Origin of the sequence: Pseudomonas sp. GLN_2, assembly GCF_043106005.1 — a bacterium.
Classification (GTDB): domain Bacteria; phylum Pseudomonadota; class Gammaproteobacteria; order Pseudomonadales; family Pseudomonadaceae; genus Aquipseudomonas; species Aquipseudomonas alloputida.
Window position 1 is genome coordinate 1 of record NZ_JBICMC010000016.1, and the last position, 99068, is coordinate 99068.

Consider the following 99068-nt stretch of genomic DNA (forward strand, 5'->3'; position numbering starts at 1 on the left):
AGCGGCCCCCGACAATCTGCGCATCAAAGCCGAAATCCCGGGGCCGCTTTGCGGCCCAATCGCGACACAAGGCCGCTCCCCCAGGGCGCGTGTAGCCCGCTGAAGGTCAGTGGCGCTGGTAATCAAGGCGCCGCCGATCCTTTGTGGGCATGCCCGCGAAGGAAGAAACGCGGTGGATGGCACCGGCGCTGCCGGTGTTCGCGGGTAAACCCGCTCCTACAACCGGGTATCCCACCGCTGCGCCCTACACCTTCACCGGCCGACCCGCTACAATCTCGCCCCTTCCCCGTAGCCTCCAAGGATCGCCGATGTCCGGCCTTGAACTCATTGCCGCCCTCCTCGGCGTAACCGCTGTCTGGCTCACGGTCAAGCAGAACGCCTGGTGCTGGCCAATCGGCCTGGTCATGGTGCTGATTTATGGCTGGCTGTTCTACGAGGTAAAGCTGTACTCGGGCATGTTGCTGCAAGTGGCCTACGCCATCCTGCAACTGTACGGCTGGTGGCAATGGAAGCGCCCCGGCCACGCTGAAGACGCCCGTCAGGTCTCCCGCCTGCAACGCCCGGCACTGTTCACCGGCCTGGCCACCGGGGTGCTGCTGAGCGTCGCCCTGGGCGCGGCCATGGCCAACTGGACCGATGCCGCCCTGCCCTGGCTGGATGCCACCCTGACCGGATTCAGCCTGGTGGCGCAACTGTGGATGGCGCAGAAACGCCTGCAGTGCTGGCCCCTGTGGGTCGTGGTCGACATCATCTATGTGGGCCAATACCTGCATCAGCAGTTGTATTTCACCGCCGCCTTCTTCGCCGTGCTCACCCTGATTGCTGTACGCGGCTGGCTGGAATGGCGCCGCGACCCGGCGTTGGTACAGCCATGAGTGCGCCACAAGCAATGAAAGTGCTGGTACTGTGCGGCCCAGAATCCAGTGGCAAAAGCTGGCTTAGCGGGGTGATCCAGGCACATTTTGGTGGCGTGGTGGTGGGCGAGTACGTGCGCCATTTCATCGACCAGCAATGCCGTGACACCTGCTACGCCGATATTCCCGCCATCGCCCGCGGGCAACTGGCATGGGAGGACCGTGCGCGCGAGCTGGCGCCCCCACTGCTAATTCTGGACACCCACCTGCTGAGCAACATGCTCTGGAGCCAGGCACTGTTCGACGACTGCCCAACCTGGCTGGAAGAGGCACTGCTGGCACGGCGTTACGACCTGCACCTGTTGCTCAGCCCGCAAGGGGTGGACTGGATTGCCGATGGTCAGCGTTGCCAACCCGATCTCAGCGATCGTCAGCGCTTTTTCGACGACAGCCAGGCGTGGCTGAGGCGGCACAACCAGCCGCACCAAATACTTGATGGCAATTGGCCGCAACGCCAATTGCTGGCCTTGCAATCGGTTGCTATGCTGCTTGGTAGCGATGCGCCATCATGCCCAACCGAGTGTTAAACCACTGACACACTCCGGTGGGGCAAAGCCCCCGAAATTGCGGGGCTTCCCCCTGTCCTGGGGGCAGTGTCAAGCCCGTGAAACACACTTGCAAAAACCCTTCCAATCAAGGCCACAGCTGACTTTGCCGGCAACGCGCAGGGCAAGCTGTTTCAAGCCTGAGACAACATGCGCCGCATTTTGTCAGCCTCTTGCCCTAACTATCTGATCTGAAACGCATTCTAAAAAGCGGCACACCTTCTGCTCTGTCGTTCGCATCGCTGAACAGGGCCAGCGCTCAAAGAAGGAGTTGCCGTCGTGAGGAAACGTGACAAACGCCTCTATCACCTATTACTGGTGGGTTGTGTACTGGGGTCACTCAGCCTGACGGCTCAGGCGGACAAAGGGATCATCATCATCAAGCGCGATGTGCAGGTGCGCAACGCGACCATCCCCCCTCTGATCCCAGACCCGAGCCCTACCACCGTCAATGCCAGCCCTTCTGCCCACGTGCTCAAGCAAACCAACGAGCTGAGCGATGGCGACTTCGCCGGCATCAGCAGCGGTGCAGGCATCAGCAACCTGGTCACCCAGCAGACCAATAACCTGGGTGGCAACCTCGGCAACCAGAACCAGCTTCCCAACTTGGCGGGAGGACGCGGCACGGGGTCGGGTAACGGTATCTCGAACATGGTCAACTCAAGCGTGCAGCGTGGCCTCGCGCCGCTGCAGATTCTGACCGGCGGGGGCAAGTGAGATGAAGCGCACACTGCTGATGCTGGCCGCCCTTTGCACTGCGCCGGCCTTTGCGCAATCCCTGGTTCCCGTCATCAACAACGCCGATATCGACAGTTCAGGCAGCCGCTATCAGGGCAACCTCTCTGTCAACCAGGCCGCTGGCGACAAACAGCAGCAAGTCAATGCGCGTGCCATCGCCGTCGGCCCCGAAGCCAATGCAAGCACCCAGATCCGGCAACGGCTCAACACGCCCGCCGACCCCGCGATGGACGCCCGCTCAACCATCCAGGGCAACGCTTTCAGCAACGGCAGCGGCGCCTTGGGGGTCAACCAGAGCGCAGGTGCCAACACCCAGCAAGCCAACGCACTGAACATCAGCATTGGCGCACAACCGCAAAGCATCGACGACAGCGTCCTCATGCAGCAGAACGTGGCGCTGATCAACAACTCAGGAGCAACTGACATTCCAGCAGGCTATCGCCAGGTCACCACCAGTGACCAGGCCTTCACCGGTAGCCGAGGGGTGATCCAGTTGAACCAGAGTGCCGGGGTGGGAAACCGAATGGCCAACACCTTGAGCATCCGGGTCGCGGATTGACCCTGCAGTTAAGAACGACACTTAACCTAATAGCGTACGGAGAATCACCATGAAACCCTCGATGGCAATCAAGCCTCTGGTTTTCGCAATTGCTGCGGTCATGGCTGTTGCTGTACAAGCTGGGCAAAATGATCGGCGTAATGACCACCATAACGGCCACCACAACAATGGTCATCACACGCCTCCACCCACCAAGATCCCTGTGTATGCAACGGCCAATGCCTGGGACACCCAAACCAGCACTCGCAACCGCATCTCCAATGAAGGCACCATCAACGAAGCCGAGATGAGTGACTCTGGCACCGGCTCCAGCGGCAACGTTGGCATAAACGTGGCGGCCGGTAACGGCAACCAGCAAGACAACGCCGCTGCCATTGCCAACGCAGGCTCCGACTCGAGCCTGGACAACAGCTTCGTGTTCGGCATGGCCAGTGCCACAGCTGACGTTGTGCAAACCAGCAGAAACAACCGGGTCGACAACTATTCGACCCAGTCTTCGGCTGTGATGAGCGGCTCGGCCAGCGGGGCTGAGGGCAACATTGGCATCAACGTTGCCGGTGGCGACCTCAACCAGCAGAAAAACACCATGGCCATCGCCAACACCGGTGCCCCGCTGGGTAACGCCACTGCCACGGCTTCGGCCAATCAGGACGGCCCAGGCCTGATTGTAAACAACAGCGCCGACCGCACCTATCGGGTGGATACGATTACCATCACCAAATCGGCCAGCGGTTCAAGCTCGAAGGAAGGCAGCTTCAACTCGACCGACGACCGCAGCTCGTCTTCGAGCTTCAGCGTCGCCGGTGCGCAAAGCGCCAGTTCCAGCGGCTCCAGTGGCTGGAACGCCAGCGGCTCGCAATCCAGCAATGCCAGCGGCTCCCACAACTCGAGCGCAAGTGGCTCGTTCGGCTGGGATGCCAGTGGCTCTGCCAGCGGCAGCCACAGCGCGTCGAGCAGCGCCAGCCTGGCAGCTTCGCTGGACGCTGACGTTAGCGCCTCGCGTACCCGTACCACCGACTTTGGTCGTTTCGAGCGTACCGATTCCAGCTCCTTCGATGGCTCGCTGAATGCGTCGCTGGATGTGTCGGTCGACAAGTCGCGCGAAAGTGCATACGACTCGTCGTTCGAGAAAGCATTCGACTCCAACTACGACAAGGCGCATCAGTCGTCGTACGACAAGTCCAAAGAGTCTTCGTACACCAAGTCTCACGACTCTTCGTACGAGAATGCTTCGGCGTCTGAGTTCTCGAAGTCTGGCGAGCAATCAAAACAATCCTCGAACGACGTTTCGAAGAGCTACAGCGAAAGCAGCGCCTACGACTTGAGCAATACTGTGTCCTTCCAAGTGCTGACCCCGACCGGCTGGGCCAACCCAGTTACCAATACTGCAACCCTTAGCGGTTCGGTGAACGGTGGCAGCGGTAACCTGGGCGTGAACGTAGCAGCCGGTGTGGGCAACCAGCAAAGCAACTCGCTGGCCATCTCCAACACTTCGTTCTGACCGCTGTGCTTGAGGCCCCCTTCGGGGGGCCTTTCTTCAACACACCGTAAGGCACCCGATCATGCGTATTTTCGCCTTGGCGTTTTTGCTGTGCCTGGCCAGCGTGAGCGAAGCTGCACAAATGCCGCTGTCCGTCCTGCCGGGCGGCGCTGTGGTGTTCAAACCGATCCAGAGCTTGCGTGAACGCAAGTTCGCCGACCTGGTGCAACAAAAGACCGACTTCAGCTGCGGCGCCGCCGCGCTGGCGACCATCCTGCGCCAGGCGTACTGGCTGGATGTGGACGAACATCAGATCATCGAAGGCATGCTGGCCCACGCCGACCAGGACCTTGTGCGTACGCAAGGCTTCTCGATGCTCGACATGAAGCGCTACGTCGAAAGCCTCGGGATGCGTGCCCGCGGTTACCGGGTGGCGCCTGAAACCCTGCACAGCGTACGCATTCCTGTCGTGGTGCTGATGGATGTGCGCGGCTACAAGCACTTCGTGGTCATGCAGAAAGTCGACAAAGGTTGGGTGTACATCGGTGATCCGGTGCTGGGCCACAGGCGATACAAGGTCGACGATTTCCTCAAGGGCTGGAACGGCATCATCTTCGCGGTGATCGGCCAGGGTTACGACAAGAACAACATCCTGCTCGACCCGCCCCTGCCACTGACCGCCAAGGGCCGGGTGAACAACTTCACCCCCGTGCAGGACGCAGAGCTGCTGGACTTCGGCTTCATCAGAAGCGACTTCTTCTAACGACTGTTCTAATGACAAGGAGCATGAAGCTCCAGGGAGCATTTCATGAAGACTTCATTGTGGTTGGCCATCGCCTGCCTGGCAGCCAGCTTGCCCAGTCACGCAGAGGCGTTGAAACCCATCGAACTGAAGGACCAGGAGCTGGCCAACCTCCGGGGCCGCTATGTGATGCCCGGACGAATCGTGAGCTTCGGCATTGTCATGTCCAGTACCTGGCAAAATACAAAAGGGGATGTGATCGGGGCAACGTCCACGCTGCAGGTTCAGCAATCGACCATCAAACCCCAGTTCTATGTCTCGATGATCGATAGAAAAGGCGCAGGTACGGCGCCGAGCAGCGCGTCTGCTGCCGGGACTGGCGTGGTAACGGGCGGCAACGGCCTGACCACCACCGAAGGTGTGACCCAGGTGGTCCGTGCAGCCGGTGACAACAACGCCGCTTACAACAACGTCGATATCAATGTGACCAAAGCCAACCAGGCCCCCGCCGTACAACAGCAAGGCCAGGTACTGGCCGCCGGCCAGACCCTGGTCGGGGAAAATGGCGCCGGCGCGCTCAGTGTGTCCTCAAGCGGTGTGGGCGTGCAGCTCAACATCAATGCCAGCAACAACCAAGGCAGCAGCGTGCAACGCCTGGCCCAAGGTGGCCTGCTGCAGAACTCGACGCTGCTTGGCAACGGCAACCTGGTCAACAACGTCACCACCCTGAACGTTGTCATGCGCGAGAGCGTGCCGACAGCGGCTTCCCTCAACGGTAGCCTCGACCAGCTCAAAGGTCTTCGCACCTTCGGATACTGATCTACGCTCAGTCTCATCAAAAGTAGTTGGAAGGGACGGCAACTCCATGTACCGATCTTTTACGCTCAGAGCTTTTGTGTGCTTGACTACCTTGGCCCCCGCCACCGCACTTTACGCAGCCGCCGACCCACAAGTCGAAGCGCTGAAACAGGAACTGATTGAACTCAAACGCCGCTATGAGGCACAGCAACAGGCGCTGATGGTGCTGGAGCAACGTGTGCGCCAGGTCGAGGAGGCCCCTGCTGCCGCGCAACCCAAACGCTTGGTCAAGTCTCCGGCCGAAGGGGTGAAAGGTGCGCAGACCGTCGCCTCTGGCGCACCGGGCACTACAGGAAGCTCCTACGGCCAGGCGCTGACAGCCGATTCCGAGCCGGCGCAAAGCGTTTCCAACCTGTATGACGAAGCCAGCGGATTCTTCGGCGGGGGCAAGTTCAGCTTCGAAACCGGCGTCACCTATACCCATTACGATACCCGTGCGCTGACCCTCAATGGCTTTCTGGCACTGGACTCGATCTTCCTCGGCAGCATCAACCTTGACCGGATCAAGGCTGACAACTGGACCCTGGACATGACCGCGCGCTACAACCTGGCGCAGCGCTGGCAGTTCGATATCAACGTCCCCGTGGTTTACCGCGAGTCCACCTACTCGTCTGGCGGTGCGGGGGGAGCCGGGGCAACCACTTCCGATGCCAGCGTGACCCGCGACCCGGAAATCGGCGATATCAACGTCGGGGTGGCCTACAAGTTCCTCGACGAGGACGAAACCTGGCCTGACGCAGTGGCCACCCTGCGGATCAAGGCACCAACCGGCAAAGACCCCTATGGCATCAAACTGCGCGAGGTGGACGGCAACAACAACCTGGCGGTACCGGAAAGCCTGCCGACCGGCAACGGTGTATGGTCGATCACACCGGGCATCTCGCTGGTCAAGACCTTCGACCCGGCCGTGCTGTTCGGCAGCCTGTCCTACACCTACAACATGCAAGACTCGTTCAGCGACATCAGTCCGCAGGTGAACAGCAAGGTGCCGGGTGACGTCAAGCTTGGCGACTCGTGGCAGATCGGCGGTGGCATCGCCTTTGCCCTTAACGAAAAGATGAGTATGTCGTTCTCGGTATCCGACCAGTTCGCCCGCAAGAGCAAGATCAAACCTGATGGCGGCGACTGGCAATCGATCTCCAACAGTGACTACAACGCCGCCAACTTCAATATTGGCCTGACCTTCGCCGCCACCGACAACCTGACCATCGTGCCCAACCTGTCCATTGGTCTGACCGATGACGCACCTGACTTTTCTTTCAGCCTGAAATTCCCTTATTACTTCTGATAGTTGCCATCGGCCGGGCCCGTGCGAACGGGCCCGGCTTTGGTTACAAGCCTTGTAACCGGCCGCCTTCCCTGCCCTGGCCTGATATCATCAATCACAGATGCATGACGATTTAATGGCAAAAGGGAAGTTTTTGTGAAGAACCTGTCCGACCACCCAAGCACCCGGCTTGCCGCTTTGGCGGCCCTGGTGCTGGTGATCCCACTGGGTACGCGCGCCATGCTGGGTTGGTCCAACCCGTTCGGTTACCTGTCCGATCTCGCCCTCGGCAGCCTGTTGATAGTGCTGCTACACCGCAGGCCGTGGTGGCTGGCGCTGCCCGTGCTGCTGGCCTGGGCGGCGCTGTGGGTGGCCTCGGCTGAACTGGTAAGCGCAGTGGGCCGACTGCCCACCAGCGCCGACCTTAACTACCTGACCGACCCGCAATTCATGGAGAATTCGACCGGTGGCGGCCTGGCCCATGCCTGGCTGCCCTGGGCCCTGGGTGGCGGCCTGCTGGCCTGGCTGGCCTGTGCGTGGCGCAGCCGTGCACGGCGTAGCCAGCCACTGCCGCGCAAAGCCTGGGCCATACCCGTACTGCTGTTCGGCGCGCATTGGAGCAGCCAGCAGCTGGTACCTTCCGATGCCGACCAGTGGCGGCAATACAACCTCCCCCACCAGTTGATGTCTGCCGGCATCGGTAATCTGCAACGCCAGGTCGAAGGCTGGATGGGCCGCACGCAAACCTTCACCCCGCTGGCCAGCAGCGGCCTGACTCAATCCGACCTGCATGGGCAAAGGCTGCTTGCCGGCCCTGGAAGCGCCCGCAACTTGCTGGTGATTACCCTGGAAGGCATCCCGGGCGCCTACCTGCAGCCTAACCGCCAGGCGCTGAACAGCCGTTTCAACGACGACTTGATGCCCAAGCTCAGCAAGTGGGCCGAGCGCGGCATGAACACCCCAGACTACGTGCTGCACACTCACCAGACCATCCGTGGCCTGTATGCGATGCTGTGCGGCGATTACGACAAGCTGGCCAACGGCACGCCCAAGGGCGTAGAACTGCTGACCCAGAACCAACGCAACCAGGCCTGCCTGCCGGCGCAATTGCGCCAGGCCGGCTTCACCACCCACTATCTGCAAGGCGCGGGCCTGCGCTTCATGGCCAAGGACCGCATCATGCCGCACATCGGTTTCGATTCGGTGCATGGCCAGGAGTGGTTCGCCAACAAGAACTACCTGGATTTCCCGTGGGGCAAGGATGACCGCGCCTTCTTCGAAGGTGCCCTGGGCTATGTGGGCCAGCTGCAGAAGCAGGACAAGCCATGGATGCTGACGCTGCTCACCGTGGGCACCCACCAGCCCTATTCGGCGCCGGCCGAGTACCTCGAGCGCTTCGACACACCGAAACAGGCAGCCGTCGCCTACCTGGATGACGCAGTCGGGGCATTTCTTGACAATCTTGAGCGCCAGGGCGTCCTCAAGGACACACTGGTGGTGGTGACTTCCGACGAGTCTCACGGCATCGATGGCGTGCGCCTGGCCTCGTCCTGGGGCTTCAACCTTACATTGGCGCCGGAGCAGGCCCAACTGCCAACCATCAAGCGCGGCACTTACGGCCATATCGACCTGGCCACCTCGCTGCTCGACTACTTCGCACTGCCCATTCCTGTAGCGCTTGGCGGTCGCTCGTTGTACCGCGACTACGACAGCGGCCGCGAAATGATCTCCTACACCAACGGCATGCTGCGCTACCACAACGGCCAGGGCCTGTTCACCGAATGTGACTTCCAGCAGCGCTGCCGGCGTTATGCCAGTGAAGGCTTCATCGCCGACCAGGCCCGCTACCTCGGTCCGGCCGACAGCCTGCTGGGCCAACAGATCGGCGCCTTGGCCGTGGTGCTCGATCAATCCTTGCTGCAAACCCCGCTCAACCTGCGCTACCAGTTCGGCGGCCCTTCGCCGATCAAGTTGCGCAAGCGCATTGACGATGACTGGGCCGACAACCTCATTGGCGCCCAGTATCTGGAAATGCCCGGAGGCTCGCATACCCGCGTGCGGGTCAAGGTCCGCTCACTGGACCCCAAACGTGCGGCCTACATCCGGCTCAAGGCCAAGCAGTTGGAACAGGACGTGCCGCTGGGCCTGCCAGAAGAGGTAAAGGTCACCACCGACGCGCCACTGGAGATGGAGTTCAGCTTCGACAACCCGACCGAGCGCAAGGCGTTTTCCTTCCACTTGCTGGGCTATGGCGGCGGCAAGGTAGAAGTCAGCGACTTCAGCGTGATCACCGCCCTGCCTGGCGAGGATGACGGCGCCGATGAACGGGCCGAGGGGCATATCGCTCATTCGGGCTAAGCAGGTACCGCTCATCGCCCGGTCACCGGTGCTTGTCGAATCGACCTGGTCGTACTCGACCAAGGTGTGAATCCCCCAGCGAGGAGACAGCACCATGAGCACCAGCGAAAGCAGGCACCCGGTGGTTTCCCGCAGCCAGTGGCTGGCAGCTCGCCAGCAACTGTGGCTGCACGAAAAGGCGTTTACCCACCACCGCGACGCGCTAGCCGCAGCCCGTCGCGCCCTGCCTTGGGTAAAGGTCGAGCAGGATTACCGCTTCTTCGGCCCGAACGGCGCGTTGAGCCTGGCCGACCTGTTCGCAGGCCGCAGCCAGTTGCTGCTTTACCACTTCATGTTCGCCGAAGGCTGGAGCGAGGGCTGCCCAGGCTGCTCTTTTCTGGCTGACCACTTTGACGGCGCCAACCTGCACCTGGCCCACCACGATGTGTCGCTGGTGGCGGTGTCACGGGCCCCGTATGCCGAATTTCAGGCATTTCGCCAGCGCATGGGCTGGCAGTTCCCGTGGTATTCGTCGCATGGCAGCCCCTTCAACGAGGACTTTGGCGTCAGTGTCGGCAGTGAAGGCCAGCGGCAGTACAACTATGAGCCGTATGTGGGCAATGAAAGCGAGCTGCCCGGCTTGAGTGCGTTTTTCCGCGAAGGCAACGGCAGCGTGTACCACACCTACTCAACCTACGCCCGCGGGCTGGACATTCTGGTCAACACCTACAACTTCCTCGACATTGCGCCACTGGGGCGCAACGAAGGTGGGACCATGGACTGGGTGCGGCACCATGACCGCTATGAAGGGCACCCGGACAAGCCTCACTGTTGTCACAAATGATGCAGGCAACACACACCTGTGGGGCAACTGTCTTGATCAACATTCGAAGGCCTGCGCGGTCGCCCCGTAGGAGCGGGTTCACCCGCGAAAGGGGCGGCCCTGCTGGCCAATCTCGACCTGCCGTTCACTGTTGCAGCCGCTACCGTATTCGCGGGTAAACCCGCTCCTACACACAGATCGGTGGTGGACACACATCGGATGTTGGACACAGCCTCTCGTAGGAGCGGGTTTACCCGCGAAGAGGCCGGCCCTGCTGGCCAATCTCGACCCTCCGTTCACCGTTGCCGCCGCTACCGTATTCGCGGGTAAACCCGCCCCTACACACAGATCGGTGGTGGACACACAACGGTGGTTTGACACAGCCCGCTGTAGGAGCGGGTTCACCCGCGAACACCGGCAGAGCCGGTGCCATCCACCGCGTTGGTTTCTTCGCGGGCATGCCCGCACAGAGACCTCGATCTATCAGGCTCGCACACCCAGCATCCCGCGCTCGACGATAAAGTCGATCACGGCCTGCAACCCCTCGCCCTTCTTCAGGTTGCTGAAGGTCCAGGGCCGCTGCGGCCGCATGCGCTGGGTGTCGCGCTCCATCACTTCCAGTGAAGCCCCTACATAAGGGGCCAGGTCGGTCTTGTTGATCACCAGGAAGTCGGACTTGGTAATGCCTGGGCCGCCCTTGCGCGGGATCTTCTCGCCCTCGGCCACGTCGATCACGTAAATGGTCAAGTCAGCCAGCTCCGGGCTGAACGTGGCGCTGAGGTTGTCACCGCCGCTTTCCACGAAAATGACTTCGAGGTTACCGAACTTGCGCGCCAGCGCTTCGACCGCCGCCAGGTTCATCGAAGCGTCTTCACGAATGGCCGTGTGCGGGCAGCCGCCGGTCTCCACGCCAACGATGCGCTCCGGCTCAAGGGCGCCGGCCTCGGTGAGGATGCGCTGGTCTTCCTTGGTATAGATGTCGTTGGTAACCACGGCAATCTGATAGTGATCGCGCATGGCCTTGCACAGCGCTTCCAGCAGAGCGGTCTTGCCAGAGCCGACCGGGCCGCCGACACCGACGCGCAGGGGTTGTTGATAGCTTTGCATGCAGGCAGTCCTCAGGAACGGAACAAACGGGTGTATTGGGTTTCGTGACGCGATGAAGCGATGGCCAGCAGCGGCAGGCCGCCGCCGAGCTGGTCATCGCCCAGGACCAGCGCCTGGTCCAGTGCAGCGGGCAAGTCGGCGCCAAGGTCGCGCAGCAAGGTCTGGGCAGCCTGTTGGCCGAAGGGCACCAGCTTGACGCCAGCCATGACCGCGCCCTCCAACCAGGCAAAGCCATGGCCCAATGCCAGCTGGCGCAGCGGGATGGCCCAGTGTGCAGCCAGCCAGGCCATACCGCCCAACTGGGTCAGCTCAAGGCTGGCGCGCCAGGCCGGTGCCTGGCCCAGTTGCCAGCCGTCGAGCAACCGCGCCAGCGCTGCGCCGCGCTGCTGTTCTTCCAGGCGCAGCTCGGCGGTTTCGCGGTTGGCCAGCAAGAACCGGCTCCAGTGACCGAACGCTTCGGCGTCCTCAGCCTGGCAGGCGTGGTACAGACGCGCCAGCACCGGCCAGTCGAGGCAGGCCAGGGTGTCGTGAACCTGCTCACGCTGCCAGCCGACAAAACTGTCCACGCCCCGAACCCAGCCGGCCTCGACCGCCCACTCCAGGCCTTGCGAATAGGTAAAACCACCCACCGGCAAGCCGGGGCTGGCCAACTGCAGCAGGCGCAGCAGCGCCAGGTCGCTGTTCATCAACCGGCCAGCACCAGCGCGGCGCCGGCCAACAGGCCACCGCCAAAGGCCTTCTGCAGGCCGCTGTGGCGGCGCAGCAGGCAACCGACTGCAAAGCCCGCCGCCAGCAGCAAGCCGCTGACCACGACAAACCCCGCGCTGAATTGCCAGAACGCGCTCGGCGTGGCTTCTACGCCATGGGCCCAGCCATGGAACAAGGCAAACACCGGCATGGCCATGGCCAGCAGCGACTGGCGGCTCGGCAGCAGCACCGCCCCGGCAGCCACCAGCAGCGACACGGCAATCAGGGTTTCCATGCCCAGCACATCGCCGAACAGGTGACCGCACACGGCACCACCGAACATGGCCGCCAGGGTAGCCAGGGGCAATGTCAGGTTGCGCCGGGTCAACGCGGCGAGCACGCCGGTACCCAGCAGCATCAGCAGGTGATCGAGCCCGGTCAGCGGGTGCAGCAGGCCGTCCTGCAGCGGGTTGCTGTCATGGCCCGGATGGGCGAAGGCTGGCAGTGCCAGCATCAACAGAAACAGGGCGAAAGTCTTTTTCATCGGTTGCTCCAGGGCAGTTCAGGAATGGGCAGGCAGGCGTACGAACGGGTGATCGTGGCCATGGGCATGGCTGTGGCTGTGGCCATGTGGTGCACTTTGGTAAGCGCCCGCTTCAGGCTCGAACGGAGCCTGTTCGGCCTCTACCGTCAGGCCCAGCCCCCGCAGCATGTCGTCCAGCACATGGTCGTGCTGGAAGCGCAACAGCCCGGGTTCGATCTGCAGCGGCACATGGCGGTTACCCAGGTGGTAGGCGGCGCGGGCCAACAGGTGTGGATCGGCACAGCGCACCGTCGACACCGCCTCGGGCGCCGCCAGCACGCGGATCAGCTGGGTGCCCGCGGCATCGGCCAGCAGTTCACCTCCGCGCAGCAGGTGGCCGCGCTCCAGCATCAGCCCGGCTTCGCGGCCATCGTCCAGGGTTACTCGCAGGCGGCTCTTGATACGGCTGTCCACGTCGAGGGTGACAGTGCCACTGACAACCCGCGTGCCGGGTTCGGAGATACGGCGGCTCAAGACAATCATTTGTGCTCCTCAGAACAGGAAATAGCGCTGGGCCAGCGGCAGTTCGCTGGCCGGTTCGCAGACCAGCAGCTCGCCATCGGCACGCACCTGATAGGTCTGCGCATCGACTTCGATCAGCGGCTGCAGGGTGTTGTGGACCATGTCCGGCTTGCGTACCCGCCGGCAACCGTTGACCACGCCAATCAGGCTGCGCAGGTTCAGCGCCTCGGCCAGCCCGCGGTCCATTGCCGCCTGGGGCAGGAATGTCATGCGTGTGGCATGCCGCGCCGCCCCCAGCGCGCCGAACATCGGCCGATAGTGCACAGGCTGGGGGGTGGGTATGGAGCCGTTGATGTCGCCCATGGGCGCGGTGACGATCATCCCGCCCTTGAGCACCAGGGCCGGCTTGACCGCAAAGAACGCTGGCGACCACAGCACCAGGTCGGCCAGCTTGCCGACCTCCACCGAGCCCACTTCGTGACCGATGCCGTGGGTGAGTGCCGGGTTGATGGTGTACTTGGCGATGTAGCGCTTGACCCGGAAGTTGTCGCTGTACGAGGTGTCCGGTGCCAGCGGCCCGCGACGCAGCTTCATCTGATGCGCCACCTGCCAGGTGCGCAGCACCACCTCGCCAACCCGGCCCATGGCCTGGGAGTCGGACGAGGTCATGGCAAAGGCGCCCATGTCGTGCAGGATGTCCTCGGCAGCGATGGTTTCGCGGCGAATGCGCGACTCGGCGAAGGCCACGTCCTCGGCGATGCTCGGGTCCAGGTGGTGGCAGACCATGAGCATGTCCAGGTGCTCGTCCACGGTGTTGATCGTGTACGGCAGAGTCGGGTTGGTCGAGGATGGCAGCACGTTGGCCTGCCCCGCCGCACGGATGATGTCCGGGGCATGGCCGCCACCGGCACCTTCGGTATGGAAGGTGTGGATGGTGCGGTCGCCGATGGCCGCCAACGTGTCTTCGATACAGCCCGACTCGTTGAGGGTGTCGGTGTGAATCGCCACCTGGATATCCATTTCCTCGGCCACGCCCAGGCAACAGTCGATGGCTGCTGGCGTAGAGCCCCAGTCTTCATGCAGTTTGAGCCCGACAGCACCTGCGGCAATCTGCTCGCGCAGCGCGTCCGGCCGCGAGGCATTGCCCTTGCCGAGCAGCCCGATGTTGATCGGCAAGCTGTCGGCGGCCTGCAACATGCGCGCAAGGTACCAGGGGCCGGGCGTGCAGGTGGTGGCATTGGTGCCAGTGGCCGGCCCGGTTCCACCGCCGATGAACGTGGTGACACCGCTGTTCAATGCCTCGTCCACCTGCTGCGGGCAAATGAAGTGGATATGCGAATCGACCCCCCCGGCGGTGACGATCTTGCCCTCGGCCGCGATTACCTCGGTCCCTGGCCCGACCGGCACGCTCACGCCCGGCTGCACATCGGGGTTGCCGGCCTTGCCGATCACCGCAATGCGTCCATGCTTGATGCCGATGTCGGCTTTGACGATGCCCCAGTGGTCGATGATCAGCGCATTGGTCAACACCAGGTCCATGGCCTCGACCGCCAGCATCTGGCCCTGCCCCATGCCATCGCGAATAACCTTGCCGCCGCCGAACTTCACCTCCTCGCCGTAGATCGTGAAGTCTTTCTCGACCTCCACCCACAGCGCAGTGTCGGCCAGGCGCACGCGGTCGCCAACCGTGGGGCCGAACATGTCGGCATAGGCCTGACGGGAAATACGGCTCATGCCCTGCCCTCCAGCGCGCCCATCACCTTGCCCTGAAAACCATAGACCTCACGCTTGCCGGCGTACGCCACCAGTTGCACGGTACGCGCCTGACCCGGCTCGAAGCGCACGGCAGTGCCGGCCGGGATGTCCAGGCGAAAGCCCAGGGTGGGCGCCCGGTCGAACACCAGCGCGTCGTTGACTTCATAGAAGTGGTAGTGCGAGCCGACCTGCACCGGCCGGTCGCCATGGTTGGCCACACTGACGCTGACCGTTTCTCGGCCACTGTTCAACTCGATGTCGCCCGTGGCGACCTGGATTTCACCTGGGATCATGCGACGCTCCTTGGCGGTTTCAGACGATGGGGTCATGCACGGTCACCAACTTGGTGCCATCCGGGAAGGTCGCTTCGACCTGCACGTCGTGAAGCATTTCAGCGATACCGGGCATCACCTGCTCACGGGTCAGCACTTCACGCCCCAGGCTCATCAGCTCGGCGACTGTGCGGCCATCGCGGGCGCCTTCGAGCACCGCGGCACTGATCAGCGCCACGGCCTCCGGGTAGTTGAGCTTCAGGCCACGGGCCAGACGCCGCTCCGCCAGCAGCGCGGCAGTGAACAGCAGCAGTTTGTCTTTCTCTCTCGGGGTAAGCTCCATGGCGCTCTCTCAGGTAGCCCAGATACGCGGCGGGCAGGCTGGCAGGCCGAGGATGGCCGGGCGCAGCACATGCCAAAGGCGTTGCAGGGTGCGTTGCAGGTGTTGGTTGTCATGGTCGAGCACGCGGATCACCAGCAACGACCCGAGCAGGGTCGCACCGGCCGGGTTGCCCAGTTCATCGAGTAGCGGGCAAACCTGCTCCAGCACTGCCTGATCGGCAGGTGCGGCACAAAAGGTGGCGAGTAGCGGATGCCCACCCAGCTTGTCCAGGTGCCCGCCTGCGAGCCGCAGGCGCTCATGCAGGCCAACCTCGTCAGGCAGTTCGATGTGCAAAAGGCTGTCGAGGGCGCCGTGGTCGAAACGCTCGTGCATGACCGGACGGCCCAGGCACAGGGTTTCCCAGGCCAGCAGGCGGGCGCCCGGCTCGAGGGTAAAACGGCTGGCGAGGCTGGCGCGGGCGCCGGAAAAGAAGATGCTGTCCTGCGGCAGCCACTCCAGGGTGCTGCCCGTGGCCATGTGAAAACGTTGGGTCAACCGCGCGGTCGGGCCAATGCTGCGGTAGAACTTGCTGGCGCCGGGCATGGTCAGCAGCGCGTGGCTACCCGGCTCCAGGTGAATGTCCAGTTCCAGGCGGTCGCCGGCGACGATACCGCCCGGCGGGTGCAGGACATAGACATGGCACGGCGCACCTTCAGGATAGAAAGGCCGCTGCACCAAAAGAGGTCCGAAATGCTTCCACGCACCAAGGCGGGTCACGCCGTCACGCTGGACAAAGCGCAACTGCAGGTGAGCACTCCAGCCTGCATCGTCTTGCTGTTGTTCGATCTGCTCCGCGAGCGACATCCTGCGGCCCCTGAAATCCGTGGCCTGCTGGCCGTTTAGAGGGTCCGGCGCGGGCGCCTGCTAGCGCGTACGGCCTGACCACTCGATCAAATTCGCAGGCTGGATATAGCAGGTTGCGGGCCAACTTCGCAGGTGAACGATGATGAAATCTGTGCTGCGCCCGCTCTGGCATCGGGCATGCGGGGGAATGGCGCACAAAGCAGGGGCGTGTGTCGGCCCTGTTTCGGTGCCGGCATACGTGAAAAGGGGGCTGCTTTGAGCCCCACAATTTCAAGCCTCAGTAATCGAAGCGGTCCACGGCACGCCGACGCTCGTTGTCATCACGCCGGTCATAGATGGCCGTGGTCTGGATATTGGCATGGTGCGCCAGCTTCTGCGCAATCGACAGGTCGTGCTCTTCGATCACCCGGGTAATGAATGCCCGGCGAAAATCGTGCGGCATGATCTTCACCCCCACCTGCGCGCCGCGCTGGCGGGCAATGTAGTAGATCGCATGCTTGGTAATGCGCGCCCGGGTAATGTGGTTGCCGCGACGGATGCGGTTGAACAGGAACGGGTCATCTTCCGCCCCGGCAGGCAGGTCCTGGCGGCGCAGTTCAAGCCAGGCCTGCAGCTTCTCGAACGCCCACGGCGGTGCGTACTTGACCAGCTGGTGGTTGCCCTTGCCCACTACCTGCAGGCTGCGCGCCTCGAAGTCGACCTGGTCGAGGTCGATGTCGACCGACTCCGACTTGCGCATGCCGGTGCCGTACAGCAAGGCAATGATCGCCGCATCACGTACCCCCTGTGGCCGCGGGTCGGCGGCGCACACATCCATCAGCTCGCGGATCAGGCTGCGGCGCAGGTTGCGCCCTGGCGGCAGGCGGCTGCCCGTGGCGGGCTTGACCTCGCGAATACGCAACAGCTGCTCGTGGTTGATCAGGCCCTGACGCCAGGCCTCGTTCATCACCCCGCGAATCGCGTTGACGTACAGCGACGAGCTGTTGGGCGCGTAGCCATCGGCACGCAGGGCAGCCACCAGTGCAATCACATGGCCCGGCTCGAGCCGATGCCAAGGCACATCGACAATGTTGCAGTCGACAAAACCTAGCCGGTCGGCGGCGTCCTGAAGAATGTAGCGCATGGTTTGCTGGCTGGATGGGGCCAGACGGGCCATGTACTGCAGCAGCGGATTTTTCGAGAGGTCGGACAAAACGTGAATCCTGTAGCGAAGCGTCAGCCGGCACTGAACCAGGCAAACCCTGAAGCAAGTCAAAACGACATACAAGCCAGTCTGAATGACCGCAGTACGCGCGTGTCATTCGGACCCTGAGAAGTGCCATCACCTTGATATTCAAGGGCTTTGCAAACTGGCACGGATCGTGATCTTACCCCAATTGATGCCTACTGAACGAACCAAGGACTGCCCATGCTCTTGCAACCCACTGCTTCACGCCCACGCCAAGCCGTCTGGAGCCTGGGTTTTCGCCCGTTCTTCCTGGGTGGCAGTTTGTTTGCGCTGATCGCCCTGCTGTTGTGGGCCGGCGTACTGGCTGGGGCACTGGCCCCTGCACCGCCCGGGGGTATGCTCGCTTGGCACCGCCACGAGATGCTTTACGGCTTCGCCGCCGCCATTATCGCGGGTTTTCTGCTGACCGCCGTGCAGAACTGGAGCGGCATCCCAGGCTTGAGCGGGCGGGCGCTGCAGGGTTTGTTCCTGCTTTGGCTGCTGGGGCGGGTAAGCTGGTTTATGCCACTACCGGGTAGCTTGCTGGTACTGGTCGAGGGCAGCTTCCTGCCATTGGTGGCATTGAGCCTGGCACGACCGGTCCTGCAACGGCGCCTGCGCAACAACTACCCGATCGTCGTACTGGTGCTGTTGATTGCCGCCTGCCAGTGGCTGACCTTGGCCGGTTGGTTGCACCAGGACGAACTGTGGCAGCGTCGTGGAATATTTGCCGGGCTGTGGCTGGTGACGGCGATGATGACCGTACTCGGCGGCCGGGTCATACCCTTCTTTACCCGCCGTGGCCTGGGTCACCTTGACGCGGCCCCTGCCCGCCCATGGCTGGACCGAGCCTGCCTGTTGCTCAGCGTCGCAGTACCGCTGGCGTTTGCCACCGGCCTGGCCGATACGCCGCAAGCAAATTTGGCGGTGCTGTTTTTTGCCTTGTTCGCGCTGCACGCGACCCGACTGGTGCTGTGGCATGACCGTGGCCTGTGGCGCGTACCGTTGCTGTGGTCGCTACACCTGGCCTACGCCTGGCTCGCCCTGGCCTGCCTGGGCATGGCGTTGTGGCATAGCGGGGTGGCCCTGAGCCCGAGCCTGGTGACCCACGCGCTGACCGTTGGCGCCATGACCGGGCTGATCCTGGCCATGATGGCGCGGGTCAGCCTGGGCCACACCGGCAGGCCATTGCAGGTGCCAACCAGCATTGCCTGGGCCTTTGCCCTGATGCAACTGGCGACCTTGGCCCGGGTGATTCTGCCGCTGTTCACATCGCTGGGGGTAAGCGTTTCGGCACTGTGCTGGAGCCTGGCGCTGTTGCTGTTCCTGCGCCATTACCTGCCCATCCTGCTCCGGCCCCGGGCAGACGGAATGCCCGGTTGACGTGCTTGGGCCGCCTTGCGGCGGTGTGCCATGAGGGGAACTTGGTGGATGGTTTGATCCCCCCTGATTGCAACTGATCGTCAAAGGCGAAAGACCGCTAGACAATAGCCGCCGCCCACCACCCTGGAAACATCTGCTGCACCCGGGGCTCGGCGAAGCGCTCGTCAATCAGCACCAGTACGCCACGGTCCTGGTCACCCCGAATAACCCGGCCCGCCGCCTGGATCACCTTGCGCACGCCCGGGTAGAGGTACGCGTAATCGAAACCCGCGCCAAATTGCCGCCCCAGGCGCTGTTTGAACTGCTCGTTGACCGGGTTGACCTGAGGCAGCCCCAGGGTAGCGACAAACGCACCAATCAGCCGCGTGCCGGGCAAATCCACCCCTTCGCCGAAAGCGCCGCCCAATACGGCAAAGCCCACACCTCGGCCATCGGCGACAAAGCGATCGAGAAATGCCTGGCGAGCTGCCTCGTCCATGCCCGGCTCCTGTGACCACAGCGGAATCTGCCCATGCTGCTCGGCCAACAGCCCTGCCACCTGTTGCAGGTATTCGAAGCTGCTGAAGAACGCCAGGTAGTTACCCGGCATACGCTCATATTGCCGGGCAATCAGGTCAACGATCGGCGCCAGGGAGGCTTGGCGCTGCTGGTAACGGGTGGACACCTGGCTGGCAATGCGCACCTCCAGCTGTTCGGCACGGAACGGCGCGGCCACGTCCAGCCAGGCGGTATCGGCTGGCATGCCCAGCAGGTCGCTGTAGAAGTGCCGTGGGCTCAACGTGGCGGAAAACAGCGTCACACTGCGCGCCGCCTGCATGCGTGGTGCCAGCAGCCGCGCCGGGGTGACATTGCGCAGGCACAGCGTGGCCAGCCGCCGCTTGCGCGGGCCCTGGCGCTGGCTGATATCGAACAGAAAGTGCTCGTCGAACAGCTCGGCAACCCGACAGAACTGCAAGGCCTGATAGTAGAACTGCAACACCTGGGGGTCCATGTGCGTGGGGGCCTGGTTCATCTGTTCCTGAATCACCCCGACGCACTGCTGCAGGGCGCGCAGCAGGCCTTCGGGCAGCGACTCGCGGGCCTGGTACGGCGCACGCTGCTCTTTATACAGCGCGTTCCACTGCCTGTTCAGGCGGTCCAGCGCACTGACCAGCCCAGGCGGTTTGTTCTGGCGCAACGCCAGCAGCTGGCCCTGGTCAAGGCTGGCGCTGTACATGCCGCGCCCACGCTCGACCAGGTTATGCGCTTCGTCCACCAGTACTGCCACTCGCCACTGGTTGAGCTGGGTCAGGCCGAACAGCAAAGCATGCGCATCGAAGTAGTAGTTGTAGTCGGCGACCAGCACGTCGGCCCAGCGTGCCATCTCCTGGCCCAGGTAGTACGGGCACACCTGGTGCGCCAAGGCCACTTCACGCAGGTTGGCGCGGTCGAGCAACGGCAGTGCTGCCGCAGCCTCGCGCGCAGCCGGCAAACGGTCGTAGAAACCTGCGGCCAATGGGCAGGACTCACCATGACAGGCCTTGTCCGGGTACTCACAGGCTTTGTCGCGGGCGATCAACTCCAATGTGCGCAGGGCAGGTTGCGCCGTGGCATCGGTGATCTGGCGCAGGGCATCCAGGGCGAGTGCCCGCCCTGGTGTCTTGGCGGTGAGAAAAAACAGCTTGTCCAGCTGCTGCGGCACCATGGCCTTGAGCAGCGGGAACAAGGTACCAAGGGTTTTGCCAATGCCGGTGCTGGCCTGGGCCATCAGGCAACGGCCGGTACTCACCGCCTTGTACAAGGTTTCAGCCAACTGCCGCTGGCCCTTTCGGAACTGTGGGTAAGGGAAACTCAGCGCCAGCAGGCCTTGGTCACGTTCGGCCAAGCGTCGTTGCTGCGATCGGGCCCAGCCCAGAAAGCGCTGGCACTGGGTTTCGAAGAAGGCCTGCAACTCGGCAGCCGAACAGTGCTCCGTGAACAGCGTCTGGCCGTCGCTGTCCACGTCGAGGTACACCAGCGCCACCTCGATGGCGGGCAGTTGTCGTGCCTGGCACATCAACCAGCCATAAACCTTGGCCTGTGCCCAGTGCAACTGACGGTGATTGGCCGGTTGACGCGCCAGGTCGCCACGGTGCGTCTTGATCTCTTCCAGACGATTGCTGGCAGGGTCATATCCGTCGGCACGGCCCCGCACCCTGAGGGTTTCGAACTGGCCTTCAAGGGCGATTTCCGACTCGTAGCCAGCAGCCCGCCGCGCCACCACCCGCTGATGCCCTTCGATACCCTCCTGGGCGGTGGGCGATGGCGTGAAGCGCAGGTCCAGGTCACCGACCTTGGCGCTGAACTCACACAAGGCGCGCACCGCTACGCTGTAGCTCAAGGCGTTTCGCTCCAGCGCACGTGGCACACCGCGACCGGCAGGCCGTGCTGCCTGCAGAACTCCAGCCAGCGCAGCTGATTGTCCTGCAGGCGGTCACCGGGCCCCTTGACCTCGACCATGCGATAACGGCCCTGCTCGGGCCAGAACTGAATCAGGTCGGGCATGCCGGTACGGTTGTTGCGAATGTCCTGCAACAGGCGCAGGAAACATTGCTTGAGCGCCGCGGCCGGCAGGCAAGCCAAGGCCTGCTCCAGCAGTTCCTCGCTGAGCATGGACCAGAACACGAACGGCGACTGCAGCCCCTGTTTGGCCACGTAGCAGTCGAGAATCGCCTGGCGATGGCTACCCTCGTCGAGCCTCCCGAGGCAGCGTTCGAACAGTGCACTGCGCCGTTGCTGGAAGTCGCTGTCGTGCAGGTCCTGTGGCGCGGCCTGGAACGGGTTGAAGAATGCGCCGGGCACCGGGGCGAAGATGGCCTCCCAGCACAACAGGCCAAACAGGCTGTTGAACAGCGTGTTTTCCACGTAATGCGCCTGCCCCCCCTCTTGCATCAGGTGCTGACGCACGGCTTCTTCAACGCCCAGTGCAGCGTCCCCGCGGGGCAGTTCGAGCTCGATCAGTTCCAGCGGCGTGCTGCGCTGGCGCCGCTGTGGCGGGCCGCCGAGTTTGCGCGCCAGGCGTGGCAGCATGCGCTGCAGCGCCTGAACCTCCAGCGCGTTGGCAGGTGCCGCAGCCAGTTGCACCGCCAGTGCATGGGCCTGGTGCCACTGTTCGGTGCGCTCCAGCACCCTCACCTGGCGAATGCGCGCCTGGGGATGGTTGCATTGCGCATACACCGTCGTGGCCAGGTCCCATTCACCCAGGCGTTCGCATTGTTGGCCCACGGCGAATTGCAGTCGCGCATGGCGCCGGGCCAGCCAGGGGTTGCTGCTGTGCAGGCCCTGCAGGGTGGCAAGGATCGGCAGCGGGTCGCCGCCCTGCTCCAGGCGCTCGGCGCACTGGTGCAGCGCCATGGCCAGGTCGACATCGTCACGTTGCTGCAAGGCACGCGAATCGGAGCTGAACGGCACCTGCTCGTAACGCAGCAAGCCCAGGTCGGCAAGGACGAAGTCTGACCAGTCCTGGTACAGGTTGCCGAAGAACAGCAGGCGCATGCGGTCGCACAGAGGTTGCAGGCACCACTGGAGGATACGTACCTCGCTGTCAGGGAACCATTCGACCAGTGACCGGGCTGCCAGCGCCAGGGGTTGCAACTGTGCCAACAACTCATGCTTGGCCGCGCGCGGGCGGTTCAGTTGCCGGGCGAAGCAGCGGGCCAGTTCTTCCTTGCGCAGCAACGCGAACAGCTGTTCAAGGTGCAGTTGCTCGGGCTCCCGTACCCAGCCGAGGGCCAGCAACGGCTGCAGCGCCAGCGCAGTGTCGCCGATTTCGGCGTAGTCGAGCCGATCGCTGCGAAACAACTCGCCTTTGCGCATCACCATGCGCACCATCAAGGCCTGGGCTGGCGCTTGCAGTTGACTGAAGGCACGGATGAAGGCCAGTTCCTGGTCATCGAGCAGGTCCTGGTAGCGCTGTTCGACCCACAGCACGACCTGGCGGAAGTTATGCAGGTAGTAGAACGGGTCGTCGACGGAATGGGCGATCACGGGCGGAAGTCAGGTAGCGGCAACAGGCACTGTTTATACATACAGATACCCCTCCATGACAAGCGCCGCGGGTCGCGTCACAATCAACCAAGGGTTCAGGGGCTGCACTGCAGCCCCCGTAGCGTTCACGCCTGTTCAGTTGCGCCAGCCATCCCGCCCGCCTCGACCCTGGCACTGCCAATGGGTGCCTGTAGCAGCAGGAAGTACGCCACCGCCGAGCACAGCGCCACCACCGCGCTGATCATGAACGCTGTGGTGAACGAGCCCGAGTACTGGATGCTGAAGCCCGTCACGATCGGTGCCACCGAGCCTGCGATGTAACCGCCGAAGTTCTGGATCGAGCCAAACGAGGCCACGCGCTGGCTGTCGACAATGGTGTTGACGATCATCCAGGCGGTGGCACTGGCCATATTGATGCTGAACAGCGCCAGGCAAAGCAGCATGATGCACCCCGTCAGGCCGGTGACGAACGACAGTGGCAAGGTGAACAGCGCTGCCAGCACCAGGCCAGTGATGACACTGAACTTGCGGCTGCCCAGCACGCTCATGCCACGCCTTACCAGCCAGTCACAGAAGCGCCCGGCAACGATGGTACCCGCCGCACCGAAGCCATACGCCAGCGACACCACCCAGGCGGTCTTGTACAGGTCCAGGCCATGCTCGCGCTCGAAGTAGCCCGGCAGCCAGGTCAGGTGCAGCCAGAGCATGTAGATCACCCCCATGAAACCCAACACCGCGCCCCAGGTACTGCGGTGCTTGAACAGATCAAGCCAGCCGGCAAAGTACGAAGCCTTCGGCGCGGTTACCGTGGCGGCCGCAGCCTGGCGCTCACTCGGCAGCGGTTTGCCCTCGGCGGCAAGCTCTGCCAGAAAACGGGCCTTGCTCTTGTAGAAGGTCAGCCAGCACAGCGCCAGCACCACGCCGATCACGCCGGTGATGATGAACATGCCGCGCCAGCCAAAGTTGACCATGAACAGCGTCAGCAACGGCGGCGCCAGGCAGGGGCCAAGACAGGTCGACGACCAGACCACACCGGTCGGGGTGCCGCGCTCGTTGGCGTCGAACCACTCCGACAATGCCTTGGCCGCCGATGGGAACATCGGCGCCTCGCCAATCCCCAGCAACACCCGCAGGCCCATGAAACCGGCAAAACTGTTGACCATGCCAAACGCCGCCTGGGCAACCGACCAGCCCAGCAACGAGGCGCCGAGGGCGATCTTGCTGCCCAGGCGGTCGATGATCATGCCCATTGGCAACTGGGCAAAGGCATAGGCAATGGAAAACGCCGACAACAGGATGCCCATCTGCGACGGGCTGATCATCATGTCTTTCTGGATGGAGGTGTTGGCGATCGACAGCGCACTACGGTCCAGGTAGTTGACGATGCCGATCAGCAGCAGGAACACGACGGTAATGCGCTGGTACTTCTTCATTGGGTTCATGTGATGACCTTTATTATTATTGTTGCCGCGCTGTCAGCGCCTTGACGATCCCTCGATGATGCTGCGCCCCTCCCTGACGCAGCGAGCCGTTCAAAGCGGGCGGGCGGTGGCCGCGACCTCCAGCAGGCCACGCCGGCCGAGGTTGTCGATCAACGCGCGCAGGCCGAAGTCCCACTGCGGTGCCAGATCGCTGGTGGTCACGCGGTTGCACAGGGTACCCAGTTGCGGGTTGCTGATGCTCACCACGTCACCCGGTTTGTGGGTAAAGCCGTTACCCGGCTGATCGCGGTCCTGCTTGGGGGCGAACAGGGTACCGAGGAACAGCACCAGGCCGTCAGGGTACTGGTGGTTTTCGTTGAGGGTTTGCTGCACCAGGTCTTGCGGGTCACGGCTGATCTGGCGCATGGAACTGCGCCCGGCGAGGATAAAGCCGTCCTCGCCTTCCACCCGCAGGTCCACCTCGGCAGCACGCACATCGTCCAGGCCGAAGCTTTCGTCAAACAACCGCAGCAGCGGGCCCAGTGCAGTGGAGGCGTTGTTGTCCTTGGCCTTGGACAGCAGCAACGCGCTACGCCCTTCGAAGTCACGCAGGTTGACGTCGTTGCCGAGCATGGCGCCCTTGATGCTGCCATTGCTCGACACGGCCAGCACCACTTCCGGTTCTGGGTTGTTCCAGCTGGACTTGGGGTGGATGCCGATGTCGGCGCCGTGGCCAACCGCGGACAGCGGTTGGGCCTTGGTGAACACTTCGGCATCCGGGCCTATACCCACCTCCAGGTACTGCGACCACAGGCCCTGCTCTACCAGCACCTTGCGCAGCGCTTCGGCCTGAGCCGAGCCGGGCACAATCTGCGACAGGTCGGCGCCAATGCGGCTGGCCAGGGTGTCACGGATGGCGTCGGCCTTGGCCGGGTCGCCCTTGGCTTGTTCTTCTACCACACGCTCCAGCAGGCTGGTGGCGAAGGTCACACCAGCGGCCTTCACCGCTTGCAGGTCGATCGGCGCCAGCAGCCACGGCTGGTGCGGGGTGCGCCGTGTGGGATCGCTGTTGCCCAGCAATGCCGGCAGCGCAATCAAGGGTTCGGCCAGCGGCAAGGCACGCAGGTAGGCCACCGGATCGTCCACTTCCAGCAGCGCCGAGACGGTCGCCACGTGGGTGCTGATGTCGTAGACGGCGCCGGCTTTCACCAGCACCACCGCCGGCCCCTGCTCCGGCAACCAGACGCGCCCTACCCAGCTGCCGCTGTCGAAAACGCTGGCATCATGGTTCAGTGGCAGCGGTTGATTGGCGTTCGTTCGATCAGTCATCTGTGTTCCCTTGCTGTGCATCATTGGAAAAGTCCCGGCAGTTGCAACTGCCCAGCCACGCGCTCAAGGTCGGCTATCAACTGCGGCGAGAGGCTCACGCCCTGCTCCACGGCCTGGCGACGCAGGGCAAGGCCTGCTTGCCCGGGCAGGCGTACCGGGCGTTCGGGGTCGAGCGGGCGGCTTGCCAGAACCAATCCCCCCAGGAAGCTGGTTTCGTCGAGGAACGCCTCCAGGCCGCCGAACATGCGCGGGTCAATCACCAGCGCAGTGGCCGAGGCGCCCCACTGATCCGGTGCATCCTTGCGCCCATGGCCGGCCAGCCCCGAGGTGAGGGCTTCGACCAACAGCGCAAGGGCAAACCCTTTATGGCCAAAGGCCTGGCCGCCGAGCGGCAGGATGCTGCCTTGAGGGCGGGTAAAGAAATCGCCCGGGTCATCGCTGAGCTGCCCGTCATTGCTCACCAGCACCGGGTGCGGCAGACGTCGGCCGGCATCGCGGCATTGGCCAACCAGGCCGAGGGTGACGGTGGACATGCTGACGTCCAGCAGGATCGGCTCACCCTGGGTCGGGATACCGGCAGCAATCGGGTTGGGGGTGTACACCGGGTCGATGCCGCCATGAGCACAGACCAACCCCACCGACGGATCCGACGAGTAGACGATGGCCAGCAACCCTTGGTCGGTGTATGGCTTGAGGTAGGCGGCCAGGCAGCCGATATGGGCAGCGCGGCGTACTACCGCAATACCGATGCCCTGCTTGGTCGCGCCCGCGGCCGCGCAATCCAGTGCCCGGCTGACGCAATAGGGCCCCAACACGTAGTGGCCGTCGAACAGGCCGGAAACACCACTGTCGGCGACCTGCTCCAGCGCCTGCGCGCGGGCCTTGACCTGCCCGCTGAGCACGCCGTCGATGTAGCGGCTGACCAGGTTGAGGCCATGGGTACGGTGGCCGAGCAGTTCGCCTTCGAGCAGCACCCGGGTCACCACCTGGGCGACCTCCACGTCGGCTCCGGCTTTCATGAACAGTTGCTCGACAAACGTGGTAAGCGTTTGCACGTTGTACCGTGTGGTTTGAATCATTGCAGTTGCCTCGCAAATGGGACGGGAGCGGTCGATCAGGTCACGGCGCCGATCTGCCACGGGACGAACTCGTTTTGCCCGTAGCCGTGCTGTTCGCTCTTGCTGCGTTCCCCGGAGGCAATGCGCAGCATTTGCTCGAAGATGAATGCGCCGCGCTCTTCGATGCTGGTGGAGCCATCGGCGATGCCGCCGCAATTGACGTCCATGTCCTCTTGCTGGTGCTCGAACACCCGGTTGTTGGTTGCCAGCTTGATCGATGGCGCCGGGGCACAGCCGTAGGCCGAGCCGCGGCCGGTGGTGAAGGCGATCAGGTTGGCCCCGCCGGCCACCTGACCGGTGGCCGAGACCGGGTCGTAGCCGGGGGTGTCCATGAACACCAGGCCCTGGGCACGCACGGCTTGCGCGTACTGATACACATCGACCAGGTTGCTGGAACCTGCCTTGGCCACTGCGCCCAGGGATTTCTCGAGGATAGTGGTCAGCCCCCCTGCCTTGTTGCCGGCCGAGGGGTTGTTGTTCAATTCGGCGTTCATACGCTGGCAGTAGTCTTCCCACCAGCGAATGCGCGCCACCAGCTTCTCCCCCACCTCACGGCTTACCGCGCGGCGCGTGAGCAAGTGCTCGGCACCATAGATTTCCGGGGTTTCGGAGAGAATGGCGGTACCACCGGCGGCCACCAGGCGGTCAACGGCATTGCCCAGTGCCGGGTTGGCGGTGATCCCCGAATAGCCATCTGAGCCGCCGCACTGCAGGCCAACCACCAGGTGGCGGGCACTGACCGGCTGGCGCCGTACCTGATTGGCCTCGGCCAACAGCGCCTTGACCTGGGCGATACCGGCAGCGATGGTTTTCGAAGTGCCCCCGATCCCTTGGATGGTAAAGGCGCGCAGTTGCGCACTCGCCTGCAGGCCCTGGGTTTCCAGCAGGGTTTCGATCTGGTTGGTTTCGCAGCCCAGGCCGATGATCAGCACGGCAGCGAAGTTGGGGTGGACGGCGTAACCGGCCAGGGTGCGGCGCAGCAGGCCCAGGGCTTCACCGCTCGGGTCAACTGCGCAGCCGGCACCGTGGGTCAGGGCGACCACTCCGTCGACATTCGGGTAGTCGGCCAGCACCTCGGGGTGAATGTCACGGCGGAAATGGTCGGCCACGGCCCGGGCCACGGTTGCCGAACAGTTCACCGAGGTGAGAATGCCGATGTAGTTGCGGGTAGCGACACGACCATCGGCGCGCACGATGCCCTGGAACTGCGCAGCGCTGCCTGGCAGGCTGCGGGTATCGACACCAAACGCGTAGTCGCGGGCAAAATCGCCCATCTGCACGTTGTGCACGTGCACATGGTCGCCAGCGTCGATCGCCTGGGACGCAAACCCGATGATCTGCCCGTAACGGCGCAACGGCTGGCCTTGCGCCACAGGCTCGGTGGCGAGCTTGTGGCCTGAAGGGATGGGCTGGCGCACGGTAATCGCCTCGGCATCCAGGCGCACGCCTGGCAGCAGGGCCTGGCGGGCGATGACGACGTTGTCCATAGGGTTGAGGCGGATGACGGCGGGGTCACCGGATTTGGCAATCAGTTGCATGGGACCTCTCAGGGCGGAGCGGCTGACTTCTTGTTATGGCTGTCGCCACTGTAAGAAGCCTGGTGCCGCATTCCCAATGAGATGATCCGATCGAGCGATAACCTGGAGTTATCGCAAGGGTATTTGGGTACGTGATCTTCAATCGGCTAGGGGTGGAACGCAGCATCTGCCGGAGATTGCCGCCGTCGCTGCGCGCCCTCCAGCAGAATCTCGACAAACGCCCTGGCGGAGGCGCTCAGCGGTTCATCCTTGCGGGTAACCACACCATACTCCAGCGCGGCCACCTGCAAAGGGCTACGCAGCTCCTTGAACTGCCCGCTGGCCAACTGCGCGGCCACCATCGAGCGCGGCAGCATGGCAATCATCGGTGCCGATTGCAGCAACTGCAGGAACATGGGCATGGAGATGGTCTCCACGCAGTCGGCAGGCGTGGCGATTCCGGCCACTCGGAACGCCTGCTCCAGGCGGTTGCGGATCGGCGTACCCACCGGGTACAGCACCCACGGCCAATCGCCTAGCGCCTCAAGCGGCGTGTTATCGAGCTGGTTGAGCGGGTGCTCGCTGTTCACCACCAGGCTGAAGGGTTCGGGCTCCAGCGGCTGGAAGTCGAACAGCTGACCGAAGCGTTCCTCGGTGAAGCGGCCAATCATGATGTCCAGCTTGTTCTGCTCGAGCATGGTCAGCAGGTGATCGCTGGAATGCTCCACCACTTCAATCGACAGTAACGGGCTTCGCGCCTTGATGGCGGCGATGGCCTGCGGCAATACCAACGCGGTCGCGGCAAAGATACCGCCAACGCGGATGAAACCGTGCCCGCCGTTGCGCAGGCGGTTGACCTGGTCGACGAACTGTTGCGACTCGGCCAGGGCGCCCTGGGCGTACCGCACCACGTATTCACCCAGCTCGGTGGGGGGCATGCTGCGAGGCAGGCGCTCGAACAGGGCAAAGCCGAACTGCTCCTCAAGGTCACGCAGCATTTTGCTGAGCGCCGGCTGGCTGAGGTTCATGCGCGTGGCGGTGGCGTGCATGTTGCGCGTGCGCGCCAGGGTGTCGATCAACACCAGGTGCTTGTAGCGGATCCAGTTGCAAAAACTGGAATGGGTCATGTCCGGCGGCATAAACGCTGGGCCTCATGCAGGTGAAAGTTATTGTGCCCGCAGGTAGCGCAGCAAGGTATCAAGGGCAACCGAGTTGGGCCGCGAGCGCAGGGTCAGCACGCCGAGGTTGGCCATCGCCAGTGGCAACTCCACCGGCAGGATGGCGACCATGCCATAGCGGGCATAATGCTGGGCCACGTCATTGGGCACCACCGCAATCATTTCGGACGCTTCGAGCATGGCAGTGGTCGCCAGGATCGAAGCGGTTTCGACGATATCCAGCGACTGCACCATGCCACCGGCCTGCAATGCGCTTTCGACGCGACGGCGCATCGGGCTGCCAATGGGGTGCAAGATCCACGTCAAGCTCACCAGGTCGGCCAGCTGCAGCCCTGTGGCTGTCGCCAAGGAATGACCTGCGCGAGCAATTACGCGCATCTGCTCACCGCCGTCGAACAGCTCGATATTCAGTTCCTGGCTGTCGCTCTGGTCCGGCAGGCGCCCCACCACCATATCGAAATCACCGCGTAGCAAGGCCGGCAGCAAGGTGTCGCTGGTGCCCACTTCCAGCGAGATACGCACCTTGGGCTGGTCACGCTTGTAGGCCAGCACCGCCTTGGTCAGCACGCCCGGTACCGGGCCCATGACGCTGCCCACCCGTACCAGGCCCAACGCCCCGCGCGCCAATTCGGCGATTTGCGCCTGGGCATGATCGAACTCATGCAATGCGTTTTGCGCATAGCGAATCATCACCTCGCCATACAGCGTCGCTTGCATCCCCCGGGGCAGGCGCTCGAACAAACGTACCCCCAGGCGCTCCTCAAGCTGCTGTAGCAACAGGCTGGCGGCCGGTTGCGTGGTGTGCATCGCGGCGGCGGCGCGGCGCAGGTTGCCGAATTCGCCCAGGGCATTGAGCAACGTGATCTGACGGCTGGAAATCTTCAAGGCACCGAGGCTGGCAGGCGCCTGGGCCTTGTCAGGTGGCAAGCGAGACATATCGAATCCGGTATCACTGATTAAGATTTGGCGATTATGCCTGTATCGCTCGACAACCTACAGTCAGCTCTCCCTGTGCCTGAACAGAACAAGAGTCGACCATGAGCATACGCATTACCCACCTGAGCGTTCGCGATATCCGTTTCCCCACTTCGCTGTCGCTGGATGGCTCCGACGCCATGAACAGTGCCCCCGACTATTCGGCGGCCTACGTGGTGCTGCACACCGACGCTGCAGCCCTCGAAGGCCACGGCCTGACCTTCACCATTGGCCGTGGCAACGAGATATGCGCGGCAGCGGTGCAGTCGCTGGCCCCCTTGATCGTCGGCCTTACGCTCGAAGAAATCAGCGCCGACATGGGCGCTTTCTGGCATCGCTTTACCGTCAGCGACAGCCAGTTGCGCTGGCTGGGCCCGGAAAAGGGCGTGATCCACCTGGCCACCGCCGCCATCATCAACGCGGTGTGGGACCTGTGGGCCAAGCACGAGCGCAAGCCCGTGTGGAAACTGCTGGCCGACATGACGCCAGAGCAGCTGGTGCGCTGCCTGGACTTCAGCTACGTCACCGACGTGCTCACCCCCGAAGAGGCCATCGCCCTGCTGCGCCGCCAGGCGCCGGGCAAAGCCCAGCGCGAGGCACACATGCTGCGTGAAGGCTACCCCGGGTACACCACTGCCCCGGGCTGGCTGGGCTACAGCGAAGAGAAAATGCGCAAACTGGCCCGCGAGGCCGTGGCAGACGGCTGGACCCACATCAAACAGAAGATCGGGGCCGACCTGGAAGAAGACATCCGCCGCGCCAGCATCCTGCGCGACGAAATAGGCTGGGAACGCATCCTGATGATGGATGCCAACCAAGTGTGGGGCGTCGAAGAGTCGGTGGCCAACATGCGCCGCCTGGCCGCCTTCGAACCGCTTTGGATCGAAGAACCGACCAGCCCCGATGACATTCTCGGCCACGCCACCATTCGCCAGCGCATTGCGCCAATCGGTGTCGCCACCGGTGAGCACTGCCACAACCGGGTGATGTTCAAGCAGATGTTCCAGGCCGGCGCACTGGACTTCTGCCAGCTGGACGCAGCCCGCCTGGGCGGCCTTAACGAGGTCCTGATCGTGCTGCTGATGGCCGCCAAGTACGACGTGCCGGTCTGCCCGCACGGCGGTGGCGTCGGGCTGTGCGAGTATGTGCAGAACATCGCGCTTTTCGACTACATCGCGGTGTCTGCCTCGCTGCACAACCGGGTGCTGGAGTACGTCGACCACCTGCACGAGCACTTCATCGACCCGGTGGTGATCCATCGCGGGCGCTACATGCCGCCACAACGCCCTGGCTACAGCATCGAGATGCACGCTGAGACCCTGGAACGTTATCAGTACCCCAACGGCGCAGTGTGGCTCGACATCAACCGTTCCTGACCCACAGACCTGAGTGTGCCGCTGCTGCGTGGCACACCACCAGCACTTTTCACGGGGAAAAAAACAATGACAACCCTCACCCGCGCAGCGGCTTGCGCCCCTGCCACCACCCATGAGCAGCGCTTGAACGGCCTGCTGCTACGCAAATTGATGCCACTGCTCATCGTCGTCTACGTGATGAGCTTTCTTGACCGCACCAACATCGCCCTGGCGAAAGCCAGCATGGGCATCGACCTGGGCCTTTCGGCAGCCGCCTATGGCCTGGGCGCGGGCTTGTTCTTCCTCACCTATGCCTTGGCCGAAGTGCCCAGCAACCTGATCATGCACCGGGTGGGCGCGCGCTTCTGGATCACCCGTATCATGATTACCTGGGGTGTGCTCTCGGCAGGCATGGCCTTCGTTCAGGGTGAAACCTCGTTCTACATCATGCGCCTGCTGCTGGGGGTCGCCGAAGCTGGCCTGTTCCCCGGGGTAATGCTGTACCTGACCTACTGGTTCGACCGCGAACAACGCGCCCGTGCCACGGGGTACTTCCTGCTGGGTGTGTGCCTGGCCAACATCCTTAGCGGCCCGCTGGGCGGTGCCCTGCTGGAGCTGGACGGTGTACTGGGCTGGCATGGCTGGCAATGGCTGTTCGTGCTCGAAGGCCTGCCTGCCGTAGCCCTGGCCTATGTGGTGTGGAAGAAGCTGCCGGACGGTCCAGCCTCGGCACCTTGGCTGACGGCTGCCGACGCCCAGGACATCGAGCGCCGCCTGGCCGCAGAGCAGGCGGCCGCACCGCAGCAGAGCAAGCTGGGGCAGATGTTCCGCGACCGGCAGATCTGGCTGGCGATCGTGGTCTACTTCGTGCACCAGATCACCATCTACACGGTGATTTTCTTCCTGCCGGGCATTATCGGCACCTACGCTGCGCTTTCGCCCTTCCAGGTCGGCCTGTTGACAGCGGTGCCGTGGATTGCAGCAGCCATGGGTGCAGCGACCTTCCCACGCCTGGCCACCTCGCCGCGCCGCTGCCGCACCCTGCTGTTCTTTGGCCTGCTGACCATGGCGGCCGGATTGCTGCTGGCATCGCTGGCCAACTCGTTCATCGGCCTGATCGGGTTTTCCCTGACCGCGCTGATGCTGTTCGTGGTGCAGTCGATCATCTTCGTCTTCCCCTCCAGCCGACTGAGCGGCAGCGCGTTGGCGGCGGGCCTGGCCTTCGTCACCACTTGCGGTCTGTTTGGCGGCTTCGTCGGGCCGTCGGTGATGGGCCTGATCGAGCAGACCACCGGCAGCACCCGCAACGGGTTGTGGATCATTGCAGCGTTGCTGGTATGTGCGGCGCTGGTCAGTACCCGTTTGCGTCAAGGGCAAGAGCAACCCTGAGGCGTACTCAATTTACGCCCCCTGCAGGTGGCTTTTGTGCTGCGAGTGAGCCTTGAGATCTTCAGGCCGTCATTTCACTTGTCGGTCCTCTCGCAGCACTTGGCGGCGCCTGCAAGCGTCTTGATTTCAACTTGAGAAGCGGGTGTTTCGCCCGCAGCGCACCTCAAGCGCCTGCGCCAGTCGCCTTACCGCCAGTTGCAGTTCATCCGGGCGCCCCCCCAGCCAGATCAGCGCAAGGTGTTGAGGGTAATGCCCCGGCAGGCCGAACTGCTCGCCCGGTAGTGCGTGCAATGCAGAGCCTGCCAACGCTGCGGCAATACCGTCCCACGCCAGCGGCTGGCAAAAGCTCACCCACAGCATTTGCCCACCTTGCGGCATGTCGAAGACCACCCGTTGACCGAATTGCAACTGCAGTACATGCGCCAGGTATTGCGTACGCCTTTGCAAGTCTGTGCGTTGCTGTACCAGCTGCGTTTCGATTTCCCCCTTGCCGAGCATGTGAGCAAGCGCCTGCAAACGTAGCGGCGCAAGCCGAAACGCCCGTTCAGCGAATGCCTTGGCCAACACGGTGTCACGGCTCAGTAAATAGGCATACGGCGCCTCTGCCCCCACTGCGGCCTCGAACGTGCCCATCACCAGAAGCCAGCGCGGGTCGATCCAGTCACGCAGGCGTGTGCTCGGCGGCCCGTCGTAACAGAGCTCGCTGTCCAGGTCGTTTTCCAGCAGCCATACAGGGTGCTGGCCAAGCAAAAGACCAAGCTGCTGCTGGTAATACGGTGAAACCAGCCGACCTTGTGGCATGCCCAGGCAAGACGGCATGACCAGCAGGCTTACCGGCTCGCTACCCAGCAGCTTGGCCAACGCGTGCAGCTCGGGGTTGCCACGGGCATCCAGTGGTGTTTCCAGCACGCGCATGCCGGCACGCGCCAGGGCGCGCAACACTTGCCAGCAACAAGGCGAATGCACCAATGCGGTACCACCTTGCAGGGCCAGCGCCGCAAGCAGCGTCTCCAGCACCGCCAGCACATCGGGCGCTAGCTGGACATCATCGGCATGCCAGTACTGGTTGGAGCAGCGGGTGTATCGCTCAGCCACAGCATTGCGCAAACGGGCGCTACCCAGCGCTTCCCAGGACGCAACGCTGCGATCACGCTGACGGGCCAAACGCCGTTCGTGACCAAGCAGCATGCGCTCCAACAGTGGCTGCGTCGGCAAGGGAGGCTGCCGGGCCACGGCCACGGCCTGATCTTTGCCACCGCTCTGTACGTAATAGCCCGACCTCGGCAGGCAGTGTACACGGCCCTCCTCTTCCAGCAGGCTGTAGGCACTTTGTACCGTGGCCAACGACACCCGCAGCCGCCGGGACAGCTCACGCAATGATGGCAACCGGCATGTGCCAACGCCTGCAGCTTGTTCGATCAACGCTTCCAGGTAGCGATACACCTTGCGATACGCGAACTCGCCTGGGGCCGCTCGCCCCATCAAGGCAGCCCCGCAACACCACGCCGCCGCCCCAACGCCAGCTGCGGCAGCAGCCTCAGGTGTACATCGCGGCGGGCCAGGTTGTTAAGCAGGCGCCATCCCGCCAGCGGCAACTGCCCATCATAAATTTGCCGCAGTTGCCCCAACGGCAAGCCACTGGTATTCACCAGCCAGGCTTTGACTGCATCGGGGCAGGGTTTGCCTTGCAAGGCCCTGTGCAGGTACGGCAACGCCACCACCATGTCGGCGTGCCGACACTGCAAGAACCGCTCGAGGTTCTTCCCCTGCCTGGCAAACGGGCTGAACAGCAGGCACACCAGTTGGGCCTGATTGATGCCGTAGGCTTTGCCCAATAGCAACGGCGCGGCGTCACGCTGCTTGCTGCCCCCCGCCTGCCCTGTCAGCCTCAGCGCTGGGCGCCCGGCCAGCGGCTCCAGACTGCGGGCGCGCAGTTCATGCAGTTGGGCCGTGGCTAACGAGTCAACGAATTCGGACAGCGGCAAAGCATCCGCAGCCGTCTCGAAGTGACAACCCAGCATCGCGTCAAGCTGCTGCTCTTCAAGCAAGTGCGGCAACAGGTCATCAATAGCAATCAGCCGCACCGGCGCGCGCTCCGGTACGGCGCCTGGAACCGGCTCGTGCTGACCACCCGGTGCGCCCCCAACAGCACCGTGCAATCGGCTCAGCCCTTGGGCCAGCGCCGCCAGGCACTGGTGCACTGCATGCGAGCCACGCACGCCGGCCAGGCGCAGGCTACGCCGGGCCCACGCCAGGTATCGGCGCCGCTGCAGCCCGGGCATGGCGGTGACCAACGCATCGGGAGGCACCGCTGCCTGCAGCGCCTGACCCACGGCCCCGGCCAGCTCCAGGTGCAGGCGGCAGCCCAGCAGGGCTTCAGGCCTGGCATCGATCATGTGGCCGAACATCAACATCGCGTCCCTCGCCAGCAGCCAGCGCTCAGGCATTACCGAGAGCCGACGACTGAACGGCACCACTGCGCGCCCCTCGATCATCTGCAATTGCACCCGCGGGTCATCCTGCATGAACAACGCGCTAAAACTGCGCTCGTGAGCTTCCAGCGTGGCGCTATCGGCAACCGGCAGGCTGACCACCAATACCCGCAGCTGGAAGGTTACCGGCGAACGCAGGGCAATGCTCAGTTGCGCGGCACGCAACATGGCTAGCAGCCGGCTGCTATGGCGGTCGCTCCCTTGCAATACCTGCAAGCTGAAAGTACCGATGTACTCCGGCCCGCCTGCAGCGACCAACAGGCGTTGTATCAGCAACTGCAAGGAAGCGCGCTGGGCCTGGGACATGTGGTTCAACAAGCGCTCGAGTACTTGCTGGTAGATATAATGCATCGCCTGGTCGTGAATAGCAGTCACGCAATCACCTCATCAACTTCATGCAGCCAGCGCATGCGGTACCCAACATTTGAACGTGAACATGCGCCGAACTTACCTAGAAGAAATTTCTTACAACAAAATGAAAGTAATGACGTAACCCTTCACTGTCGCCAAGCCATCGAGAAGAAACCACCCCTGCGATGGCCTGTCGCTGTCACATGCTGCTCTATATCAGGCATAGCCATGCTCATCCCACGTTCCTTGCACAAACTATCATTGGGCCATTATCGAGAGGGAGGCAGCATGAATTGAAGATACAGTTCAGGGTAAAAAAACCATTCAGCATCCGTGTCAGTTCACAGTGACTCGCAAGGCAAAAGCGTTCAAGACTGATTATTTGGCGGGATATTTCTGACAGCCCGAAAGCTACAGACTTATATGTAGTCCATATCTGGGTTTATTGTAGGAACAGTCCTACTTTAAGTGTTGAAACACTTTACCCCGCGCATAAAAAACCCGGGACATTGCCCGGGTTTTCTGCTTGCGTCATCCACCGTCAGTGTTGCGCCATGTCCAGCACGACGCGCCCGCCGCACGGGCATTGGTCCATGTAGCGATGCGCCTCGACCACCTGCTCGAACGGGTACACCTTGATGATCTGCGGAGTCAGCAGCTGATCGGCGGTGAACTGGTTGATATCGCGCAAGGCACGCTGCAGTGCCACCTGGTCCTGGCTGATGCCAAGCTCTGGCTTGCCGGTGAAATTACCGATGCAGTGCACATAGAACTGAATGTTCTTCTGGAATGCCGCGCAGGCCGGGAACGGCGTCTGGTTGCCGCCTTGCAGACCGTACAGCACCAGGCTGCCACGCGGCGCCAGCACATCACCCAACAGCGACATCTGCGGGCCGCCCATGCCGTCGAGCACCATGTCCACACCACGGCCATCGGTGTACTTGCCAATCTGCAGCAGCAGGTCTTGCTCTTCGGTGACGATCACTTTGTCTGCGCCCAAGCCCAGCAGGTAGTCACGCTGCGCCGCGTCCTTGGTGGCGGCGAACACTTTCAGCCCCAGGGCCCTGCCCAGCTGCACGAAGGCAGGCCCGGCGCAATGGCTGGCATCGGTGACCAGTGCTGTCTGCCCGGCCTTGGCCCGTGCCAGGTCGACGTAGGCGAAATAGGCGATCAGCAGCGGGGTGTAGTGCACGCTGGCCTCGATCGGGGTGAGCACATTCGGGTAGCGCGTGATGGCTGTACGGGGCAGTACGATGACATCGCCGTACACCGGGTGGTCGTTGGCACTGGTGGCCGGGAAGCTGGCGACCCGATCACCGACGGCAATGTCATCGACCCCTTCCCCGACCGCAGTCACCACCCCGGCCATTTCGTGACCGATCCCCGCTGGCAGACGCGCCTGGGACGGTGCCAGATTCTGGCGCCAAAGCACGTCATACCAGCTGACGCCAACCGCTTCGACGCGGATCTGCACCTCGTCGGCAGCGGGTGACGGTTCGGCCTGCTCTTCGCAACGGAGCACGTCGGCAGCACCGAACTTGTGGAAACGGATCATGCGGGACATCGCATACCTCGCCTTTGTGAACCTCTAATTACCACTGACTCTATCCGGGCTTTGCCCGTTAGACCATCAGTGGGCATTAATAGTCGACATGCTTGTCATCGATTGGGCACCTGACTTTCCCTGCGATTGGTCCCCCTAAACCCGTGCAGGGTAACAGCCTTTGGCCTTAAGATTCACCTCTGCCCCACATTAGGCGAAGCGCACCGATGAATCGAAACGACCTGCGTCGTGTAGACCTCAACCTGCTGATCGTGTTCGAAACGCTGATGCACGAGCGCAGCGTGACCCGTGCCGCAGAAAAACTGTTTCTCGGCCAACCGGCCATCAGCGCGGCGCTGTCGCGCCTGCGCAACCTGTTCGATGACCCGTTGTTCGTGCGCACAGGGCGCAGCATGGAGCCGTCGGCACGGGCCCACGAGATCTTCGCCCTGCTGTCACCGGCACTGGATTCGATTTCCACGGCAGTCAGCCGCGCCGCCGAATTCGACCCGGCCACCAGCAATGCGGTGTTCCGCATCGGCCTGTCGGACGACGCCGAGTTCGCCTTGCTGCCGCAACTGCTCAAGCGCATTCGCGCCGAGGCGCCCGGTATCGTGCTGGTGGTGCGACGGGTCAACTACTTGCTGATGCCAACCCTGCTGGCCTCGGGCGAGATTTCGGTGGGGGTCAGCTACACCAGCGAACTGCCGGCCAACGCCAAGCGCAAGGTGTTGCGCCGCAGCATGCCGAAACTGCTGCGCGCCGACAGCGTACCCGGCAGCATCACCCTGGATGACTTCTGCGCCCGGCCCCATGCGCTGGTGTCGTTTGCCGGGGACTTGTCCGGGTTCATCGACGAAGCCCTGGAAGAAATCGGCCGCAAGCGCCACGTGGTGCTGGCGGTACCGCAGTTCAACGGGCTGGGGAGCTTGCTGGCAGGCACCGATATCGTGGCGACGGTACCGGACTACACGGCGGATGCACTGACGGCCGCCGGCGGCTTGCGGGCCGAGGATCTGCCGATACCCGTGCGCAGTTTCGAACTGCACATGGCCTGGCGTGGGGCACAGGACAATGACCCGGCGGAGCGGTGGCTGCGGTCGCGGATACAGATGTTCTTTGGGGATCCCGATAGCTTGTGACAGGCTTCCACTGAGATCCAGAAAACCGACCTTGCCAGTTAAAGACTGTTACCTATGTGCGTGAACTGATTTGTAACCTATGTGGGTGAGTCATACCACCGGCCGATTTGGGGGAGTTTTTGCTGCGCCTGGATGAACTTAGCCCGAGCAGTATAAGCATCGCGATGCGCCTGCTGGTGATGCTGCCGGTTCGCCCTGGAGAGTTAGTGAAAATGCGCTGCCACTGGCGGTGGATGCAGTGGCGCCGCGGTCGAGGCGTCCTAGCCGGGCACGGCGGCTAATACCGTGCGCAGCTACCAGAGCGCCCTCGCCTATTGGTCGGCCTGGCTTCAACTGCGCTATCACCGGGCGCTCGGCGACGGTCCCTACCGACCGAGGTCGCAATGCAGTTCATCGTCGCTCACTTGGCCCACAAAGCCGGTAGGTAAAAAGCACGAGCCTCGCCACCCACTGACATCGCGCGCGTCGGCTGTGCTGTGGCAAACTGCCGCTTCTATTGGTTGACCGATGAAACCGCCCCCCTATGCCTGAAGTACACCCCCGCACTGCTCCCAACGCCAAGGCCAAGGCCAATGAAAGCGAATCCGAACCGCTTGCCCGTCGTGGGCGCCCGGTTGGCGATCGCGACGCCAAAAGGTCCGAGTTGCTGGCGGCGGCGATCGCGGTGATCGCGCAAGAAGGCTATGCCGGTGCCACCATGCGCAAGGTGGCGCAGCACGCCGGGTGCACCACAGGCGCGGTGACCTACTACTTCGCCAACAAGGAAGAAATGGTCAGTGCCGTTGCGCAGACCCTGTTCGACAAGGTCGACGCACTGCTGGACATCGACCTCGATCAGGTCGACATCAAGTCGCTCATTGAGCAGTGGCACCAATGGATCAGCCTTGACGAGCCAGGCAACTGGCTTGCATGGCTGCAACTGCTCACCCATGCCCGGCACCAGCCCGCGTTCGCCAGTGTCATCAAGCAGCGCTATACCAACTTCCGCGAGGTGGCCACTTCGGTGCTGGAGGCCGGCCAGCGCCAGGGCCAGATCCGTGAAGATGTGCCGGCCGATGTGTTGGCCGATCACATTGCCGCGTTCAGTGATGGCTGGCTCATGATGCTGCCTTTCGAGTCCGAACCCGTTAGCGCAGAGCGCGGGAAAGCCTTGATTGACGCCTTCATTGTCATGATTTCTCCACCCAAAACCGCCAAGTCCTAAGTCGCCTCCCGGTAGACCCGGCGCCTTCCCTGGAAGGCGTCACCCCCACCAAACCGCTCGTGTCTTCGCCGCCTTCCGTCGTCGCGCAACTGTCGCCCCGCGCCTTGCCGATCCAACCCAAGCACCAGGCCCCGATAGCGCCTGCCCTGCTTTTTGCAGGCTCTGGCGCCATTGCGTCTTGCATGTAAGCAAAACTCCTGTATTTTACAAAACACTTGATATAACAAATAAAACACAACCAAGTGGCAGGAGCGAAAATGGGCTTTAGCGCCAAGACGCTGTCGCGGTCCGAGCAGGCATGCCAGGGCTACCGGATCCTTATTCCACAAAGACGCAGGTTGCCTGAAATTGACGACCTCACCTTCCTCCACCTCTCCAAACCTGGCCTCGGCCTGACCCTCCACGCAATCGGGCGGCCAATTCGCAACGGGGCACGGAGGGGCGCCATGATCACGTAACGCCAACTTACGCTGTCGAAGGACAGCCCTTTGTCCGACGCGTCGCGATAGCACGCCCTGCCAAAAGCGCACCGGCTATTGCGCCCCTGCTTGCCTGCAATTTGCCCTTCGTCCCGACGAGGCCCGCACAGCCCATGTTCAAAAACATTCCGCTCACCTTGAAACTCTTCCTGCCACCTGCCATCGCCCTGTTCGGCATGTTGCTGTTCGTGGGCTACACCGCGGTGCAACTGGACGACAACGACAACCGATTGGTGTCGCTCGAAAAACAGCGCTACCCAACGCTGGAAGCTGCCGACAACGTGATCTTCCAGTTCTCCCGCCTGCCCGGCCTGCTCAACAGCGCCGTGGCAGCGGGCGAGCGGGACACCTTGGATGAAGCGAGCGACGTGCTGGCCGACGTCCATGCACGGCTGCGCGACCTGGAACCGCTGACCGCTGAACGGGCCGACCGACACCGGGAAATTCAAGCCTGGTCGGCGGCGATCAAGCGCTACGCCGATAACGCGTTCGCCTCCTCCGGGCAACTGCTCGATGGGGCGGCGTTCGATGATTTACGCCCCCATTTTGATCGCATGGCCAGCGACCTCAAGAACGCCCAGGCGCTCGGCGAGCAGTTTCGCAGCCACGCCTACGCCGACTTCCAGAGCAGCTTGACCCAAGTCCGCGCCGACAACGCCACCACCACGCGCGTCGGCTACCTGCTCAGTTTTTGCCTGCTGCTGGTGGTCAGCGCCAGCGCGGCCTGGGTGATTCGTCAGGTCATGAGCAATGTCCGCGGCGTCATCGGATCGCTCAAGACCATTGCCAGCGGCGATGGCGACCTGACCCGCCGCGTGCAGGTCGACTCCTCAGACGAAATCGGCGAGATGATCGGCCTGTTCAACGGTTTGCTGGACAGCCTGCAAGGCACCTTGCGCCAGGTCATCGAAACCGCAGCGCCCCTGGAGCAGATGTCCCGCGAACTGCACCGGCTCACCCAGGGCGCGGAGGACAGTGCGCGCTCACAGCAAGAGCGCACCGAGTCCATCAGCCGTGACATAGACACCATGACCAATAGCATTCAAGAAGTGGCGCAGCGCTCCGAGCAGGCCTCCGAGCAAGCCAGCGCCGCGGCGCGTCAAGCGAACGAAGCCAGGCATAACATCGACAGCCTGTCCTTGAGCATAGGCGACCTGGGCAACAGCGTGCTCAGCTCGGTGCAGGCCATGGAACAACTGGAAGCAGAAACCCAGCACGTCGGCTCGGTGCTGACGGTGATCCGCAGCATCGCCGAACAGACCAACCTGCTCGCCCTGAACGCCGCCATCGAAGCGGCACGGGCTGGCGAGCAAGGGCGGGGCTTTGCCGTGGTCGCCGATGAGGTGCGCAACCTGGCCCAGAAAACGACCGCTTCCACCGCGCAGATCCAAGACATCATCCAGCGCCTGCAAAACAGCGCCAGCAGTGTCTTGCACGCGATGAACCTGAACGGCGAAAAGGCCAGGTCAAGCATCCAGCGCTCTGAACATGCCACGCAGACCCTGGAGGCGATTACCGGGGCCGTTCGCCAGATCGATGAGTTGAACGCCGGCATCGCCCGTTTCACCAACGAGCAGATCGGCCTTTCCCGTTCGATCCAGCAAGACACCGAGAGGCTGCAACAGGACACCCAGGCCACCACCCAAGGTGCCGACGCCACCGCACGGCTCGGCGAGCAATTGGTCGGTACAGGCAACCACCTTCGCAGCGCCACCGCTCAGTTTCGCATTTGAACCTTCCCCACCACGAGAGCAGTTGAAGCATGCAAGGCATTAGAGCACTCGGTATCGCAGGCCTTATCGCGACCACCCCAGCAATGGCCCTGGACCAGGGAGACTATCAATTCAACGGCTTCGGCACCGCCGGCCTCACCCACCTGGGGGGCGAGGACAAAGGGCGCAGTTTCGGCATCAGCGGGCAGACAACGGACGCCTGGCGCGGTGACCAGCTCTCCCGACTGGGTGGCCAGCTCCAATATGGGCTCACCGACACGCTGGGGGTGACCGTGCAGGGCACCCTCAAGCCGGAACAGGACACCTGGAAAGGCAACCTGGAGTGGGCTTACCTCTCCTGGAAAGCGACCGAAGGCCTGACGGTGCGCGCAGGGCGGCTGCGCCTGCCGATCTACATGTATTCCGAAACCCTCGACGTCGGTGTCACCCACCCTTGGCTGCGGCTGCCGGATGAGGTCTACAGCCAGGTCCAGCTGAGCAACTACGAAGGTGCCGATGCCCTCTACACCGTGACCACCGGCATCGGCTCCGTGACGTTCCAGGTGGCAGGCGGCCAGGCCGCCAACCGCAACTTGTTCGCCATGGATGACTTGTACGACATCGACTACAAGAAGATCTTCGCGGCGAACGTCAGCCTGGAAACCTATGACTTCGGCACGCTGCGTCTCGGGTACGCCGAAGCGGACATCGACACGAACCTCAGCGCCTCGGTCGTCGCCCCAGGGGGCTCGCCTACACAGGTCGACTTCCTGAGCCTGAACCGCAAGAAAGGCCGTTTCGCGTCCATCGGCTACCAGTACGACAACGGCAGCTGGGTCTCCTCGAACGAGTGGACCAGCAACAACACCGAAGGCGACCAGCAAGGCAGCATCGATGCCTTCTACCTCATGGGCGGACGCCGTTTTGGCGACGTGCTGCTCCACCTTACCTACGCTCAGCTCGACGAAGACGCTGGCCGCCAGAGCTCCTGGACCTACGGCGTGAACTACAACCTGGCGCCGAACCTGGTGCTCAAGGGCGAGTACAAGCGGGTGGACACGCGCGGCAACGGCTACCGCGGCACCTTCGTGCAGAACGCCCAGGAGACCTTCGACCATGCAGTCTTCGCGGCCAGCAACGGTACCGCCGGCACTCCTTCGCGCAACTACGACGGCGACATTGTCAGCGTCGGCGTCGATTTCGTCTTCTAAGGAGCGCCCATATGAAACCACTCCTCACCACAATGTTCGGCGCAACCCTGGCCACAGCCAGCACCCTGGCCAGCGCCGAGGTGGCCGTGATCATGAATGCCGGCGCCAGCGCCGCACCGTCCCAGGCCGAGGTGGCCAACATATTCCTGGGCAAGGACACCAGCCTCAAGGGCCTCGACCAGAAAGGCTGGAACCCCACCAAGGAACGGTTCTACAGCGCGCTGACCAACAAGAACGAATCCCAGCTCAAGTCGTACTGGTCAGGCCTGGTGTTCACGGGCAAGGGGCAACCGCTGCAGAGCGTGGACGATGACGCCGCGGTGATCGCCAAGGTGGGCAGCGAGGCCAATGCCATCGGCTATGTCGACAGCTCTGCCGTCAACGACAAGGTCAAAGTGCTCTTCACCCTGCCCTGAGCTTCGCCGCCTCCCCTGACCTGGCATACCGGGGGAGGCAGCGCCTGGCGCTCGCAGGCAAGCCCCTGCAGGGCTGCGACCTGCGAGCCTTGGTTGAGCCATTATTTGCTCAAATGGGTGCCCTATGAGCCGTTTTCATTCACAATGCCCGCACGATATGCAGTGTGGAATCTTCTGATGCACCTCCCTACCGATGAGCGCCTGCTCAAAGCGCTGGCCGACGCGATCGTCGTCCACCCCCGAGCCACATTGAAGGAGCTGGCCGAGGCGGCGGGCGTGAGCAAGGCGACCCTGCACCGTTTCTGTGGCACCCGTGACAACCTGGTGAACATGCTGGAAAGCTATGGGGACCAGGTCCTGACGCAGGTCATCGGCAACGCTGACCTGCACGGCAGCGACCCGACCGCAGCCCTGCATCGCCTCATCGTCGAGCACCTCAAGCATCGCGAGATGATGATCTTCCTGCTCTTCCAGTACCGCCCGGACTCGTTCGACGACAGCGAGACGAACCGCCCGTGGCGGGCCTATGCCGACGCCCTGGATGCCTTCTTCCTGCGCGGCCAGCAGGCGGGGGCTTTCCGTATCGATATCAGCGCGGCGATCTTCACCGAAATGTTCCTGAGCATGGTGTACGGCATCGTCGATGCCGAACGACGCGGGCGGGCGGCCAGCGCGACGTCCGTGCAAACGCTGGAGCTGCTTTTCCTCGACGGTGCTGCGGCACCCGCTCGCTGACCTGCCTTCACCAGCCAAAAAAAACCCAGGGCATCGATCCCTGGGGCCAAGTGGCTGGACAAGCCAACCAAAGGAGGCTGTTTCAGCCCTTGCTCGGCCAGCCGCCGCCGAGTGCGCGGAACAGGTCGACCAACGCCAGTTGTCGCTGGGTACTGGCTTCGATGAAGGCTGCTTCGTTCACGTAGCTGTTGCGCTGGGCGTCCAGGTAGCGCAAATGGTTGTCCACCCCACCCTCGTAACGAGCCTTGGCCAGCGCCAGGGTCTCGCGGCTGGTGTCGGCCAGGGCCCGCCGCGCGGCTTGCTCGCGGCGCAGGGTGTCGGTGGCGGCCAGCGCATCGGCCACTTCGCGGAAGGCGACCTGGATCGCGCCTTCATAGGCGGCCACGGCCGAGTCCTTGCGTGCCTCGGCCAGGCTGAGCCCGGCACGGTTGCGCCCGGCGTCGAACAACGGCAGCGACAGCTGCGGCATGAAGGCCCAGCTACGCGAGCCACCGTCGAACAACGCGGACATCTGCGCACTGGCGGTACCAAAGCTGCCGGTCAGGCTGATACGCGGGAAAAACGCTGCCCGCGCCGCGCCGATATCGGCATTGCGCGCGCGCAGCCGGTGTTCGGCGGCGAGGATATCGGGGCGGCGCTCGATCAATGCCGACGGCGCGCCCGGCACAATGTCATTGAGCACCATCGGCTCATCCGGGCGTTCAGCGGGCATCGCCTTGGCCGCCTCGGCACTGCCCAGCAACAGCACCAGCGCGTTGTAGGCCTGGCGCTGTTGGCGCACGTTGACTTCGAGCTCGGCACGGGACTGCTCGACCAGCCCCAGCGCCTCTTGGTGGTCCAGCGCCGTGGCCGTGCCGGCGGTGCGCCGCTGGCCGACCAACGCCAGGGAATCCTCGCGGCTGGCCAGGGTCTGGCGGGTCAGCGCCTGGCGCCGCTCGGCGCCGTCCAAGGCCAGGTAGGCCTGGCTCACCTCGGCGATCAGGGCGATGCGTGCGGCACGCCCGACTTCCTCGGTGGCCAGGTACTGCTCCAGGGCCGCATCGCTCAGGCTTTTGACGCGGCCGAACAGGTCCACTTCGTATTCCGGCAGCGACAAGCCCACCTGATAGGTGCTGCTGACACCCTCGCGGCCATCGCTCGAAAGCGCCGCAGGCAAATGCTGGCGATTACCGGAGGCGCTGGCATTCAAGCCCGGCACCCGGTCGGCCCGCTGGATCCGGTACTGCGCACGGGCCTGCTCGATGTCGAGCAGGGTCTGGCGCAAGGAGCGGTTGTTGTCCAGCGCGGTACCGACCAGCTGACGCAGCACGGGGTCGACGATGAATGCCTGCCAGTCCAACTGCTCCACCGAGTGGCCAGTATGGCCGGCTGCATCGCCCCATTCGGCCGCCACCGTCGCTTCGGGGCGCTGATAGGTCGGCGTCAGGGAGCAACCAGCCAAGGTCAAGGCCAGGACGATAGGAAGCACACGATTGACCATGATCATCACTCTGCCTCCTCGACAGCCTGTTGCACCGGGGCAGGCTTGCGCTTGAGCAACGTCAACACCCAGACAAAACAGACCGGCACGAACACCACGCCCAGCAAGGTGGCACTGAGCATGCCGCCGATCACACCGGTACCGATGGCGCGCTGGCTGGCGGCCCCCGCGCCGGAGGCGATGGCCAGCGGCACCACGCCGAGGATGAACGCCATGGAGGTCATCACAATCGGACGAAAACGCAGGCGCGCGGCCTCGATGGCGGCGTCGCACAGGCTGTAGCCCTTCTCCCACAGTTCCTTGGCGAACTCGACGATCAGGATGGCGTTCTTCGCCGCTAGGCCAATGATGGTGATCAGGCCGACCTTGAAGTACACGTCGTTGGGCATGCCGGTGAGCGTCACCGCCCACACCGCACCCAGAGCACCGATCGGCACGATCAACATGACCGTCAGCGGGATCGCCCAGCTCTCGTACAGCGCCACCAGCAGCAGGAACACCACCAGGATGGCCAGGGCGAACAGGCTGGCCGCCTGGCCGCTGGAGACCTTCTCCTGGTAGGAAAGGCCCGTCCAGGCGTAGCCAATACCTGGCGGCAGCTCGCTGACCAGGCGCTCCATCTCGGCCATTGCCTGCCCGGTACTGTGCCCCGGCGAGGCGTCGCCGGCGATGCGGATCGACGGGTAACCGTTGTAGCGCACCAGTTGCACCGGGCCCTCCTCCCACTGGGTGGTGACGAAGGCGCTGAACGGCACCTGCTCGCCGTTGGCATTGGGAGCATAGAGGCGCAGCACGCTTTCGGGGGTCATGCGTTCGCCTTGCTCTGCCTGCACCACCACGCGCTGTTGGCGCCCGGCATTGGTGAAGTCGTTGATCACAGCCGATCCGAAGGCGGTGGCCAAGGTGCTGTTGATGGCCTCGAAGCTCACGCCCAGGGCTCGGGCCTTTTCCCGGTCGATGTGCAGGCGCAGCTGCGGTGCTTCGGCCAGGCCTTCCATCATCGCGTAGAGGATCACCGGGTTGCCGTTGGCACGCGCCAGCAACTGGTCACGGGCCGCGAGCAGTGCTTCGCGCCCGAGGCCACCACGGTCCATCAGGCGCAGGGCGAAACCACCGGAGTTGCCCAGGCCGTCGATCGGCGGCGGCATGACGGCGGTGATGGCACCGTCGCCGTTGGCGGCGAACTGTGCATTGATCGCTGCCGTTTCCGCCTCCGCCGATTGCGCCTTGTCGCGCTGCGACCAGTCCTTGAAGGTCGGGAACGCCAATGCGGCATTGTCACCCTGGCCCGAGAAACTGAAGCCGCTTACGATGAACGAGTTGGCCACCGCGTCACGGGACATCAGGAACTTTTCCAGCGCCTCAGCGGTGTGGTCGGTGCGTACCCGGCTGGCGCCTGGTGGCAACTGCACATCCACGACGCTATAGCCAAGGTCCTCGGCCGGCACGAAGGCCTCCGGCAAGCGCAGGTAGGAATAGCCCAGCACCACCAGGATGCCCACATACGCCAGCATCCAGCGGCCGGCACGTGCCACCAGTTCGCTGTTGAGCAGCGAATAGCGTTCGGTGACACGGGCGAAGCCACGGTTGAAGGCGCCGAAGAAACCGGCCTTTTCATGGTGGCCATGGGGCACCGGCTTGAGCAGCGTGGCGCACAGCGCCGGGGTGAAGGTCAGGGCCAGGAAGCCGGAGAACAGGATCGACACTGCCAGCGACACGGAGAACTGCTGGTAGATCACCCCCACTGAACCGGACATGAACGCCAACGGCAGGAACACCGCCGCCAGCACCAGGGTGATGCCGATGATCGCCCCGGACACCTGCCCCATCGCCTTGATGGTCGCCTCCACCGGCGACAGCCCTTCCTCGGCCATCAACCGCTCGACGTTCTCCACCACCACGATGGCGTCGTCCACCAGGATGCCGATGGCCAGCACCATGCCGAACATGGTCATCATGTTCACCGAGAAGCCGAGCAGCTTCATGATCATCAGCGTCCCGAGCAGGCACACCGGCACCACGATCGACGGGACCAGGGTATAGCGCACGTTCTGCAGGAACAGGAACATCACCAGGAACACCAGCACCATGGCTTCGATCAGGGTGTGGATCACCTTCTCGATGGCCACGTCGACGAAGCGCGAGGTGTCGTACGGCACCGAGTATTCGACACCTTCGGGGAAGAACTGCGACAGCTCGGCCAAGCGCTCCTTGACCAGCGTCGCGGTCTGGATGGCGTTGGCGCCCGGCGCCAACTGCACCGCACCGGCCACCGCCGGGTGGCCGTTCAGGCGCGCCGACAGGTTGTAGTTCTCGCTACCGATGGCCATGCGCGCCACATCACCCAGGCGGACGCTGGAGCCATCGGGGTTGGCGCGCAGGACGATGCCGGCGAACGCTTCCGGGGTGTCGAGGGTGCCCTGCACGGCCAGGGTCGCGGTCAGCTCCTGCTCGCTGGCACCGGGCGTGCTGCCGAAGCTGCCGGCCGGTACCTGGACGTTCTGGCCGCGAATGGCCGAGTTGATGTCGTCGATGGACAGGCCATAGCCCACCAGCTTCTGCGGATCCACCCAGACCCGCATGGCCGCTTCCGAGGCGAAGAACTGCAGCTTGCCCACGCCGGGCACGCGCAGCAGTTCGTTGTTGATGTTGCGCGCGGCATAGTCGGCTAGGGCCGTGGTATCGCCACGGTTGCCGGCAGTGCTGGTCAGGGCGTAGATCAGCAGGAAGCCGGAGCTGGCCTGCTCGACTTTCAGCCCTTGGGTCAGCACCGCCTGTGGCATGCGTGCCTCGGCCTGTTTCAAACGGTTCTGCACGTCGACCTGCGCCATGTCCGGGTCGGTGCCTGGCTCGAAGGTCACCATCACTTCGGCCACGCCGTTGGAGTTGTTGGTGGACTCGTAGTACAGCAGGCCCTTGGCGCCGTTGAGCGACTGTTCGATGATGCTGGTCACCGACTCCACCATGACCTTGGCCGAAGCGCCGGGGTAGGAGGCGGTGATGGAGATCTGCGGTGGCGCCACGTTGGGGTACTGGGCCACGGGCAAGGATGGAATCACCAGCAAACCGGCCAGTGAAATGAACAACGCCACGACCCAGGCGAAGTTCGGGCGATGGATGAAGAACCTGGACATCTCACTTCCCTCGCATCACTGGGCGGCAGCCGTTTGTTTCTGCGCAGGCGCAACGGGCATACCGGGGGCCAACCCTGCGGGGCTGCCGACGATCACCTGATCGCCCGGCTCCAGCCCCTCGGTAATCTGCCAGCGCGAGCCTTGCATCACGCCGGTGCGCACCGCGCGTGCCTCGGCGATGCCATTGGTGGCGACCAAGACCCGCGCCTGGCCGTCGCTGCCTCGCTGAACCGCACGCTGTGGGACCAGGATGGCGTGGTTGTCGGTGCCTTGAGGCGTGCGCACGCGCACATACATGCCCGGCAGCAGCGTGCCGTCCGCGTTGTCGAAGCGCCCCCGCAGGATGACCTGGCCGGTACCGCGGTCCACACTCACATCGGTGAACATCAGCTCGCCCGAGCGCTGGAAGTCGGTGCCTTCCACTTGCGCGGTCAGGCGCTGGCTGTCGGCCGAAACTGCGCCGTCCTTCACTGCTTGTCGCAGGCGCAGTGCGTCAGCAGCAGACTGGGTGAAGTCGATGTAGATCGGGTCGAGTTGCTGGATACGCGCCATCAGCGTCGCCTCCCCCTGCCCCACCAACGCGCCTTCGGTGGCCAACGCACGGCCAATGCGCCCGGAGATCGGCGCGGTGACGGTGGCGTAGCCCAGGTTCAGGCGTGCGGCCTGCACGTCGGCCTGGGCAGAGCGCACCGCCGCACCGGCACTGCGCAGCTCGGCAGTGGCGCTGTCGAAGTCCTGCTGGCTGACCGCCTCGATCTTGACCAGTGGCTCATAACGCTTCACCCGCGCCTGGGCCTCCTGCTGCACGGCCTGGGCACGGGCCAGGTCAGCCTCGGCACGGGCCAGTGCGGCCTTGAACGGCGCCGGGTCGATCTGGAACAGCACATCCCCCGCCTTGACGTCAGCCCCTTCCTCGAAGCGCTTGTGCAACACGATACCCGGCACCCGCGCCCGCACCTCGGCGACGCGCATCGGCTCGACCCGGCCCGGCAGTTCAGCCGCCAAGGCGACCTGCTCGGGCGCCAATGTCACGATTTCCACCGGGTAGCTCGCATTGGCTGCACCGTCCTGCTCTGCTGCGGGCTCACACCCGGCCAAGGCGATCGCCATGGCCAATGCGCCCACCCTTATCGAACCTGTCTTGCCCATCACACACCCGAACCTTGATTGAAAACGGGGCGAATGCTACTTTTCAAGCCCACATGAGTCAATATTGTCTCATTAAAATCATAAAAGACTCGTCATGACCTTTTCAGACTTTCTACCTTCAACGCTTCCCGCCAAGCTGGTGAATGCCCTGTATGCCGCTGCCGCCTTGCGACCCAGAGCGTCCATGGGCGAGCTGGCCGTGTTGGCGGGCATCAGCCGGGCAACCCTGCACCGTTACTGCGGTACGAGAGACAACCTCGATAGCCAGCTCGAACAGCACGCCAAAGACACGCTCATGCAGATCCTCGACAACAGCGGCACGCTGGCCTGCCGCGAGCCCCTGGCCGCGTTGCGTCAGCTGATTCATGCGCACCTGGCCCAGGGTGAACTGATCGCTTTCCTGGCCTCCCGTTACCCTGTGCACATGAGCGTGCAGCACGACCTGCGGTTTTATCTGGAAAGGCTCGATGCGTTGTTTGCCAGCGGCCAGCGACAAGGCGTATTTCGAGCGGATGTCACCGCGGCGTTGCTGACCGAGATGTTCGTATCGCTGTTGCATGGCATGGTCGACGCCCGCCAACGGGGGCGCGCGCCAAGAGAGTGTGCAACGGTGCTGGAGAGCGCGTTTCTACAGGGCATTGCCAAGCGGGCGCCCTATTGAGCGCCCGCGCAGGGCAACAGCCGTGAAGACCTATTGCGTCAAAGGAAGGGAATGAACGCTATTGCTCGGCGTCATCGAGCGGCGTGCTCCAGATCACCAGCTCAAGGGCAGCGGCGATCTGGATGCGATGGTCGGCAAGCGGGATAGGCAGCAGGTCCTGGGCGCGCTCCAGCCGGCGCAGCAAGGTATTGCGATGGGTACCCAGCACCTCGGCGGTCTGGGTGATGTTGCAGCCATTGGCCAGGAAGGCGTGCAACGAATGCTGAAGCACCGTGGGCTCGGTCGCCAAGCGCCCCAACGTGCTCAAGACGAACTGCCTGGCCGCGCGGGCATCCTGGGTCATCAGCGACACCATCCTCACCTGATCGATCGTGGCAACGGCGGGTGAACCCGCCAAACGGCCCATCAACCGCTGGGTGGTCAAGGCTTCCAGGTGCGAGCGCCGGAAGCCATTCATCCCCGCGCCCGCCGAACCGATTGCCGCGCGTATCTTCGGAAATTGCCGGGCGACGTCCTGCAGCAGGTTCAGGTCCAGCGGCTTTGCCGCATTGCTCCAGGCCCACAGGGTCGCAGGGCCCGCGAATACGATCAGCGGCGCTACCGTGCCCGTGAGCTGCGCCAGGGCACGCGCCATGTCTTCCAGGGGGCGAATCTCGGCGTCCGGGGTTTCGCTCCAGACGAGGCAGGCATGGTGTCTCTGCGCCAGGCTGTAGCCCAGTCGCCTGCCGAACTGCTCCGCCTCCACATCCCTGCCATCGAGCAGCCGGCTGACCAGGCTGCGTTTATCGACAGGATCGTCATGGGCCTGGGCGCTCTTTTCTTCAAGGATGATCTGCGTCACCACACGCATGTTGCTGTCGATGAATTCCGAGATCGACCGCGACGAGACCTCCAGGAATTCCTCGAGCACCACGGGATCCTGCGTCAGGCTGAAGGCCATCTTCATCCACAGGTCCCAGGCTGCGTTCTGTGTCGACCTTGCGACATTCATCAGCAGTTCGGACACCCCCCTGCGGGCGAGCTCCTTGGCCGTGTCCACCATGTCAGCGGACACGTAGGGCTCCACCGGCTCTCCAGGGCGCTGCAGGTTGGCATTGGCCCAGTGCAGCAACTCTGCCCGGTTGGCGCGCCGGCACGCTGCGAGGATGACCGGGTCCTCCAGCAACCTGGCATCTTCGGGCGAAGAAAACAGTGACTGGTTCAGGCGCTCGACCCACTCGGGTGGCAGCGCCTGAGCGAGTTCGGCGCCTTTGCGCATGAGCTCACGAACGGCTTCCGAGGGGCGTGTCCAAGGGGAAGGTGCGCTGGTCATGGGCGGTGCAAATCACTCAAAAATAGGCTGGAAAATGGTGCAGTTCGTACCTTGGCGCAAGGCCAGTCGAAACCTAGCATGAACTCACTGCCTGAACAAAAAATACAAGGAGGCACCGTGATGCTCCATGTCCTTTTTTTGGGTTTAGGGTAGTGGCAAGCGGGCCTGTTTCTTGATGCCCGTTGATAAGCGTCAACCCGCCTGCGCCTACCGTTCTTTCAATCTGGAGTGTTCTCAATGTCAGCCTCTCGCGACTCCATGCCAAGCCTGCCCGTGGTAACCCGCTCGACTTCAGCGCAAGAGATTGCGCTGCTGAGCGACCAAGCAGGAGCGGTCATCATTCGCAACTTCATGCCCCCCCGAACAAGTCGTGCGGATCAACAAATGAACTCGACACTCCCTTGGCCGCGCTCGATGCAGGCTCCAAGCATGAGCACGCGCTGATCGCCGAGTTCCACGGCCATCAGACCAAACGGCTCACCAACCTCGTGACCCACAGCAAGACCTTTCGTGAGGAAATCCTCGATGACGACCTCTTTCACGAACTGGGAAACGTGCTTTTCGCTCCGGAGTGCGGTGACTGGTGGCTGACCACGGCCCAGTTGATCGAGATCGGCCCGGGCAACAAAGCGCAAATGCTGCACCGCGACATGGCGCAATACCAACCGTTCGTGGCCATGAACAAACATGCGCCACGCGCCATCACCAACCTGATGCTGGCGCTGACCGATTTCACCGAGGAAAACGGCGCCACGCGCTTGATTCCGGAGAGCCAGGACTGGGATGACTTCAACGATGTCGGAATCCCAGAGATGACGATCCCCGCCCTGCTGAAAGCCGGGGATGCCGCGCTGTTCGGCGGCAAGGTCGTTCACGGTGGCGGGGCCAACGTGACCGCCGACTATTACCGTCGCGGACTGACCATCCCGATGCAGGCTTCGATCATCACGCCTGAAGAAGCCTACCCGTTGATCGTGCCGCACGAGGTGGTGCGCACGCTTTCTCCGCGGGTTCAGAAGATCCTCGGCTTCCGCTCCCAATACCCCAATGGCAGCACCCAAACGCCCAGGCAAGGAAACAGGCCAGGCATCGGTTTGCGATGCCTGCCCTTTGAGCGCCAGCCCTTCACTCCCGATAGGGCATTACCCCACGACGTGAAAACAGAACCGGTGTACCATCGGCATTGAACAGCGCCGCCGTCAGCGATAGGCCATCAGCCGACCGGGTTTCCTCGAAACTGTGTCCACCATCGCTGCTCTGCACCATCAGCCCGTCCAACCCGACCGCCAGCACACGAGAGCCCGCTACCGCTACGCAAGTGACAGAGCCCTTGCTTTGCGTGGGTACTCGGCGAAAGCCCTTGCCGTCCGCTGAACCCTGCAACAAGGTGCCGCGCTGGCCACCCAGCAGCAGACGCCCATCGGCCAGTACCGCGCCTGACCACAGGGTGCCTTCGTAGCCGGTATCCAGGTAACGCCAGTTCTTTCCGTGGTCATCGGAGTGCAGCACCTGCCCATGCTCGGCCGTGGCGTACAGCGTGCCGCGGCTGTCGGCAAACAGCCCCATCAGGTTGAGGTCGGCGCGCTTGGCCCCGGGCCGCGCTTGCACCGCCTGCTCAGCCCACGTCAGCCCCCCATCCTCGGTCGTCAGCACCAACGACCAGAGACCTACCGCCACGCCCTGCCGGGCATTGAAGAAGTGCACGGCGAACAGTGGTCGGTCTTCTTCGGTGGCCAGGCGCTGGAGCTGCCAGGACTCCCCGCCATCGGTGGTGGCCAGGATCGCGCCCCAGTGGCCCACCGCCCACCCGCGCTTGGCATCCACGAACGACACCCCCGTCAATGGCGTGGACAGCGGTACCGACCTCGCCTGGTGCCACTGCTTGCCCTGATCATCGGACAACAACACGACACCGTGGTCGCCCACGGCAACCACGCGCGCCCCGGCCCAGCCAGCGGCCAACATGGTGGCCTGCGTGGCATTGCTCGCCTGCACGGCCGGCACGGCTTGCAACGGCGCGGCCTGAAGAGACATCAGCGGCAATGCTGCTGCGAGCAAGGCCGCGGTGAATGAAACCCTGAATTTCATGTTTCTCTCCTCAGTGCACCAACGCGCCGATCATGCGCACGGGGCGTTTACGCGGGAACACCCGCTCCAGCCAGACGGCGAAAGCCGGCAGCACGGTCATGGCCATGACCATGTTGACGATGAACATGAAGGCCAGCAGCTTGCCCATGTCGGCCTGGAACTTGAGCTCCGAGAACGCCCAGGTGGCCACGCCCACGGCCAGGGTGATGGCGGTGAAAATAGTGGCGACACCCACCTCGAGCAGCGCGCACTCGACCGCCTTGGTGATCGACTGGCCATGGGCCAGGTGCAGTTGCAGGCGATTGTAGATATAGAAGGCATAATCGACGCCAATGCCCACCGCCAGCACCATCACCGGCAAGGTGGCGATGGTCAGGCCGATCTGCAGTTCCTTCATGAACCAGTAGCCAATGAAAGTGCCGATAGTCAGCGGCAGGCAACACACCAGGACCGCTCGCAGGTCCCGGTACACCACGAACACCAGCAATGCGATGGCGGCATAGACATACAGCAGCATGGGGGTTTCGCTTTTTTCCACCTCTTCGTTGATGGCGGCCAGGACGCCGGCGTTACCGGACGCGAGGCGAACCGAAATGCCTGGCATCGGGTACTCGCTGCGGAACGCCTTGGCGGCGTCCACCACTCGGTTGATGGTGGTGGCCTTGTGGTCTGCCAGGTACAGGTGCACAGCCGACATGTTGCAGTCGGTGCGCATCAGCCCGGGCGTACGCGCCACCTCGGTGGCCAACGCGGCATAGTTCATCGGGTCAATGGGCACCGCCGCCATCTTCGGATTGCCTTCGTTGTAGCCCTCGTTGAACTGGCGCATGTTGGTGGAGAAGGACGCGACCGACAGGACACCGGGCACCCCCTGCATGGCCCACACGAAGCGATCCTGGTACTGGCCCAGGGCGACATCCTCGCAGGCCACCTGGCTGTCTTCGCCGGATGCGGCCTTGTTGACTTCGAACACCACGCTGAGCCAGTCCAGACCAATGTCGTAGTTGCTGGCGATGGAGACCGCATCGCGATTGAAGCGCGAATTCTCGCGCAATTCCGGCGCACCTGCCTGCAGCGTGCCAACGACACGGTCATGGCTTTGCCAGATCGCCACCAGGAACACCACCAAGGCCGCGCCAAGCACCCACTGCGCCTTGCGCGGTTCGGCGAGCCGGGCCAGGCCGCGCAGCCAGCGGGTGCGGCGCTGCCGGGAAATTTCCTGGGCGGCCGCATATTTGTCATCGACACGCAGCAACGACGCCATCAACGGCAACATCACCAGGTTGGTGATGATCTTGTAGGCCACGCCAAGCGAGGCCGTGATCGCCAGCTCCCGCACCATCGGGATCGGGATCAACAGCAGCGTCACGAAGGAAACCAGCGCGGTCACCAGCGCCAGCGTTCCGGGAATCAGCAACCCCGTGAAGCTCGAGCGCGCCGCCTCTTCGGCGCGCTTGCCGATGGCGATCTCGCGCACGATGAAGTTGATTTGCTGCACGCCATGGGAAACCCCGATGGCGAATACCAGGAAGGGCACCAGCACCGCCAGCGGGTCGAGCCCGTACCCCAACAGGCGCAGGCTGCCGAACTGCCAGACCAGCGAGGCCAGCGAACAGACCAGCGCCAGCAGCGTGAAGCGCAGGGAGTGGCAATACCAGTACACTGCCCCCGCCGTCAGCAGCAACGCCAGCAAACAGAACTCCAACACCGCTGAAGCCCCGTCAGCGATGTCGCCGATCTGCTTGGCGAAACCGATGATCTGGATTTCGAAATCGCCATCTTCGAACTGCTGGCGGATCTCCTTCTCCAGCCTGTGGTTGAACGCCACGTAGTCCAGGTGGGCGCCATGGGTGTCGTACTCGTTGAGTTCCACCGTGATCATCGCGCTGCGCTGATCACGGGAAACCAGCGTGCCGATGAAACCACCCTGGGCAGTGGAGCTGGCGATCGTCGCGATGACCTGGTCATCCAGGTGCTCGGGAGAAACCGTCCCCGGTACCAGTGGATCCGCGCGAAAACCCTCTTCGGTGATTTCGTTGACGAAGGCATTGGGCGTCCACAACGAACGCACGCTGCTGCGCGAAACACCCGGAAGAAAGGTCACTGCCTGGGTGACGTCATACAGCCGTTTCAGGCCAGCGGCGCTCCAGATATCGCCCTGTCGGGCCTTGACCACGAGGGTCAGCCGGTTCGCCCCCAGCAGGTCATTGCGGTAAGCCTCGAATGTCTCGATGTATTCATGGCCTACCGGCAATTGCTTTTCGAAGCCGGCATCCATGCGCAGTTGCACGGCGAACCAGCCCATGATCAGCGTGAACACCGCCAGGCTCGCCAGCACCAGACGACGATGCCCGAACAACACACTCTCGACACGTGACAGCAGACCAGGTGCCGGAGCTTCGGATAACTTTACAGAACCGTTCACGGCGGGCCTCACAAGGTGCGGGAAATCGCGATGCCGACATAGTCGCGGTCACGATAAAGCTGGTCGTAGGGCGTGTCGCCGCCCATGAACTTCGCGTAGTTGAGGGAGATCTGCCAACTGGCCGGGTTTCGCACGAAGTTCAGATAAAGGTTCATGCTGCTCGCGTCTTCGGTGAAGGTCGCACTCAAGTTCGGCGTTCTGCCCCCCAGCGAGCGCGAATAGAAGACACCTGGAGTGACCTGCCAGCCAGGTAACAAGGTGCCGTCGTAGGTCAGGCTGAAGTCCAAATTGATGCCCGAGGACGTCTTGTCGCCACGGGACTTGGGCGCTGTCGCAGGGTCCAGCTGCCAGGCATTGAGCCCCGCGGCAAGGGGCTCGCCATTGACCTCGTCATGCAGTCCGGGGTAGTGGATGACCACCAGTTCCGACAGCAGGGTACCCGTGCTGGCTCCGGTGAAATCGAGCAGCGTCGGGGAGTTGGACGGTGTGAAGCTGTAAAGGCCGGTGAGGTGCCACTGGAATTTCTTTTCGTCTTTCCAGCATTTGCCCCCATTGCTGGAACACAGGTCGACAACAGGGTTGAGCATGACCGAATCCTTCGGCCGGTAAGAAAGCTCTGTACCCACTGCCCAGTCACCGATCGGCATGTTGGCACTGACGCCATACATCATCCGGTCTTCCTGGTATTCCCAGGTCGGTGCCGCCGCGAAGGTGTTAGGGTCAAGAATCGCGACGCGCAATGATGGCAACTTGTCGTGATAACGCATCACGTAGAAGCCATAGTTGATGTCGCTGTCTTCCGGCTGCCAACGCAGCGAAAGGCCCCACTGGCCGCTGTCGCGGGCGTCTTTTTCGGAGAACCCATAGTCTCCCCTGCCCTCACCCAGCGCGTTGGTAGTGGACCAGTAGCTGCCCACCGGCGGCAACTCGCTCTTGTTCCAGCGAAATTGATAGTAGGCCTCGACGTTGACACCCGAGCCCAGGCCCGAGGCGACACTGAGCATCGGCGCGGGCAGCACGGCCTCCTTGAGCTGCACGCCAGGGCGCGCCAAGGCTTGGTAGTCGTAGGCGTTGGTGTTGTTGATGCCACCGGCCACGAACAGGCTTTCGCCCCAGTTGATCACCTGGTTACCCAGGCGCGCGCGGACCCGCTGCCCGCCCACGTTGAAGCCTTTGCTCACCCACAGGTCCAGCAGGCGAGCCTTGAAGGCGAGGTCGTCACGCGCGTCGTCACTCAGCCCGTTGCTACCGACGCTCTCAGGGGTGTTGAACGACAGCGTGCCGGTGGTATCGGTGGCAGCGAAGTCGCGGATCCAGGTGCCACGCGCCATGAAGGTGACGTCCTCGGGCATCTTGAGCAACAGCTCATGGGTGCCCTTGAGGTAGTTGGTGAACATGTCGCCGCGGTCGTAATTCAGGTCGCCCTGGTCCGCCACGCCGGAACTCTGTGCCAGGCAGCCGGAGGGCACATTGTGCCCGGTCGGCCCCTGGTTGATCAGGTTGCAGCCCCGCGACTCGGTACGCAGGCCCATGCCTGCGGTAATCGTGGAATCGAAGGAGCCATTGAGGGTTTCGGTTTCAAATGTGAACCCCATTGCCAAGGGGGTTGCGCACACGATGACAAGGCCTGACGCTTTCGTAATTATTTTTTTCATGTTGGCTCTCGATCTGGCGTCGGTTTAGCGCTCGCTGATGGCTCGCAGGTTGTCGGAGGTGAAGAAGTCGCGCTTCAGGCGAGGGTTGCCACTGTCTTCGGTGATCCAGCGAATATCGTTCTTGCCTGCCCCGATGGAGGTCATGTCGAAGAGGTAGCGACCCTCGGCCAGGTTGTACTGGACCTGGGCCTGCACGTCGCAAGCGCCGGTCTCGAACACGGGAATCGAGAACCCTTCACGCACCTTCCAGATCTGCCCTTGCTTGTCGAAGTCGACGGCCAGCAGCGGGTTCCAGCTGTCCTCGTCGATGTAGAACATGCGTTTGGGCGCTTGGTGGCGCATGCCTTGGCGAACATTGGCCTCGACGACCCAGACGCGATGCAGTTCATAGCGACGCGACTGCGGCGAGATCGAGTCGTTGCCAGCGAACGCCTCCACCTTGTCAGCGGTGTCGTAGGCACCGAAATCGTTGTAAGGCACCAGCAGCTCCTGCTTGCCAACCAGCTTCCAGTCGAAACGGTCCATGGTGCCGAAGAAGATGTTCGCCTCGTCCACGGTGTACTGGTTGTCGAGGCCGATCTGTGGCGCGTCGTAGGAATACGACGGCATGCGCCGCACGCGACGCTGACCAGGGAAGTAGTAGAAGGTCGTGGCCTGCTCGCCGGCCACAGCCGTTTGCACGGCGGATTGACCGGCCAGCGCAGCGGGCTCCAGGTAGTTGAAGAAGGTCGCGTTCTCCAGCCGGCCATAGGAAGAGAAAAGCGCGCTCCCCTTCTTGCCCCAAGGGGTCAGGAAGAAGGTGTCGGTCGACTGGCGCAACCATTCCCCGCCCTTGCGCGGAGAAATGCCTGAAATGCTCCGAGGAATTTCCACGCCGACGCCGCGATAGCGCATCTTCATGTTCCACATCACCTCGGCCCCGGTGCTGGGCATCGGGAACGGGATACCGGGTACATGGGCTTCTTCAAGGGCTACACCGGCAGCGTCGAGCTTGGCAAAGCCAACGTTTTGCCTGGTGTTCTCGATCACGAAATCCGGCGCGCTGCAGGTACGACGGGTCGGGTAGACATCCATGCGATAGCCTGGGACTTTCTTGAACAGTTCGAGCTGGCCAGGGGACAGCTTGCTCGCATGCTGTGTCACATTGTTCGCGTCGATGCTGTAGAGGGGCTTATCACCCTTGAACTTCCAGTGCTCCCCTCGTACCTGGCCGTAACTCCATCCCGCCCCCTGCTGCCCTGGCTGTGCCCAGGCCGGAATATCCCCGCTTGAACCCGCTGCCCTCTCACCGCCCAGAGGGGTCAGCTTCGAACCCAGCGCCTCAGGCTCCTGGGTCGCTGCCTGAACCGAGCAGATCGCGGTCGATACCGCGCAAGCCAGCAGCAGTTGCCTGAAAACACGGCGAGCGGACACTTCACCTTCCAGCCGTTCAGTCACTTCTTTCATTGCAGGATCCTCAACAAAGGGCTTTGACCGTGGCTCGACTTTCCAGACGGAAAACCAACCCTGTCACACCTCATGATCAATTGACCTGATCAACCGACCATGTCGCAAGATCATGAGGCAAGCCATATGCCAGAATCCTCATGAACAAATATATTCTTTTAATATCAATTAGTTAGATGATGCTCGCTACGGTGGACGCAGAGCTTTCATGCACCATCATGTGAATTATCGAAACAAGTGTTACCAAAAGATGATCGACGACTGGGCACAACGACACCAGCTGAGGCGTGCCATTCACCCGACAACCGTACGGCGCATAAAAATGCCCCCCAAAAAAAACCGCCCCGAGGGGCGGCAAAAAAGCAGGCCTGTGGCCCGCCATGGAGTAAACGCTATCGGGAATGAACGAGCGACTGAGAGGAAACCCGCTTGGAGCGCTCAAGCGCGCCATAGGCGTAGTACAACTGCACGATCGAATAGGACCAGGTCAGGAAGGCGAAGGTCATGAAGACCATCTTCGTGTCATCGCCCGGAATCGGAAAGAAGTCATACCGCAGCGCCACCGTCAGCCCCGCCGCCCCGCCCAGCACGGTAGCCAATGCATGGAACACCTCCCCGGCACGTGCCAGGCGCCACGTGAAGTAGCACAGGTACACCGTGTAGAGTGACCACATGAGCACGTAGAAGTACGCCAATGAATCGTTGACGATGCCAGACAGGTAGTAGACGCAGGTGGCGGCAAAACCGGCCACGAACAGCAGCAGGTCTTTTGCTATAGAAGGTTTGTAACCGTGGGTAACCGCCATCAACCCCAATGTTGCGATAACAGGTACGCCCACCCCGCGCGAAAACGCATCGAGAAAAATCGCGACATTGTAATTGGCCTGCCAACCCGTCGCGATAAACGTCGTGAAGTTCGATGCGGAAATCCCCACGACCAGGAACTCCAGGCCAAGCAGATAATTCTTCCGCCTGACGAATGCCACGCCATAACCCAGCCCGCACACCACCAACAGAATGCACGAAACCAGTGCACCTAGATCTCTGAGCTCCACGATAACCGCCTCTGTAAATAATGCCGCGCCACAGCCTTGCGCCATCGAGGCGCCGGCACTGTTCAGTTTTGCAATGCACTGTCTTTGCGCACTTTTTTATCGGTCCAGGCATCCAACAACCGGGCCGCTGCAAACGCCGTGTTTATGGCGCACCATTGGAAGGGCTCCGGCAGCATGGACGGTGTCTTGTGCTGCAATGCCGAAAGCAGTGGCGGCTTTTGGCCGTTGATTCTCTGGGCGAACAGCGAGCCCATGAGCGATTGCGTCGCAAGGCCATGCCCCGAACATCCCGCCGTATAGAAAATGTTCTGTTTCGCCCCCGTCGTGCCGATGACGGGCAGGAAGTCGTAAGCCCCACTTACATAACCGCTCCAGCAGTGCTGAATGCCAAGGCCTTGCAGACCCGGAAAACGTTGGCGCAACACCCGCGCCAACGCGGCATAGGCGCTGTAGTCCGGAATGTTGGGAGTCTTGGAGCCGTAGGCGTAGCCCAACTGTTTGACCGTCAACACCAGGGTGTCATGCGCCGTCAGGCGGTGGCTCTCCATCGTGTAGTGCGGGGTGATGATCCCTTCTCGCCCTTTCCATCCCAGGGCAGCCAACTGCTCCGTCGACAGGGGCTCGGTTTCGATTGCCGATACGCGAATCGGCGCCACCTTGTTGCGCAACAGTCCCACCTGAGGCGTATAGGCGTTGGTTGCCATGACCATCACGGGCGCCGTTGCAGTGCCGAACGGGGTCTTGCAAGTGATGACTTGCCCTTCACTGTAGGAAACCAACGGGGTGCGTTCGTAGAGTTTCACGCCGGCCTGGATGGCCGCACGGCGCAGGCCACCGATGTACTTCCCTGGGTTCAGGGTGCCACCGCGCTGCTCGCTGCCAAACAAAAAGGCAGGTGGGAGCCCGCGGGCGCGCATCTCGGCCTGGTCCACGAAACGGGTCACAGAGCCCAATGTGTGCCCAAGCGCCATGTTCGCGCGCAGCCGCTTTTCCTGACCTGGATGCACGGCAGCTCGGATAACTCCCGAGGGGATGTAGTCACAATCTATACCCAACGCCGCGAAACGCCCTTCCACATACGTGACAGCCTCGTCGTAGAAACTGACGAACGCCCTGGCCTGTTCCAGCCCCACGCGCTTGACGAAGACTTCGCACTCGATTCCCATGCTGCCGAGCAGGTAACCGGCATTGCGCCCACTGGCACCGAAACCGGCGAACTCCTGCTCCAGCACGATGACGCTCGCCCCAAGGGCTGACAGCTCCAAGGCCGTCGATAAACCGGCAAACCCGGCTCCTATCACGATCACATCGGCATGCGCGTGACCTTTCAATTCAGGTTGCAGGTCGACAGGACGTTCCACCCACCCGCCGAGGCTGCGAAACCTCAGTGTTTCAGAACCGTTCCCGGCCACATTGTTCGACGCATTCATTCACTTCGCTCCAGGGAATTCTGCCAAGGAGAAGGGTTAGAAGCCTTTGCCTGGCTCGGAGAAAGACGCCATGCCCAGAAGCTCTTGTGGGTCGCGCATCTGCCCATCGATTTCAACCCAACCCAGCAGCGTGGAGCTGGCACTCCAACCCAGCAGACGTTGCAGTTGCGCAGGGAGCTGCCGAACACGCTCAACAGGAATGGACAGGAAGTGGTTTTCTTCCAGTCGCAGGAAAGCCAAGTCATACGCCATGGTCAGACCGGTGCGAGGCGTTGAGGATGTATTGGCGCCGCCACCGTGGTAGACCGACCCCATCCATAGCAGCGCGGAGCCTGCCTTCATTTCGGCGGCGATTGTTTCTTCCTGCGTTGGCATGCGTTCGTCATCCCATTGATGGCTGCCGGGAATGACACGTGTCGCACCGTTCTCTTCGGTGAAGTCCGTAATGGCCAGCATGATTTGCAGCCGAGCCTCACGACCATATTGCGGATGCCGCCAGAGCGATGTGGCATCGTCGCGATGCAAAGGTTGCAAACCCTGGCCTGGGCCGATCTGGATCGCCTGGGTAATGCTGAGTTGGATATCCGGCTCGATCTCGACGCGGTCGCTTCCGACCCAGACATGGGTAGGTGTTTGCAAGATCTTTCTGGCGGACTCGAGAAACAACGGATTCAGCGCCACCTCTACAGCCGTGTCACTTCGCCCGAGGATTCGGGCGACGCGGCGTGTCTGGGTGCCGGCAAAATAAGGGTCCATACCGCAAGGCGTGACACTCAAAAAGGTGTCCAACTCCTCGGTCAGGGCCTTCAAGGTGCCTTCCGAGACAAAGTTGGAAATGATTACGGCACCGTCACGCTTGATGATTTCCGCTACCTGCTCGACCGGTGTATCGCTGCTGACCGTCGAAAGTTTCCGTGTATCCATTTGCGCATTTACCTGTGTGCTTTGAGTCATTGTTTGTCAGCGGATCTGCGCCCAGTGCCCGGCTACAAGTTGCCGTAGGCACCCTGCGCTCACCTGTCGCGAACGCCGAAAATACGGCACTACCGACAAGAGCGATCGACTGATCAACCGACATGATCACTTGATCAAGTCTCATGACCAAAGCAATTCACGTGCCGTTTTCCTGACCCGCGCCAGCGTCCACGGAAATTCAGGGGCGAGCGCCTGGCCTGCCGATGCACGGTGATACTGGCGTTCCCAAATCGGTGCCTCCCCGTGTTCGCCCGGAACGCCATATTGTGTATTAACGAAACACTTGTTATCTAAACTTTCCCAGGGAAGGCGTCGCGCAGACCGACCCCTGACGCTCAATCGCATCGACGCATGGATTGGGAAACAACCATGCGTTAGCATTCGTCCCCGCCGAGGCCAGACCCGATGGCTGGCGGCAATACCGAAGAGGGAGAAATGCCCAATGGCTCGAATAGGCGCTGAATTGCGCAGACAAGACTTTATTGAAGCCACCGTGAAAGTGATCGCGGAACATGGAATAGCCAACGCCACCACTCGCCGTATCGCGGCCGAGGCGAATTCGCCACTGGCTTCGTTGCACTACGTCTTCCATACCAAGGACGAGTTGTTCTATGCGGTCTATGAGTCCTTGATCAACATGCCGCAACAGTCGTTACAGGACGTACCCGCAGGCGCCACGGCGGCAGAGTCGGTGGGGGAAATGCTGCGCCAGCTCGTCAAATGGTTCACCGCCCACCCTGACCTGGCGACCACACAGTTCGAGCTCTTCTTCTGGAACCTGCGCAACAACCCGGCGATGGCAACCAAGATCTATACCGTATCCGTCGAAGCGACCAAGCAAGCCATCGAAAAGGTCACTGGCCCCGGGCTGGACCAGGCCAGGCTCACCACCATCAGCCGCTTGCTCATCAACCTGTTCGACGGCCTGTTGCTGGCGTGGTCCGCCCATGGCGACCGGGAACGCTTGGAAGCCGAGACCGAAACCGCCTGCCAAGCTGTAAAACTGCTGGTGGCCAGTTACTGATCAAGGTTCGAATGCGCCGTGCTTCAGTACGGCGCGATCGGTACTGACTAGCCATCAACCTGGCTTACCTTCCCGCCTTTCTCATACCGGGCGACTGCCCCAGCCTGCCCCCTCCTTGCCTCTCCCTTTCTTGAGAGAACTGCCCCCGCGCCATGGCGCGATGGTGCAAATCATCCCAAACCAATAGAAACCTGGTGCATTTCGCACCTTGATCCGCCTGCGTTGCCAATCCTATTCTTGCCAAACGATCAAGTCATTTGACCAAGTCTCTAATAACACAACAAATAGGAGGCGACATGTCCTCTCACACTGCTCTTCCGGTTGAGCCGCTCGATATTTTGATCATGGGAGCCGGTGTGTCTGGCATTGGTGCGGCAGCCTACCTGCGGCGACATCAGCCGCACAAACGTTTTGCGATTCTCGAGTCCCGCGAACGAATGGGCGGCACCTGGGACCTGTTCCGTTACCCCGGCATTCGCTCTGACTCGGACCTGTACACCTTCGGTTTCGACTTCAAGCCTTGGACCAAAGCAAAGTCCCTGGCGGACGCCGCAGACATTCTCGAGTACCTGCGAGAGGCCATCGACGAATATGAACTGGCCTCCTTCATCGAGTACCGGCAGAAAGTCGTTTCGGCGAACTGGCAGAGCGATAAAGGGCTCTGGGCAGTGAGCGTCGAGGATGGTCACACGGCAGAAACCCGCATCATCGAGTGCCGCTGGTTGTTCAGTGCAGGCGGTTACTACCGTTATGACCAAGGGTTCAGCCCACGCTTCGAGGGCACGGAGGCGTTCACGGGACAGATCATTCATCCCCAGCACTGGCCGGAAAACCTGGACTACACGGGCAAGCGTGTCGTCGTCATCGGCAGCGGTGCAACGGCGGTAACCTTAATTCCAGCGATGGCGGACAAGGTCGCCAGCATCACCATGCTGCAGCGCACCCCTTCCTACATCATCAACCAGCCCGCCAAAGACTCCGTTGCAGCGTTTCTGCGCAAAATCCTGCCTGCGCAAACCGCCTATTCCCTTACACGCTACAAGAACGCCAAGATCACCCTGGCTTTCTGGGCATTCTGCCAACGCTTCCCCAAGCTTTCGAAAAAGCTGCTGCTGTGGCTGACCCGCAAGGAATTGCCCAAAAACTACCCGGTCGACGTACATTTCAACCCGCCCTACAACCCGTGGGACCAGCGCTTGTGTTCGGTCCCCGAAGGCGACTTGTTCAAAGCGATCAGCGCAGGCAAAGCCGACATCGTCACCGATCACATCGAGCGGTTCACCGAGTCCGGGGTATTGCTCAAATCGGGCAAGGCACTAAACGCCGACATCATCGTCACCGCCACGGGGCTGAACGTACAGCTGTTCGGCGGCATCACCCTGCACAAGGACGGCCGACCGGTGATACTCAGCGAAACCCTGGCCTACAAAGGCATGATGCTCTCCGGCGTGCCCAATTTCGCCTTTGCCGTGGGCTACACCAACTCGTCCTGGACCTTGAAAGTGTGCTTGCTGTGCGATCACTTCTGTCGCCTGCTGGGCTTCATGGACCAGCAGGGCCATAACGTCTGCGAGCCCAATGCCCCGGCCGCTATCGAAACACGCCCCTTGCTGGACTTTGGCGCCGGCTACGTGCAACGCGCCTTGGACAGCATGCCGCGCCAAGGGCCGCGTGAGCCCTGGGTGATGTCGATGGACTACTTCCGCGACGTCAAACTGCTGCGGCGGGGCAACGTTGCCGACAAGTGCCTCTCGTTCACCACAGTGCCCAACGCGCCCTTGCACGCTGGTGTCATGCTGCAGCAACAAGGTAGCCGTCGATGAGCGCCGATCGCTTCTGCGAGCTACCGGGGGAGCTCAAGCTCTGCTATCGCACCCACGGCGCTGACGACGCCCCGGCGGTCCTGCTCATTGTCGGCCTGGGGCTGCAATTGACCTACTGGCCGCAACCGATCATCGCCGGCCTGGTCGAGCGCGGGTTTCGCGTCATCACGCTGGACAACCGCGACTCGGGCCGGTCCTTCTTCACCGACGTGGTGCCTCCCACGGCCATGCAGCAGTTCTTGCGCAAGCGCACCCCCGGCTATGACCTGGGCGACATGGCCAACGACGTGATCGCGCTCATGAACGGCCTGAACCTGGAAACGGCGCACGTGGTGGGGATGTCGATGGGCGGCATGATCGCCCAGACCCTCGCTGCCCGGTACCCCGAGCGCGTCAGGACACTCACCTCGATCTTCTCGACCACCGGCTCGCTGCGCGTCGGCCAGCCCGCGCTCAAAGCCCTTTTCCAGCTACTGCGCCGCCCGCCGCGCAACCAGCAGGAAAGCGTTCGGGACTACGTGGACATCATGCGCCTGATCGGCTCGACCCTCGAATGCGACGAGCAAGCCCTGCGCAACTACGCCACGCAGGCCTGGGAGCGCGGCGGTGGCGAGGCGAGCAACCTCGGCACCGCCCGGCAGATCGGCGCCATCATCAACTCTGGAGACCGCACCCAGGAGCTGCAGCGGGTTCGCTGCAGCACGCTGGTCATCCACGGGGACAAAGACCTCATGGTCGCGACCACCGGAGGCTTCGCCACGGCCGCGGCGATTCGCCAGTCGAGCCTGGTGCTATTGCCTGGGATGGGGCATGACTTCCCAACGTGCCTATCGGGCACGCTGCTTTCCCTGCTGGCAGGACACATGCGCTAACACCGTTTTCGTTTAGGGGCGGATTGCTTGGCCGCCCCTCTTTTTATTCCACCAGAGGCTTGTCGCAACAGGTTTAACCCAAACACAAAACAACAACATTCCAGTTTCAAGCACGCCTGAGCCGCGACGACGGCTTGGCGCGATGCTCCTCCACTGCCCGTTCAACAACGACAACAACTGAGCAAGAGGTACGTATGGAATTCAAGTTCTTACTCCCCACCAAAGTCGTGATGGAGCCAGGCCTGCGTGAGCGCACTGGCGAGCATCTGCGTGAATTGGGGCTCAAGCACGTTCTGATCGTCACGGATGCCGGGGTCAAGGCCGCCGGGCTGCTGAACAGCGTTTACGCCAGCCTGGAAAGGTCGGGCATTTCGTTCGATGAAATCGCGGACGTGAAGGCAAACCCTCGCAGCGAAGACATCAACCGCGCGGCACAGCTGTACCGCGGCAAAGGTATCCAGGGCCTCCTGGCCATCGGCGGCGGCAGCGCGATGGACGCGGCCAAGGCCATCAGCCTGCTGCTGACCCACGAGGGCCGAATCGAGGACTACGAGGGCTCTTTCACCCTTAAGCATGCCATCCCGCCTATCGTCGTCATCCCGACCACTGCGGGCACCGGCAGTGAAGTGACCTGCTTCGCGGTGATCACCGACACCGCCCGCCATTTCAAGATGAGCGTCCAGGATTACCGGGTCGGGCCCGTTTTGGCACTGCTCGACTCCCATATTCTCGACACGCTGCCCGCGTCGATTGCCGCCGCAACCGGCATGGATGCCCTCACCCACGCCATCGAAGCCTACACCGGTCGCATGTCCAACCCGATCAGCGACGGCCTGGCGCTGCACGCCATCCGCCTGATCAGCCAACACCTCAAGCCCGCCGTGCTGGAGCCTGGCAACCTGCACGCCCGCGAGCAGATGCTAGTGGCAAGTCTGATCGCCGGCATGGCCTTCGGTAACGCGGACGTTGCCAGCGTGCACTGCATCTCCGAAGCCATCGGTGGCATGTACGACACGCCGCACGGGGTGGGCAACGCGATCTTCCTGCCGTTCGTGTTCGGTCACAACCGCGATGCCGACATCACCCGCCACGCCCAGGTCGCCTATGCGCTCGGGATCGACCCCAACCTCTCGCCGGCCGAGGCCGCCGAGGCCGCTGTCGGTTACCTGTTCCAGATGAGCAAGGATCTGGGTATCCCCCGCTTCGCCGAGGTGAAGGGCGTGCGCGAGGAAGACTTCCTGACCATCGCTGATAAGTCGAAGAAAAACTTCTCCGACAGCAGCAATGCCAAGGAGATGACCGTCGAAACCTACCGTGAAATCGTCGCCACCGCTTACCACTTCGTAGCGTGAGGGATGTCAGTCATGAGCGATTCAACCCCTGGCGCTTCGCTGAAGCGCACCCTGGGCCCGTTTTCGGTGCTGTTGTTCGGCCTGGCATTCCTGGCCCCGTTGATCGTCTTCGGCACCTATGGCGTGATCACCCAAGCCAGCGGCAACACCACGGCGATGGCCTACCTGATCGCGGCAACCGGCGTGGTGTTCACGGCGTTGAGCTATGGCCGGCTGGTCAAAGTGTTCCCGGTAGCCGGTTCGGCCTACACCTATACCCGCAAGATGCTCAGCGCCAACCTCGGCTTCATGGTGGGCTGGGCCGCCCTGCTCGATTACTTCTTCATCCCGATGCTGATCTGGCTGCTCGGCGCGAGCTACCTCAACATGGCGTTTCCAGAAGTGCCGCAGTGGGTGTGGATCGTCGGGTTCATCGTCTCCACCTCGCTGCTGAACGTGCTGGGTATCCAGGTTGCCAACCGTTTCAACGTGCTGTTGATGGTCGCGCAACTGGCTATCATCGTCGTGTTCATCGGCCTGTGCGTGCACTACATCGTCGCGGCCAACGGCCCTGGCGGGCTGTTGTCGGCCAAGCCGTTCTTCAACCAGGATGTGCCCTTCGCTACCAGCATGGCCGGCGCCGCCATTGCCGCCTACTCGTTCCTGGGCTTTGACGCGCTGTCCACGCTCAGCGAGGAAACCCGCGACCCGGGCCGCACACTGCCGCGCGCCATCCTGCTGGTCGCGTTGACCGGCGGCGCGGTCTACGTCTGCTCCTCGTACTTCATGTACCTGGCGCACCCCTCCCCCACCTTCGAGTTCGTGGACGGGGCTGCCTTCGAGATCGCCCGCATGATCGGCGGCGACCTGTTCTTCGCCGTGGTCCTGGCGGGGATCATCATCGCCCACTTCGCCGCGGGCATGTCATTCCAGGCCAGCGTGGGCCGGCTGCTGTACGCCCTCGGCCGGGACAACCAACTGCCACGCAAGCTGTTCGGGGCGTTGCACCCTCGCTACAAGACCCCGGTCTTCAACATCCTGCTCTGCGGCATTTTCGGCACCGCAGGTTTTGGCCTGACGATCGCCACCGCGACGTCCCTGGTCAATTTCGGCGCTTTTCTGGCCTTCACCGCCGTCAACCTCTGCGCGTTGCGGCTCACCTTTGACGCACGCGTCAAGGACGGGGCTGGCCTGCTACGCGGCGTGCTCTTCCCACTCATCGGCCTGGTCACGGCCGGCTGGATGCTGGCCAGCCTGGATAAAGACGCACTGATCATGGGTTGTAGCTGGCTCGCCCTGGGCGCGGTTTACCTCGCCTGCCGGACCAGTTTCTTCCGCAACCCAGTGCCTGACGCGCTGGCGTAGCGGCCACCTTCCAATCGAATGCCCTGACGACAACCACAAGGCAAGGCCCTGGCCTTGCCGTTCAATGGCGAGAATCGACATGCAAACCAAACTCTTGATCAACGGTGCCCTGGTGGCCGGCGAAGGCGAAAACCTCGACGTGTACAACCCGTCCCTGGGCAGCGTCCTGGTACAGACCACCGAAGCCAGCCGTGCCCAGGTCCATGCCGCGGTGCAAAGCGCGGATGCGGCCTTCGATGCCTGGTCGCAAACACCGCCCAAGGACCGGGCGGCTCTGCTGCTCAAGCTCGCTGACAGCATCGACGCCCAGGCGCCGGTGTTTGCCCGCCTGGAGGCAGACAACTGCGGCAAGCCGTTCACCGCCGTGCTGCAGGATGAACTGCCTGCCGTATCCGACGTGTTCCGCTTCTTTGCCGGTGCCGTGCGCTGCCTGCAGGGCTCGGCGGCGGGCGAGTACATCCCGGGCCACACCTCGATGATCCGCCGCGACCCGGTGGGCGTGGTCGCCTCCATCGCTCCGTGGAACTACCCCCTGCTGATGGCGGCCTGGAAACTGGGCCCGGCCTTGGCCGGCGGCAACACCGTCGTGCTCAAACCGTCGGAACACACACCGATGAGCACCTTGAAACTGGGCGAGTTGCTCGCCGACATCTTCCCCGCCGGCGTGGTCAACATCGTCCACGGTCGCGGCGCCTCGGTGGGTGAGCCGCTGACCAGCCACGCCCAGGTACGCATGGTGTCGCTGACCGGCTCCATGCGCACCGGCAGCCGCATCATCGAAGGCACCGCCGACAGCGTCAAACGCATGCACATGGAGCTTGGTGGCAAGGCACCGGTGTTGATCTTCGACGATGCCGACATCGACGCCGCCGTCGATGGCATCCGCGCCTTCGGCTTCTACAACGCCGGCCAGGACTGCACCGCCGCGTGCCGCCTCTATGTGCAGAAGGCGGTGTACCCGGAGTTCGTGCGCAAGCTCGGCGAAGCCGTGTCCAGCATCAAATGTGGCCTGCAGGATGACCCAGCGACCGAAATGGGCCCGCTGATCACCCAAGAGCACCTGGAGCGTGTCGAGGGCTTTGTCAACCGTGCCAAGGAACTGCCGCACATCGAGGTGATCACCGGCGGCAAGCGCGCTGCGGGTGGTGGCTTCTTCTTCGAGCCGACGGTCCTGGCCGGCGCCACGCAGGAGGACGAGGTGGTGTGCCGTGAAATCTTCGGCCCGGTGGTGACGGTTACGCCATTCGAAGACGAAGCCCAGGCACTGGCATGGGCCAACGAGTCGGACTACGGCCTGGCGTCATCGGTATGGACCGCCGATGTGGGCCGCGCCCATCGCCTGGCTGCCCGCCTGCAATACGGCTGCACCTGGGTCAACACCCACTTCATGCTGGTGAGCGAAATGCCCCATGGCGGCGTGAAGCTGTCCGGCTACGGCAAGGACCTGTCGATGTACGGGTTGGAAGACTACACCGTGGTCCGTCACGTGATGTTCAAGCACTGACCGCCCACGTCCCGGATAGCCAAGATCATTTTTTTTAGAGGTTTGCATGAACAACATCGAGACGTTCGAAAGACTCGAGTCCAACGTGCGGATGTACTGTCGTGACTTGCCGCTGGTGTTCGACACCGCCCAAGGCAGCAAGATCCGTGGCGAAGACGGCCGCGAGTACCTGGACTTCTTCGCTGGCGCCGGCGCCCTGAACTATGGCCACAACGACCCGCGCATGCGCGATGCCTTGATCGCGTATCTGTCGTCCAACGGCGTGACCCATGCCCTCGACCTGCACACCACCACCAAGCGCCAGTTTCTCGAAGCGATCGAGCGCGACCTGTTCCAGCCACGCGGCTGGGACTACAAGGTGCAGTTCACCGGCCCGACCGGTGCCGACGCCGTCGAGGCGGTGTTGAAGCTGGCGCGCAAGGCGACGGGGCGTACCAAGGTCGTCTCGTTCTACGGGGCTTACCACGGCATGACCGCCGGCGCCCTGGCCGTCACCGGCAACCGCACTCGCCGTGGCCCTGGGCTCTCCACCGACGTGGTGTTCGTGCCGTACGAAGACAGCCCCTACGGCGAATTCGACAGCATTGGCTTCCTCGAGCGCCTGGCCAACGACCAGGGCAGCGGCTCGGAACTGCCGGCGGCGGTGATCGTCGAATCGGTGCAGATCCAGGCCGGCGTCTACCCGGCTTCCAACGAATGGCTGCAACGCTTGCGCAAATGGACCAGCGATCACGGCGTGTTGCTGATTTGCGATGAGATCCAAGCGGGCTGCGGCCGGACTGGCGACTTCTTCGGTTTCGAGCGCTCCGGGGTGGTGCCAGACCTGATCACCTGCGCGAAATCGATCGGCGGCTTCGGCCTGCCGATGGCGATCGTGTTGATTCGCGCCGGGCTGGATGTGTGGCAACCAGGCGATCACATCGGCACCTTCCGCGGCAACCAGCTGGCGTTCCTGACGGCCCAGATCGCGCTTGGCTATTGGCGCGATGAGTCGTTCCTGAAGTTGCTGGCCACCAACTGCGCGGCCATGGAGCGCGCGGTCGCCGGTTTCGCGGAAATTCCTGGCGTCGCCTCCGCCCGCTGTCGCGGCATGATCGCCGGCATCGACTTCGGCCGCGGCAACGTCGCACTCGCCAAGGATGCCCAGCAGCGTGTGCTGCAGGCGGGTGTGCTGGTCGACCGCTGCGGCCCGAACGGCGAAATCATCAAGCTGATGCCACCGGTGAACACCCCGACCGACCAGCTCGAAGAAGGCCTGAAAGCCTTCGGCGAATCGGTCGCGGCAGCGTTGAGCCAGTAATCGCTGGGTTCTGGCGTGCGCCAGGTCGCGCAGCGCGCAGAATCGATGGGTTATGGCGACCAGGACATCGTGGCCATAACCCAGTCATTCGCCCGCGACAAAGCGTCCGGGCAATAACCGTGTGATACAGGCCTTTCGGATCGAACCTGAAGCCAACAACAATAAAAATCGCTGGAGGATCATATGCGCCGATTTGGTTTTCTACTGGCCGTGTTGACGCTGGCCGTTTTCCTGAGTGCCCTGCTTGCCCCCAGGCCTTCTCTCGTCAACCGAGCGGCGGCGCAGCACATGGGGCATCCGATCAGCAGCATTGGGGAGATCTTCAGGGGTTACTAAGGAAAGAACCCGGCCGCTGCCACGCATCCGCCAGCGGCCGCAGGTGATCAATGATCGACCGCACCGCTGGCGCCAAGGCCGGTCTGGCCCCTTACGAACTGGTCGGCGAACGCCGCCCTTTCCGTCTTGGCTCGCGCAGTCCGGTCCAGCCGGGAAACGCCATACGCCACCGCAAACGCCAGCGGCATGGAGAACAGCGCAGGCTGGGTATAGGGGAACAACGGCTCGGCAAAGTGCAACACATCCACCCACACCAGCTTGGAAAACACCACGAAGCCCATGGCGCTGACCAACCCCACGTAGCCACCGGCCAACGCGCCGCGCGTGGTCAGCCCCGACCAGAACATCGACAGGAACAGCACCGGAAAGTTGGCCGACGCGGCGATGCCGAACGCCAGCGCGACCATGAAGGCCACGTTGATGTTTTCGAACACGATGCCCAGAGCTATCGCCACCAACCCAAGCCCGAGGGTGGCCAGCTTGGTCACCCGCAGCTCCTGCGACTCGCTGGCCGCGCCCTTCATGATCACCCGCGCATAGAGGTCATGGGCGATGGCGGAAGCCCCCGCAAGCGCCAGGCCTGACACCACGGCCAGGATGGTGGCGAAGGTCACGGCAGACAAAAAGCCCAGCAGCAGGTTGCCGCCTACCGCCTGGGCCAGGTGCATGACCACCATGTTGCCCCCGCCCAGCAGCTTGCCACCCACCTGCCCGCCTTCGAAGAACTGCGGCTGCTGGCTGACGATCACGATCGACGCCAGGCCCAGCAGGAAAATGACATTGAAAAAGTAGCCGATGAATCCGGTGGCATAGAGCACCGACTTGCGCGCCTCACGGGCATCGCTGACGGTGAAGAAGCGCATCAAGATATGCGGCAGCCCGGCGGTGCCGAACACCAGCCCCAGGCTCAGCGACAGCGCGGTCAATGGGTCGGCCAGCAGGCTGCCGGGCGCCAGCAGGCGCTCGCCCAGGGCATGGGTGCCCATGGCCTGGGTAACCAGCGTGTCATAGCTGAAGTCGAACTCGCGCAGCGCCAGGAACAGCACCAGCGAACCGCCTACCAGTAGCAGGAACGCCTTGATGATCTGCACCCAGGTGGTCGCCACCATGCCGCCAAAGGTGACATACAGCATCATCAGCGCGCCAACGATTATCAGGGCGATGTGGTAGTCCAGGCCGAACAGCAGCCTGATCAGTTGCCCGGCCCCGACCATCTGCGCCACCAGGTAGAAACACACCACGGTCAGCGAGCCGATGGCGGCCATGGTGCGCACCTTGCCTTGGTCGAGGCGGTACGAGGTGATGTCGGCGAAAGTGAAGCGGCCCAGGTTGCGCAACCGCTCGGTCATCAACAGCAGCAACACCGGCCAGCCCGCGAAGAAGGCGATGAGGTAGATGTAGCCGTCCATGCCGGAGGTGTAGATGAGCGCGGTGATCCCCAGCAACGTCGAGGCGGACATGTAGTCACCGGCCAACGCCAGGCCGTTCTGCCAGCCCAGGATGCCGCCACCGGCGCTGTAGAAGTCCGCCGTCGAGCGGGTGCGCCGCGCTGCCCACCAGGTGATGCACAAGGTGAAGAGCACGAACACCATGAACATGCCGACGGCATGCAGGTTCAGCGGCTGACGTTGGCCCGCGTCGAGCGCAGGCGATGCCAACAGCAGGCCGGAGTGCAGCAACAAAGCCAGAAGCAGTAGTGTCTTCATGCGCCCTGCTCCTCTTCCAACCCGGCAACCAACGCCTGCGTCAAGCGGTCGAACTCGCCATTGGCCCGGTACACATAGAACGCCGACAGCGCACAGAAGAACACGAACAGGAAAGCGCCGGCCGCGACGCCGAAGGTCATGTTCGACCCCTCGGCCAGGCGCCTGGCGATCAGCTCGGGCCAAAACGATACCAACGCGATGTAGCCATAGAACGTGGTCAGGATCAGCACGAACAGGCTCAGGGTAAAACGGTTTCTGCGCGTCACCAGTTGCTGGAACCGGGCACTGGCGCGAACACGCGCGTATAACAGGCTGGACATGGGACACCTCGATCAATGTACTTGTTGTTATGGGGTGTGCAGGTATTGCAGCTCGATCAAGGCTCGGCGTCGGCGGTCTGCGCCTCCTGTTGCCGGGCCCACTCGCGCAGGATGAACTTCTGGATCTTGCCGGTGGCGGTCTTGGGCAGCTCCGTGAGCGACACATTTCGCGGCGCCTTGAAATGCGCCAGGCGCTCGCGGCACCAGCGGATCAGATCCGCTTCGGTGACCGTGGCCAGCGCATCGGCGCGCAAGGTCACGAATGCATGAGGGGTCTCGCCCCAGCGCGAATCCGGGCGCGCCACCACTGCGGCCTCGACCACCTCGGGGTGCTGATAGAGTACTTCTTCGATCTCCAGCGAGCTGATGTTCTCGCCGCCGGAAATGATGATGTCCTTGGCCCGGTCCTTGATTTCCACGTAGCCATCCGGGTGCAGCACGGCCAGGTCGCCCGTGTGCAGCCAGCCGTTGGCCAATGCGGCCCGGGTGGCCTCTGGGTTGTGCAGGTAGCCTTTCATCACGGTGTTGCCGCGCACCACCAGTTCGCCAAGGGTAAGGCCGTCGGCGGGAACCGGGCGGCCGGTATCTGTATCCAGCACCGTGGCCTCCTCGAGCATCGGGTGGGCGACACCCTGGCGGCTCATGAACTGCGCCCGGGCCTCAAGCGGCAACTCGTCGACCCCCGGCTGCCACAGGCACAATGTACTGGGACCGTAGCTTTCGGTCATGCCATAGGCATGGGTGATGTTGAAGCCACGCGCCTCCATCGCCGCGATGACCGCACTGGGCGGGGCGGCACCGCCAGTGATCACCGACACCGGCACCGGAGGGGCGCTGGCATGCTCGGCGTGGATCAGCATCGACATCACCACGGGGGCGGCGCTCAGGTGAGTCACGGCATGCTCGGCGATGGCGGCGTTGATCGCATCAGGCTGGACCTTGCGCAGACACACGTGGGTGCCACCGGACAAAGTCACCGCCCAGGTATGGCTCCAGCCGTTGCAGTGGAACATCGGCAAGGTCCACAAGTAGACGCTGCGCGGCCCCAACTGGAAGATCAGCGCCCCGGCGCAGGCGTTGAGGTAGGCGCCGCGGTGATGCAGCACCACGCCCTTGGGGTCCCCCGTGGTGCCGGAGGTGTAGTTGATGGCGATCGACTGCCATTCGTTCTGTGGCGCACTCAACGGCCGCGCGGGGTCGCCCTGGGCCAAGAACGCTTCGTAGTCCAGGTCGTGGGCCAAATCGGCGCGCTCGGCCTGATCATCGTCGATGCCCACCAGCAAGGGCGGCGCATCGAGCATGGCCAGCGCCTGATTGGCCACGGCACCGAACTCACGATCGCAGATCAATACCTTGGCCGCGCAGTGACGCAGGATGAAGGCAATGCTGCGCGCCTCCAGGCGGATGTTGATGCACACCAGCACTGCCCTGGCACCGGGCACGCCATAGTGGGCCTCGAGCATTTCCGGGATGTTCGGCGCCAATATCGCCACCCGCTCGCCCGGCTGAACACCGACCCGCTCCAAGGCACTGGCCAGGGCGCGGCTGCGCTCGTGCAACTGACGGTAGCTGTAGCGCCTTGCCCCATAGACCACCGCATCGCGCTGCGGGTACACCTGCGCGGCACGCTTGAGGAACGACAGCGGCGACAGCGGGACATGGTTGGCTTCGTTGGGAGCAAGCTCGTGTTCGAGGGTTGGAACCATCATGGCAGGCACCTCATCGACACATTGCTTAGGTTTTGCACGCACATACCTACCTCCTGTTCTTTTTGTTATTGCGCCACGGCGCGTTACAGGCTGCTGCACAGGTGGCCGCCATCGACCACGATCTCAGCGCCGCTCATCGCCCGCCCGGCATCGCTGGCGAGCAGCAGCAAGGCGCCGTCCAGGTCCGACGGCACGCTGAAGCGGCGGCTTGGGATCCGCGAGCGCAACTTGTCACCGGCCTCGCTGGCCAGGAAGGCCTCGTTCAAATCAGTCATCACGTAGCCGGGCGCCAGGGCGTTCACCCGGATGCCATGGCGCGCCAACTCCAGCGCCATGGCGCGGGTCAGGTGGGCCAGGCCGGCCTTGGCCGCCAGGTAAGGGCCGACGGCGCCGGCCACACGGCTGGCGAGGATCGAGGTGACATTGATCAGGCTGCCCCCCTTCCCCGCCACCACCATGCGCCGGGCGCTTTCCTGGGCCACGGCCCAGGCGCCCTTGAGGTTGGTGTCGAGCACGTGGTCCCAGGTTTGATCATCGCAGGCCAGCAAAGGCTGGCTGTCGCTCACGCCCGCATTGTTGACTAGGACATCCAGCGGGCCGGCGGCATCGAGCACCCGGCAGATGTCCTCACGGCTCGTCACATCGAGGGCAAGGGCCTGCGCCCGCCCTCCGGCCACCTCGATGGCCTCCACCAACGCCTGCAGCGGCGCCTGGCGTCTGGCGGTCACCACCACCGCGGCGCCTGCGGCGGCCAGGGTCATGGCGAAGTGACGGCCCAGGCCGCTGGAGGCCCCGGTCACCAGGGCGCGGCGCCCGTCGAGGGCGAACAGTCGGGCAAGGTTCGGCTGCATCAGTGGGCCTCCAGGCGCTGGTCGAGCAGCTTCTTCGCCAGGCTCATGCGGTGCACTTCGCTCGGGCCGTCATAGATGCGGAACGGGCGAATGTCGCGGAAGATCCGCTCCACCACGGTATCCCCGGTCACCCCGCGGCCACCCAATATCTGGACGCAACGATCGACCACCCGCCACAGCGCCTCGGCGCTTATCACCTTGGCCATGCTCGAATCGACATTGGCGCGCCGGCCCTGATCGAGCACCCAGGCGCAGTGCCAGACCGCCAGGCGCACCACGTGCAAGTCCATCATGTTGTCGGCCAGCATGAAGCCCACGCCCTGATGCTCGCCCAACGGCTTGCCGAAGGCGTCCCGGGTGCGCGCATAGTCGCAGGCGATGTCGTGGGCGCGGCGCGCGGCACCGAGCCAGCGCATGCAATGAGTCAAGCGTGCGGGCGCCAGGCGCACCTGGGCATACCGGAAGCCCTTGCCGATCTCGCCGAGGACATCGCTCGCCGGGATACGCAGGTTGTCGAAACGCAGCTGCCCGTGACCGCCGGTAAAACAGCTGTCCAGCGAGTCCAGCTGACGTTCATGGATGATGCCGTCGCGCTTCATGTCGGTCAGGAACATGGTCGCGGTGCCGTCCTCCATGCGCGCCATGATGATGCCGAAGTCCGCGCCTTCGGCCCCGGTGATCAGCCACTTGCGGCCATTGATCAGGTAGTCGTCGCCATCGCGGGTGGCAGTGGTGCGCAGCATCGACGGATCCGAACCGGAGCCCGGAGCAGGCTCCGTCATGGCGAAGCACGAACGGGCATGGCCCTGGACCAGCGGGCGCAACCAGCGGTCCTTCTGCGCTTCGGTAGCGACCACGTCCATCAGGTGGATATTGCCTTCGTCCGGCGCATGGATATTCAGCGCTACCGGGCCCAGCGGCGAGTAGCCGGCTTCTTCGAAGACGATCGCCTTGGCCACATGGCTCAGTTCCAGACCGCCCATTTCGCGGCTGGCGTGAGGCGTCAGCAAGCCAGCGGCGCGGGCGCAGGCCACCAGGTCCTGGCGCAGTGCGTCGCTGGGGCCGTGGCTGTTCTGGCGGGGGTCGTTCTCGAATGGGATGACCTGTTCGGCAATGAAGTCTCGAGTCTTGGCCTGCAAGGCGAGCAGTTCGTCCGGGAGAGTGAAGTTCATGGCTGTCCTTGTGTGTTCTTGTCTATCGGAAGAATGGGGTGGTCGATGCGGTTTCAGGGCAAGGCCTTGGGGTTGCTGATCGCCAATCGGGCAACGGTGATCTGGCGCAATGTCTCGACCAGGGTGCGCCGGGTTTGCGGGGCGTCATGGCTGCCCTGGCGAATGGCGCGAGCCAGTTGGCGGCGCAGGTCGGGCAATGTCGACGGCGCGTCATCGACCAAGGCGGCCAGACGCGCCTGCTCCTGATCCTCGGCCTGAGCGCCCAGGCGGTTTTCGCGGGCCGCAATGGCCATGGCGTTGGCGATCATCAGGGCCGGGTAACGCAACTCGCCGGGCAGCGCTGGCAGCAGCTGCTCCAGAAGCGTCGCGCGGGCGATCTCGAGCAATTCGTGGGCGTTGGGTTGGGTCATGGCGCTTCGGCTCCGGTCATGTGCAGGATGTCGAGTTCGAGCTCCGGCAACAGCCGGGCTGTCAGTGCCAACTCGAGCGACGGTTCTTCACCGGACAGATGGCGCTGCCCTTGCTGCAAGGCAATCACCGCCCAGCGCAGGGTGGCCATGACTTGCCAGTAGTGGAGCCGACTGCGCTCGATGCACAGCGAAGACACCTCGTGATAACCACGCAGAAAATCCTCCAGCTGGCCAATGCCGCCGGCTTCGAGGTCTGGACGGGTAAAACGCCAGCAACGGGCGGTGAACCAGCCGAGGTCCTCGCAAGGATCTCCCCAGCCGGTGAACTCCCAGTCGAGCACGGCCTCCAGCCCTTCTTCGCTGGCCAGGTAGTTGCCGGTGCGGTAGTCACGGTGCAACAGGCAAAGGGTGCTGCTGCGCGGCGCATGCAGCTCGCACCAGCGCAGGCCCCATTCCAGCACCGGATAGGCATCGGCGAGGGTGTCGAGGTAGCGGCGGTAGGCGTCGATGGTCACCAGGGCCGGCGAGCTGTCCGGAACGGACAGGAAGCCCAGCGTGGCGCACGGCGGGCGGACCTGATGCAGACGCGCCAGGTTGGCGCCAAGCTGCGCCGCCAGTTGCGCCCGGCCCTGAGGACCGGCGCCGGTGCTGAGCGCGCGGCCGGCAGCGCTACCCGGCACATACTCCATCAGGAAGAACACCCGCCCATGCACGCGCACATCGCGGCACAGCCAGAGCGGGCGTGGCACTTTCACGCCGGCCTGGTAAACCACCTGCAGCACGGCGAACTCCTGTTCACGGTCAAGGCTGGCGGGTAGCGCTGAAAGCGCATCGCTGCGCAGTACCCAACGCCGGACACCGGCCCACGGGCCGCCTTCGATCAGCAGGTCCAGCAGCCAGTTTTCCTGGATAGCGCCGCCGCTCAGGCGCTTGCGCGCCTGGATGACCACCCGCGTTGCCGAGGCCTGCTCTCGGATGAACTCGGCCAGGCGGTGATCGTCAGTCATGGCCACGAACGTATCGCTGGCCGGGGAAATCGTTGGTGAACTGCTCATGGGTCTGTAGGCCCTGCCTTTGGTTTCTGGGTTGGCACAAGCCCAAGAGCAAGGCCTGGGCCAACTCTTCAAAAGTCAGCCACAGGCCGCATACAGCCTGGGTTCTGACGCCTCACCGCCGAGCGAAAGTCAGGCTGCTCGTTGCATATTTGCAAGCTATTGATTCATTATCGAAACATTTCAAATATGAACAGGCCCCGTGATGGATGCTCTTGCCTCCCAGGTCGTCGTGCTGATCAGCCACTTGCAGCGCCCCCAACAACGGAGCCGGCTCGCCCATGTGGTGGCCGGGCTCACGACGGACTACCCAGATACTCGTATCGAAGTCCTCGACACCTCGGTGGCTGAAGCACTACAGACCGCCCGAGAATTGGAGCAGGCAGGCAAGGTCGATGTGTTCGTCTGCGCCGGGGCGACCGCCGCCTACCTGCGCAAACACCTGACACGTCCGGTACTGGCGATGCGCGTGGGCAGTGGCGACCTGCTACGGGCATTGGGGCAGGCCCGCGAACGCTCCTCCAAAGTGGCCGTGCTCAGCTACAACCATGTCAACCACGACCTGCAAGCCATGGCCGCGCTCTTCACCGTCCAGGTTCACCAGGCCGCCTACACCTCCCTGGAAGAGGCCCGCCAGGCCGTCGAACAGGCGGCCCAGCTAGGCTGTCGCAGCATCATCGGCTCGTCGACGGTGGTGGAGCTGGCGGAGCAGGCAGGGCTGCATGGCGTGCTGTCGCTGAGCGAAGACACCGCGCGCAAAGCGCTGGAGGAAGCCCTGGGCATTCTCGACACTCAACGCGTCGAGATCGCCAAACGGCGGCATCTGAATGCCGTGCTGCGGCATATCCCCGCCGGCGTAGCAGCGGTCGACAACCAAGGCGTGGTGCAGTCGCTCAACCCTGCCCTTGCGCAGCTGCTGGACCTGCCGGTTAGCGCAGCGCTGGGCCGGCCGCTGCAGCAGCTGTGCCCGGAACTGGACCTGCAGCAGGCGCTGCAGGAAGGCACGGGTGAAGAAAACCGCGTGATGCGGCTCGGCTCGCACGCCGTGGTGAGCAATTTACTGCCTATCCTGGAGAACGGCGAACGTACCGGCCTGGTCCTGACCTGCCAGGACATCACTGTTGTGCAACGTGCCGACCAACGCATCCGATCCACCCGCCGCCCCGGTGCATTCACTGCCCGTTACCGGCTCGACCAGCTCAACGGCAACAGCAAGGCCAACCGCGAGATGCTTCAGTTGGCCAAGCGTTTTGCCACCAGCCATTCGACCATCCTGATTACCGGTGAAAGCGGCACCGGCAAGGAACTGCTCGCCCAGGGAATCCATAACGAAAGCCCGCGCCGGCAAGGCCCCTTCGTCGCCATCAACTGCGCGGCGTTTCCCGAGTCGTTGCTGGAAAGTGAATTGTTCGGCTTCGAGGAAGGCGCCTTCAGCGGCTCGCGCAAAGGTGGCAAGCCAGGCCTGTTCGAAGCGGCACACCGCGGCACGCTGTTCCTCGACGAGATCGGCGACATGCCGGTTTCGCTGCAAACACGCCTGCTGCGCGTGCTGCAAGAGCGCGAAGTCCTGCGCCTGGGCAGCACCGAACCGATTGCCATCGACGTGCGCATCATTGCCGCCACCCACCAGGACCTGCGCAGCGCCATGGACGATGGCGATTTCCGTACCGACCTGTATTTCCGGCTCAACATCCTGCGTCTGCAGACCACCCCGCTGCGAGAGCGCCCTGAGGACATTGCCCTGATCTGCCGGGGCATCAGCCAGCGCCTGCTCGTTCAGGGGCAACCACCGGGAGCTGCAGACATCCCCGCCGCGCTGCTGCCGTACCTTGAACGCTATGCCTGGCCGGGCAATGTCCGGGAACTGGAGAATGTGATCGAGCGCGCGATGCTCTCGGCACGCGAACTGCTTGAGGAACACCGCGTGAACGAGCAGTACCTGGCACGCGTGCTACCTGAACTGTGCGAAGGCCCTCCCCCTTCACCCGCCCGGAAAAAGTCGTCAGGCGAAACGGACCTGCACACCATCGGCAAGGTCGCGCAACTGCGCCATGTAAAGGAAACGTTGGAAAGCTGCCACGGCAACCTCGACGAAGCCGCCCGCCGTCTCGGCATCAGCCGCACAACCTTGTGGCGGCGCTTGCGATCTGCCAATTGAATGAAAGCCCCAATCCCATGTTCAACCCATGACGTCTGGTTGGACAGTCTCAAGGCCCTATACCGTCTAATCATCCGCGAACTGACTGGCTCGACGTACATCGCCGGGTTGCTAGCGATGCTGCTGGACTGTCTGTCTCTACCGCTAACCGGCAAAGCTTGACTCTACCGTAAGGGGCAGACTTTACCCTTGGCACTTCATTACCTGGAGTTTGTCATGAAGCGCAAACGCATGCTCGTAATCCTCGGCCACCCTTCGAACGACAGCTTTTGCGGCGCTGTGTCCGAACGTTATGTCGAGGCTGCCACGCAAGCAGGCCATGAGGTGCGCCTGCTGCGCCTGGATACCCTGGATTTCGATCCGGTCTTGCACGATGGCTATAACCAGATCCAGTTGCTTGAGCCCGATCTGATCAACGCACAGAACGACATTACCTGGGCCGAACACCTGACATTGGTGTACCCGATCTGGTGGGGCGGCATTCCGGCATTGCTCAAGGGGTTCTTCGACCGCGTGTTTCTGCCCGGTTTTGCCTTCAAGTACCGCAAGGGCTCGCCCTTCCCGGATAAGCTGCTCAAGGGCCGCACGGCTCACCTTCTGGTGACCATGGACACGCCGCCGTGGTACTACCGGTGGGTGTATCGCATGCCGGGCCTGCACCAAATGCGCAAGACCACCCTGGAATTCTGCGGCATAAAACCCCTGAAAACCCTGACCTTCGGTCCGGTATTGGGCTCCAAGCCGCAACAGCGTGAAGCCTGGCTCAAACAAGTCCAGGCCGTCGCCAGCCGCTGATCGGCCCCGGTCGGGCCGTGCCCCTGCGCTGCCCAGCCGAGCCGAGCCGCCCTGCTGTGACGCCTTGTTCAGCCTGGCTTCCCACCCCCTGACGCTTGTGCAAAAATGTCGCGCGCCTGTACGAGCACGCGACATCTTTTCGCTTCTGATGCGTCAAAAAAGGGATTTTCATGTACATCGGCAAAGCCGCCCAGCTGTCGGGCACCACCGTCAAAAGCATCCGCCATTACGAAGAAATCGGCCTGCTGCCCCCACCGCAACGCGAAGGCAAGTACCGCATCTACAGCCAGCAAAGCGTAGAGCTGCTGACCTTCATCAAATGCGCTCAGCAACTCGGTTTCAAGCTCAAGGAAATGCAGGCCATTCTGCAGGATCATCGCGGCCAGGAGCTGCCCTGGGATCTGGCCATGCAGGCCATCGATAACAAAAAGCAGGAATTGATGGGGCAGATCCAGGCCTTGCAGCAAGTGCATGACGGCTTGGTTGAGTTTGAGCTGAGCCTCAAGGATGCTCAGATGCAATGCCAGTTCGAACACCTGGAAAAAGCCCGCTGAATCCGCTCCGCCGCCCCTGAACGGCCATGGCGCCCCGCGCCGTTTTTAGCACGCAGGCGCCCCGGCGATTTAGCCTGGCACAGCCCCACCCCCCGGCTGCTCGCCCTCTTGCACGGCTGGCTGCGGCACAATCGAGGCAAAGAACCACGGCGAAATCAGCGTGACCAACAAAATGGTCATGAAGCCGCTGGATGACAGCGCCAGTATCACCAATACCCCCAGGTCAATGACGGGTTTGTAGGCGGAGAACAGCAGCGCGACAAAGCCCATCGAGAAGATCACGACGTTGACCACCGTCGAGCGCCCGACGCCCTGCATGGCCACCAGGATGGCCTCGTCGATCTCGATGCCCTTCTGCACCAGCATCTTGATCCGTGACAGCAGGTGAACGGCGTAATCCACGACGCCCACCACCAGGAACGTCACCAGTGTGGTACCGATGTTCAACTCGATATCCAACAGGTACATGCTGCCGTACACCGTCACCGACGTGGTCAGCAACGTCAGCATGCCGAGGATGCCCAGGCGTACTGACTTGAGCCAGAACATCATCATCAAGGTCACGGCCAGCAACGCCAGCGAGAAGCTCAGCACCTGACCCTGGGTGATTTCCTGCAACACGCCGGTCCATATGTACGGCGTACCGGCATGGGTGACCTGCAGGTTGGCCGGTTTGTTGATGGCCAGCCAGGCGTCCAGTTTATCGAGCATCGCCTGGTAATCGCCCGCCACAGAGGAGGTCATGGTGAACAGCGTCACCGCCTTCGAGTAATCGGCATTGAGCACGTTCTGCAAGTCAGTGCCGCCACCGTTCTCGAACATCATGATGTGTTGTTCGATGAGCGAGTTGCCATCGACATCGAAGGTCTCCGGTTTGCCGTCATCATCGACCACCGTCACCTGCTCCACCGCCTGCGGCACCCGCAGGAAAGCAGGGTTCATGTCGTTGAGCACGAGGTTCATGCGCTTGATGTAGGTCGCCACCGAATAGGTGTAACTCACGTTCGGCTGGGCCTTGATGAACTGGTCCAGACGTTCGAGGAACTGCACGGTTTCAGTGGTCAGCGCGCCACGCGGAGTCTTGGTGTCGAAAGCGATCCAGCCCGGCGATGTACCGGCGACTCCGGCCCGGTTGATGAATTCGTCGGATATCCGCACCGGGCTGTCCTTCTTGAAGTAGGCAATGCCCGAGTCTTCGATATCCACCTTGAACGTGAACACCGTCATCATCGCCAACAACGGCAGGGTCACCAGCAATACCGGCTTGCGCCAGCGAATCAGCCAGGCACAGAACACCACCAGATAGTGGGAGATCAGCGACGCTTTCAGTTGCACTTTGCGCGGGACGGCATCTTTGCCCCAGATCGAAATCCACGCCGGAATCAGTAGCAACGAGATGATCAGCGCCGCCGTCAGGCCGATGGACATGAACACGCCAAAGTTGCGGATGCTGACAATGTTGTTGGTGGTGGAAATCAGGAACGTGGCAATCGTCGTGACCGTTGTCAAAACTACCGGCGTGACCATCAGGCGCTGGGTTTCACGGTTGGCTTCGCGGAAAGACTTACCCGAATTGAGCTGTTCGTAGTACTCGGCCATGACGTGGATCGCGTCGGCACAACAGATGGTGAACAGGAACACCGGCAAGACACTGGTGAGCAAGTCCATGGGCACCCGCAGCAGCGCCATCAGGCCAAGGGTCCAGATGGTGCAGAACAGGATATTGAACAGCGGCAGCACCACGCCCAGTGGTTTGCGAAAGAAGAAAACCAGCAGAGAGGTCACCAGCAGGAACACGATCGGAAACAGCATCGCCAGGTCGTGATCGATGATTTCCTGCTGGGCCGCAATGAAGATCGGCATGCCGGCGATGAACACCTCATCGGTGAACTCCGGGTGGGCGGCCTGGTACTTCGCGATGATCTCGCGGACCTGGTGATAGGCACGCAACTGGGCCTGAGCGTCGTCCTGTTTGGTGCCCAGTTCAGCGACGACCATGGCGACTTTCTTGTCCGCCGAGACGACGCCACCGACCATCTGCTCGTTGCCCATGATCTGTGCTTCGACCTTGATCGGGTCCATATCCAGGGCGTGCAGGGTCTTGTGGATCCATAACTCGCCATCGGCACTCAAGCTGATGTTTTCCAGGTCAGCCATCGAGGCCATTTCCTGGATCGGGTTGAGCCGCTCGGCAAGAAAGCTCAAAAACTGCAGGTCATGGCTGTCCCAGTGCCGGGCAATCCCATGGTCGCGCAGCGCTTTGGCGGCGCCGTAATCGTTCTGCGAAAAACCCTCGGCGAGGATCTGCACCAGCAAACCCTGGGCATCAGGGTCGCCACTGTGCAGGCCGACGATGCGCTGCAGTTCGACACGGTCCTCATCGTTCGCCAGCATCAACTGGCGTATGGCCTGGGACAGCTCGAACTGGGCGTTCAGCGACGTGGTGTTGAAGACACTCACGGGGTTGTTCAGCGCCACCATGACCGAGTCATACGTGCCGGTGAACTCGCGCTGCAGATCAATGATCGTCTTGCGCGCCGGGTGAGTGTCCTTGAGCAGATACGGATTGGTGTCCGACATCAGCGCGCCGAGGGTGTAGGTGAAGTAGGCGGTGATCGCCACCAACACGAACACAATTGCCCGCGCATAGCGCTCGACGAAGTTCAGGTATCTTTCCATGAATGAGGGTTCCAGATGAATCGAGAGCGGCGCTTAGCGGGCAGACACGGCGTATTCCGGCAAGTCGCCGGCTTTCAGCCCGCGCTTGATCGCGGTCTGCGTGAACAGGCGGTCGTCCAGCGCGACGTTGTACTGCAACTGGTTGAAGCGCAGCTGAGAGCGTGTACCGGCGATGAAGTCCTCGGTTTCGCTGAAGGTAATGCTGTCGATCTGGTCGATGGTTTCAGTCTTCAGGGTGCGCATCTGCTTGAACATCACACCTTTTACATCGAAGAAGTCCTGGCGCAGCACCAGTGAGTTCTTCTTGTCAACCCAGACCTTGAGCTTGTTGTAGCCGGTCTTGGCCAGCACGGCGGGCGTCGCCGGCTCACGCTCGATCACGTAGCAATCGCGGCCCTGCAACTGCTCTTCGCCAACCAGCGTTTGGCGATAGTCTTCGGCGCGAATCTTGTCGAGGTCGGCATAGGAGTAGTCGCTACCCATGAACGCCCCGCGTTTGTCGGTGGTGGAAATCCTTCGGGTCTGTCGGCTGACCGGCAAATACATCCATTGGCTGTCTTCGAGGCCCAGGACCTCGCGCGGGTTCTCGATGTGGAACGCGACGTCACGCACATCACTCGGCGCGGAGAAATACATGGTGAATTTGTCGCTGTCCGGGTAATCCTTTTGCAGGTAGCTGAACTCGCGGATGCGCCTGTTACCTTGCTTGTCGATCAGGATCAGGGACACCTGGGACATGAAGCTCTTGCCGTCATCGCGGTCCCGGGCCTGGCGAATGATGTCGTCGGCCGTGCGTGTTTCAGCTGCCATGGCGGCAGCGGCGCTCAGCAGCAGTGCGCTTACAGTCAGGGTCTTGAAGATGGGCAACATGGCGATTTCCTTTTCATTGTTTGAGTGGTTCGCACACCGCACCGGTGTGGTCAGAACAGATAACCGGCGGACAAGCGCACCTGGTCGCGGTTGTCGTACGCACCGAACTGGCGGTCGGGCTTGCCGAAGAACACATCGACTTCGAGCCCCAACTTGAGCCAGTCCACCGGTTTGTAGGTGAAGATCCCCTGAACGAAACTGTCGTCCTGCGCTGGCGGCGACAGGCCAAAAACCAGACGGGTCTTGAGGCGATCCTGGAACTGCGAGCCTTCGGCAGACACGGTGAACAGGTCGTCGCGCTTGCCCTGGACCATGCCGGGCTGCCAGTCGAGCAGCCGCTGATGTTGCCACTGCGTCGAGATCAGCCAGTCCCGCAATAGGTAATCGACGCCCAGCAGCGACTTGGTCATCGCCGTCTGGTCGCTGCCGTAAGCGCGGTAAGGATTGGTGACGCGCCAATTGTCGAAGTAGGCGACTTCACTGCGTACCACGATGCTGTGGCCGGCATCGATGGCCACACCGGCGCCGCCCATGGAATAGCGCGGGAATTGCCGCTCGAGGCGAATCAGGCCCTCTTCGGTCTGGCCTTCGACGGCGTAAACCGGGTCCTGTTGGCGGGCGTTGAGGGCAACGAAGCTGACATCCACCGTGCCGACCCGGCCGTTGGCACTGGCGCCGTAACCGAAGCCACTGTGACCGTCATAACCGGGCCGCGAATCGACCACAAACATCTGCGGATCGGGTGTGGCAAAGATCGGTGCATCGAACTCGCTGCCGACGGCCGGCGCCTGGTTTTTCACAAAATCAGTGATCACCAGTGCTTCCAGCTCCCACTCGGCGACCGGTTGCACCAGGCGAATCATCGGCACGGCGATGCGGCTGTCTTCCAACAGACCGATCACACCCTCGCGATAATCCAGCGGGTTGATCTGATCGAGCACCCGTAATTCATCTGCACGCCCCCACACCACCTGCTGCCAGCCCACCGTCAGCTCGCCGTCACCGACGTAGAGCCCCCAGTACAGGTGCCGCCAATCGGCAGTCGCCCGGTAATCGTCCCGGGCTTGCGCGCTGTATGGGTTGTTGCCGTCATAACGGAAGTCGTAACGGGCTCGGCCCTTGGCCTTGTAGTAGCCGCTGTCCCAGGCATCCTCCAGGCTGAACTTGAGGTACACGGCCTTTTGCGTGACCTGGTCGTCACCGTGCAGACGCACGGCCGTGGCAACGCCGATCTCCGCTTCATGATGCTCCGGCCACCACTCGGCGATCGCCACTGGCGAGCCGAGGCTGACCAGCGCGGCCAAAAGGCCGCGGTTCAATCCCAGTCGAGCCATGGCTACATTCCCAACCCGGCACCGCCGTCGATCATCAGGCTTTGCGCCGTGACACCACTCGCCTGCGGGCTCGCCAGATAACGAACCATGGCCGCCACTTCTTCGCCCTGAATGAAGCGCCGCAGCGGCAACTTCTTCTTGGCATTGCGCAGGATTTGCTCGTGGCTGATCCCGGCGATGCGCGCTTGAGCCGCCAATTCGCCTTGCAACATCGGTGTGTCGATCCAGGCGGGCAGGATGGCATTGACGGTGATTCGCCGTGGCGCCAGGTCCAGCGCCAAGGCTTTGGTCATGCCGATGATGCCGTGCTTGGAGGCGCAGTAAGCGGTGTTGCGGACCTTGCCCGCTCGGCCGAGGATCGACGACATGTTGACGATCCGCCCACCCTCCGCCATCAGTGGCAGGCACAACGAGGTGACGTAAAAGGTGCCGTTGAGGTTGATCGAAATGACCTTGTGCCAGTTGTCGAGGTCTTCGGGTTCGTTCTCGTCGCAGACCCCGGCGCTGTTGACAAGCACATCGACAAAGCCGACCCGGTCGGCCAGGCCCTTGAACAGAAGTTGCAGGCTGGCGAGATCGGCGATGTTCGCTTGATGGGTTTCGATGCGGGCGGCAAATTCGCCCTCGGTGACCCAGCTCTGCAAGGTTGCCAGATCCTGATCGAGCAAGATCAAAAGGTGCTCGGCCTGGGCTGCAAAATTTTCCGCGACGGCGCGGCCAATACCATTGGCCGCGCCGGTAATCACAATCGTGCGTACCTGGCTCATGGCATTTTCAATCCGCCGTTGACGGACAAGACTTCGCCCGTGACGTACAGGCCGCGCTCGGCCAGATACAGCACCGCGTCGGCAATTTCTTCAGGCCGGGCGAACCGTTTGATCAACAGCCGCGACTGGATTTCCTGCTCATGGGCGCCGACCAGGGCTTGGCTCATGTCGGTGCTGACGATGCCGGGCGCCACCGCGTTGACCCGGATGTTACGCGGCGCCAACTCCACCGCCAGTGCGCGTGTCAATGCTTCTACACCGCCTTTGGCGGCGGCGTAGTTGCTCTGGCCCTTGCCGGGCTTTTGCGCGGCCACCGAACTGAGGTTGACGATGCACCCGCTGCGTTGGCGCATCATGCAGGGCAGCACCTGCTGACAGCACAACAACGTGCCGACCAGGTTGGTCTGGATGACCTCGGTGATGTCGCTCAACGATTGCGTGGCGAGCAAACCGTCACGGGTAATACCGGCGTTGTTGACCAACAAGTCGATACGCTCGAAACGTTGCTCGACCCGTTCAAAAAACGCCTGAATGCTCGGCGCTTCCTTGACATCACACTGCACGGCCAGGCACTCCCGGCCGAGCCCTTCGACCTGCGCCTGCAAGGCAGTGGCTGACGCCTCGTCACGGACATAACTGAAGGCAACCTGATAACCCGCGCCGGCCAGGGCCAGCACGATGGCCTTGCCAATGCCGCGACTGCCGCCGGTCACGACAGCTATTTTCTGAGTCATGACCGCTCCTTACAGTGAGTTTTGAGTTTTGAATTGCGCGAGGGTGAAGCCGTGGGTCGCGGCCAGTGCGCGGACCTGCTGAACTTGCTCACGGCTGATATCGCCGTAGGAGCCGTGCTGGCTCATGCCAGACAAGCCCATCAACACCGACTCGGCCATGCACGCATACAGCTGACCTTTTTTCAGATAGGCCCGCACGTTGGGCGCCAGGCCATCGTCGAACGGCGTCTGGACGATGCCGCCGTGCATGTAGAGCACGTCTTCGCGTTGGCTCGGCAGGTCTTGATGGACGTTCAGTGGCACAGCGATATCGCAAATCACGCTGCGCTCGGCAAAATGTTCGGCACCGAGGAACGGCTGAGGCGCATTGGCAGCGCACAGGACAATCCGTGCGCCCTTGATGGTGTCGAGATCGTTGGTGACCGTGATGAAGGCGTTCGCGCCAAGGCGCTCATCCACCAGACGGGCGATGTGCAAACCGAGGTCGGCGTTTTGGCCATGTGAGTGCAACACGCCACGAAAACCATCAAGGTTCAGCAGTCGCTGCGCCAACCGGTCGTGTTCGGCCGTGCCTTTGAGGATCGAACGGGCCGCGTCGGCGTAGATCTGTTGCGCGGTTTTCTCCAGGCGCCGAACCGAGCCGTCACGACCGCTGCCAATCAGGATCAGGTGATCGACGGTGGCGGACAGCACCGAGGCATAGGTCGACGCAACGTTACCGGCGGCACCGACAACGGCAGCGGTTTGCTCGCGCAGTGCCAGACCTTGCTGTACACAGCCTTGCTCGATGGCTTCGAGCCCCATGCCGATGGTCAGGGCGTTGCCGGACGTCAGCGCCATGTCGGCAATCTTCAGCGCCTGACAATTGTTGGTGACGATCGAGGTGTACATCCCGAGGCCGGCGATGCTGCAGCCATCGGCGCGGGCATCGGTGACACGCCTGCCGACTTCTTCGCGAATGCTGTCCAGGTCACCGCTGCGGATGTACTCGGCCATGGCATCCGAATCCATGCACAGCGGGTACAACGTGAACTCCACCGCCATGCCGAGGCGCGACCGAATGATCACCGGGCCGACTGGCACAGCGCGGCGTTCAGGCTTGGTGCGATTGATGAACGTGCGTTTTTGTTCCGGGCTCAGGGCTGCCAGCGAGGGATCGACGTCACCGAGGATATCGGCATCGATCAGGTGGTTGATGAACGCTACCCGAGCGACGACTTCGACCTTGGCATCCCTGTTTTCAACGGGCTCGGCCACCCGAAAATCGTCCTGACGGGCTGGCACGGCGGGCATCGAGTCCGCGCAGATACCCGCCGCCAACGGCAACGCATCGCCACGGCGCAGCATGTCGCAGACCCGTTGCAGGGCAGCGATCAGCCCGTCGATTTCGCCCAGGGTGATACAGGCTGGCGGCTCCAGGCGAATCACATTGGAGTTGCTGCCCGACGGTGCTACCCGCAACGCTTCGAATTGCAACAGGTAACCGGCGATCAAGTAACCCAAGGCATCGTTGTACTGCGCCGACGCCTGTACCAGCGAGCTGCTGACACTCAAGTCGTGCAATTCCAGCCCCACCAGCAAGCCACGCCCGCGCACATCGGCGATCACATCCGGATAGGCCATCTTCAGCTCATTGAGCGAGGCTTTGAGGTAGGCGCCCTTGGTGCGTATGTCTTTGAGCATCGCGTCGTCATTGGCGAACAACCGGCGCAATGCCGACAGCGCGATATGGCAGGACGGATCGTCCTCGGCGAAGGTCGAGCTGTGGATGTAGCTGAACTCGCCTTCGTAGTGGCTGCTGCGGATCACCGTCGCGGCGATTTTCATCAAGCCGCCGCCGAGGGCCTTGGACAGGCAGTAATAGTCGCCTTGCAGGTTGAACTGGCTGCTGGCAAGAAACGTCCCGGCGCGACCAAAGCCCGACTGCACTTCATCGACCACCAGCGGGCATTGTTGCTCGTTACACAGTTTGCGCAGCCCCAGATAGAACTCGGCCGCGAACTCGTTGATACCGCCTTCGCCCTGAATCGGTTCCATCAACACGGCGGTAATCGCACTGAACGGCAGTTGCAGCACGTGCAGGTGTTCGCCGTCCCATTGCAGGCTCAACCAATGGTGCGTGTGCCGGGCCGGCAATGCCTGCAACTGATGGGGCTGCTGTGGGTCGATGAACTCGACGTTCAGACCAAAACGGGCAAACGGTGCGCGGTACTGGCGGCCATAGGTCAGTTGCACGGTATTGACCAATTTGCCGTGGAAGCTGCCGCGCAGGGCGACGAATACCGGTTCGATGTGCAACTGCGCCAGGTTGTGTTGGCGAACGGCTTCAACCACCTGACGCAAGGTCACGCTGTTAAGGGTGGTCGGCAGGACACCTGCAGGCAGGTCGAGGTCGGCCACCTCCAGTTCGCAGTAAGCGTGTTCGCTGGCGGTCAGGCTGGCCAGGGTGAAATCGATGTCGTCGAACTGCTTTTGCAGGCTCTTCTGGCGACGGAACTCCGCGTGCTTGACGGCGATTTCCACCGCCTCCGCGCCACTGTTGGAGAAAGTCGAAACATAACGTTCGGTGTTCTTCAGTTCGCGATTGAAGGCGTCGCTGAGCGCTCGCCCCAATTGCCCGGCCGCACCGCGGATCGACATTTGTGCGTTGAACGGCACGTCGCTGCGCAGCAGCGCACATAGCTGATCGACAAACTGTGGGTCGTTGTGGCCGAACAGTGCCGCACCGTAACCGCCGAGAAAGTCGGTGACCGCGACCATGTCGCCCTTGGGGTTGCGGTAGAACAACTGGCTACCGAGGGCGCGCTCAAATTGACACTCAAGGCCCAGTGCCTGGAGCAGGCCGACGAATTTGGGCCGAACGAAATCGCGATAATCCATGACAGTCATATCCCTTGAAAGAAAAAAGAGGCGGTAGTCAGCGGCAGTCCTGAGTGGCCTTTGCGCTGTAGAGCACTTGATAGGCGGCGCTGAATCCGTTGTCGTCGCGGTTCAGCACCAGGCAGCGCGCAAGGCTCGCGGCGTGAGGCGCGCCCTGGATAAACGGCAGGTTCGCCACTGGTTGCTGCAAACCGGCAATCGGCGGCACGCTTTGGGCCTGCAATGCGCAACGCGCAAGCATCAGATCCACCAGGCTCGGCGCCGCGCTGAGAATGCCGTTGATCGCCAAACCGCTGGTGATGTGCGAGGCGCGCGCAAGGGCCAGCGTCTGGCACAACACGCGGTCTTTGTGCGCATCGCCGGTGCCGCTGCACACCAACACATCGGTTGGGCTGTCGGGCAGGCTCAAGCGACCGAGGGTGGCATGGGCCGTCATGTCGGCGAGGCACGCCTGAGGACCGGCCGGCAGGTCTTCGCGCCGGCGCAGCACCAACGCTGCCGCGCCCTCCCCGGCAATGCCGCCGGTGCCCCGAAGGTCAAACGGCAGCAGCGTGTTCGAGCCGTTGGCGCTGATGACACCCGCCTGGACCAACCCGGACAGCGCCAGGGCATCCAGCTCGCTGCCCGCGCCGACAACGATTGCCGCGTCAATGCGGCCAGCCTGCAAAGCGGCCGTAGCCTCACGCAAGGCTGCCAGGTTGCCGGCGACACCTTGCATATAGGCGTTGCACTCACCCACCAGTTTCAGCGCCAGGCTGGTGACACCCAGCAAGCAGTTGCTCAAGCCTTTGAGCACCAGAAAAGGGTCCTGGGCACGGTCTTGCAGGATCCGTTTGGCGAACGCTGCCATGTCGGCGACGCCGTCCTGCCGACAGCCGAGCAACAACTCGGCATAGGATTCCAGAGACGGATGGGTGTAGCCGCCCTGACAGCAATACAAACCGAAACGGACATCCGGCGGCTCACCGGCCAGGCCGGCTTCTTCCAATGCCTGACGTACCGCGCTGACACCCCAGATCACTGCCGGCGTGCAGTAACGCTGGAGGTTTTGCGCAAGGTCTTGTCGGCTGCGTTGGTGGTCCTGATCCTGAATTTGCCCGAACGCCACTACGCGTTCGCTGCTGAACCGTCGGGCGTTCAGCGCCGTAATTGCACTACGCCCTTCGGTTGCGGCCGCCCAGAAAGACTCGACACCCCAGCCGCTGGGCAACACGCAACCCGCACCGGCAATCGCGACCGCCTGTTTCATCGCGGCGCCTCCCGGTACTTGCCCAGCGCCAGTGAAGTGTTGAGGCCGCCGAAACCGAAGGAGTTGCTCAGGGCAACGTCGACCTTGCGCTTGACCGCTTGAAGGGCGCAGTAGTCGAGGTCGCATTGTTCGTCGGCATCCTGCAGGTTCAGGGTCGGCGTGACCCGATCATCCCGGCAGGCCAGGGCCGTGAGCATGAACTCCGGTGCTCCGGCGGCCGCAATCAGGTGGCCGAACTGGGATTTGTTGGCCGTCACCAGCAACCGCCGATAATGTTCGCGCTCGGCGAACAGGGTCTTGATCGCCAGGGTTTCGGCGGCATCGTTGAGGGGTGTCGAGGTACCGTGGGCATTGATCAGGTCGACCTGTTGCGGCGCCAGCCCGGCATCCGTCAGGGCCGCCTGCATCGCCAGCACCGCGCCACAGCCCTGCGGGTCGGGGGCGGTGATTTTGTAGGCATCCAGGCTGCTGCCGAAACCCAGCACTTCGGCGTACGGCGTGGCCCCTCGGGCGAGCGCCCGTTCGAGGGTTTCGAGCACGACAAAACCACCGCCTTCACCCGCAATCAAGCCACTGCGATGGCGGTCGAACGGCCGACACAGTTCGGTGCCCCAACGCTGCTCGCTGCTGGCGGCGCCGAGCAGATACAGCGCGGTCATGGTGTCCAGGCTCAGCACCGAATCGGCGCCCCCGGCAATGGCCAGCTCGACCTCGCCGCGACGGATCATCTGGAATGCATTGCCGATGGCCTGGGACGCTCCCGCGCAGGCGCTGCTGACATTGATCACCGGGCCTTCACTGCCGATGCCATCGGCAATCACCCGCGCAAGGCGGTCGTTGCTCTGACACAGTGAACTGTCAGGATCGACCTGCGCCTGTCGCGCCATCAATTGAGCCCAGGACGGCGCCTGCGCCGGGTTATCCGCCAGGCTGAGCAGCATGTCCTGCAAACGATGAGCAGGTGCGCCGGACGCTGACAATACCGCCGCGCCACGCAACTGTTCGGGGCTCAGACCACTATCGGCAATGGCTTGGGTGGCCGCGACCCAACCAAAGCGGGTGCGTTTTTCCAGCGACAATCCCCAAGCCGGATGGTCTTTCAAGTGTGCCGGCATCAAGCCCATATCCACGGGCGCTGCGTAACGCACGGGGAACGCACCCGCCTCGACGCCTTCCGGTTGCCATGGCCGAATGCAATGCTCGCCGGCCAACATGCTTTGCCACATGGACTGCCACTCGAAACCGAAGCCGGTGACGGCGCCCATACCCGTGATCACGATCCGTGTGGGGCTCATGGGTAACGCTCCATTGTCTCTGTGTCCGACGACGTTCTGGCCAGCAGCACCGCGCCCCAATGCCCGCCTCGGCTATGGTCGAGCAACAGCGTGTAACGGCGGCAATCCAGTGCCCAGGTCACAGCGATTTCGCTGAGCAAGGCGCTGGCGCCCAAGTCACCTAGCAACGCCTTGGAGTGTTCGAGGGTGTGCCCCGATACGGTAAACAACGCGGCAATCTGCGGATCCTGTGCATCGGCGACGACTTGCCCGACATCGCTGAGGCACAGTTTTTCGTTGCTCAAAGCACGCTCAATGACGTCGCGACCAACCGCCAGTCCACGCTCGGGTTGCGCGCTGTAACCCCGGGCAAACCCGGCAATACGCAACGCAGATTGAGCACCGCTGCCCGGGTTGGTCGTCAGCAACAGTGCTGCAGCACCTTCGCCGAAAACCCACGGGCCGGGGTTCACAGGTGGGTGAGTAGCGTCACGCAGGTACAACGCCGGGGTGATGTTCGGACTGCTGCTGACGACGACGGCAGCATCGGCACGGCCTTCGCTCAGATGGGCAGCGGCCTCCATCAAAGCATCCAGCCCCGCATTGCCCTGGGAGCAAAAACCACCCATGGGCCCCTTGCACCGCAAGGCCTCAGCCGCGTGGGCCATGACGCTGCTGTTGAGCATCATCAGCGCATGCAGCGGCGGTGTGTGGGCAAAGAATTGCGCCAACAGATCTGCCGGTTGTGCGCCAATGGCCTGCACTGCATCCCAGCACGAGCTGGGGCCATCCACTTCCGGAATGGCAGCGGTCAATGCGATCCGCTCGTCGGGCAGCTCCAGCCCACGCAAGGTCTCGGCGAGACGGCCGGCGCAATACAGCAGGCGCGCGCCCTGAGGCTCGAGGCTGCGGGACAGTTTGCGGTCGTACACACCCGCCGGCAAGGCGGGCGCTGCAACACAATGGGCCAGACGTGCCGGGTCGAAATCCAGCGGTTGCGCGGCCTGAGGTTGACTGTCACGAGGCGCACATTCAGTACCGGCGGCGTTGAGTACCGACGCAGCAGTGATATAAACAGCGGTTGAATTGGATCTGGTCATGTCATGCCCTGCCCAGCACCAACGAACTGTTCACGCCACCAAACCCGAAGGAGTTGGAAAGCACGACATTGATCGGTTGCTGCAACGGTTCACAAAGGAATTTCAACGCCGGAAATTCGGATTTTTCCGGCTGAAAATTGAGGGTCGGCAAGGCCACGCCCAACTGAATGCTCATCAACGACAGCACCGCCTCAATGGCACCGCTGCCGGCCAACGAATGCCCTACGGCAGATTTGTTGGCGGTGAACGTCATCTGCTCCAGGGTTTCGCCGAAGACCTGCGCCAGGCCCAGGGCCTCGCAACGGTCATTGGCTTGTGTCGACGTACCGTGAACATTCACATGGTCCACAGCCGCACTGGTCAGTTCGGCATCGGCCAGGGCCGCCGCCATGCAGGCGGCATACTTGCTGCCGTCGCGGCTGCTGGAGGTGATTTTCTCTGCCTCGCACAGATTCGCGTAACCCAGCACCCGGCCCAGCGAACAGGCCTGACGACGCTCGGCATGTTCGCGGGATTCCAGCACCAACAGCGCCGCCCCTTCACTCAGCACAAAACCGCAGCGGTCCGGCATGAACGGCCGGCTCTGTTCTTGTGGGGAAAAGTCCACGCGCTGGCAGAGTGCGCCCAGCCCATCAAAGCTGTAGTAGGACAATTCATGGGCCATCAACTCCACCGCGCCACACAACGCCAGGTCGATCTCGCCACGGGCGATCGCTCGATAGGCGCTGCCGATGGCCATAGTGCCGGCGGCACAGGCATCGGAATGTGTGGAGATATGGTCACGGACACCCAGCCATTCGGCGAGATGGCGGGTTTGCTGATCAACCCGCCGGGCAAACGCCCCACCGCTGAGGGTGTGGTTATCCAGGAACTGGTCGAGATCGACCCGCCCCTGATCGTCCATGTAACGGCTGGCGTCCCGCAAATCACCGCTCACGCAATGTTTGTTGGCCCCGACGAAAATACCGCTGGCGACTCGGGCAAAAGCGCCGTCGGCCAACCCGGCATGGGCCAGCGCCTGACGGGCCACGTAATGCGCCAGCCATTCCTGGCGGGAGGTGGTCTGCAGGTCGCCCGGAAAGGCCGCCGCGATGACCTGCCATTGTTGCTCATCGATAAATCCGGCCGCCGGGTTCGCAAACCCCAGTTCGACAAACGCCGGGTGCTGGCCAATGCAGGAACGGTTTTCGCTGATCGTCGTGAACAGCGAGGCCGCATCCAGTGCCGTGGGAGCCACCAGTCCATAGCCGGTGACCAGAACCTCTCGGGCCTGCATCAAGCCACCCCCTACGCCGAAGCCTTCAACTGGGTGGCCGCGTACTGCTCAACCAACAGACGCGAGATCGAGTCACCGTCCAGAGGGGTCAGGCGAGCACTGCAACCGCCACACACCACTTGCTGGCGTTCATTGAGTTGGGCATGAACCGCGCCACACTCAGGGCAGGTTTCGGGGAGGTGGTTGAACACGTTATGGCATTGCTGCGCCCAGTTCCGCACGGTGGTGGCCGAGAAGACATCGCCCGGCTGCATGCCCACGTGCAGCTGGCCCGGCGCATAAGCGCTGAGGCTCTGCTCCAGCAAGGCCACGCCGTCCTGCGTGATTCGGCCTTTTTCGATAAACCGGGTGGCGTCGCCGAACACCGCTACCGCGTGATCCAGCACGCTGGTTTTCGGCAAGGTGCAACCGTACTGACGGCCCAGCTGGAAGCTCAGGTCGACGATGTCCAGCGAGTCGGCGCTGAGGTCGTCAACGATACTGCTGTGCTCTGTCACGTCGCCCCTGTCCAACACCAGCAACTGCGCAAGAATCTCCTGTGTACTGCTGATAACGCTGTCCAGTTCCAACGGATTATTCATTGATTGTTTCCCTACAAAAGCCGCATTGAATGAATAAAGTCATCGGGCCGAAAAAACTGTTTTCAGGCCAGATCTATCGAGGGCCGGGAGTCTAAAGTCTCCCCCTAAGGGGAGAGTCAACGTGCCATCAGTGCTTTTTGTGGGAAATCCCGACGCACCCTGAAACCTTTGATTTATGCAGCTCAATGGGGCTTGGAGAGGAATTGTAAGATGACAAAAATCGATTGCTTGAAACAGTACGATAGTTCCAGAAATGGGGTGTCACCGTACCCGCAAGCGGCGCCCTGAGTGCTTCAAACCATGAAGGACAAGGCGCCCGTCAGCAGTGCCAGCGCAGTGATCACCAGCGAGGTGAGCACCGCCCATTTCACGGTGGCTTTCTGGAAGTCGCCGATGTCGCGGTCGACCATGCCCACCAGCAGCAGGGTCGAGGCTACCAATGGGCTCATCAGGTGCACCGGCTGCCCCAGCACCGAGGCGCGGGCGATTTCCACCGGGTCGATGCCGTACGCGGCCGCGGCATTGGCCAGGATCGGCACAACGCCGAAGTAGTACGCGTCATTGGACAGCACAAAGGTCAGCGGCATGCTGGTCAGCGCCACCACCAGCGGGAACCAGTGGCTCCACGCTTCCGGAATCCAGTCCACCAGCGTCTGGGCCAATGCATCGACCATCTTGGTACCCGAGAAAATACCGGCAAAGATGCCCGCGGCGAACACCAGCAGCACCACCGTCATGGCGTTGCCCGAATGGGC

81 protein-coding genes and 2 pseudogenes are annotated in these 99068 nt (G+C 62.8%); 33 read left to right on the forward strand and 50 right to left on the reverse strand.

Annotated features, from left to right (window positions below; all coding sequences use genetic code 11):
• The first annotated feature begins 308 nt into the window (after positions 1-308).
• The 10 genes from pnuC to ACF8Q6_RS04070 all read left to right on the forward strand — a co-directional run bounded on the left by pnuC (position 309) and on the right by ACF8Q6_RS04070 (position 10284).
• Positions 309-875, forward strand: coding sequence for a nicotinamide riboside transporter PnuC (gene pnuC, locus ACF8Q6_RS04025; protein ID WP_012052563.1), 567 nt, complete (start codon positions 309-311; stop codon positions 873-875).
• Positions 872-1441: an AAA family ATPase gene (locus ACF8Q6_RS04030; RefSeq protein ID WP_088512250.1), complete on the forward strand. Its 570-nt coding sequence runs from the start codon at positions 872-874 to the stop codon at positions 1439-1441. Before pnuC ends, ACF8Q6_RS04030 begins: the two co-directional genes overlap by 4 nt.
• Before the next feature lie 297 nt (positions 1442-1738).
• Positions 1739-2176, forward strand: a complete 438-nt coding sequence (locus tag ACF8Q6_RS04035) for a hypothetical protein (protein WP_392490507.1) — start codon at positions 1739-1741, stop codon at positions 2174-2176.
• 1 nt (position 2177) lies between these two features.
• On the forward strand, positions 2178-2756 hold the full coding sequence (locus ACF8Q6_RS04040; RefSeq protein WP_012052565.1) for a hypothetical protein: 579 nt from the start codon (positions 2178-2180) through the stop codon (positions 2754-2756).
• Between the two features lie 49 nt (positions 2757-2805).
• On the forward strand, positions 2806-4257 hold the full coding sequence (locus tag ACF8Q6_RS04045; RefSeq protein ID WP_392490508.1) for a heme utilization protein: 1452 nt from the start codon (positions 2806-2808) through the stop codon (positions 4255-4257).
• Between the two features lie 61 nt (positions 4258-4318).
• Entirely contained in the window at positions 4319-4999 is a 681-nt protein-coding gene (locus tag ACF8Q6_RS04050; RefSeq protein WP_012052567.1) for a C39 family peptidase, read from the forward strand.
• 45 nt (positions 5000-5044) lie between these two features.
• Positions 5045-5797, forward strand: a complete 753-nt coding sequence (locus ACF8Q6_RS04055; RefSeq protein ID WP_192907453.1) for a hypothetical protein — start codon at positions 5045-5047, stop codon at positions 5795-5797.
• Positions 5798-5843: 46 nt separating this feature from the next.
• Positions 5844-7124: a hypothetical protein gene (locus ACF8Q6_RS04060; protein WP_004577464.1), complete on the forward strand. Its 1281-nt coding sequence runs from the start codon at positions 5844-5846 to the stop codon at positions 7122-7124.
• Positions 7125-7259: 135 nt separating this feature from the next.
• Complete coding sequence (locus ACF8Q6_RS04065; RefSeq protein ID WP_392490509.1) at positions 7260-9461, forward strand: LTA synthase family protein; 2202 nt, start codon at positions 7260-7262, stop codon at positions 9459-9461.
• Positions 9462-9555: 94 nt separating this feature from the next.
• Positions 9556-10284, forward strand: coding sequence for a DUF899 domain-containing protein (locus tag ACF8Q6_RS04070; protein ID WP_392490510.1), 729 nt, complete (start codon positions 9556-9558; stop codon positions 10282-10284).
• A gap of 462 nt (positions 10285-10746) precedes the next feature.
• Here the strand turns inward: ACF8Q6_RS04070 and ureG are convergent, their stop codons facing one another.
• The 9 genes from ureG to xerC all read right to left on the reverse strand — a co-directional run bounded on the left by ureG (position 10747) and on the right by xerC (position 17507).
• On the reverse strand, positions 10747-11370 hold the full coding sequence (ureG, locus tag ACF8Q6_RS04075; RefSeq protein WP_003253923.1) for an urease accessory protein UreG: 624 nt from the start codon (positions 11368-11370) through the stop codon (positions 10747-10749).
• An 11-nt stretch (positions 11371-11381) separates the two neighbouring features.
• Positions 11382-12056, reverse strand: coding sequence for an urease accessory protein UreF (locus tag ACF8Q6_RS04080; RefSeq protein WP_019751394.1), 675 nt, complete (start codon positions 12054-12056; stop codon positions 11382-11384).
• Positions 12056-12601 (reverse strand): HupE/UreJ family protein, encoded by a 546-nt coding sequence (locus ACF8Q6_RS04085; RefSeq protein WP_003253925.1) that lies wholly within the window; start codon positions 12599-12601, stop codon positions 12056-12058. Before ACF8Q6_RS04085 ends, ACF8Q6_RS04080 begins: the two co-directional genes overlap by 1 nt.
• Positions 12602-12619: 18 nt before the next feature.
• Complete coding sequence (ureE, locus tag ACF8Q6_RS04090) at positions 12620-13123, reverse strand: urease accessory protein UreE (protein ID WP_232862523.1); 504 nt, start codon at positions 13121-13123, stop codon at positions 12620-12622.
• Positions 13124-13132: 9 nt separating this feature from the next.
• The gene (gene ureC, locus ACF8Q6_RS04095; protein ID WP_392490444.1) at positions 13133-14836 is read right to left on the reverse strand and encodes an urease subunit alpha; all 1704 of its coding nucleotides are present in this window, start codon (positions 14834-14836) and stop codon (positions 13133-13135) included.
• Positions 14833-15150, reverse strand: coding sequence for an urease subunit beta (locus ACF8Q6_RS04100; protein ID WP_003253928.1), 318 nt, complete (start codon positions 15148-15150; stop codon positions 14833-14835). Before ACF8Q6_RS04100 ends, ureC begins: the two co-directional genes overlap by 4 nt.
• 19 nt (positions 15151-15169) lie before the next feature.
• Positions 15170-15472 (reverse strand): urease subunit gamma, encoded by a 303-nt coding sequence (locus ACF8Q6_RS04105; protein WP_003253929.1) that lies wholly within the window; start codon positions 15470-15472, stop codon positions 15170-15172.
• Between the two features lie 9 nt (positions 15473-15481).
• A complete protein-coding gene (locus ACF8Q6_RS04110; protein WP_392490445.1) occupies positions 15482-16315 on the reverse strand; it encodes an urease accessory protein UreD in 834 nt (277 codons plus the stop codon).
• A 277-nt stretch (positions 16316-16592) separates the two neighbouring features.
• Positions 16593-17507 (reverse strand): tyrosine recombinase XerC, encoded by a 915-nt coding sequence (gene xerC, locus ACF8Q6_RS04115; protein ID WP_392490446.1) that lies wholly within the window; start codon positions 17505-17507, stop codon positions 16593-16595.
• Positions 17508-17723: 216 nt separating this feature from the next.
• On the opposite strand from xerC, the gene ACF8Q6_RS04120 reads away from it, so the two are divergent.
• Positions 17724-18905, forward strand: coding sequence for an NnrS family protein (locus tag ACF8Q6_RS04120; protein ID WP_392490447.1), 1182 nt, complete (start codon positions 17724-17726; stop codon positions 18903-18905).
• A gap of 97 nt (positions 18906-19002) precedes the next feature.
• On the opposite strand, the gene ACF8Q6_RS04125 is transcribed toward ACF8Q6_RS04120, so the two are convergent.
• From ACF8Q6_RS04125 to ACF8Q6_RS04160, 8 genes are all read right to left on the reverse strand, one after another.
• Complete coding sequence (locus ACF8Q6_RS04125) at positions 19003-21264, reverse strand: ATP-dependent DNA helicase (protein ID WP_392490448.1); 2262 nt, start codon at positions 21262-21264, stop codon at positions 19003-19005.
• Entirely contained in the window at positions 21261-22910 is a 1650-nt protein-coding gene (locus tag ACF8Q6_RS04130) for a VRR-NUC domain-containing protein (RefSeq protein ID WP_392490449.1), read from the reverse strand. The genes ACF8Q6_RS04125 and ACF8Q6_RS04130 overlap by 4 nt, the downstream gene beginning before the upstream one ends.
• Before the next feature lie 125 nt (positions 22911-23035).
• Positions 23036-24343 carry an MFS transporter gene (locus ACF8Q6_RS04135; RefSeq protein ID WP_019751388.1) on the reverse strand — a complete coding sequence of 436 codons (1308 nt, stop codon included), beginning with the start codon at positions 24341-24343 and terminating at the stop codon, positions 23036-23038.
• A 99-nt stretch (positions 24344-24442) separates the two neighbouring features.
• Positions 24443-25660: a fumarylacetoacetate hydrolase family protein gene (locus ACF8Q6_RS04140; protein WP_060538482.1), complete on the reverse strand. Its 1218-nt coding sequence runs from the start codon at positions 25658-25660 to the stop codon at positions 24443-24445.
• Between the two features lie 20 nt (positions 25661-25680).
• Positions 25681-26739, reverse strand: a complete 1059-nt coding sequence (locus tag ACF8Q6_RS04145; protein WP_392490450.1) for an Ldh family oxidoreductase — start codon at positions 26737-26739, stop codon at positions 25681-25683.
• A 35-nt stretch (positions 26740-26774) separates the two neighbouring features.
• Positions 26775-28316, reverse strand: coding sequence for a UxaA family hydrolase (locus tag ACF8Q6_RS04150; protein ID WP_392490451.1), 1542 nt, complete (start codon positions 28314-28316; stop codon positions 26775-26777).
• A 146-nt stretch (positions 28317-28462) separates the two neighbouring features.
• Entirely contained in the window at positions 28463-29434 is a 972-nt protein-coding gene (locus ACF8Q6_RS04155) for a LysR family transcriptional regulator (protein ID WP_392490452.1), read from the reverse strand.
• Positions 29435-29461: 27 nt separating this feature from the next.
• Entirely contained in the window at positions 29462-30409 is a 948-nt protein-coding gene (locus ACF8Q6_RS04160) for a LysR family transcriptional regulator (protein ID WP_014756400.1), read from the reverse strand.
• 101 nt (positions 30410-30510) lie between these two features.
• Between ACF8Q6_RS04160 and ACF8Q6_RS04165 the strand changes: the two genes are divergently transcribed.
• Entirely contained in the window at positions 30511-31824 is a 1314-nt protein-coding gene (locus ACF8Q6_RS04165; protein ID WP_392490453.1) for an L-fuconate dehydratase, read from the forward strand.
• A 66-nt stretch (positions 31825-31890) separates the two neighbouring features.
• Positions 31891-33192, forward strand: coding sequence for an MFS transporter (locus ACF8Q6_RS04170; RefSeq protein ID WP_392490454.1), 1302 nt, complete (start codon positions 31891-31893; stop codon positions 33190-33192).
• Between the two features lie 126 nt (positions 33193-33318).
• On the opposite strand, the gene ACF8Q6_RS04175 is transcribed toward ACF8Q6_RS04170, so the two are convergent.
• The 3 genes from ACF8Q6_RS04175 to ACF8Q6_RS04185 form a co-directional block, all read right to left on the reverse strand.
• A complete protein-coding gene (locus ACF8Q6_RS04175; RefSeq protein ID WP_392490455.1) occupies positions 33319-34674 on the reverse strand; it encodes a GntR family transcriptional regulator in 1356 nt (451 codons plus the stop codon).
• Complete coding sequence (locus tag ACF8Q6_RS04180) at positions 34674-36059, reverse strand: hypothetical protein (protein ID WP_392490456.1); 1386 nt, start codon at positions 36057-36059, stop codon at positions 34674-34676. Before ACF8Q6_RS04180 ends, ACF8Q6_RS04175 begins: the two co-directional genes overlap by 1 nt.
• A 517-nt stretch (positions 36060-36576) precedes the next feature.
• Positions 36577-37599, reverse strand: coding sequence for a zinc-dependent alcohol dehydrogenase family protein (locus ACF8Q6_RS04185; RefSeq protein ID WP_003253945.1), 1023 nt, complete (start codon positions 37597-37599; stop codon positions 36577-36579).
• 206 nt (positions 37600-37805) lie between these two features.
• Between ACF8Q6_RS04185 and ACF8Q6_RS04190 the strand changes: the two genes are divergently transcribed.
• The 8 genes and pseudogenes from ACF8Q6_RS04190 (at position 37806) to ACF8Q6_RS04225 (ending at position 44477) form a co-directional block, all read left to right on the forward strand.
• Positions 37806-38720, forward strand: a complete 915-nt coding sequence (locus tag ACF8Q6_RS04190) for a LysR family transcriptional regulator (protein WP_003253946.1) — start codon at positions 37806-37808, stop codon at positions 38718-38720.
• A gap of 98 nt (positions 38721-38818) precedes the next feature.
• A pseudogene (locus ACF8Q6_RS04195) lies at positions 38819-38938 on the forward strand (integrase); the annotation flags it as partial.
• Between the two features lie 49 nt (positions 38939-38987).
• Positions 38988-39130 (forward strand): annotated as a pseudogene (locus ACF8Q6_RS04200) (integrase); the annotation flags it as partial.
• Positions 39131-39243: 113 nt separating this feature from the next.
• Entirely contained in the window at positions 39244-39924 is a 681-nt protein-coding gene (locus tag ACF8Q6_RS04205; RefSeq protein WP_010953733.1) for a TetR/AcrR family transcriptional regulator, read from the forward strand.
• Positions 39925-40516: 592 nt separating this feature from the next.
• Positions 40517-42136 (forward strand): methyl-accepting chemotaxis protein, encoded by a 1620-nt coding sequence (locus tag ACF8Q6_RS04210; RefSeq protein WP_020191871.1) that lies wholly within the window; start codon positions 40517-40519, stop codon positions 42134-42136.
• A 29-nt stretch (positions 42137-42165) separates the two neighbouring features.
• Complete coding sequence (locus ACF8Q6_RS04215) at positions 42166-43326, forward strand: hypothetical protein (RefSeq protein WP_392491353.1); 1161 nt, start codon at positions 42166-42168, stop codon at positions 43324-43326.
• Between the two features lie 11 nt (positions 43327-43337).
• Positions 43338-43742, forward strand: coding sequence for a phosphate ABC transporter substrate-binding protein (locus tag ACF8Q6_RS04220; RefSeq protein ID WP_392491354.1), 405 nt, complete (start codon positions 43338-43340; stop codon positions 43740-43742).
• Between the two features lie 177 nt (positions 43743-43919).
• Positions 43920-44477 (forward strand): TetR/AcrR family transcriptional regulator, encoded by a 558-nt coding sequence (locus ACF8Q6_RS04225; protein ID WP_010953729.1) that lies wholly within the window; start codon positions 43920-43922, stop codon positions 44475-44477.
• An 82-nt stretch (positions 44478-44559) separates the two neighbouring features.
• On the opposite strand, the gene ACF8Q6_RS04230 is transcribed toward ACF8Q6_RS04225, so the two are convergent.
• The 3 genes from ACF8Q6_RS04230 to ACF8Q6_RS04240 are packed head-to-tail and all read right to left on the reverse strand — an operon-like array spanning position 44560 to position 50240.
• Positions 44560-45963: an efflux transporter outer membrane subunit gene (locus ACF8Q6_RS04230; RefSeq protein ID WP_392491355.1), complete on the reverse strand. Its 1404-nt coding sequence runs from the start codon at positions 45961-45963 to the stop codon at positions 44560-44562.
• Positions 45963-49091, reverse strand: a complete 3129-nt coding sequence (locus tag ACF8Q6_RS04235) for a multidrug efflux RND transporter permease subunit (protein ID WP_392491356.1) — start codon at positions 49089-49091, stop codon at positions 45963-45965. The genes ACF8Q6_RS04230 and ACF8Q6_RS04235 overlap by 1 nt, the downstream gene beginning before the upstream one ends.
• A gap of 15 nt (positions 49092-49106) precedes the next feature.
• Positions 49107-50240 carry a MexC family multidrug efflux RND transporter periplasmic adaptor subunit gene (locus ACF8Q6_RS04240; protein WP_392491357.1) on the reverse strand — a complete coding sequence of 378 codons (1134 nt, stop codon included), beginning with the start codon at positions 50238-50240 and terminating at the stop codon, positions 49107-49109.
• Between the two features lie 94 nt (positions 50241-50334).
• Here ACF8Q6_RS04240 and ACF8Q6_RS04245 point away from each other — a divergent pair, with 94 nt between their 5' ends.
• Entirely contained in the window at positions 50335-50901 is a 567-nt protein-coding gene (locus tag ACF8Q6_RS04245; RefSeq protein ID WP_392498348.1) for a TetR/AcrR family transcriptional regulator, read from the forward strand.
• Between the two features lie 58 nt (positions 50902-50959).
• On the opposite strand, the gene ACF8Q6_RS04250 is transcribed toward ACF8Q6_RS04245, so the two are convergent.
• A complete protein-coding gene (locus ACF8Q6_RS04250; protein ID WP_392498349.1) occupies positions 50960-52213 on the reverse strand; it encodes a PucR family transcriptional regulator in 1254 nt (417 codons plus the stop codon).
• A gap of 401 nt (positions 52214-52614) precedes the next feature.
• On the opposite strand from ACF8Q6_RS04250, the gene ACF8Q6_RS04255 reads away from it, so the two are divergent.
• Positions 52615-53400 (forward strand): phytanoyl-CoA dioxygenase family protein, encoded by a 786-nt coding sequence (locus tag ACF8Q6_RS04255; protein ID WP_392491360.1) that lies wholly within the window; start codon positions 52615-52617, stop codon positions 53398-53400.
• Here ACF8Q6_RS04255 and ACF8Q6_RS04260 read toward each other — a convergent pair.
• The 7 genes from ACF8Q6_RS04260 to ACF8Q6_RS04290 all read right to left on the reverse strand — a co-directional run bounded on the left by ACF8Q6_RS04260 (position 53339) and on the right by ACF8Q6_RS04290 (position 63236).
• A complete protein-coding gene (locus ACF8Q6_RS04260; RefSeq protein ID WP_392491361.1) occupies positions 53339-54301 on the reverse strand; it encodes a WD40/YVTN/BNR-like repeat-containing protein in 963 nt (320 codons plus the stop codon). The two genes, ACF8Q6_RS04255 and ACF8Q6_RS04260, sit on opposite strands and share 62 nt — an antisense overlap.
• 10 nt (positions 54302-54311) lie before the next feature.
• Positions 54312-56726 (reverse strand): RND family transporter, encoded by a 2415-nt coding sequence (locus ACF8Q6_RS04265; protein ID WP_392491362.1) that lies wholly within the window; start codon positions 56724-56726, stop codon positions 54312-54314.
• Positions 56727-56734: 8 nt separating this feature from the next.
• Positions 56735-58381 (reverse strand): DUF1302 domain-containing protein, encoded by a 1647-nt coding sequence (locus ACF8Q6_RS04270; protein ID WP_392491363.1) that lies wholly within the window; start codon positions 58379-58381, stop codon positions 56735-56737.
• Positions 58382-58405: 24 nt separating this feature from the next.
• Positions 58406-59827 carry a DUF1329 domain-containing protein gene (locus ACF8Q6_RS04275; protein WP_392491364.1) on the reverse strand — a complete coding sequence of 474 codons (1422 nt, stop codon included), beginning with the start codon at positions 59825-59827 and terminating at the stop codon, positions 58406-58408.
• Between the two features lie 392 nt (positions 59828-60219).
• On the reverse strand, positions 60220-60927 hold the full coding sequence (locus tag ACF8Q6_RS04280; RefSeq protein ID WP_392491365.1) for a hypothetical protein: 708 nt from the start codon (positions 60925-60927) through the stop codon (positions 60220-60222).
• Positions 60928-60944: 17 nt separating this feature from the next.
• Positions 60945-62312, reverse strand: a complete 1368-nt coding sequence (locus tag ACF8Q6_RS04285) for an NAD(P)/FAD-dependent oxidoreductase (protein WP_392491366.1) — start codon at positions 62310-62312, stop codon at positions 60945-60947.
• A 36-nt stretch (positions 62313-62348) separates the two neighbouring features.
• Positions 62349-63236 (reverse strand): phytanoyl-CoA dioxygenase family protein, encoded by an 888-nt coding sequence (locus ACF8Q6_RS04290; protein WP_392491367.1) that lies wholly within the window; start codon positions 63234-63236, stop codon positions 62349-62351.
• Between the two features lie 493 nt (positions 63237-63729).
• On the opposite strand from ACF8Q6_RS04290, the gene ACF8Q6_RS04295 reads away from it, so the two are divergent.
• The 7 genes from ACF8Q6_RS04295 (at position 63730) to ACF8Q6_RS04325 (ending at position 72506) form a co-directional block, all read left to right on the forward strand.
• Positions 63730-64311, forward strand: coding sequence for a TetR/AcrR family transcriptional regulator (locus ACF8Q6_RS04295; protein WP_029615390.1), 582 nt, complete (start codon positions 63730-63732; stop codon positions 64309-64311).
• A gap of 296 nt (positions 64312-64607) precedes the next feature.
• Entirely contained in the window at positions 64608-66134 is a 1527-nt protein-coding gene (locus ACF8Q6_RS04300; protein WP_392491368.1) for a flavin-containing monooxygenase, read from the forward strand.
• Positions 66131-67006 carry an alpha/beta fold hydrolase gene (locus tag ACF8Q6_RS04305; protein ID WP_392491369.1) on the forward strand — a complete coding sequence of 292 codons (876 nt, stop codon included), beginning with the start codon at positions 66131-66133 and terminating at the stop codon, positions 67004-67006. Before ACF8Q6_RS04300 ends, ACF8Q6_RS04305 begins: the two co-directional genes overlap by 4 nt.
• Positions 67007-67200: 194 nt before the next feature.
• The gene (locus ACF8Q6_RS04310) at positions 67201-68358 is read left to right on the forward strand and encodes an iron-containing alcohol dehydrogenase (RefSeq protein WP_392491370.1); all 1158 of its coding nucleotides are present in this window, start codon (positions 67201-67203) and stop codon (positions 68356-68358) included.
• 12 nt (positions 68359-68370) lie between these two features.
• Positions 68371-69702: an APC family permease gene (locus tag ACF8Q6_RS04315; protein WP_392491371.1), complete on the forward strand. Its 1332-nt coding sequence runs from the start codon at positions 68371-68373 to the stop codon at positions 69700-69702.
• A gap of 79 nt (positions 69703-69781) precedes the next feature.
• Entirely contained in the window at positions 69782-71206 is a 1425-nt protein-coding gene (locus ACF8Q6_RS04320; RefSeq protein ID WP_392491372.1) for a gamma-aminobutyraldehyde dehydrogenase, read from the forward strand.
• Positions 71207-71252: 46 nt separating this feature from the next.
• The gene (locus ACF8Q6_RS04325) at positions 71253-72506 is read left to right on the forward strand and encodes a diaminobutyrate--2-oxoglutarate transaminase (RefSeq protein ID WP_392491373.1); all 1254 of its coding nucleotides are present in this window, start codon (positions 71253-71255) and stop codon (positions 72504-72506) included.
• A 383-nt stretch (positions 72507-72889) separates the two neighbouring features.
• Here the strand turns inward: ACF8Q6_RS04325 and ACF8Q6_RS04330 are convergent, their stop codons facing one another.
• From ACF8Q6_RS04330 to ACF8Q6_RS04360, 7 genes are all read right to left on the reverse strand, one after another.
• Entirely contained in the window at positions 72890-74548 is a 1659-nt protein-coding gene (locus ACF8Q6_RS04330) for a cation acetate symporter (protein ID WP_392491374.1), read from the reverse strand.
• Positions 74545-74868: a DUF485 domain-containing protein gene (locus ACF8Q6_RS04335; protein ID WP_020192847.1), complete on the reverse strand. Its 324-nt coding sequence runs from the start codon at positions 74866-74868 to the stop codon at positions 74545-74547. The genes ACF8Q6_RS04330 and ACF8Q6_RS04335 overlap by 4 nt, the downstream gene beginning before the upstream one ends.
• Positions 74869-74924: 56 nt before the next feature.
• Positions 74925-76577, reverse strand: a complete 1653-nt coding sequence (locus ACF8Q6_RS04340) for an acyl-CoA synthetase (protein WP_392491375.1) — start codon at positions 76575-76577, stop codon at positions 74925-74927.
• Between the two features lie 83 nt (positions 76578-76660).
• Positions 76661-77428 (reverse strand): SDR family NAD(P)-dependent oxidoreductase, encoded by a 768-nt coding sequence (locus ACF8Q6_RS04345; protein ID WP_392491376.1) that lies wholly within the window; start codon positions 77426-77428, stop codon positions 76661-76663.
• Positions 77428-78600 (reverse strand): acyl-CoA dehydrogenase family protein, encoded by a 1173-nt coding sequence (locus tag ACF8Q6_RS04350; protein ID WP_392491377.1) that lies wholly within the window; start codon positions 78598-78600, stop codon positions 77428-77430. The genes ACF8Q6_RS04345 and ACF8Q6_RS04350 overlap by 1 nt, the downstream gene beginning before the upstream one ends.
• A gap of 53 nt (positions 78601-78653) precedes the next feature.
• Positions 78654-79010, reverse strand: a complete 357-nt coding sequence (lvaB, locus tag ACF8Q6_RS04355) for a 4-hydroxypentanoyl-CoA kinase subunit LvaB (RefSeq protein WP_010953701.1) — start codon at positions 79008-79010, stop codon at positions 78654-78656.
• Positions 79007-80065: a phosphotransferase family protein gene (locus tag ACF8Q6_RS04360; protein WP_392491378.1), complete on the reverse strand. Its 1059-nt coding sequence runs from the start codon at positions 80063-80065 to the stop codon at positions 79007-79009. Before ACF8Q6_RS04360 ends, lvaB begins: the two co-directional genes overlap by 4 nt.
• A gap of 202 nt (positions 80066-80267) precedes the next feature.
• Here ACF8Q6_RS04360 and prpR point away from each other — a divergent pair, with 202 nt between their 5' ends.
• The 3 genes from prpR (at position 80268) to ACF8Q6_RS04375 (ending at position 83569) form a co-directional block, all read left to right on the forward strand.
• The gene (gene prpR, locus ACF8Q6_RS04365) at positions 80268-82220 is read left to right on the forward strand and encodes a propionate catabolism operon regulatory protein PrpR (RefSeq protein ID WP_392498357.1); all 1953 of its coding nucleotides are present in this window, start codon (positions 80268-80270) and stop codon (positions 82218-82220) included.
• A 216-nt stretch (positions 82221-82436) separates the two neighbouring features.
• A complete protein-coding gene (locus tag ACF8Q6_RS04370) occupies positions 82437-83015 on the forward strand; it encodes an NAD(P)H-dependent oxidoreductase (RefSeq protein ID WP_392494508.1) in 579 nt (192 codons plus the stop codon).
• A gap of 170 nt (positions 83016-83185) precedes the next feature.
• Positions 83186-83569 carry a MerR family transcriptional regulator gene (locus ACF8Q6_RS04375; RefSeq protein ID WP_003253954.1) on the forward strand — a complete coding sequence of 128 codons (384 nt, stop codon included), beginning with the start codon at positions 83186-83188 and terminating at the stop codon, positions 83567-83569.
• A gap of 69 nt (positions 83570-83638) precedes the next feature.
• Here ACF8Q6_RS04375 and ACF8Q6_RS04380 read toward each other — a convergent pair whose 3' ends face one another.
• The 12 genes from ACF8Q6_RS04380 to ACF8Q6_RS04435 all read right to left on the reverse strand — a co-directional run.
• Positions 83639-86248, reverse strand: a complete 2610-nt coding sequence (locus ACF8Q6_RS04380; RefSeq protein ID WP_392494509.1) for an RND family transporter — start codon at positions 86246-86248, stop codon at positions 83639-83641.
• 33 nt (positions 86249-86281) lie between these two features.
• On the reverse strand, positions 86282-87118 hold the full coding sequence (locus ACF8Q6_RS04385) for an outer membrane lipoprotein-sorting protein (RefSeq protein WP_014591307.1): 837 nt from the start codon (positions 87116-87118) through the stop codon (positions 86282-86284).
• 50 nt (positions 87119-87168) lie between these two features.
• Positions 87169-88452, reverse strand: a complete 1284-nt coding sequence (locus ACF8Q6_RS04390) for a hypothetical protein (protein WP_392494511.1) — start codon at positions 88450-88452, stop codon at positions 87169-87171.
• 2 nt (positions 88453-88454) lie between these two features.
• Positions 88455-89219 carry an SDR family NAD(P)-dependent oxidoreductase gene (locus ACF8Q6_RS04395; RefSeq protein ID WP_392494512.1) on the reverse strand — a complete coding sequence of 255 codons (765 nt, stop codon included), beginning with the start codon at positions 89217-89219 and terminating at the stop codon, positions 88455-88457.
• Positions 89216-89953 (reverse strand): 3-oxoacyl-ACP reductase family protein, encoded by a 738-nt coding sequence (locus tag ACF8Q6_RS04400; RefSeq protein WP_392494513.1) that lies wholly within the window; start codon positions 89951-89953, stop codon positions 89216-89218. Before ACF8Q6_RS04400 ends, ACF8Q6_RS04395 begins: the two co-directional genes overlap by 4 nt.
• A gap of 9 nt (positions 89954-89962) precedes the next feature.
• Entirely contained in the window at positions 89963-92833 is a 2871-nt protein-coding gene (locus ACF8Q6_RS04405; RefSeq protein WP_392494514.1) for an aminotransferase class III-fold pyridoxal phosphate-dependent enzyme, read from the reverse strand.
• Positions 92834-92870: 37 nt separating this feature from the next.
• A complete protein-coding gene (locus ACF8Q6_RS04410) occupies positions 92871-94082 on the reverse strand; it encodes a beta-ketoacyl synthase N-terminal-like domain-containing protein (protein WP_392494515.1) in 1212 nt (403 codons plus the stop codon).
• Positions 94079-95377 carry a beta-ketoacyl-[acyl-carrier-protein] synthase family protein gene (locus tag ACF8Q6_RS04415; RefSeq protein WP_392494517.1) on the reverse strand — a complete coding sequence of 433 codons (1299 nt, stop codon included), beginning with the start codon at positions 95375-95377 and terminating at the stop codon, positions 94079-94081. Before ACF8Q6_RS04415 ends, ACF8Q6_RS04410 begins: the two co-directional genes overlap by 4 nt.
• Positions 95374-96288 (reverse strand): beta-ketoacyl synthase, encoded by a 915-nt coding sequence (locus ACF8Q6_RS04420; RefSeq protein WP_392494519.1) that lies wholly within the window; start codon positions 96286-96288, stop codon positions 95374-95376. Before ACF8Q6_RS04420 ends, ACF8Q6_RS04415 begins: the two co-directional genes overlap by 4 nt.
• Before the next feature lie 169 nt (positions 96289-96457).
• The gene (locus tag ACF8Q6_RS04425) at positions 96458-97732 is read right to left on the reverse strand and encodes a beta-ketoacyl-[acyl-carrier-protein] synthase family protein (RefSeq protein ID WP_392494518.1); all 1275 of its coding nucleotides are present in this window, start codon (positions 97730-97732) and stop codon (positions 96458-96460) included.
• Between the two features lie 11 nt (positions 97733-97743).
• On the reverse strand, positions 97744-98313 hold the full coding sequence (locus ACF8Q6_RS04430; RefSeq protein WP_319903595.1) for an acyl carrier protein: 570 nt from the start codon (positions 98311-98313) through the stop codon (positions 97744-97746).
• Between the two features lie 293 nt (positions 98314-98606).
• A partial coding sequence (locus ACF8Q6_RS04435) for an SLC13 family permease (protein WP_392498364.1) occupies positions 98607-99068 on the reverse strand: 462 nt, incomplete at its 5' end.

Excerpts from the sequence above, each read along its gene's own strand:
- ACF8Q6_RS04235 (WP_392491356.1), bottom strand. The coding sequence starts at position 49,091 with ATGTCCAGGTTCTTCATCCATCGCCCGAACTTCGCCTGGGTCGTGGCG.
- ACF8Q6_RS04385 (WP_014591307.1), bottom strand. The coding sequence starts at position 87,118 with ATGTTGCCCATCTTCAAGACCCTGACTGTAAGCGCACTGCTGCTGAGC.
- ACF8Q6_RS04220 (WP_392491354.1), top strand. The coding sequence starts at position 43,338 with ATGAAACCACTCCTCACCACAATGTTCGGCGCAACCCTGGCCACAGCC.
- ACF8Q6_RS04315 (WP_392491371.1), top strand. The coding sequence starts at position 68,371 with ATGAGCGATTCAACCCCTGGCGCTTCGCTGAAGCGCACCCTGGGCCCG.
- ACF8Q6_RS04380 (WP_392494509.1), bottom strand. The coding sequence starts at position 86,248 with ATGGAAAGATACCTGAACTTCGTCGAGCGCTATGCGCGGGCAATTGTG.
- lvaB (WP_010953701.1), bottom strand. The coding sequence starts at position 79,010 with ATGACCCAACCCAACGCCCACGAATTGCTCGAGATCGCCCGCGCGACG.
- ACF8Q6_RS04100 (WP_003253928.1), bottom strand. The coding sequence starts at position 15,150 with ATGATCCCAGGTGAAATCCAGGTCGCCACGGGCGACATCGAGTTGAAC.
- pnuC (WP_012052563.1), top strand. The coding sequence starts at position 309 with ATGTCCGGCCTTGAACTCATTGCCGCCCTCCTCGGCGTAACCGCTGTC.
- ACF8Q6_RS04300 (WP_392491368.1), top strand. The coding sequence starts at position 64,608 with ATGTCCTCTCACACTGCTCTTCCGGTTGAGCCGCTCGATATTTTGATC.
- ACF8Q6_RS04165 (WP_392490453.1), top strand. The coding sequence starts at position 30,511 with ATGAGCATACGCATTACCCACCTGAGCGTTCGCGATATCCGTTTCCCC.
- ACF8Q6_RS04405 (WP_392494514.1), bottom strand. The coding sequence starts at position 92,833 with ATGGATTATCGCGATTTCGTTCGGCCCAAATTCGTCGGCCTGCTCCAG.
- ACF8Q6_RS04120 (WP_392490447.1), top strand. The coding sequence starts at position 17,724 with ATGCTCTTGCAACCCACTGCTTCACGCCCACGCCAAGCCGTCTGGAGC.
- ACF8Q6_RS04410 (WP_392494515.1), bottom strand. The coding sequence starts at position 94,082 with ATGAAACAGGCGGTCGCGATTGCCGGTGCGGGTTGCGTGTTGCCCAGC.
- ACF8Q6_RS04205 (WP_010953733.1), top strand. The coding sequence starts at position 39,244 with ATGCCTGAAGTACACCCCCGCACTGCTCCCAACGCCAAGGCCAAGGCC.
- ACF8Q6_RS04305 (WP_392491369.1), top strand. The coding sequence starts at position 66,131 with ATGAGCGCCGATCGCTTCTGCGAGCTACCGGGGGAGCTCAAGCTCTGC.
- ureC (WP_392490444.1), bottom strand. The coding sequence starts at position 14,836 with ATGAGCCGTATTTCCCGTCAGGCCTATGCCGACATGTTCGGCCCCACG.
- ACF8Q6_RS04250 (WP_392498349.1), bottom strand. The coding sequence starts at position 52,213 with ATGACCAGCGCACCTTCCCCTTGGACACGCCCCTCGGAAGCCGTTCGT.
- ACF8Q6_RS04105 (WP_003253929.1), bottom strand. The coding sequence starts at position 15,472 with ATGGAGCTTACCCCGAGAGAGAAAGACAAACTGCTGCTGTTCACTGCC.
- ACF8Q6_RS04170 (WP_392490454.1), top strand. The coding sequence starts at position 31,891 with ATGACAACCCTCACCCGCGCAGCGGCTTGCGCCCCTGCCACCACCCAT.
- ACF8Q6_RS04110 (WP_392490445.1), bottom strand. The coding sequence starts at position 16,315 with ATGTCGCTCGCGGAGCAGATCGAACAACAGCAAGACGATGCAGGCTGG.
- ACF8Q6_RS04240 (WP_392491357.1), bottom strand. The coding sequence starts at position 50,240 with ATGGGCAAGACAGGTTCGATAAGGGTGGGCGCATTGGCCATGGCGATC.
- ACF8Q6_RS04320 (WP_392491372.1), top strand. The coding sequence starts at position 69,782 with ATGCAAACCAAACTCTTGATCAACGGTGCCCTGGTGGCCGGCGAAGGC.
- prpR (WP_392498357.1), top strand. The coding sequence starts at position 80,268 with ATGGATGCTCTTGCCTCCCAGGTCGTCGTGCTGATCAGCCACTTGCAG.
- ureG (WP_003253923.1), bottom strand. The coding sequence starts at position 11,370 with ATGCAAAGCTATCAACAACCCCTGCGCGTCGGTGTCGGCGGCCCGGTC.
- ACF8Q6_RS04135 (WP_019751388.1), bottom strand. The coding sequence starts at position 24,343 with ATGAAGAAGTACCAGCGCATTACCGTCGTGTTCCTGCTGCTGATCGGC.
- ACF8Q6_RS04330 (WP_392491374.1), bottom strand. The coding sequence starts at position 74,548 with ATGAAGACACTACTGCTTCTGGCTTTGTTGCTGCACTCCGGCCTGCTG.
- ACF8Q6_RS04270 (WP_392491363.1), bottom strand. The coding sequence starts at position 58,381 with ATGAAAAAAATAATTACGAAAGCGTCAGGCCTTGTCATCGTGTGCGCA.
- ACF8Q6_RS04160 (WP_014756400.1), bottom strand. The coding sequence starts at position 30,409 with ATGTCTCGCTTGCCACCTGACAAGGCCCAGGCGCCTGCCAGCCTCGGT.
- ACF8Q6_RS04335 (WP_020192847.1), bottom strand. The coding sequence starts at position 74,868 with ATGTCCAGCCTGTTATACGCGCGTGTTCGCGCCAGTGCCCGGTTCCAG.
- ACF8Q6_RS04350 (WP_392491377.1), bottom strand. The coding sequence starts at position 78,600 with ATGAACTTCACTCTCCCGGACGAACTGCTCGCCTTGCAGGCCAAGACT.
- ACF8Q6_RS04040 (WP_012052565.1), top strand. The coding sequence starts at position 2,178 with ATGAAGCGCACACTGCTGATGCTGGCCGCCCTTTGCACTGCGCCGGCC.
- ACF8Q6_RS04400 (WP_392494513.1), bottom strand. The coding sequence starts at position 89,953 with ATGACTCAGAAAATAGCTGTCGTGACCGGCGGCAGTCGCGGCATTGGC.
- ACF8Q6_RS04185 (WP_003253945.1), bottom strand. The coding sequence starts at position 37,599 with ATGTCCCGCATGATCCGTTTCCACAAGTTCGGTGCTGCCGACGTGCTC.
- ACF8Q6_RS04155 (WP_392490452.1), bottom strand. The coding sequence starts at position 29,434 with ATGCCGCCGGACATGACCCATTCCAGTTTTTGCAACTGGATCCGCTAC.
- ACF8Q6_RS04150 (WP_392490451.1), bottom strand. The coding sequence starts at position 28,316 with ATGCAACTGATTGCCAAATCCGGTGACCCCGCCGTCATCCGCCTCAAC.
- ACF8Q6_RS04310 (WP_392491370.1), top strand. The coding sequence starts at position 67,201 with ATGGAATTCAAGTTCTTACTCCCCACCAAAGTCGTGATGGAGCCAGGC.
- ACF8Q6_RS04085 (WP_003253925.1), bottom strand. The coding sequence starts at position 12,601 with ATGAAAAAGACTTTCGCCCTGTTTCTGTTGATGCTGGCACTGCCAGCC.
- ACF8Q6_RS04050 (WP_012052567.1), top strand. The coding sequence starts at position 4,319 with ATGCGTATTTTCGCCTTGGCGTTTTTGCTGTGCCTGGCCAGCGTGAGC.
- ACF8Q6_RS04230 (WP_392491355.1), bottom strand. The coding sequence starts at position 45,963 with ATGATCATGGTCAATCGTGTGCTTCCTATCGTCCTGGCCTTGACCTTG.
- ACF8Q6_RS04425 (WP_392494518.1), bottom strand. The coding sequence starts at position 97,732 with ATGCAGGCCCGAGAGGTTCTGGTCACCGGCTATGGACTGGTGGCTCCC.
- ACF8Q6_RS04340 (WP_392491375.1), bottom strand. The coding sequence starts at position 76,577 with ATGATGGTTCCAACCCTCGAACACGAGCTTGCTCCCAACGAAGCCAAC.
- ACF8Q6_RS04360 (WP_392491378.1), bottom strand. The coding sequence starts at position 80,065 with ATGAGCAGTTCACCAACGATTTCCCCGGCCAGCGATACGTTCGTGGCC.
- ACF8Q6_RS04060 (WP_004577464.1), top strand. The coding sequence starts at position 5,844 with ATGTACCGATCTTTTACGCTCAGAGCTTTTGTGTGCTTGACTACCTTG.
- ACF8Q6_RS04430 (WP_319903595.1), bottom strand. The coding sequence starts at position 98,313 with ATGAATAATCCGTTGGAACTGGACAGCGTTATCAGCAGTACACAGGAG.
- ACF8Q6_RS04260 (WP_392491361.1), bottom strand. The coding sequence starts at position 54,301 with ATGAAATTCAGGGTTTCATTCACCGCGGCCTTGCTCGCAGCAGCATTG.
- ACF8Q6_RS04210 (WP_020191871.1), top strand. The coding sequence starts at position 40,517 with ATGTTCAAAAACATTCCGCTCACCTTGAAACTCTTCCTGCCACCTGCC.
- ACF8Q6_RS04055 (WP_192907453.1), top strand. The coding sequence starts at position 5,045 with ATGAAGACTTCATTGTGGTTGGCCATCGCCTGCCTGGCAGCCAGCTTG.
- ACF8Q6_RS04045 (WP_392490508.1), top strand. The coding sequence starts at position 2,806 with ATGAAACCCTCGATGGCAATCAAGCCTCTGGTTTTCGCAATTGCTGCG.
- ACF8Q6_RS04390 (WP_392494511.1), bottom strand. The coding sequence starts at position 88,452 with ATGGCTCGACTGGGATTGAACCGCGGCCTTTTGGCCGCGCTGGTCAGC.
- ACF8Q6_RS04190 (WP_003253946.1), top strand. The coding sequence starts at position 37,806 with ATGAATCGAAACGACCTGCGTCGTGTAGACCTCAACCTGCTGATCGTG.
- ACF8Q6_RS04030 (WP_088512250.1), top strand. The coding sequence starts at position 872 with ATGAGTGCGCCACAAGCAATGAAAGTGCTGGTACTGTGCGGCCCAGAA.
- ureE (WP_232862523.1), bottom strand. The coding sequence starts at position 13,123 with ATGATTGTCTTGAGCCGCCGTATCTCCGAACCCGGCACGCGGGTTGTC.
- ACF8Q6_RS04275 (WP_392491364.1), bottom strand. The coding sequence starts at position 59,827 with ATGAAAGAAGTGACTGAACGGCTGGAAGGTGAAGTGTCCGCTCGCCGT.
- ACF8Q6_RS04280 (WP_392491365.1), bottom strand. The coding sequence starts at position 60,927 with ATGGCGCAAGGCTGTGGCGCGGCATTATTTACAGAGGCGGTTATCGTG.
- ACF8Q6_RS04215 (WP_392491353.1), top strand. The coding sequence starts at position 42,166 with ATGCAAGGCATTAGAGCACTCGGTATCGCAGGCCTTATCGCGACCACC.
- ACF8Q6_RS04395 (WP_392494512.1), bottom strand. The coding sequence starts at position 89,219 with ATGAGCCAGGTACGCACGATTGTGATTACCGGCGCGGCCAATGGTATT.
- ACF8Q6_RS04175 (WP_392490455.1), bottom strand. The coding sequence starts at position 34,674 with ATGGGGCGAGCGGCCCCAGGCGAGTTCGCGTATCGCAAGGTGTATCGC.
- ACF8Q6_RS04245 (WP_392498348.1), top strand. The coding sequence starts at position 50,335 with ATGACCTTTTCAGACTTTCTACCTTCAACGCTTCCCGCCAAGCTGGTG.
- ACF8Q6_RS04290 (WP_392491367.1), bottom strand. The coding sequence starts at position 63,236 with ATGGATACACGGAAACTTTCGACGGTCAGCAGCGATACACCGGTCGAG.
- ACF8Q6_RS04225 (WP_010953729.1), top strand. The coding sequence starts at position 43,920 with ATGCACCTCCCTACCGATGAGCGCCTGCTCAAAGCGCTGGCCGACGCG.
- ACF8Q6_RS04145 (WP_392490450.1), bottom strand. The coding sequence starts at position 26,739 with ATGATTCAAACCACACGGTACAACGTGCAAACGCTTACCACGTTTGTC.
- ACF8Q6_RS04375 (WP_003253954.1), top strand. The coding sequence starts at position 83,186 with ATGTACATCGGCAAAGCCGCCCAGCTGTCGGGCACCACCGTCAAAAGC.
- ACF8Q6_RS04080 (WP_019751394.1), bottom strand. The coding sequence starts at position 12,056 with ATGAACAGCGACCTGGCGCTGCTGCGCCTGCTGCAGTTGGCCAGCCCC.
- ACF8Q6_RS04370 (WP_392494508.1), top strand. The coding sequence starts at position 82,437 with ATGAAGCGCAAACGCATGCTCGTAATCCTCGGCCACCCTTCGAACGAC.
- ACF8Q6_RS04415 (WP_392494517.1), bottom strand. The coding sequence starts at position 95,377 with ATGAGCCCCACACGGATCGTGATCACGGGTATGGGCGCCGTCACCGGC.
- ACF8Q6_RS04325 (WP_392491373.1), top strand. The coding sequence starts at position 71,253 with ATGAACAACATCGAGACGTTCGAAAGACTCGAGTCCAACGTGCGGATG.
- ACF8Q6_RS04295 (WP_029615390.1), top strand. The coding sequence starts at position 63,730 with ATGGCTCGAATAGGCGCTGAATTGCGCAGACAAGACTTTATTGAAGCC.
- ACF8Q6_RS04070 (WP_392490510.1), top strand. The coding sequence starts at position 9,556 with ATGAGCACCAGCGAAAGCAGGCACCCGGTGGTTTCCCGCAGCCAGTGG.
- ACF8Q6_RS04345 (WP_392491376.1), bottom strand. The coding sequence starts at position 77,428 with ATGCAGCCGAACCTTGCCCGACTGTTCGCCCTCGACGGGCGCCGCGCC.
- ACF8Q6_RS04285 (WP_392491366.1), bottom strand. The coding sequence starts at position 62,312 with ATGAATGCGTCGAACAATGTGGCCGGGAACGGTTCTGAAACACTGAGG.
- ACF8Q6_RS04140 (WP_060538482.1), bottom strand. The coding sequence starts at position 25,660 with ATGACTGATCGAACGAACGCCAATCAACCGCTGCCACTGAACCATGAT.